102 protein-coding genes and 1 pseudogene (1 of these 103 only partly in view) are annotated in these 114,027 nt (G+C 58.9%); 52 read left to right on the forward strand and 51 right to left on the reverse strand.

Translation table 11 applies throughout. From position 1 onward, the window contains the following. Positions 1-347 precede the first annotated feature (347 nt). Positions 348-704 carry a hypothetical protein gene (locus Cth01_RS20295; protein WP_139032115.1) on the forward strand — a complete coding sequence of 119 codons (357 nt, stop codon included), beginning with the start codon at positions 348-350 and terminating at the stop codon, positions 702-704. Between the two features lie 123 nt (positions 705-827). Here Cth01_RS20295 and Cth01_RS20300 read toward each other — a convergent pair whose 3' ends face one another. Next, positions 828-1,310: a GNAT family N-acetyltransferase gene (locus tag Cth01_RS20300; protein ID WP_041744042.1), complete on the reverse strand. Its 483-nt coding sequence runs from the start codon at positions 1,308-1,310 to the stop codon at positions 828-830. Between the two features lie 629 nt (positions 1,311-1,939). On the opposite strand from Cth01_RS20300, the gene Cth01_RS20305 reads away from it, so the two are divergent. Continuing rightward, positions 1,940-3,640, forward strand: a complete 1,701-nt coding sequence (locus Cth01_RS20305) for a GGDEF domain-containing protein (protein WP_233425237.1) — start codon at positions 1,940-1,942, stop codon at positions 3,638-3,640. A 1,354-nt stretch (positions 3,641-4,994) separates the two neighbouring features. Here the strand turns inward: Cth01_RS20305 and Cth01_RS20310 are convergent. The 9 genes from Cth01_RS20310 to Cth01_RS20350 form a co-directional block, all read right to left on the reverse strand. After that, complete coding sequence (locus Cth01_RS20310; RefSeq protein ID WP_045840253.1) at positions 4,995-6,056, reverse strand: NAD(P)/FAD-dependent oxidoreductase; 1,062 nt, start codon at positions 6,054-6,056, stop codon at positions 4,995-4,997. A gap of 133 nt (positions 6,057-6,189) precedes the next feature. Next, positions 6,190-6,633 (reverse strand): lipocalin family protein, encoded by a 444-nt coding sequence (locus Cth01_RS20315; protein WP_045840254.1) that lies wholly within the window; start codon positions 6,631-6,633, stop codon positions 6,190-6,192. 228 nt (positions 6,634-6,861) lie between these two features. Continuing rightward, on the reverse strand, positions 6,862-7,650 hold the full coding sequence (locus Cth01_RS20320) for an SDR family NAD(P)-dependent oxidoreductase (protein ID WP_012838016.1): 789 nt from the start codon (positions 7,648-7,650) through the stop codon (positions 6,862-6,864). Positions 7,651-7,655: 5 nt separating this feature from the next. Next, a complete protein-coding gene (locus tag Cth01_RS20325) occupies positions 7,656-8,216 on the reverse strand; it encodes a DUF3833 domain-containing protein (RefSeq protein ID WP_012838017.1) in 561 nt (186 codons plus the stop codon). Continuing rightward, positions 8,213-9,505 carry an MFS transporter gene (locus Cth01_RS20330; RefSeq protein WP_045840210.1) on the reverse strand — a complete coding sequence of 431 codons (1,293 nt, stop codon included), beginning with the start codon at positions 9,503-9,505 and terminating at the stop codon, positions 8,213-8,215. Before Cth01_RS20330 ends, Cth01_RS20325 begins: the two co-directional genes overlap by 4 nt. 13 nt (positions 9,506-9,518) lie before the next feature. Continuing rightward, positions 9,519-10,088 (reverse strand): chalcone isomerase family protein, encoded by a 570-nt coding sequence (locus Cth01_RS20335; protein WP_174447123.1) that lies wholly within the window; start codon positions 10,086-10,088, stop codon positions 9,519-9,521. After that, on the reverse strand, positions 10,081-11,352 hold the full coding sequence (locus Cth01_RS20340) for an SAM-dependent methyltransferase (RefSeq protein ID WP_045840211.1): 1,272 nt from the start codon (positions 11,350-11,352) through the stop codon (positions 10,081-10,083). Before Cth01_RS20340 ends, Cth01_RS20335 begins: the two co-directional genes overlap by 8 nt. Beyond that, positions 11,349-12,101: a DUF1365 domain-containing protein gene (locus tag Cth01_RS20345; RefSeq protein WP_012838021.1), complete on the reverse strand. Its 753-nt coding sequence runs from the start codon at positions 12,099-12,101 to the stop codon at positions 11,349-11,351. The genes Cth01_RS20340 and Cth01_RS20345 overlap by 4 nt, the downstream gene beginning before the upstream one ends. Beyond that, on the reverse strand, positions 12,098-13,447 hold the full coding sequence (locus Cth01_RS20350) for an NAD(P)/FAD-dependent oxidoreductase (protein ID WP_045840212.1): 1,350 nt from the start codon (positions 13,445-13,447) through the stop codon (positions 12,098-12,100). Before Cth01_RS20350 ends, Cth01_RS20345 begins: the two co-directional genes overlap by 4 nt. Positions 13,448-13,592: 145 nt before the next feature. Here Cth01_RS20350 and Cth01_RS20355 point away from each other — a divergent pair, with 145 nt between their 5' ends. After that, positions 13,593-14,228 carry a TetR/AcrR family transcriptional regulator gene (locus tag Cth01_RS20355; protein WP_034408419.1) on the forward strand — a complete coding sequence of 212 codons (636 nt, stop codon included), beginning with the start codon at positions 13,593-13,595 and terminating at the stop codon, positions 14,226-14,228. 103 nt (positions 14,229-14,331) lie between these two features. On the opposite strand, the gene Cth01_RS20360 is transcribed toward Cth01_RS20355, so the two are convergent. Continuing rightward, positions 14,332-14,829 (reverse strand): nuclear transport factor 2 family protein, encoded by a 498-nt coding sequence (locus tag Cth01_RS20360; protein WP_012838024.1) that lies wholly within the window; start codon positions 14,827-14,829, stop codon positions 14,332-14,334. A gap of 537 nt (positions 14,830-15,366) precedes the next feature. Between Cth01_RS20360 and Cth01_RS24155 the strand changes: the two genes are divergently transcribed. From Cth01_RS24155 to Cth01_RS20395, 7 genes are all read left to right on the forward strand, one after another. Next, positions 15,367-15,810 carry a hypothetical protein gene (locus tag Cth01_RS24155; protein WP_156160283.1) on the forward strand — a complete coding sequence of 148 codons (444 nt, stop codon included), beginning with the start codon at positions 15,367-15,369 and terminating at the stop codon, positions 15,808-15,810. 113 nt (positions 15,811-15,923) lie between these two features. Next, positions 15,924-17,183: a TolC family protein gene (locus Cth01_RS20370; protein ID WP_233425238.1), complete on the forward strand. Its 1,260-nt coding sequence runs from the start codon at positions 15,924-15,926 to the stop codon at positions 17,181-17,183. Positions 17,184-17,299: 116 nt separating this feature from the next. Next, entirely contained in the window at positions 17,300-17,791 is a 492-nt protein-coding gene (locus tag Cth01_RS20375) for a hypothetical protein (RefSeq protein ID WP_045840257.1), read from the forward strand. After that, entirely contained in the window at positions 17,788-18,906 is a 1,119-nt protein-coding gene (locus Cth01_RS20380; RefSeq protein ID WP_045840214.1) for an efflux RND transporter periplasmic adaptor subunit, read from the forward strand. Before Cth01_RS20375 ends, Cth01_RS20380 begins: the two co-directional genes overlap by 4 nt. Before the next feature lie 15 nt (positions 18,907-18,921). Then, positions 18,922-22,065 (forward strand): efflux RND transporter permease subunit, encoded by a 3,144-nt coding sequence (locus Cth01_RS20385; protein ID WP_045840215.1) that lies wholly within the window; start codon positions 18,922-18,924, stop codon positions 22,063-22,065. Positions 22,066-22,124: 59 nt separating this feature from the next. Further along, a complete protein-coding gene (locus Cth01_RS20390; RefSeq protein WP_045840216.1) occupies positions 22,125-22,496 on the forward strand; it encodes a hypothetical protein in 372 nt (123 codons plus the stop codon). A gap of 38 nt (positions 22,497-22,534) precedes the next feature. Further along, positions 22,535-23,584, forward strand: coding sequence for a DMT family transporter (locus tag Cth01_RS20395; RefSeq protein WP_045840217.1), 1,050 nt, complete (start codon positions 22,535-22,537; stop codon positions 23,582-23,584). Between the two features lie 815 nt (positions 23,585-24,399). Here the strand turns inward: Cth01_RS20395 and Cth01_RS20400 are convergent. Continuing rightward, positions 24,400-25,632: a DUF4382 domain-containing protein gene (locus Cth01_RS20400; protein ID WP_045840218.1), complete on the reverse strand. Its 1,233-nt coding sequence runs from the start codon at positions 25,630-25,632 to the stop codon at positions 24,400-24,402. A gap of 348 nt (positions 25,633-25,980) precedes the next feature. Here Cth01_RS20400 and Cth01_RS20405 point away from each other — a divergent pair, with 348 nt between their 5' ends. From Cth01_RS20405 to Cth01_RS20450, 10 genes are all read left to right on the forward strand, one after another. Further along, complete coding sequence (locus Cth01_RS20405; protein ID WP_045840219.1) at positions 25,981-26,361, forward strand: cupin domain-containing protein; 381 nt, start codon at positions 25,981-25,983, stop codon at positions 26,359-26,361. 229 nt (positions 26,362-26,590) lie between these two features. Further along, positions 26,591-27,553 (forward strand): chromate resistance protein ChrB domain-containing protein, encoded by a 963-nt coding sequence (locus tag Cth01_RS20410; protein ID WP_045840220.1) that lies wholly within the window; start codon positions 26,591-26,593, stop codon positions 27,551-27,553. Positions 27,554-27,577: 24 nt separating this feature from the next. After that, positions 27,578-28,780: a chromate transporter gene (locus Cth01_RS20415; RefSeq protein WP_045840221.1), complete on the forward strand. Its 1,203-nt coding sequence runs from the start codon at positions 27,578-27,580 to the stop codon at positions 28,778-28,780. Between the two features lie 12 nt (positions 28,781-28,792). Beyond that, positions 28,793-29,413, forward strand: coding sequence for a hypothetical protein (locus Cth01_RS20420; RefSeq protein WP_045840258.1), 621 nt, complete (start codon positions 28,793-28,795; stop codon positions 29,411-29,413). A gap of 25 nt (positions 29,414-29,438) precedes the next feature. Then, positions 29,439-30,347 (forward strand): Fe-Mn family superoxide dismutase, encoded by a 909-nt coding sequence (locus tag Cth01_RS20425; RefSeq protein ID WP_045840222.1) that lies wholly within the window; start codon positions 29,439-29,441, stop codon positions 30,345-30,347. A gap of 4 nt (positions 30,348-30,351) precedes the next feature. Next, on the forward strand, positions 30,352-30,810 hold the full coding sequence (locus Cth01_RS20430) for a chromate resistance protein ChrB domain-containing protein (RefSeq protein WP_045840223.1): 459 nt from the start codon (positions 30,352-30,354) through the stop codon (positions 30,808-30,810). 23 nt (positions 30,811-30,833) lie between these two features. Next, positions 30,834-31,250 (forward strand): hypothetical protein, encoded by a 417-nt coding sequence (locus tag Cth01_RS20435; protein WP_139032113.1) that lies wholly within the window; start codon positions 30,834-30,836, stop codon positions 31,248-31,250. Positions 31,251-31,892: 642 nt separating this feature from the next. Beyond that, positions 31,893-33,839, forward strand: a complete 1,947-nt coding sequence (locus Cth01_RS20440) for a methyl-accepting chemotaxis protein (RefSeq protein WP_082085693.1) — start codon at positions 31,893-31,895, stop codon at positions 33,837-33,839. A 575-nt stretch (positions 33,840-34,414) separates the two neighbouring features. Continuing rightward, positions 34,415-35,038: a glutathione S-transferase family protein gene (locus Cth01_RS20445; protein WP_045840224.1), complete on the forward strand. Its 624-nt coding sequence runs from the start codon at positions 34,415-34,417 to the stop codon at positions 35,036-35,038. Positions 35,039-35,211: 173 nt separating this feature from the next. After that, on the forward strand, positions 35,212-35,646 hold the full coding sequence (locus tag Cth01_RS20450; protein WP_428839337.1) for an FMN-dependent NADH-azoreductase: 435 nt from the start codon (positions 35,212-35,214) through the stop codon (positions 35,644-35,646). 306 nt (positions 35,647-35,952) lie between these two features. Here Cth01_RS20450 and Cth01_RS20455 read toward each other — a convergent pair whose 3' ends face one another. Further along, a complete protein-coding gene (locus Cth01_RS20455) occupies positions 35,953-36,243 on the reverse strand; it encodes a hypothetical protein (RefSeq protein ID WP_055477413.1) in 291 nt (96 codons plus the stop codon). A gap of 312 nt (positions 36,244-36,555) precedes the next feature. Between Cth01_RS20455 and Cth01_RS20460 the strand changes: the two genes are divergently transcribed. The 4 genes from Cth01_RS20460 to Cth01_RS20475 are packed head-to-tail and all read left to right on the forward strand — an operon-like array spanning position 36,556 to position 41,978. Then, a complete protein-coding gene (locus Cth01_RS20460) occupies positions 36,556-37,350 on the forward strand; it encodes a PDDEXK family nuclease (RefSeq protein ID WP_139032112.1) in 795 nt (264 codons plus the stop codon). After that, positions 37,343-39,280, forward strand: a complete 1,938-nt coding sequence (locus tag Cth01_RS20465; RefSeq protein WP_045840228.1) for a hypothetical protein — start codon at positions 37,343-37,345, stop codon at positions 39,278-39,280. Before Cth01_RS20460 ends, Cth01_RS20465 begins: the two co-directional genes overlap by 8 nt. 21 nt (positions 39,281-39,301) lie before the next feature. After that, positions 39,302-40,408 carry an ATP-binding protein gene (locus Cth01_RS20470; protein ID WP_169749772.1) on the forward strand — a complete coding sequence of 369 codons (1,107 nt, stop codon included), beginning with the start codon at positions 39,302-39,304 and terminating at the stop codon, positions 40,406-40,408. Beyond that, positions 40,401-41,978, forward strand: coding sequence for a TniQ family protein (locus tag Cth01_RS20475; RefSeq protein ID WP_072248284.1), 1,578 nt, complete (start codon positions 40,401-40,403; stop codon positions 41,976-41,978). Before Cth01_RS20470 ends, Cth01_RS20475 begins: the two co-directional genes overlap by 8 nt. Positions 41,979-42,329: 351 nt before the next feature. Here the strand turns inward: Cth01_RS20475 and Cth01_RS24465 are convergent, their stop codons facing one another. The 4 genes from Cth01_RS24465 to Cth01_RS20490 form a co-directional block, all read right to left on the reverse strand. Continuing rightward, the gene (locus Cth01_RS24465) at positions 42,330-42,455 is read right to left on the reverse strand and encodes a hypothetical protein (RefSeq protein WP_267884621.1); all 126 of its coding nucleotides are present in this window, start codon (positions 42,453-42,455) and stop codon (positions 42,330-42,332) included. Between the two features lie 137 nt (positions 42,456-42,592). Beyond that, positions 42,593-43,564, reverse strand: coding sequence for a Bug family tripartite tricarboxylate transporter substrate binding protein (locus Cth01_RS20480; protein ID WP_045840231.1), 972 nt, complete (start codon positions 43,562-43,564; stop codon positions 42,593-42,595). 31 nt (positions 43,565-43,595) lie between these two features. Beyond that, on the reverse strand, positions 43,596-43,958 hold the full coding sequence (locus Cth01_RS20485) for an AtuA-related protein (protein ID WP_034381119.1): 363 nt from the start codon (positions 43,956-43,958) through the stop codon (positions 43,596-43,598). A 3-nt stretch (positions 43,959-43,961) separates the two neighbouring features. Continuing rightward, positions 43,962-45,341, reverse strand: a complete 1,380-nt coding sequence (locus Cth01_RS20490; protein ID WP_034381122.1) for an acyclic terpene utilization AtuA family protein — start codon at positions 45,339-45,341, stop codon at positions 43,962-43,964. An 80-nt stretch (positions 45,342-45,421) separates the two neighbouring features. Here Cth01_RS20490 and Cth01_RS20495 point away from each other — a divergent pair, with 80 nt between their 5' ends. After that, positions 45,422-46,312, forward strand: coding sequence for a LysR family transcriptional regulator (locus Cth01_RS20495; protein ID WP_034410083.1), 891 nt, complete (start codon positions 45,422-45,424; stop codon positions 46,310-46,312). A 104-nt stretch (positions 46,313-46,416) separates the two neighbouring features. Here Cth01_RS20495 and Cth01_RS20500 read toward each other — a convergent pair. Together Cth01_RS20500 and Cth01_RS20505 are read right to left on the reverse strand one after the other, a co-directional pair. Continuing rightward, positions 46,417-46,575, reverse strand: a pseudogene (locus Cth01_RS20500) (bifunctional aspartate transaminase/aspartate 4-decarboxylase); the annotation flags it as partial. A 198-nt stretch (positions 46,576-46,773) separates the two neighbouring features. Next, complete coding sequence (locus tag Cth01_RS20505; RefSeq protein WP_034381129.1) at positions 46,774-47,757, reverse strand: DNA-binding protein; 984 nt, start codon at positions 47,755-47,757, stop codon at positions 46,774-46,776. Positions 47,758-48,151: 394 nt separating this feature from the next. On the opposite strand from Cth01_RS20505, the gene Cth01_RS20510 reads away from it, so the two are divergent. Then, positions 48,152-49,258, forward strand: coding sequence for a site-specific integrase (locus Cth01_RS20510; protein ID WP_045840232.1), 1,107 nt, complete (start codon positions 48,152-48,154; stop codon positions 49,256-49,258). Here the strand turns inward: Cth01_RS20510 and Cth01_RS20515 are convergent. Further along, positions 49,228-50,148 (reverse strand): alpha/beta hydrolase, encoded by a 921-nt coding sequence (locus Cth01_RS20515; protein ID WP_045840233.1) that lies wholly within the window; start codon positions 50,146-50,148, stop codon positions 49,228-49,230. The two genes, Cth01_RS20510 and Cth01_RS20515, sit on opposite strands and share 31 nt — an antisense overlap. A 187-nt stretch (positions 50,149-50,335) precedes the next feature. Here Cth01_RS20515 and Cth01_RS20520 point away from each other — a divergent pair, with 187 nt between their 5' ends. Further along, on the forward strand, positions 50,336-51,436 hold the full coding sequence (locus Cth01_RS20520; protein WP_233425240.1) for an outer membrane protein transport protein: 1,101 nt from the start codon (positions 50,336-50,338) through the stop codon (positions 51,434-51,436). Positions 51,437-51,489: 53 nt separating this feature from the next. Here the strand turns inward: Cth01_RS20520 and Cth01_RS20525 are convergent, their stop codons facing one another. The 6 genes from Cth01_RS20525 to scpA form a co-directional block, all read right to left on the reverse strand. Beyond that, complete coding sequence (locus Cth01_RS20525) at positions 51,490-51,954, reverse strand: VOC family protein (RefSeq protein ID WP_034355415.1); 465 nt, start codon at positions 51,952-51,954, stop codon at positions 51,490-51,492. Between the two features lie 69 nt (positions 51,955-52,023). Further along, on the reverse strand, positions 52,024-52,836 hold the full coding sequence (locus tag Cth01_RS20530) for a YdcF family protein (RefSeq protein ID WP_052703397.1): 813 nt from the start codon (positions 52,834-52,836) through the stop codon (positions 52,024-52,026). Between the two features lie 151 nt (positions 52,837-52,987). Continuing rightward, the gene (locus tag Cth01_RS20535; protein WP_045840235.1) at positions 52,988-55,036 is read right to left on the reverse strand and encodes an acetyl-CoA carboxylase biotin carboxylase subunit; all 2,049 of its coding nucleotides are present in this window, start codon (positions 55,034-55,036) and stop codon (positions 52,988-52,990) included. A gap of 27 nt (positions 55,037-55,063) precedes the next feature. Further along, positions 55,064-56,599 (reverse strand): acyl-CoA carboxylase subunit beta, encoded by a 1,536-nt coding sequence (locus tag Cth01_RS20540; protein ID WP_003065036.1) that lies wholly within the window; start codon positions 56,597-56,599, stop codon positions 55,064-55,066. Positions 56,600-56,679: 80 nt separating this feature from the next. After that, complete coding sequence (gene meaB / locus Cth01_RS20545) at positions 56,680-57,684, reverse strand: methylmalonyl Co-A mutase-associated GTPase MeaB (protein WP_174447124.1); 1,005 nt, start codon at positions 57,682-57,684, stop codon at positions 56,680-56,682. Positions 57,685-57,721: 37 nt separating this feature from the next. Further along, positions 57,722-59,896 (reverse strand): methylmalonyl-CoA mutase, encoded by a 2,175-nt coding sequence (gene scpA, locus Cth01_RS20550; RefSeq protein WP_045840237.1) that lies wholly within the window; start codon positions 59,894-59,896, stop codon positions 57,722-57,724. A gap of 122 nt (positions 59,897-60,018) precedes the next feature. Between scpA and Cth01_RS20555 the strand changes: the two genes are divergently transcribed. The 3 genes from Cth01_RS20555 (at position 60,019) to Cth01_RS20565 (ending at position 64,342) form a co-directional block, all read left to right on the forward strand. Then, positions 60,019-60,654 carry a GntR family transcriptional regulator gene (locus Cth01_RS20555; protein ID WP_003065031.1) on the forward strand — a complete coding sequence of 212 codons (636 nt, stop codon included), beginning with the start codon at positions 60,019-60,021 and terminating at the stop codon, positions 60,652-60,654. 120 nt (positions 60,655-60,774) lie between these two features. After that, positions 60,775-62,319 (forward strand): MHYT domain-containing protein, encoded by a 1,545-nt coding sequence (locus tag Cth01_RS20560; RefSeq protein ID WP_045840238.1) that lies wholly within the window; start codon positions 60,775-60,777, stop codon positions 62,317-62,319. 76 nt (positions 62,320-62,395) lie between these two features. Next, positions 62,396-64,342: an AMP-dependent synthetase/ligase gene (locus Cth01_RS20565; protein WP_052703400.1), complete on the forward strand. Its 1,947-nt coding sequence runs from the start codon at positions 62,396-62,398 to the stop codon at positions 64,340-64,342. A 129-nt stretch (positions 64,343-64,471) separates the two neighbouring features. Here Cth01_RS20565 and Cth01_RS20570 read toward each other — a convergent pair whose 3' ends face one another. Continuing rightward, positions 64,472-65,146: an alpha/beta hydrolase gene (locus Cth01_RS20570; protein WP_045840263.1), complete on the reverse strand. Its 675-nt coding sequence runs from the start codon at positions 65,144-65,146 to the stop codon at positions 64,472-64,474. A gap of 837 nt (positions 65,147-65,983) precedes the next feature. Between Cth01_RS20570 and dusA the strand changes: the two genes are divergently transcribed. The 3 genes from dusA (at position 65,984) to rsxB (ending at position 69,313) form a co-directional block, all read left to right on the forward strand. Further along, the gene (dusA, locus tag Cth01_RS20575) at positions 65,984-67,018 is read left to right on the forward strand and encodes a tRNA dihydrouridine(20/20a) synthase DusA (protein ID WP_072248283.1); all 1,035 of its coding nucleotides are present in this window, start codon (positions 65,984-65,986) and stop codon (positions 67,016-67,018) included. Positions 67,019-67,187: 169 nt separating this feature from the next. Beyond that, entirely contained in the window at positions 67,188-68,621 is a 1,434-nt protein-coding gene (locus tag Cth01_RS20580) for a polyhydroxyalkanoate depolymerase (RefSeq protein WP_045840240.1), read from the forward strand. A 29-nt stretch (positions 68,622-68,650) separates the two neighbouring features. After that, positions 68,651-69,313: an electron transport complex subunit RsxB gene (rsxB, locus tag Cth01_RS20585; protein ID WP_174447125.1), complete on the forward strand. Its 663-nt coding sequence runs from the start codon at positions 68,651-68,653 to the stop codon at positions 69,311-69,313. An 88-nt stretch (positions 69,314-69,401) separates the two neighbouring features. Here the strand turns inward: rsxB and Cth01_RS20590 are convergent, their stop codons facing one another. Further along, positions 69,402-70,895 carry a methyl-accepting chemotaxis protein gene (locus Cth01_RS20590; RefSeq protein ID WP_052703401.1) on the reverse strand — a complete coding sequence of 498 codons (1,494 nt, stop codon included), beginning with the start codon at positions 70,893-70,895 and terminating at the stop codon, positions 69,402-69,404. A 189-nt stretch (positions 70,896-71,084) separates the two neighbouring features. On the opposite strand from Cth01_RS20590, the gene dapC reads away from it, so the two are divergent. From dapC to prmB, 5 genes are all read left to right on the forward strand, one after another. Beyond that, positions 71,085-72,290, forward strand: coding sequence for a succinyldiaminopimelate transaminase (dapC, locus tag Cth01_RS20595; protein WP_034410102.1), 1,206 nt, complete (start codon positions 71,085-71,087; stop codon positions 72,288-72,290). A gap of 81 nt (positions 72,291-72,371) precedes the next feature. Further along, a complete protein-coding gene (gene dapD, locus Cth01_RS20600) occupies positions 72,372-73,205 on the forward strand; it encodes a 2,3,4,5-tetrahydropyridine-2,6-dicarboxylate N-succinyltransferase (RefSeq protein ID WP_045840265.1) in 834 nt (277 codons plus the stop codon). Between the two features lie 198 nt (positions 73,206-73,403). Then, complete coding sequence (locus Cth01_RS20605; RefSeq protein ID WP_034355447.1) at positions 73,404-74,573, forward strand: PilT/PilU family type 4a pilus ATPase; 1,170 nt, start codon at positions 73,404-73,406, stop codon at positions 74,571-74,573. Between the two features lie 50 nt (positions 74,574-74,623). After that, positions 74,624-75,823, forward strand: coding sequence for a succinyl-diaminopimelate desuccinylase (gene dapE / locus Cth01_RS20610; RefSeq protein ID WP_045840242.1), 1,200 nt, complete (start codon positions 74,624-74,626; stop codon positions 75,821-75,823). Continuing rightward, complete coding sequence (gene prmB / locus Cth01_RS20615; protein WP_034410106.1) at positions 75,820-76,767, forward strand: 50S ribosomal protein L3 N(5)-glutamine methyltransferase; 948 nt, start codon at positions 75,820-75,822, stop codon at positions 76,765-76,767. Before dapE ends, prmB begins: the two co-directional genes overlap by 4 nt. A gap of 78 nt (positions 76,768-76,845) precedes the next feature. Here the strand turns inward: prmB and Cth01_RS20620 are convergent, their stop codons facing one another. Further along, positions 76,846-76,995: a hypothetical protein gene (locus tag Cth01_RS20620; protein ID WP_156160284.1), complete on the reverse strand. Its 150-nt coding sequence runs from the start codon at positions 76,993-76,995 to the stop codon at positions 76,846-76,848. A 181-nt stretch (positions 76,996-77,176) separates the two neighbouring features. Further along, positions 77,177-78,037, reverse strand: a complete 861-nt coding sequence (locus Cth01_RS20625) for a ferritin-like domain-containing protein (RefSeq protein ID WP_034355459.1) — start codon at positions 78,035-78,037, stop codon at positions 77,177-77,179. Between the two features lie 407 nt (positions 78,038-78,444). Here Cth01_RS20625 and Cth01_RS20630 point away from each other — a divergent pair, with 407 nt between their 5' ends. Beyond that, positions 78,445-80,493: an ABC-F family ATP-binding cassette domain-containing protein gene (locus Cth01_RS20630; protein ID WP_045840243.1), complete on the forward strand. Its 2,049-nt coding sequence runs from the start codon at positions 78,445-78,447 to the stop codon at positions 80,491-80,493. Positions 80,494-80,671: 178 nt separating this feature from the next. Continuing rightward, positions 80,672-80,794 (forward strand): hypothetical protein, encoded by a 123-nt coding sequence (locus Cth01_RS24470; protein WP_003064982.1) that lies wholly within the window; start codon positions 80,672-80,674, stop codon positions 80,792-80,794. A 426-nt stretch (positions 80,795-81,220) separates the two neighbouring features. Here Cth01_RS24470 and phbB read toward each other — a convergent pair whose 3' ends face one another. From phbB to Cth01_RS20645, 3 genes are all read right to left on the reverse strand, one after another. After that, a complete protein-coding gene (gene phbB, locus Cth01_RS20635) occupies positions 81,221-81,958 on the reverse strand; it encodes an acetoacetyl-CoA reductase (protein WP_003064980.1) in 738 nt (245 codons plus the stop codon). A gap of 260 nt (positions 81,959-82,218) precedes the next feature. Beyond that, a complete protein-coding gene (locus tag Cth01_RS20640; protein ID WP_034390342.1) occupies positions 82,219-83,400 on the reverse strand; it encodes an acetyl-CoA C-acetyltransferase in 1,182 nt (393 codons plus the stop codon). 145 nt (positions 83,401-83,545) lie between these two features. Next, entirely contained in the window at positions 83,546-85,438 is a 1,893-nt protein-coding gene (locus Cth01_RS20645) for a PHA/PHB synthase family protein (RefSeq protein ID WP_034390345.1), read from the reverse strand. 204 nt (positions 85,439-85,642) lie between these two features. Between Cth01_RS20645 and Cth01_RS20650 the strand changes: the two genes are divergently transcribed. Beyond that, the gene (locus Cth01_RS20650) at positions 85,643-85,957 is read left to right on the forward strand and encodes a hypothetical protein (RefSeq protein WP_045840244.1); all 315 of its coding nucleotides are present in this window, start codon (positions 85,643-85,645) and stop codon (positions 85,955-85,957) included. On the opposite strand, the gene Cth01_RS20655 is transcribed toward Cth01_RS20650, so the two are convergent. Together Cth01_RS20655 and maiA are read right to left on the reverse strand one after the other, a co-directional pair. Next, a complete protein-coding gene (locus tag Cth01_RS20655) occupies positions 85,874-86,791 on the reverse strand; it encodes a purine nucleoside phosphorylase YfiH/LACC1 family protein (protein ID WP_034379429.1) in 918 nt (305 codons plus the stop codon). The genes Cth01_RS20650 and Cth01_RS20655 overlap by 84 nt on opposite strands. 10 nt (positions 86,792-86,801) lie before the next feature. Next, entirely contained in the window at positions 86,802-87,467 is a 666-nt protein-coding gene (gene maiA / locus Cth01_RS20660; protein WP_034355595.1) for a maleylacetoacetate isomerase, read from the reverse strand. Positions 87,468-87,629: 162 nt separating this feature from the next. Here maiA and Cth01_RS20665 point away from each other — a divergent pair, with 162 nt between their 5' ends. The 3 genes from Cth01_RS20665 (at position 87,630) to Cth01_RS20675 (ending at position 91,792) form a co-directional block, all read left to right on the forward strand. Beyond that, a complete protein-coding gene (locus Cth01_RS20665; protein ID WP_034355597.1) occupies positions 87,630-88,325 on the forward strand; it encodes a fumarylacetoacetate hydrolase family protein in 696 nt (231 codons plus the stop codon). Between the two features lie 134 nt (positions 88,326-88,459). After that, a complete protein-coding gene (locus Cth01_RS20670; RefSeq protein ID WP_012838408.1) occupies positions 88,460-89,020 on the forward strand; it encodes an NUDIX hydrolase in 561 nt (186 codons plus the stop codon). Between the two features lie 297 nt (positions 89,021-89,317). Beyond that, complete coding sequence (locus Cth01_RS20675; RefSeq protein ID WP_034355468.1) at positions 89,318-91,792, forward strand: putative bifunctional diguanylate cyclase/phosphodiesterase; 2,475 nt, start codon at positions 89,318-89,320, stop codon at positions 91,790-91,792. Positions 91,793-91,869: 77 nt separating this feature from the next. Here Cth01_RS20675 and Cth01_RS20680 read toward each other — a convergent pair whose 3' ends face one another. From Cth01_RS20680 to Cth01_RS24050, 6 genes are all read right to left on the reverse strand, one after another. Continuing rightward, positions 91,870-94,356: a YgiQ family radical SAM protein gene (locus tag Cth01_RS20680; protein WP_034390350.1), complete on the reverse strand. Its 2,487-nt coding sequence runs from the start codon at positions 94,354-94,356 to the stop codon at positions 91,870-91,872. Between the two features lie 236 nt (positions 94,357-94,592). Beyond that, complete coding sequence (locus Cth01_RS20685; protein ID WP_034355475.1) at positions 94,593-95,132, reverse strand: PepSY domain-containing protein; 540 nt, start codon at positions 95,130-95,132, stop codon at positions 94,593-94,595. A 215-nt stretch (positions 95,133-95,347) separates the two neighbouring features. Further along, positions 95,348-95,536 (reverse strand): DUF2783 domain-containing protein, encoded by a 189-nt coding sequence (locus Cth01_RS20690; RefSeq protein WP_034355478.1) that lies wholly within the window; start codon positions 95,534-95,536, stop codon positions 95,348-95,350. Positions 95,537-95,548: 12 nt separating this feature from the next. Next, on the reverse strand, positions 95,549-97,246 hold the full coding sequence (locus Cth01_RS20695; RefSeq protein ID WP_045840245.1) for an FAD-dependent monooxygenase: 1,698 nt from the start codon (positions 97,244-97,246) through the stop codon (positions 95,549-95,551). A 187-nt stretch (positions 97,247-97,433) separates the two neighbouring features. Then, positions 97,434-98,318, reverse strand: a complete 885-nt coding sequence (locus Cth01_RS20700) for a helix-turn-helix transcriptional regulator (RefSeq protein WP_003064953.1) — start codon at positions 98,316-98,318, stop codon at positions 97,434-97,436. Positions 98,319-98,419: 101 nt separating this feature from the next. Further along, complete coding sequence (locus tag Cth01_RS24050; RefSeq protein ID WP_003064951.1) at positions 98,420-98,587, reverse strand: hypothetical protein; 168 nt, start codon at positions 98,585-98,587, stop codon at positions 98,420-98,422. Between the two features lie 187 nt (positions 98,588-98,774). Here Cth01_RS24050 and Cth01_RS20705 point away from each other — a divergent pair, with 187 nt between their 5' ends. Beyond that, the gene (locus Cth01_RS20705; RefSeq protein WP_045840246.1) at positions 98,775-99,371 is read left to right on the forward strand and encodes an IMPACT family protein; all 597 of its coding nucleotides are present in this window, start codon (positions 98,775-98,777) and stop codon (positions 99,369-99,371) included. Between the two features lie 46 nt (positions 99,372-99,417). On the opposite strand, the gene Cth01_RS24055 is transcribed toward Cth01_RS20705, so the two are convergent. Beyond that, positions 99,418-99,567 carry a hypothetical protein gene (locus Cth01_RS24055; protein ID WP_003064948.1) on the reverse strand — a complete coding sequence of 50 codons (150 nt, stop codon included), beginning with the start codon at positions 99,565-99,567 and terminating at the stop codon, positions 99,418-99,420. Between the two features lie 81 nt (positions 99,568-99,648). Further along, complete coding sequence (locus tag Cth01_RS20710) at positions 99,649-100,140, reverse strand: DUF6882 domain-containing protein (protein WP_034379382.1); 492 nt, start codon at positions 100,138-100,140, stop codon at positions 99,649-99,651. A 162-nt stretch (positions 100,141-100,302) separates the two neighbouring features. On the opposite strand from Cth01_RS20710, the gene Cth01_RS20715 reads away from it, so the two are divergent. Next, the gene (locus Cth01_RS20715; protein WP_055477410.1) at positions 100,303-101,547 is read left to right on the forward strand and encodes an alpha/beta fold hydrolase; all 1,245 of its coding nucleotides are present in this window, start codon (positions 100,303-100,305) and stop codon (positions 101,545-101,547) included. 24 nt (positions 101,548-101,571) lie between these two features. On the opposite strand, the gene Cth01_RS20720 is transcribed toward Cth01_RS20715, so the two are convergent. Next, positions 101,572-102,471 carry a LysR family transcriptional regulator gene (locus Cth01_RS20720; protein ID WP_045840247.1) on the reverse strand — a complete coding sequence of 300 codons (900 nt, stop codon included), beginning with the start codon at positions 102,469-102,471 and terminating at the stop codon, positions 101,572-101,574. A gap of 175 nt (positions 102,472-102,646) precedes the next feature. On the opposite strand from Cth01_RS20720, the gene Cth01_RS20725 reads away from it, so the two are divergent. The 5 genes from Cth01_RS20725 (at position 102,647) to Cth01_RS20745 (ending at position 106,036) form a co-directional block, all read left to right on the forward strand. Continuing rightward, positions 102,647-103,330 (forward strand): LysE family translocator, encoded by a 684-nt coding sequence (locus tag Cth01_RS20725; protein ID WP_045840248.1) that lies wholly within the window; start codon positions 102,647-102,649, stop codon positions 103,328-103,330. A 132-nt stretch (positions 103,331-103,462) separates the two neighbouring features. Then, positions 103,463-104,044 carry a peroxidase-related enzyme gene (locus Cth01_RS20730; RefSeq protein WP_012838418.1) on the forward strand — a complete coding sequence of 194 codons (582 nt, stop codon included), beginning with the start codon at positions 103,463-103,465 and terminating at the stop codon, positions 104,042-104,044. A 125-nt stretch (positions 104,045-104,169) separates the two neighbouring features. After that, a complete protein-coding gene (locus tag Cth01_RS20735) occupies positions 104,170-104,733 on the forward strand; it encodes a YceI family protein (protein WP_034390449.1) in 564 nt (187 codons plus the stop codon). Beyond that, complete coding sequence (locus Cth01_RS20740; protein WP_034379393.1) at positions 104,730-105,452, forward strand: YceI family protein; 723 nt, start codon at positions 104,730-104,732, stop codon at positions 105,450-105,452. The genes Cth01_RS20735 and Cth01_RS20740 overlap by 4 nt, the downstream gene beginning before the upstream one ends. After that, positions 105,449-106,036, forward strand: a complete 588-nt coding sequence (locus Cth01_RS20745; RefSeq protein WP_034390357.1) for an SRPBCC family protein — start codon at positions 105,449-105,451, stop codon at positions 106,034-106,036. Before Cth01_RS20740 ends, Cth01_RS20745 begins: the two co-directional genes overlap by 4 nt. Positions 106,037-106,140: 104 nt before the next feature. Here the strand turns inward: Cth01_RS20745 and Cth01_RS20750 are convergent, their stop codons facing one another. Together Cth01_RS20750 and Cth01_RS20755 are read right to left on the reverse strand one after the other, a co-directional pair. Beyond that, positions 106,141-106,677, reverse strand: coding sequence for a YcxB family protein (locus Cth01_RS20750; protein ID WP_034355502.1), 537 nt, complete (start codon positions 106,675-106,677; stop codon positions 106,141-106,143). 381 nt (positions 106,678-107,058) lie between these two features. Then, a complete protein-coding gene (locus Cth01_RS20755; protein WP_082085696.1) occupies positions 107,059-108,537 on the reverse strand; it encodes an RtcB family protein in 1,479 nt (492 codons plus the stop codon). Between the two features lie 75 nt (positions 108,538-108,612). Here Cth01_RS20755 and Cth01_RS20760 point away from each other — a divergent pair, with 75 nt between their 5' ends. Further along, positions 108,613-109,191, forward strand: a complete 579-nt coding sequence (locus Cth01_RS20760) for a hypothetical protein (RefSeq protein WP_034410140.1) — start codon at positions 108,613-108,615, stop codon at positions 109,189-109,191. 64 nt (positions 109,192-109,255) lie between these two features. On the opposite strand, the gene Cth01_RS20765 is transcribed toward Cth01_RS20760, so the two are convergent. From Cth01_RS20765 to Cth01_RS20785, 5 genes are all read right to left on the reverse strand, one after another. Continuing rightward, positions 109,256-109,645: a thiol-disulfide oxidoreductase DCC family protein gene (locus Cth01_RS20765; protein ID WP_045840249.1), complete on the reverse strand. Its 390-nt coding sequence runs from the start codon at positions 109,643-109,645 to the stop codon at positions 109,256-109,258. Beyond that, positions 109,642-110,187 (reverse strand): DUF4166 domain-containing protein, encoded by a 546-nt coding sequence (locus tag Cth01_RS20770; protein WP_034410145.1) that lies wholly within the window; start codon positions 110,185-110,187, stop codon positions 109,642-109,644. Before Cth01_RS20770 ends, Cth01_RS20765 begins: the two co-directional genes overlap by 4 nt. After that, on the reverse strand, positions 110,187-111,299 hold the full coding sequence (locus Cth01_RS20775; RefSeq protein WP_045840250.1) for a saccharopine dehydrogenase family protein: 1,113 nt from the start codon (positions 111,297-111,299) through the stop codon (positions 110,187-110,189). Before Cth01_RS20775 ends, Cth01_RS20770 begins: the two co-directional genes overlap by 1 nt. Positions 111,300-111,392: 93 nt before the next feature. Beyond that, positions 111,393-112,715 carry a sigma-54-dependent transcriptional regulator gene (locus tag Cth01_RS20780; protein WP_034410147.1) on the reverse strand — a complete coding sequence of 441 codons (1,323 nt, stop codon included), beginning with the start codon at positions 112,713-112,715 and terminating at the stop codon, positions 111,393-111,395. Between the two features lie 13 nt (positions 112,716-112,728). Then, positions 112,729-114,027 carry the 3' portion of a sensor histidine kinase gene (locus Cth01_RS20785; RefSeq protein WP_233425242.1) on the reverse strand. Its footprint extends 564 nt past the window's final position, so 1,299 of the gene's 1,863 nt are visible here — the last part of the coding sequence; its start codon lies beyond the right edge, outside the window — the gene reads right to left on this strand; it ends in the stop codon at positions 112,729-112,731.

Genomic DNA, 114,027 nt, shown 5'->3' on the forward strand with positions numbered 1-114,027 from the left:
CAGCTCTTCCGGCGGCATCTTGATCAGCTTGGGGTAGGCGTTGTTGTGGGCCTTCCAGCGCCGAAGGAACGTGTGGCATACGCACTTATGGACTGTGTGGATCGGTGATTCATCGGTCATAGCACTATTGTCTTAGAGGAGGCGTGGCATCGACCGGTTGAATCCTCTGCCACTAGCCGTCATTCGATCATTGACCTCTCGCGCTTATCGCTGAATGCAGTCTTCAAATTCTTTAGGCTTGCACAAAAGGATTCGTTGGCTTAGCCGCAATCATTCCTGAAGCGAAGTCTTTTTTGAGTGACAACGTCATATTGTTTCTTGTCTAAAGCTATTGAGGGCTCAACTCTATGGTTACTTGGGGCGCATTGATTGTTGGACTGCTGGCATTTATGGCGTGGGCTTTTGCCTTGTTTCGCGGGTTACTGGCCGCCATAGTGACTCAACGCATCAACGCACTCATCGCCATTGCAGTCTATTGGCTGTCTCTTGCTGTATTAGTGCGCTCAGTTTGGTTGGTGGTGATCCAGTTTGCTAGTCATCTGTATGCAATCAACCCATTGTTTTGGGGTGCGGCTCAACATAGCGCCTTGGCATGGGTGTCAGTCGTTGGTAGTTGCCTTTCCGTCGCTATCGGACTTATCTTCGCTTTTGAGTTTTCATGGCGAGTTTGGGCTCATGCACAAAGTCCCAACACCTTTACCTAGTCAGCCTGTTAGCGACTGCCTGCCCCACCTCATGAACAGTCCTTTGCCGTTTGCTGTTACTGGCCAAAGCTCGTCGGTTATATGGTTGCCAGACAGGAGCCCGACTTCAGAAGCTCTGCTCTATTATGGAACGAGTTTATTGGGTGCATGAAGGCGAAAACGCTGAAAGCGAGCACCTTCAATGTTTACTTCTCCGTCAGGCTGGAAGCCTAGCCTGAAAATTCCTTTGATTCTTGTCCTTGAGGATGGAAGCAAAATTGTGATTGATTCTAGCCTTAGAGAGGTGAATGCCCGTTTAACGATCTCGTGATAAATTACTTTTCCACTCCCCCAAAAATCAGGGTGAAGCACTAAAGCCAGGTCAGCATCACCTTTCTCGTACTGCAAGCCACCCCAACCAGCAAATTTCTGATTAATTAGAAATGCCCACGGACCGTAGCCATATTGTTGCCACTGTGCGTCTTTTTGCTGGACCCATTCTTTTGCCTTCGAAAGATCGAAATTTGCACTTCCAAGCGGCATTTGCCTTAGCACATCGGGATTGTTGTTGAGCGAAATGATGTCTATCAGGTCGATTTCTGTAAGGCGCTTGAATTCCAAGGTCATGCTGAAGCTAAATATGTTTGTCTATCGACTCGCAATAGCATATCAAAGCGGTGCTGGCTGGCTGCTGCGTCTTCAACTGACAGGCAGCTCTTGGTGGTTTGCAGGGCAGCGCTCATTGGGAAAGCCATATCGGCCTGGAGTACACAACAGAGGGCACGTCCTCATCAAGCATCATCACTATACGGCTTGCGCACTACACCTGACATTGTGTTTTTGTGTGTGCGTGGCCAGTATTCGTTCAGCGTGTCAGTCACCTCTATGACTGTGAGAGTTCCCTCAACCGGGGTGGATTCTGGATGTTCCTTTTTAATCATCTCCTCGGAGCAGAGGTGCCTGGTGGTGCGCCACTTACCGAGCTTGTCTTGACAGCGCCAGTTGTAGTGATGTTCGATGTGAATGTGAACCCCATTTTATGCTGTTTATTTATACAGCATTAGAGAAATCCGACTTGCTAGTCTGTACGTATGTGCAACCGCAACTACACCCCGTCAGAGATCAAGATTGAGCGCCACTTTCTCATCGGCCGGGAGTTTCAGGGCTGGAGGAGGAATAAGCGCAACAGTAGCGTAGCGGCTGCGCCGACAATATTGGGCGCTATGCGCCTGAGCCGTCTTTTCCTTTGCACCACTGTGCTGTTACTCAGTCTGGTCTCGTTGATGCTGGTGCGCACGATGTGGACCGACTGGCAGGACGTGCGCCGTGCTGAATTCGGACTGGAGGCGATGGAGCTGGCCTATGCTGCCATGAAGGTCGCAGAACATGCCTCGGCCGAGCGAGGTCCTGCTATCCCGGTACTCAACGACCCGCCCTCGGACGCTTTGCGCAAGCGCTTGACGCAGTTCCAGTTGGAGACCGATGCGGCCTTCGATGTGGCGCTGACGCGGCTGCGCCGACGTGAGGAAGCCGAGCTGCTGACTGCCCTGCTGGTGTTGGAGCGGGCGCGCACGCAGATGCAGGCAGCCCGGCAAGAACTTGAACGGGTGGCGGTCCTTCCCCAGGCTGAGCGCGCGGCCGTCGATAAACGCCGCACCCGTCAGGTCATCGACCAGATGTTCGAAGTCGTCGACACGGTGCTAGAGGCGATTACCCTGCTGTCGGCCAGTGCCGAGCGAAGCCATCCCAGCCTGTCGCTGCCGCTGGTCGGCGCGCGCTACGCCGCTGAGCTGCGCGAGCATGCTGGCCGCTTGGGCTCGCAATTCACCGCACCGCTGGCAAGCGGTTCGCCGCTCGGCCCGCAAGAGCGCGACGGCATTCCTCGAATGCTCGGCCGCATCGAGCAGCTCAAGGCTCTGCTGGATGTAAAGGCGCGCACCAGTCTCTCCGATCCGCGCATTGACGCCGCGCTGCAGGCCCAGCAGGAACGCTATTTCGGTCAGAGTTTGCCCTTTATCGCCGAGATTACCGCTCGAGGCCTTGCAGGCCTGCCCTATGGCATGGACTCGGCACAGTTTGTCTCCCGCCATGTCCCGGGGATGCGCAGCATCGTCGATCTGCGCGACACTCTGCACGAGGTAGGCCGCGAACAGACGCTGGAGAAGGTGGCGGCAGCCTGGCGGCGGCTGCGCGTCAACGCGCTGATTGGCTGCTGCATCCTGGTGCTGGAGGTTGGCGTTTTCATCACGCTGCGCCGCCGTGTGCTGTCGCCGCTGCTGCTCATCACCCAGCATATGATGGAACTGATGCGTGGCCGGCTGAACCGACAGCTACCCGCAGTCCAGCGCAGCGACGAGATCGGCGAGCTGCAGTCCGCGGTGCATGCGTTGCAGGCCAGTCTGCAACGAACCCAGGAGCTGGAGGCCGAGCGCGAAACCCTTATTACCGAGCTTCGCCAGCTCAGCCACAGCGACCATCTGACCGGGCTGATGAACCGCCGCGCCTTCGACGATCAGGCGCCGGCCCAGCTGGCCCAGGCCGAACGTCATCGTTGGCCGCTAGCGCTGATGCTGTTCGATTTGGACCATTTCAAGCGCATCAACGATCAGCATGGTCACGAGACCGGCGACCAGTTGCTACAGCATGCGGCGCAACTCGCGCAGGCCCAACTGCGCAGAGGCGATCTGCTGGCCCGCTATGGCGGCGAGGAGTTCATCGCGCTGCTGCCCGATTGCGATGACAAAGCGGCACTGGCCCTGGCCGAGCGCTTGCGCCAAGCCCTGCAGCAGCCGCTGCACCGGCCCGACGGCAGCATGCTGAACCTGAGTGCCAGCTTTGGTCTTGCGGTGCAGCCGGCTGGTCTCCAGTCCTCGCTGCCCGAACTCTTCAGCCGTGCCGACACCGCCCTCTACGCAGCTAAGGCCAAAGGCCGCAACCAGGTGCAGTTGGCTCTCTGAGCAGATCAAGTTATGCTCACAAAGCCGTAAAAAGCCATCTCTGATGACCGTTTGGATCGGCGATTCGTCTTTCATGGAGCACAGACTTTTGGTGCCGAGTGCTCATTTCATCTCGCGCTTCAATAATTGAACTCACTGCTGCATGAGTTACTTGCAGCACTAGAGGATGGCTTTGACCTCTAAGTGACCTGATGGCATGTATTTCCTCTCTCACGCTTTGGACTTTTCCAAGTAGACGCAGGTCTCTTATGAATGCGAAATTGTTTTCGCCAAGGTGGCTGACGGGAAAGACGCCCAGACCCCTCTAGGCAAATACCGCCAGTAGCGCGCTGTCGTGAAATTCACCAACGATGCGTGGGCGTAGTCCTTGAGTGTCGAACCAGCTATACAGCTTCAGGCGCTAGGCGGAGTGATTAGTCGGCAGCAGCACTGATAAGTCGTTCAGCTTGCTAGGAAAGCCTTAATGCTAACCCTTGCCGATCATGTGCGAGTGCCTGGACCATTCAACATACGCGTCTGCCAGCCGTTAGTTGGTAAGTCGTAGGATGGGGTTGTGCAGTGCAGGCTGACTCGCCTGCACTAGGCACCGACGGTGCAGGGCCAGCTCGCCCTGAAACTGCTCAAACTCACCCTCATGGCACACCAAACGCAGGTTCGTTGATACAACTATCGACTACCGTAACGTGTGTGCAAATAGTTTAGAAACACTATTTGGAAGGTCTACCGCTAGGGGGCAACCTTGCCACTCGTTGCTTCACGCACTTCATTGGGGATGACCTGGCCCAACTGGAAGTTCTCTTCGGCGCGAGAGAATGTGGCTATGTGCGTCTGTAGGCCGGCGGCGCGCAGGGCACCGACTTCGGCCTGTTCCTCGGGGGGCGGCGATGTCCTCACAGACGATGCGGTTGTCCCCACTGCCTGCGCTAGGCCGGGCAGGGTAGGGGCCTCACGCTGATTCAAAATGCTTAGCCGAGAGCGTAGTTGCTGGAAGCGTTGCAGCAGGCGTTGGTCAACCAAGCGCTGCGGTGCGGGCTGATGCGGACAGAGGCCCATTGGGTGGTGGCTTGTACATCGGCTAGGAATACCGCGGGCAGCAGGTGCTGCGCCCCTAGCTAGCAGGCTGCGTGCAGCACGGGCTGGTCGTGCAGGTGCAGGTCGTTGCGCAGCCATAACAGGCCGTGCTCATAGCTTCGCTCCGGGTGAAGGCGGCGGTTTGCGTTGGCAGCGGCAACATTCGGAGCAGTACTTAACCTATTCCCACATCTGGGCCCACTTTTTGCGTCAGGCAAACGGGTACCTCCAGCACGGGCAGGGCTTAGTTGGCAGTGTGGTGCACAGTGCGCTTCCAGTAAGTTTATCCGGCATGGGCGAGCAGTGCCATATGGACATGGCGGGCCAAGCTGATGCCGCTGAGCCAGGCGCCTTCCACGGTGCCGTTGTGCAGCCAGTCACCGCACATCCCCAAACTGGCAGCCGCGTCCCACCAGGAGCCCATGTTCAGCGGGTTGGCCGTGTCGGCATAGCGCCAGCGGTGGGCCGTCGCCTGCACGCTGGCCGGATCGGGGCCGCCCAGTTTCGCAAAGGCCTTTAACAGGACAGTTGTTACCGAGGCTGCGTCGTCTTCCACATGTGCCTCGCTCCATCTGCCGCTGGCGTGCAACAGCCAGGTTTCGGGGCCGATGCGCCCGGGCTTGCTGCTGTCGCGCGCAATCCAGTGCAGGGGGCTGTGCTCGACCAAGCAGCCGTCCACCGGCAGTGGCACCGGCTGGGCGCAGCGCACCATAACCGACCAGCAGGCGCGCATCCGGGTATTGTTTGACGGAGTGGTGGCTTCAGAAGACACGCCAGCCAGCAACTGCGCGGCCTGCGGTGCGAGCACAGCCAGCAGTAAGGTTTGGTAGCGCAGGGACTCGATGCCGTGCTCGAGGCTGCGCAGCAGCCAGCCATCGCCCGTATCGGCCTGCAATGGCTCGATGGTGGATTGCCATTGAAAGCGTACCGGGTTGGGACTATCCGTCATGCAGCGCACCGAATGTGCAGCAGGCGAGGTCATGCGCGGAGTGCCGACAAAGCGCTGCCCGGCGCTGGTTTGAGGCATGAAGCTTTGCCCATCGTAGCTGCCGATGCGGGCGGACCATGAAGCTACAGCCCCGGCTTGTTCCCACGTTGCTACCTGGGCGCGGAAGTCCGCATCGTGCGCCGTGAAGTACTGGGCGCCATGATCGCACTGCCAGTTCGCATCGCTATCGCTGCGGCGACGCGTGCTCATGCGCCCCGAAGGACCACGGCTTTTGTCAAACACATGCACCTGGTGCCCGGCATGGGCCAAGAACTGTGCACCGCTGAGCCCTGCCGTACCGGCGCCAATGATGGCAATGCGGTGGGCGGTGCTGCCCGCTGTAGGGTGAGAAGTCATCATTTCAATGGAGTGTCTGGCTGAGGTTGACTATCTGTGACTGGCACGAATGAGTCGGCTCACTGCGATGCAAAAGGCCGCGGTGCGAACTTCAAAGTCGTTTGAAAATGCTTGTACCTGGCGGCAATGGGCGCTATTGGGGCACCCGGATTACACGACTGAGATCTACGCCGAGACTTTGAGCCTTTAGCAGCAGCAAATGAAGTTGCTCCTCTGGGATGGACTTCTGGCGCGACAGCAGCCAAAAGTAATCCAGGCTACCGCCTATGACCAGACAGGTCTGGTATTCGTCGTCTAGGCTGACAACGTTATAGCCGCCGTAAAACGGGCCAAAAAACGAGACTTTCAGTGCCGCTACATTGGAGGGTCCTAAAAATTGGGCTTTCCCCTCGGCTTCGCGCCATTCCTGCTTGCGTGCGTCAAATCCTCGATTCAGCACGGAAATGCTGCCATCCGCGTTGAGCTGATAACGTGCTGCCACTTGGATCAGATTTTTCTCAAAGTGGTGATCAATGCGGGCCAGCTCATACCAAGTTCCAAGATAGCGATTGATATCGAAATGGCTCACCGGATCCACCCCACGAGGTACAGATACGGCGCAGCCCAATAAAGCCAGCTGGGTCCCTACAAAGACGGCCGCTAGCGCTGTAGCGCGCATGAAAGAGCTTCTTGAAATATGCATAAAGCGTCTCGATAGTGTGAAGTAAACAGAGACCACGGCAGGCTCTGCTGTACGAGATTCAGGCTGAATGGCAACAGTGCATCGGCGTATGCGCACTTGAATTGCAGACGGCTGCGGGTGAGATCACATTCCAGTGACACGACGTACCGCCGAGAAATACCAGCTGTCGGGCAGGCAGCGCATGAGCTTTACCCAGCGGGTGAAGCGACGGGGAAAGTTCATTTCAAAATGCCCAAGCTTCCAGCCGCGCAAGATATGCTGAGCCGCTTCTTCAGAGCTGATGAGGGCTGGCATCTTGAAGCTGTTTTGTGCCGTTAACGGGGTATCGACAAAACCGGGGTTGATGATGGAGACGCCCAAGCCCCGAGGGTGCAGATCCAGATAGAGGTTCTCTGCCAAGTTGTTGAGTGCGGCTTTGGTGGGGCCATAGGCCAGCGACATGGGTAGTCCCCGGTAACCGGCTACACTGCCGACCAGAGCCAGGTGACCACGTCCTGCGTCCAACAGCATCGGTATGACAGCGTCCAGCAGTTGCAGGGCACCGACATAGTTGACCGCCAGATGCTGCTTCATCTCAAGCAGGTCGAAGGCTGTCGCGCGTTGAGGTCTGTACCTGCCTGCGCAATACAGTACCAGATCCGGCGCCCCTGCATAAGCTTTCACCGTCGCAGTGGCCTCAGCCATGGTCTCGGGCTGGGTGACATCCAGCGGCAGGACCAGAAAGCCGCTGCGGCCAAGGGTCAAGGAATGCAGGGCAACTGCATCTCTGGCCGATACGATGACCCGAGCGCCTTGCGCATGTAGGGCCTCTGAGGTGGCTCGCCCTATGCCTGAAGAAGCGCCGACTATCCAGGCACATTTCCCTTGCCAGTGGGACAGCGGCGGATTGAGCCTTGCGTGCAGCAGCGACATCGCACTTACTCCTTGATGAAGGACAGAGTCACATCGCCCAGGTGAACACCGAATTTGCTCATGACAGCACGGTTGAGCATGGTCCGCGAATCCATCAGATACATCCAGTCATCCATACTCACGTTCCAGACCTTGCCGTTCACTGGCAGGGCCAGCACATAGTTCCAACGGAAGGCGTTGCCAGCCGTCTGGCCCTGAGCCTGCCCCACCACGTCGTCTGCGTTTCCGCTATAGCGGCCATCACCCAGATACTTCAGGTGCCAGATGCGTTGCTGCGTGCTGCCGTCGCTGTAGACAAAGTGCTCGTCGAGCACACCTTCGTCGCCGTTCCATTTGCCTGTCATGCGCACGGTGAAGCGCTTGACAACTTTTCCGGATCTGTCCGTGAACAAGCCGTGAGCGGTCAATGGTCCGTTGAAGTATTGACGCAGATCCAGTTCTGGGCGCTCCTGGGCATATTCCTGCACAGACGGACCCGCACAGCCGGCCAGCATTCCCATAAACGTCAGTCCTATTGCTGCGCGGCGCCAAGGCAGGAATGAGAAAGTACTTGTCATGGATTTCATTTCAGTCTCCAAGATTGGTGCAGGCGCTCGCCATGCCACAGGCAAGCCCAGGCCATCAGTTTGAACAGGCAGGGAAGGCCTCCATATGCCCATGCCAGTGCCTGCAAGCCGGCAGGGTCGGTCGTGCCGCTGCGGTATCCCATTGCGGCAAGAAGCGGCAGGCACAGTCCAGCTGCCAATGCCAGATTGAGCTTGGCAGCACAGGCCCACCAACCTAGATAGCGTCCCTCTGCAGAGCCTCCTTGGCCAGACTCGTGGATGACGCCGGTCAGTAAAGCCCCAGGCAGCGCCAGATCTGCCCCGAGGGCCAATCCGCTTGTCAGACAGATGATGGTGAAGATCCAGCTGTCGCCGGCCCCGAGCCAGGGGGTGATGGAAAATGCGACCACGCTCGCCAGCATGCCGGCGCGCCAACTGGGCGCCAGCCCCCAGCGCGAGACAGCCTTCACCCACAGTGGCAATCCCGCAGCGGCGGCACCGAAATAGCACAATAGAAGTAGTGGCTGCAGATCCGGCGCATGCAAGCGATCCATCACGAAGAACGGCAGCAGTGTGGCGGGTATTGCTGCTGCCACGCCGTTGAGCATGAATACAGATAGCAATCTGCGAAAACTTGCGTCCGCCCATGGTGAGGGCATAGCAGGCTTGGTGTGCAGTTGCACGGTGGACGCCGGTATCGCACTGGACCGTTGCAGGCTATGCAGCCCTAGCAAGCCCAGGACAAGCGCCATCATGAGCACCAGGCTGGTGGAATCAAAACCCAGCCAGGTAGGCAGCACGCTAGCCAGCAGCACGCCAGCGAGGGTGGCGCCTTCGCGCCAGGCCGTCACGCGCGCGCGCCAGTCGGGCTCGCCGCCCCAGCGCGTGCCCCAGGCCTGGTGCAAGATGCTCACGGCGCTATAGGCCAGAGTGCAGAGCAGCAGGCTGGCAGCCAGCCAGCCCAGTAGACCAGCCTGGCTGGCGTTTGGAGGATGCCACAGCGCAGCGAAGCCCAATGCCATGAGCACGCTGCCCAGCACCGCGGCCAGCCATGCGGCACGCAGCCCGCTCTCCAGCAGGCGATCGGCCATGCGTCCCAGGGCTGGGTCGAGCACCGCGTCCAGAGCGCGGGTGGCAAGCAGTACCGCCCCCAGGCCAGCCAAGGGCACCCCGGCGGCCACTGCATAGTGATGAGGCAGGTTGACATACAGCGGCAGCGACACAAATGCCAGCGGCACCCCGAGACCTCCATAAGCGAGCCCCACACGCCAGGGCAGCGGCTTGGATGGAGCTGAGCTGGGGGAGGGCATGGTCTTTGTCTCCTCAGCGCTTGCCCAGCAGCGCAGCGCGTAGGCCAGGCGCCGAAGTCTGATCAGACAGCCAGATGCCAAAAAACAGGCGCGCGTACTCTGCATCCTGCAGGCGTGCGGTTTCGCGTCCATTGTGGAAAAAGCTCACATCGCCGGCTCCGTCAGTCAAGCCCAGCAGTCGATCCTGCGCAGCGACATCAGGAAAGGCCTGCTTCATCATCAGCAGCCACTGGCGTGCCTGTGCTTCGGAGAAGCTGCCCACGCGCCGCATCTCGGCCACCGATCGCTCGGCGATGGCCTCACCCTCCAGCTTGCGGTCATAGACCAGCTCCAACGCGAACGGCTGGCGTGCATAGTCCGTCGGCTCGAAGTCCGCCTGCGCCCAGAGACGGGCCTCGTAGACCCGCAGGCCAAAAAAGCGCAGCACGCCGCTTCCGATCAGGCGCGCCGAGGGCAGGGTGGAGCGCAGCTCCGCAGGGGCGGCAGGCGTAGCTGCCAAGAGGTTGTTGGTCATTAGAGTCATAGTGGGAGCAAGAAGGCTGACGCTCCAGACCAGGGCTTGGCGCCGTCGAATGTCATGCATGGTCAGGCCTGCGCAAAGTGAACTGGACCACATCGGTGTTGCCCGTATCAAAGGCCGCTTCGCAATAGGCCAGGTAAAACCTCCAAATGCGCACAAAGCGCTCATCGAAGCCCAGGCTTCGCACCTCATCAAGGCGCTGCTCAAAGGCGTGACGCCAGCGTCTGAGCGTTTCGGCATAGTCCTTGCCAAAGCGCATCTTCTTTTCCACCGTCAGGCCGGCGCGTTGGGCCTCTTGCTCGAAGGCCGTAACGCTCGGTAACAGACCGCCTGGGAAAATGAACTGCTGGATGAAGTCGGTGGAGTGCAGATAGCGCGCAAACAGGTCTTCGCGCAGGGTGATGGATTGCAGGCAAGCGTAGCCGCCGGGCTTGAGGCAGTCGCGTAACGCCTGGAAATAAGTACGCCAGTATTCATGCCCGACAGCCTCGAACATCTCGATGGACACAATGGCATCAAAGGGCTGTGTTGCATGTTCAGCCGCCAGATCCCGGTAATCCTGGTAACGCAGGTCGACCTGTGCCTGCAAGCCTGCTTGTGTGATGCGCTGCATGCCCCACTGCAGCTGCTCGCGCGACAAGGTGACGCCGGTCACCTGCGCGCCAAATTGCGTGGCGGCCGTCTCTGCCAGCGCCCCCCAGCCACAGCCGATTTCCAGCAGGCGCTGACCAGGCTGGAGTCCTGTCTCACTCAAGGCACGTCTTATTTTGGAGCGCTGTGCCTGCTCCAGGTCGGTCGCTTGCAAGGGCGTACCGCTGAGCCCTTCGAACCAGGCAGAGCTGTAGCTCATGGTGGGATCCAGCCACAGCCGATAAAAATCGTTACCCAGGTCATAGTGGGCATGAATGTTTTTGGCGCTGCCCGCCCGCGTATTGCGGCGAAGCAGGTGGCGCAGCCTGAAGCCCAGGCGACCCCACCAGTGGCCGTACACCAGTTGCTCCAGGTGATCGCGATTGCTGATGCAAAGACGCAACAGGGCACTGAGGTCAGAGCTGTCCCATTGGCCCTCGATATAGCCCTCGGCCAGCCCGATATCGCCCGAGCTCAGGATGCGGTCCAAAGCTTCCCAGTGCTGGATTGCACAGCGTGCATCTGCTTCCGCTGTGATCTGCTTCGGGAAATGGCGCACTCGTCCATCAGGCAATTGCAAATCCAGTTGGCCGTGCGGCAAATGCTCCAACAGCTTCATGACGCGACTGGCGCTGCGTGGCAGGGAGCGCGTTGAACCGGCGGACTTGCTCAGTAGGGGGACAGTGGTCGTGTTCATCGTGTTACAAAGCGCTTGGGCGCAGGTGGTTTGCGATGGAAAGGAAGCCGCTTCGCCCAAAGGCGGAGTGCCTGCCAGTGGATGCGGAAGATGACTCCGAGTGTCATCAGCGGCGTGCCGAAGAAAGCCTGGCGCACTGTGGAGGTGTTCAAGGGATGCAGTGTCCCTTCGACGCCCGTGCGCAGCAGCGGCCCTGTCTCGTCGTAGAGATCCACGAGCGCCAGATTGGTGCTTTCACTGCGTTTGAAGCGGAAGCGATACTCTCCCTGGGTCTCGCAAAATGGTGAGACATGAAAGCACTTGTGCGCCACATGCTCGCAATCCCAGGCGAGCTGAGGTCCTGCGAGAAGATAGGCATGACGCTCACCAAAGGTGTTGTTGACCTCGGCCAGGATTGCTGCCAGCGTGCCATCTGCTCGGTGTGCGTACCAGAAACTCACCGGCTTGAAGGCATAGCCCAGCACGCGGGGAAAGGTATGCAGCCAGATTTCTCCATCTGCATCCCGGATACCTTCTTCCTGCAACAGCTTTTCGAACCAGGCCAAAGAGTCGCAGCTGCCGTCGCCATGATCGCTGTCATGAAAGCTGAGCCAGCCGCGCCGATTGCGCCGCAGCACTGCAACCGGATGCTCACGCAGGCTTCGCATGGGAAGCAGTAGAAAATATCCGGGGTAACGGAATGCATGCTCGACTGGCCGAAGCCGGCGATGCCAGATATGGCCAAAGCCAATCAGAGGAGGAACGCTCATAGAGCTTCCTCCAAGATGGCCCCTGGGAGCACTGGTTGCTGTGTGTGGCTCAGAGAGTGGAGCACTCCATCGGCAGCTTCGAGACCTGAGCGTAAGCCATCTTCATGAAACCCATAGCCACACCAAGCGCCACAAAACCAAGTATTGCGCCTACCTTGTAACTCACCAACACGCTGTTGTGCAAAGATCGCAGCCTGGTCGAAAACAGGGTGGCTGTACTGAATACGCGCATGAACTTTGTTGTCGGCAACTGGTCGAGTCGGATTCAGTGAAACCAGTACGGGTTGCTGCCAAGGCAGGGGCTGTAAACGGTTGATCAGATAGTGCAGACAGACACCGGCATTCTCTGCGCTGAGGGAGGGTGCACGTTCATAGTTCCAGGCCGCCCAGGCTGCCTGGCGTTGCGGCAGCACGGCTGTATCGGTATGCAGAACTGCTTCATTGGGCTGGTATCGAATTCCACCTAGCACTGCACGCTCCAACGGTGTCGCATCTTGACCCAGCAAACGCAACGCCTGGTCACTGTGGCAGGCCAAAACAACCGCATCAAAATGCTCCGACCCATGGGGCATCTGCAGCATGACCCCATGCATATCGCGCTTCAAACTCAGCACTGGGGTATCCAATCTGGTTTCATGGCGACCATCCTGCTTAATTCGGGCAATCACGCGACGCACGTATTGCTGAGAACCGCCGCGCACGGTGTACCACTGAGGCCGATGTGTGACCTGGATCAGACCATGGTTGTGGCAAAAGCGAATCAAGGTGGCGACGGGAAAGCGCAGCATCTGATCCGTAGGGCAGGACCAGATGCATCCAATCATGGGCAGCAGATAGTCGCTGCGAAACGCTTTACCGAAGCCATGCTGGTCCAGAAAGTCCTCTATTGACGTATTGAGCTGTGCCTCGATCTGGCGTTCTGCGATATCTGTGGTCAGGCGGTTGAAGCGCAAGATCTCGAGCAGCATGCCGATAAAGCGGGGACGCAGCAGATTTCTGCGTTGAGCGAAAACTCCTCCTAAGGAGCTTCCGCTCCACTCAAGTCCGCACCTGCCATCGACGCTGGGAACTTGAACTGAAAAAGACATCTCGGAAGGTGCCGTTTCCACATTGAGTTCACTAAACAGCTGCGTGAGCATGGGGTAGGTACGATGATTGAATACTAGGAATCCTGTATCTACGCCATGGCTTACATCATCAAGGCAGAGCTCTAACGTGTTGGCATGTCCGCCGAAATGGCTGGTCGCTTCGATTAAGCAAACGCCGTGCGATGCTTGGGTGGTAGCCAGACGAAATGCGGCGGCCAGACCGGATATACCCGAACCGATAACAGCTATACGAGGCATGAAAGCTCCTTGAAGTATTGGGTGAACACTCAAGAAAACCGAAAAGATCAAATCTTGAACTGCTTAGTTCAAACTATAAACCTTAAATTTCAAATTTGCACTACCTGGTGTGCAAGATGATCTTGTGCGTCCTAAAATGTTGGCTATGAACGCTCGGTCAACAATCAAAGAACAAATTCAACGTGTACGGGAAGAGGCTGTCGTGGCGGCGGTGAACCGCCTTTTGGCGACTAAGGGCTACGACGCGATGACGGTGGATGAGGTCGCTGCTGAAGCAGGAGTCGCCAAGGCCAGTCTGTACAAGTTGTTTACTTCCAAAGAAGAGCTAGCCGGCGCAGCGATGGTCGGCGTGCTGGATCGTGCTTTGAGTTTTGTGGATGGCTTGCGCCGAGAGGCCGAGCAGGTAGCCGAATCCGGTCAGAGCACTCCTGCGCTGGATCAGCTCAAAGCAGTCGTGCGGTGGGCTATGCAAACGCAACTGGAAGGACAAATGCCCTCACTTCCGGCGCAAAATTCGAGTCTCAGCGCCTCATTGCAATCGAACGACGAGTACATGGATCGACTCATTGCGTTGAGCAATAGGCTCAGTACGTGGATTACCGAAGCCCAGACAGGTGGTCATTTGCAATTGCGACTACCCGCTGAACTAGTACTCTACACTCTGTTCGCGCGCGCCTGCGATCCGGTCGTGGCATTGCTCAAGGAGTCAGGCCAATACACGCATGACCAGATCATCGACTGGGTAACAAGCACGACTTTCGATGGTTTGGCCGTGAGATAGCGCTGCTCTCTCTTTGCTTTAGGGTTCGGAAGATTCGGACGATATTGATGGTGGGAAAGCCATCTCTTGCCATCGTGGCAAAGATCGCCTCTAACGCCAATTGCTAGGATGCAGAGCCATTCGTGTGTACTGACTTTGCAGGCGCCGAAACCCTACGGCGCAACCAGCGCATCAAGACCCCAAGCAACGGCAATTTCTCATACAACTCTTCTGCGGTGTCCCAGTAATCACGGTGGTGTGTTACGCGGCCTTCGCAATCGAAGCAAACAGAAGAAGCGCCGCGAATGCACTGCTCAACCTCGGATCGCCAGTGACCCAGCCGAAAACGGAACTCCCATTCCAGAAATGCGCGATGGCCTTGCACCAGAGTCTGGGTAACTACAAAGTGTGGCTCCTGCAACGAGGAAAACATGTGTTCAAAAATGCTGGCGATCGCTGCCACCCCACGAACTTCGTTGAAGGGATCTTTGAAGTAGGCATCCACCGCATAGTACGCGTCAAGCCGTTGTAGATGTTCTCCTGTCAGCCCTTCGTAGAACTCGACAAGCCTCTGAACAGCAACCCGACTGTCGTGGTTGCACGAAAATTTGTCCACATTCATTGACTACTACCTGATGGTAAGCGCGTTATTAGGACAAGGCGAGCATAGAACACAGGCTTTAGGAAGCAGGCTTAACTTGCAACTCCCAAATAATAGTAGTTGCTCTGGTATGGCTAGGAGACTTTACTTGTGCTCTACCGGGACTCATTTAGGACTGAGTTTTCCCTAGGCGGATTTGCCGCCTGGGGCGAAGCCAGCTAGATGAAGAGGAGGATTCTTCCATCTTACCGGCCTGTGGACATAGAGGTCCACATTGTTGAGTTAGTAGTTGTGAGTGTTAGAAGTCGCTGCACGAACATCGAATTTCGTGAGCTCTAAGGAGGGATCGCGGTAGCGTTAGCGTTAGTCGTTCGAACACTCAATCTAGAGTCTGTGGTCGACTCATGCGTATTCCTGTTGAATTGACCGCCTGTGCGGTTGTGGCTGACCGGTCTACTGGTCGTGACCGACTGAGTTCGGCCAGAAGCTGACCTTCATAACTTTTTATCGAGTGACCGCTTGCTGCCTCAAAGGAGGCGTTATTCAAACTCAGCCACGATGAGCGATGCCGACTGGCCATCACCATCAGCAATTTCTCAGCAGCCACAAATGTCGTGGGGTAACTCTGCTGCATATAATTTCAGACCTATGATCCGCCGTCTGGCCATGTTCTTCGTGATGCTGAGCGTCTTCTGGCAAGCCCTTGCTGTGGCTGGCCAGATGCCTGTCTTTGCGTCTCATGAAGCACTTGAGCATGCGGCGATGCATCTTCAAGAGGAAGGTCACCATCACAATGACGATGGTGCGGTTGAGCTTGATGAATCCTCTGATTCCAAACTGCACATGATGGCCAATGGGATGCCATCTGCAGCGCTCGAAGCATTCACCCTGAGTGTTCCGGTGCCCGACTGGGGAAGCTCTCCACTCTGCCCGGTCGTCGATTCCATGCTCCCCCATCCCATCCTGGAAGGGCTTCGACGGCCTCCCAGACACACTGCCTAGCTCACTTTAGGTCGGCTTCATTCGCCTGAAGCCATCCCTTTGTTCGTGCGAGCCATGCCTGTCGCGGTACATAGCGACGGCATCCCGTTGCACTCAGAGCATTTAGAGGCTTTGTGAACCCCAAATTCATATGGAGGCTCTGCATCATTGCAGGGCTGACGTCGGCGTGCACTTCTTATGCACAGCCAATGGAAAGCGTTGCTGCGCCAAAAGCGAGCAGCAACATTCAAAAAACAACCTTGGCGACTGCCGTTGAGGCGGCCTGGAGCCGTGCCGTTGCCTCTGCAGAGGCGGCAGGTATCTCTCGCCAGGCCACGGCAGAAAAGAAAGCGTCAAGCGCTCTCTGGGCTGCACCACCCTCAGTGGAGCTGAGCCATCGAAATGATCGTCTGCAAAGCAATAACGGTGTCCGCGAAACGGAAGTGGCGTTAGCAGTCCCTCTCTGGCTTCCTGGTCAAAAAAGCGCCAAGCAGCAAGCCGCAGATTCGCTGTCATCTCTCTCTCAGTTGTCTGAAGCTGAGGGAAAACTGCGTGTTGCAGAGGTCGTCCGTGAGTTGCATTGGCAGATTGCTGAGTTGCAGGCCAGCCAATCTTTGTCAAAGCAGCAGACCAGCACTTTTGCGGCCATCGCATCAGACGTGGATAAACGTGTCAAAGCTGGTGATCTGGCAAGAGCAGATGCTTTGGCAGCCAAGGGGGAGCTTTTAAGCGCACAAGCAGCTCAGTCACAGGCTGAAACCCAGCTTGAAGCAGCGAAGCGCCAGTGGACAGCCCTGACAGGATTGGCCCAAACACCTGACGCTACGTTTGCGAGTGCTGAAAGCCCGTCTCCTCGCCAGTTGGCTGAGCATCCCGAGCTGTTGCGTGCAGAACAGCAAGTAGACCTAGCACGTAAGCGTTTGGACTTGGTTGCCAAATCGAATCGCAGTGCTCCAGAGTTGATCACCAAACTCAGGCAAGACATGCCAGGCCATGGCCAGGGTTCCGCCTACAGCCTGGGCCTTGCTGTTCGTATTCCTTTCGGCACAGACGATAGAAATGCGCCACTGCAAGCTGCCGCATTGACAGAGCTAGAGGTGGCCCAAAGCAAAGAGCAGGTGCTTCGCGCGCAGCTGTCTGCCCGCATGGAAAGCGCCAAGGCTGCAGCAGAGGCAAGTCAGTTGCAGTTGCAGACCGAGCGTGAAAAAGCCTCTTTGCTTAACGAACGAGCCAAGCTGATTCGTACCTCCTTCAATACAGGCGAGACATCGCTCCCAGAGCTTCTGCGCGCAGCCATTGCCGCAGCTCAAGCCGACTACAGCGCTGCCCGGCAGGAGGCTGCATTTGGCCTCGCACGTGCACGTCTTCAACAAGCCTACGGACAACTGCCATGAATTCCCCGTTTTCAATTCCTAGCGTTGTGAAACGCTTGCTCTTACAGGGTGGCTTCGCCCTTTCTACAGGGATCGCCGTGGCATCCCCTGGTGCACACGGTCCCAATGGAGAGCATTTGGACGCAGCACCTACGGCGGGAGCCACTTCTTCTTCACCCCGACTTGAGGCCAAGTCCGAAAACTACGAGCTGGTTGGTCGTCTGCAGGGTGGCGAGTTCTCGATGTTCATTAATCGATTCGCCACCAATGAGCCTGTAGAGCAAGCCAAGGTGGAAGTCGAGCTGGGCCAACTGAAAGCCCCTGCGCCTTATCACTCGGATCAGGGCGACTATGCCGTGGCTGACGAGAAGTTTTTGGCAGAACTCGGCAAAAAAGGGTCACACGCGCTGGTGATCACGATTCTGGACGGCCAAGAGTCTGACCTGCTGGACGGCACTTTGGAAGTCGGGGCGACCCAGGCTGCAGCTGAGGCCACTCATGCTCATGGAGATGAAAACGCTTTGCTGTTTGGCGCATTGGCAATTGCGGCATTGGCCGCCGTCGGCGGATTGGGATGGCTCTTGGGCCGTGGCTCTAACAGCAAGGTAGCAAAGGGAGGCGCCCAATGAAGCGCACCGTCATCATGTCTGCGGTCTTGGCCGTCACCATGGCTCAAGCCTCTCCGGGCGCTCATGGCCCCAACGGAGAACATCTGGATACGGCCTCGGCTGCTCCATCGGCAGCGGGTTTGAGTCGCCTGCCTGATGGCAGCGTCAATGTGCCCATGCTGTCCCAGCGTCGATTGGCAATACGTACGGAAATTGCCTTGATGTCCGAAGCAAGCGCAACCATCGAACTGCCAGCCAAAGTCATTGCGGACCCCAATGCAGGTGGCCTGGTTCAGACGGTTGTGGGCGGAAAGATTGAGGCCAGAGCCCAAGGCTTGCCGTTCGCTGGCAAGACTGTACGCAAAGGGGAAGTCCTGGCGGTCGTAGCTCATCACGCAGAGCCGCTGGCCTTGTCTGGGCAGCGTGCGCAGTTGGCCGAGCTCAGAGGTGCCCGCGAAATCGCGCAAAAACGTGTGGAGCGACTCAAAGGACTTGAAGGCACTGTCCCACGCAAAGAGATTGAAGCGGCTCAGACAGAGCTTGCAAGCCTAAGGGCACGTGAAAGCGCAATCGGCGGCGGTCTTGCTGCCAAGGAAAGCGTGGTGGCTCCCGTCTCGGGTGTCATCGCCAGCGCCAATGTGGTGCTCGGCCAGGTTGTCGAATCCAAGGATGTCTTGTTTGAGATCACCGATCCAGCCAAGGTCATGGTGGAAGCCACAACGGCTGATCCTGCTCTAGCAACCAACATCAGTGCAGCAACGATCAAAGCGACGCCGGGAGTCCGTTTGGAGCTCATTGGCGCTGGTCGAAGCTTGCGTGACGGCGTGTTGCCATTGACCTTCAAGGCGGTTGCTTCCGATGGTACGCAACAGCTACCGATTGCTATTGGCCAACCTGTCACCGTAATTGCCAACTCCAAGCAAAGCGTCAAAGGCTTTGTTCTTCCAGCACAGGCGATCACCCGCAATCCGGCCAATGAGCCAGTCGTCTGGATCAAGTCAGGTGCAGAGCGCTATATCCCGCAACCCGTGCAGTACCAAACGCTGGACGCGAACCGGATAGTCGTCACCAAGGGGCTTGGCGATGAAAACCGGGTCGTGGTTCAAGGCGCGGCGCTGATCGCACAAATCCGCTGAACTGTGAGGTGACACATGTTCAACTGGATTGTTCGCAACAGCCTGCACAACCGGCTGTTTGTATTAGCGTTCGCTGCGATATTGATGGTCTACGGGATCATCACGGCAGTCAAAACGCCTGTTGATGTCTTTCCGGACCTCAACAAACCTCTGATCACCGTTCTGACCGAAGCCGGGGGCATGGCCCCTGAAGAAGTCGAGCAGTTGGTGACTTTCCCCATTGAAACAGCATTGAATGGCATGCCGGGGGTCACTCGCGTGCGCTCCATGTCTGGGGTCGGTTTGTCGATTCTCTATGCCGAGTTTGACTGGGGCACTGACATCTACCGTAATCGCCAGTTGGTGGCGGAGCGGCTTGCGCTCGTACGCGAGCGACTTCCCTCCGATGTGGTGCCAGTGATGGGCCCTGTGTCTTCCATCATGGGTGAGGTCATGCTGCTGGCCTTGCCCTTGAATGTGAGCGAAAAAGGCGCATCGGCGGCAACACCCATGCAGGCACGGGAGTATGCAGACTTTGTGCTGCGTCCCCGATTATTGGCTGTACAGGGTGTTTCACAGGTCATTCCCATTGGTGGTGAAGTACGTCAATTGCGTGTGGAGCCTGACACCGCCCGGATGGCTCAGTTCGGCGTCACCCTTTCTCAGCTGGAAACGGCTCTCAAGGGGTTTGCTGGCAATGCCGGCGGTGGCTTCATCGACCTCAACAGCAAGGAATATCTGATCCGTCACATTGGGCGCACCAACAAGGTCGAGGACCTGCAGTCCGCTGCAGTGGCCTGGCGAGATGGCCGTCCAATCCGCCTGGAGCAAGTTGCCAATGTCCGGTTTGCTGCGGCCATGAAGCGCGGTGACGGTGGTTACAACGGATCTCCTGCGGTCATCGTCAGCGTTCAGAAGCAGCCTGAGGCCGATACCGTTCGCGTGACGCGTGACATCGAGCAAGCACTTCGAGAACTCAGCAAGGGCCGTCCTGAAGGCATCAACGAACCCAGAGCCCTGTTCCGACAGGCGGATTTCATTGAAGCCTCCATTGGCAACGTGACAGAGGCACTGCGTGATGGAGCCATCATGGTCGCCATCGTTCTGTTTGCCTTCTTGCTTTCAGCCAGAACCACTCTGATCTCACTGGTCGCAATCCCGCTGTCGCTGGCTGCCACGGCGCTGGTATTTCACTGGCTGGGTCAATCCATCAATGTGATGACTCTGGGTGGACTTGCCATCGCTATTGGTGAATTGGTTGACGATGCGGTGGTGGACGTAGAAAACATTCTGCGCAGACTCAAGCAAAACCGGGAGCTGGAGCACCCGGCGCCGACGCTTGAGGTTGTCCGCAAAGCCAGTGTGGAGGTTCGCTCCGGCATCGTCTATGCCACAGCCATCGTGGTGCTGGTGTTCGTGCCCCTGTTTGCTCTGCCAGGCGTCGAAGGCCGCTTGTTCTCGCCGCTGGGCATCGCCTACATCATCTCCATTCTGGCTTCCATGCTGGTGTCGATGACGGTGACGCCGGTACTGTGTTCCTACCTCCTGCCGAGAATGAAGCGCATTGATCACGGGGACAGTCCCATCGTCAGACGCCTCAAGCAATGGGATGAAAAGCTGCTGGCTTGGTCTTTCCCCAGAAGCAAGGCACTGATGGTTGCGGCCTTGGCTGCCGTCGTAATCGCGCTGGCCAGCGTTCCCTTCTTCCCGAGAGCGTTCCTGCCAGCCTTCAATGAAGGCTCGCTGGTTCTGGGCATGGTGTTCAATCCGGGGACGTCATTGGCAGAAGCCAATCGAATGGGCTCCTTGGCTGAGACCTTGATCATGGAGGTGCCCGAGGTCACCCAGGTTGGGCGCAGAACAGGTCGCGCAGAGCTGGATGAGCACGCAGAAGGGGTTCACTCTGCTGAGATCGACGTTGATCTGAAGCGCAGCGAGCGTGATCGTGAAGCCGTGATGGCCGATATTCGCGCAAAGCTGTCTGTGCTGCCCGCACAAGTTGCTGTGGGCCAGCCGATTTCTCACCGTCTGGATCACTTGCTGTCCGGTGTTCGCGCTCAGATCGCCCTGAAAATTTCTGGTGACGATACCGACACGCTGCGTGGTTTGGCCGAGCAGATGCGCCAAAGCCTTTCGAGCATCCCTGGCCTGGTTGACCTGACTGTCGAGAAGCAAGTGCTGATTCCTCAGATTACTGTGCATCTTGACCATCAGAAAGCCGCCCAGGTGGGGTTGGCACCCGGGGAAGCTATTCGGGTGCTGCAAGCGCTGACGGATGGAGCTCATGGTGCACAGATCGTGGATGGCCCTCGTCGCTACGAGCTGGTGTTGCGTTTGCCCGATGAGGGTCGTAGCCCGCAAGACCTGGCCCGAACCCTGATCGACACGCCGGCTGGCAGGATTCCTGTCTCAGCGATTGCGACGGTCTCCGAGACGGATGGACCCAACCAGATTGGCCGGGAAAACGGTCGTCGTCGCATCGTGGTCTATGCCAACACGGATGGATCAGACATGAGTCGTATCGTGCGTGACATCCGTGCAGCGATAGATCGCACCCAGCTGCCGACAGGCAATTCCATCTCTCTGGAAGGTCAGTTCCAGGCTCAGGAGCAGGCTGCGCAGAAGATTGCGTGGCTATCGCTGATGTCTCTGACATTGGTGTTCCTGGTGCTTTACACACGCTACCGCTCGACAACGCTGGCTTTGATCATCATGGCCAACATTCCTTTGGCACTGGTAGGCAGTGTGATTGCCATGTGGCTTTCAGGTATCACGCTCTCCGTGGCCTCCATGGTGGGCTTCATTACCTTGACGGGTATTGCGGTTCGCAACGGCATCCTCAAGGTGAGCCACTACATCAACCTCTGCAAGTTTGAGGGGGAGCAGTTCGGCCAACCCATGGTTGTCAGAGGCTCACTGGAGCGCCTGACGCCTGTGCTGATGACTGCACTGGTGGCTGCGTTCGCTCTCACACCTTTGCTGCTATCTGCCGATGCTGCTGGCAAGGAAATCTTGCACCCAGTTGCGGTGGTCATCTTTGGTGGCCTGGTGAGCTCCACGCTCCTAGACACCTTGTTGACTCCACTGATGTACCTGGCATTTGGCCGAAAGGCCACCGAAAAGCTCCTGGCTTCAAATCCAGACGCCGAAGGCACGCCCGAGCAGCAAGAAGCGTTTTAAAGCAATTACGGGCTTTGAGGCGCAGCCCTTGATGCGCCTCGCTTTAGCTAGGAATAGTTATGAAAAAACTGCTGTCTGCAGCTGTCGTGGGCCTTTCTCTGATCAGCATGAATGCCATGGCTCATGGCACTGCCAAGCCTCAGCACGGCGGCATTGTCCAATCGGCCAGCGATCTGTCCTTTGAACTGGTTCCACAAGCCAATGGTGCTGCCATGTACGTAATCGATCACGACGATCCTGCTGACGTGAGCAAGATGGGCGGAAAACTGACCGTGCTCAATGGTGCGGAAAAATCTGAAGCCGACATCAAGCCTGCCGGTGGCAACAAACTTGAAGCAATGGGCATCAAGGTTGCCAAGGGCAGCAAAGTTGTTGCAGCAATCACCGGCGTTGACGGCCAAACTGTCACCGTGCGTTTTTCGGTGAAGTAATACCCAGCTCGACAAGGCATAGGTAAGACGAGGTAGTTATGAATGTTTTGGCAAACCGTGGAGTTGTGGCCGCACTCAGCGCAGCAGTTCTGTTTGGTGCAGGTACACCAGCAGTCAAGATGCTGCTGGAGCATGCCAGTCCCTGGTTGATGGCAGGCATTCTCTACCTCGGCTCTGGTATAGGCCTGATGATCTACAGGCTGATTACGCAAGCTCCTGCAGTCGCTCTGAAGCGAAATGAGATGGGATGGCTTGCTGGGGCTGTCATTGCTGGCGGCATGATGGGGCCGCTGCTTTTGATGACAGGCTTGTCTGGGATGGCGGCAACCGATGCCTCTCTGCTGCTCAATGCCGAGGGCGTACTGACTGCCGTTCTCGCGTGGTTTGTTTTCAAAGAAAACTTTGATCGCCGTATCGCCTTGGGTATGGTGGCGATCGTCGCTGGTGCAATCGTGCTCAGCTGGCCGAGCCAAACGGGCACTGCCAGCCTCTGGCCCACGCTTGCAGTGCTCGGTGCTTGTCTGTCCTGGGCCATTGACAACAATCTGACCCGTAAGGTGTCGATTGCGGATGCCTCATTCATTGCCATGATGAAGGGCTTGGCTGCCGGTGCTACCAATTTATTGCTGGCTCTGGCAACTGGTGCAGTCTGGCCGTTACCAGGAGTCGTGGCCTTGGGTACGGTGATTGGCTTCCTGAGCTATGGCACGAGCTTGGTCTTGTTCGTGATCGCCTTGCGCTATCTGGGTACAGCTCGCACAGGCGCGTACTTCTCCATCGCGCCATTTTTTGGAGCCATCCTGGCGATCGTTCTCCTGGGAGAGCCAGCATCGCCTAGATTGTTCGTCGCAGGCGTTCTGATGGGTATCGGGGTTTGGCTACACCTTACTGAAAGCCATCAGCACGAGCACACCCATGAGTTGCTGGAACATAGTCATGAGCACGAACATGATGAGCATCATCAGCATGTCCATGAGGATGGGCTGCCGGCAACCGGTAAGCACGCGCATTTACACACTCATGAGCCTATGACGCACACCCATGAGCATTTCCCGGACATTCATCACCAGCACGACCATAAACATTGACCATTGCTGCAGGAGCTCTTGAATTCGCTTTGGGGAGCGTATGCCACCAGATACGCAATGCGGCCCAAAGCAGTCATTTACTTTCAATACACCGACTTCTGCTTCGGTCGATGGCTGCATCGAAGTGTCATCTGGTGTTGCTGTCGCCACGCCGCGGAAGCCGCGCCGTGCTCTTGATCGATAGCAGTTCGGGCCGATTCCCAAACCTGCTCAAGAGATCAAACCAAATGCCTCAGACTTCGGTGTAAAAAAAGCCACCCGGTGCAGGGTGGCTTAAGGAGGCTTCACTCATATCCGAGTTACTGCGCTCATTCAAAGACATCAATTAGGGTGAATGCTTTCACAAATGCCAGAGGGTGTCATTATTTTCTATTGAGTGATGCAAATTAATACAAATTTTCTATTATTTGAGGCCTTGCATCCGCCTTGCTAAGGACAAAAAAGCCACCTTGTAGGTGGCTTAACGAGATGCCAACTACGTCTAAGTAGTGGCGCTCAAATAGTCTTGATGCGATAGAGCATGTTTGCTTATTCGTTCATGTGGGTATCAACTCGCCAAAGACCTGTGCCCGTTTTAGCAATTGCCTTTCTTGGCTTGGCCAGGGGGGCAGAAATTACCCCCGCCTCTTGGACTGTCAACCACAACGGACCCACTTGGTGTGTAGACAGCACATCCGCTCAACAGAGTGCCGACAATCGCCAGAATTCCTAGCACTTGTTTCATCTCAGATCCCCCTTTTTGATTTCTTTGGCTTATGCCCTTGCCACCCCGGGTCAATTGACTGACCTGAAGTGGCATGGACTTTTCGGCGCTATTAGGGAGCGAGCACCAGATCCTTGGTGGTCACACTGTTGGCGGTTGCCAGCGTCACGGCTGGCGCAGTGGTCTGAGTGGTGTAGCCGGCAGCGCTACCCAAGATGTTGTACTTGCCAGCGGCCGCGGTGTCTGCAGTGAAAACCAAAGGCCCGCTTGCAACGTAAGGTGCCTTGTTGGGCGCCAGCAATGGCAGATTCAGGCTGTAGTTTGCATTGGCGGGATCAACCAAAGTCCATGCAACATCAAGCCTCTGACCTGCACTCAGCACCTGCTGGGCATTCACATCAGCATCGGTCAAAGGCGTATTGGATGTGTTTGTCACCTTGCCCGCAACAGTCGCTGAAGCAGATGTCGGCAGCGGAATGGGGGCTGTCGATGCGTTGAGCGTGGTGGTACCAGCAGCGATCGAGACAGGAATACCAGTCACTGCGGCGGTGGTCAGGTTCTGGCCTGCAAGGACGACGGTGTAGTTGGTGTTCTCCGGCAGGTAGGCCAGCACGAACTTGCCTGTGGTGGCATTGGGCACGGTGGCGCGCAAATTGTTGTCCGGGTCACGCGTGGACACTACAACGCTGGAGGCCAGAGCAGGATCCACATAGCCCACAATTGCTGTAGTCAACCGTTTGATGACGGCCACCACGGGTTTGAGGTTGTAGTTGCCTGAGTTACCTGCCTTGACAATGGACTTGCAGGCATCGAAGTCCAGAACCATATCGGCGACCTGGCCGCCGGTGACATTGAAGTTGGCCTTCAGCTTGAAGCCGCTTTGTTGGCCGCTGGGAGTGGTTAGCGCGATCTCGTTGGTCGAGCCCGACAGCACCAGTGCATTGGCCAGCGGATTGGCTGATGTCGGGTTGGAAGGATTGTCAGCCAGCACCAAGCGGACTTGCTGGTAGTTGCCAGCCGATAGCGGCAGCGAACCCAATTCCTGCAGCACGCCATTGGTCAAACCGAGCAGGTCAATGCGCTGGGCAGGAATCGTCAACTCGCTCCAGCCAGAATCAGTGGTACCTGCCGTGGCGCTCTGATGCACGCGGATTTTGGTGACTGTGACATAGACATGGTCATAGCCACACGCCGGAGCGTCGGTCATGGCCAGCTTGAGCGTGCCTTGCTGTGGGGTGCTATCGCCACCACCACCGCCGCCACATGCTGCCAGGCCGGCAGCAATCAAACCCAGACCCGTCCAGCACAAGGCCTTGACAGGCCGAAATCCACGCGAGTTACTCATAAGCTACCTTCTTGGTGATAAAGACTGCGCAATGCTAGGAGGCTCCGTCAGCGTCGTGTCAGTGCAGTGTTACGGATTGTGGGTTCCGGTTTGCTCTTGATCTATATGCGATTCAGGCAACGACAGCATTTGGTAACAAAACTCTTGAAACTCGGTTGTGTGCTTCACATTACCAAAGAAAGCTGATCGCCTGCAATGGGGTCTCCGACGCCCGTTGCGACCCACCTTTTTGTAGGTATTGCCATGCGCATGGCACAGCGATAGCTTTTCATTTGTCCTCTCACTCATTAGCGACCCCCTTAAGAATGCCGCGATGGCAGGGGGACGGCTTAATTGAAGGAGAAAATCATGGTCACTCCAGTCAATGTTGAAAAGCTGGAAGTCAAGTCGCATGGCACGCCGGACGAGCTCCGCACACCCAACAAAACCCGTGTCGAGGTGGTGAAGCTCCAAGGCTACACAATAGGGCGATTTAACTTCGAACCCGGATGGCGTTGGTCAGAATGCATCAAGCCTGTGGTGAAGACCGAGTACTGCCAGCTCTCGCATGTGGGGCATGTCGTTTCGGGAACGCTCACCGTGCAGATGCAAGACGGCTCGAAGAAAACGCTCAGTCCAGGCGAGTCCTATGCAATTCCTCCCGGACATGATGCCTGGGTAGAGGGCGGTGAGCCTTTCGTAGGCCTGGAGATGCTCAGTGCAGATATCTACGCAAAGTCTTCCCCATAGCGCTAAGCGCAAATTGCGCGGTCCAAACGATTCAGAGTCTGAGTCCAGATAAGGGCGCATGCAGCCCTGCTGGATGACGGCTCAAGGTGGGTCAGTACAAGCAGACAGGTCATCTCACGTTGGAGTGAAGGTCAATTAAGCACAGCCCCCGAATTGGCTTCCGGAATCATAGTTTTGTAGAGATCACTACATCATTGCAGTAGTCATTACGGAATCCTATGCTTCCGACATGACTCTTACTCTGGACTCATGGCTGGCTCTGATCATCAGCCTTCCGGCCTCTAGCGCGACGCCACGCATGCGGATCTGGCGTGCCGTGAAGGCGTTGGGCTGTGCTGCCCTGCGCGATGGCGCCTATCTGCTGCCCTCAAAGGCTGAGCAGGCCGAGCAACTGCAAACCTTGGCGGACGAAGCTTTGCAGGAAGGAGGTCAGGCCTGGCTGCTCCATGTACAAGCCCAGGACATGGCTGAGCAAGCCGTCTACCAGGCGCTGTTTGACCGCACCGAGGGCTACACGCAATGGCTGCTAGACCTGGCCGAAGCGCGAAAGTCGATGGCCAGCCTCGGCTCAGCAGAGCTCAATCGCTTGCAGCGTCGCCAAGCACGCGCCTATGAGGCCATCCGCAGAATCGATTTCTTCCCCGGAGAGACCTCCATTCGGGCCGAAGCCCAGTGGCGAGACTTCAACAACGCCATTGACTCCATGCAGTCACCTGGCGAGCCGCAGGCCACTGCTGGACGCATAGCCAGTCGCGATCGCATGCAATACCAAGGGCGTCTCTGGGCGACCCGCCGCAATCTCTGGGTAGATCGCGTGGCCAGTGCCTGGCTGATTCAGCGGTTCATTGACCCTCACGCACGCTTCCAATGGCTAGACACCCCTGCTGACTGCCCGACAGATGCGCTGGGCTTCGACTTCGATGGTGCGACCTTTTCGCATGTCGGCGAACGCGTGACCTTCGAGGTGCTGCTCACGAGCTTTGCTTTGGAGGGTGACAGGGGTCTCTCGCGCCTCGCAGAGATGGTGCATGCGCTGGACGTAGGCGGTGCGACCACGCCCGAGGCCAGCGGCTTCGAGGCTGTTCTGGCCGGAGCGCGCAAGCGCTGGCCGGATGACGACGCGCTGCTGGTCGACATCGGCGGCGTGCTCGATTCGCTCCATGCCCATTTCTCGAGCCCGCGCAAGCCGTAGACATCAACAACTGCAAAGCCCCATATGAACGACCTCAACACAACGATGGCGCCCGAAGAGAGCGCCTTCAGCTCCCCTGGCTACACGCTCTGGCAGCTCGTGCGCTACATGCTGGCTCTAGGCAGTTGGGGTTTTGGCGGCCCCGTGGCCTTGGCCGGCTATATGTACCGCGATCTGGTGGAAAAGCGCCGGTGGATCACCGATGCCGACTACAAGGAAGGCTTGGCCCTCGCCCAACTGATGCCGGGACCGCTGGCCGCGCAGTTGGCCATCTATCTGGGCTATGTCCATTACCGGTTTCTGGGCGCCTCCCTCGTAGGGATCGCCTTTGTTGTCCCATCCTTCTTCATGGTCGTGGCGCTTGGCGCGGCCTATGTGACCTACGGCGGTATCGGCTGGATGCAGTCGGTGTTCTATGGCGTGGGGGCCGCCGTGATCGGCATCATCGCCATGAGCGCTTACAAGCTGACGACCAAAAGCATCGGCAAGGACAAGCTGCTGTGGCCTATTTTCCTGATCAGCGCGGCCGTCACCGTGATCACCAAGTCGGAAGAGGTCTGGCTGTTCCTCGGTGCTGGCGTGCTGGTCTGGTTCTGGCGGGCACCTCCTGCATGGCTCAAGCGCGGCGGAAATTTGAACGGCGTGACGGCCCCACTGGTCGGAATGTTCGCGCTCAGCACCATCGACTGGACCAAGCTCAAGCAGATCGGCCTGTACTTTGCCTATGCCGGCAGCTTCGTTTTCGGCAGCGGCCTGGCGATCGTGCCCTTCCTCTACGGCGGCGTCGTCAAGGAATACGGCTGGCTGACCGATCAGCAGTTCGTGGATGCGGTGGCCGTGGCCATGATCACACCGGGCCCGGTGGTGATCACTACGGGCTTCATCGGCTACCTGGTCACAGGCTTCTGGGGAGCCGTGGCAGCGGCAGCCGCCACCTTTGTGCCTTGCTATCTGTTCACGGTGATCCCTGCGCCGTACTTCAAGAAATATGGCAAGCGCCCGGATGTCATCGCCTTTGTCGATGGCGTCACCGCCGCCGCCATCGGCTCCATCGCGGGGGCAGTGATCGTCATTGGCCAGCGTTCCATCTCCGACTGGATCACCGCAGCGCTGGCAATTGCGACCGCAGCCATCCTGTGGCGCTTCAAGAAACTTCCCGAGCCGGTCATTGTGGTTGCGGCAGCCCTCATCGGCTTGCTCGTCCATCCGCTGGTTACGCACAGTTGATTGGAGAACACCATGCAACGCATCTTGATTGGTATCACCCTGGCTGCGCTGGCTTCCAGTGCGAGTGCGCAGGCTCCAGGCTTCGATGGCACTGTCCTTGGCGCATCCCCTCACTATTGGCGCTGCGGCGTCACTGGCGGCGGTACACCCCATTGGGTCATCACTACCGAACCCGGCTCCACTCACTCTGACAGGGTGTTGCTGCAGGATGGGCACGGCACCTATCCCTGGTGCGTGAAAGTGGGAACCTCGATCACCGACGGCTATGTCGAAACACGGTTCAAGCCCCTGGCGGGCCGGGAAGACCAGGCAGGTGGCGTCGTCTGGCGCTGGAAAAACGCCGACAACTATTACGTCGCCCGCGCCAATGCGCTGGAGAACAACGTCTCGCTGTACTACGTTGAGGGTGGCATTCGCAAGACCATCAAGTACATCGATGCGCCAGTGGCCCCTGCCTCCTGGCACACCCTGCGAGTCGAATTCTCCGGAATGCATATCGCGGTTGCGCTGGACGGCAAGCGCTACATCGAGCTGGACGACAGCCATATCGCCGGGGCCGGCGCCGCCGGCGTCTGGACCAAGGCCGACAGCGTGACCGCCTTCAGCCGTTTTCACGCGGGCTCAAGCAACTAACGACATCCCCACACAGGAGCATCCCATGGATCTGCAGCCACGTCCTCTTACCCTGAATCCGGCGACCCTCAACGGCCTGTCGGAGAAGCTGATCGTCAGCCACCACGCAAACAACTACACCGGCGCCGTCAAGCGCCTGGGCGCCATTCGACAGCAGTTGGAACAACTGGACTGGCCGAGTGCACCGGTATTCACGATCAATGGCCTCAAGCGCGAGGAGCTGATCGCCGCCAACTCGGCCTGGCTCCACGAGCTGTACTTCGACTCGCTGGGCGGCGACGACGTCTTGCCGGATTCAAGCTTTGCCACGGCTCTGGCGTGTGACTTCGGCAGCGCCGACCGCTGGCGTTCGGAGTTCAGCGCACTGGCCAAGGCCATGGGTGGCGGCTCGGGCTGGGCACTGTTGTCTTGGTCAAGCCGTGAATCGCGGCTGATCACCCATTGGGCTGCCGACCACACGCACCTGCTGGCCGGGGCCACTCCGATCCTGGCGTTGGACATGTACGAGCACGCCTACCACATGGACTTCGGCGCCAAGGCGGCTGCCTATGTGGATGCCTTCATGCAGAACATCCGCTGGAAGGAAGTGGCGCGTCGCTATGCCGCCGCCGTTGACGCGAATGCACAGCCCTGGTCGGTCGCACCGCAGGAAATCGGCCCTGACGCCCAGCTCATTGACGTGCGCCGGGCGGCCGACTACGTGAAAGCGTCTGATCGCCTGACCGGAGCTACCTGGCGAGACCCTGCCCAATTGGCCGAGTGGAGCGCGGGACTCGATGCCTCCAAACCTGTCCTCTTGTACTGCGTACATGGCCACGATGTCAGCCAGTCCGTGGCGCTCGCTCTGCGGGCGCGCGGCTTCGATGCGCGCTATGTGACCGGAGGCATCGAGGCCAGTCGCGCCGCTGGCCTCGCACTGGAAGCAAAGGAGTAGCACCATGCAATGGATTACCCGTGAACGCCCCAAGATCGACCGCATCGCCTGCCCCTGGCTGATTGCGCGCTTCATCGACAAGGAGCCAGAGTTTCTTTATGTGCCTGCCAGCGAGGTGCTGAGCACCGCCAAGGCCACCGGCGCCATCCCCTACGACATCCCGAATGTTGAGCTGAGCCATGTGGGCGAGCTGTGCAGCTTTGATGCCTTCCTGGCGAAGTACCAGCTCCATGATCCGGCGCTGGATAAATTGGCCGAGATCGTGCGCGGCGCAGACACCTCGCGGCTCGATCTGACGCCGCAGTCGGCAGGGCTCTATGCACTGTCGCTCGGGCTGTCGCACAACTTCAGCGACGACCACGAAATGCTCCACCACGGCATGGTGATGTACGACGCGCTCTATGCGTGGTGCCGCGCCTGCCAGGCCGAGACGCACAACTGGCCGCCGACTATGACTGCCTAACCACCTGGACCGAGACCATCAAAATGTTTGCGTTCTCCCTACAACCCCAGGTCCGTCATCGGGCCTGGGTTTCCCGCCTCGCGCTCGCCGTATGTGTCCAGGCCGTAAGCCTGACTGCCGCTTCAGCCGCAGTTGGGCATGGCGAGCTCACCGGCTCGCAAATTCACGCCGTAATCGTTGGCAAGTATGTGACTGATGACCACCATTGGGGGCACAAGTATTTCCCTGATGGGCGCGTTGAGCGGCTTGAGAACGAGCGATTGAAATCAGCTCACTGGTCCATCAAGAACGACCGGCTGTGCTTGCTGCAACCAGAGATCAGTAAGAACGAGCCTATCTGCTACCGTGTAGTACGTGACGGGAAAGAGTTGCAGTACGTGGATGACAGCAACTATGTGGTGTTCCGTGGTCTAGTGAAGCCCATGCCGAAACGTGAGTAGGACTTAATCGGGGGTATTCATGCACTTCATGTCGCGCGCTACATGAACAAGGACCAGAAACTTTAATTTCGCTCTATCGGGTGACAGGCAAACGCGGCAGTCGGATGGCAGCCATAGAACTGCCGCTAATAGACCAGGCCATTGTGATCAGTGGCGGCAATTGCCGCTATTGCAGTCGCTCGGTACGGATCGTCGAGTGACGCATACGGGTCGATAGCACCACTTCAGTACGCGCATAAGCAGTCACTTGGTGCTCATCAGACTCCGGCAACAGCATCAAGGTGCAGAGCAGAATTTCTCTACAGCTTTGGCGCAATGGCTGCATTGAGCAACAGCAGCCATGCGTGAACGACGGCAACTTGCCTGACGCCAGCACCGGTCTTTGAAGGTCGCCTGTCCTGAACAGCTGCCTCACAAGAGTCTTCTTGTGGGCAGCAGCCAGTTCGACTTGCTACCACTCAATCCTGGCGGTCCGCCTCTTGTCGTCAGTGCATGCCTATGAGTGACGTGACCGATAACGCAACAGCCAAGAGATCAATTGAAAGGTCTTAGGGAAATTTCCTCCCTCGCGAAGAAATTCTCATTACCTGAATCAAGGTACATTGACTTCCCACAAATTATTACGCTTTGTGGAATGTTTTCATGTTAAATAGCCTGCGTGCACGCCTGATCGGTATCTGTGTAGCCATCACCACACTCTCACTGCTTGCCTTGGCGCTCTCCACCTTTTTCTCGGTGCGTAGCAGTACCGAGCGCTCGCTCGACGAGCGCATAAGCCAGCTCACGAAGCTGCATGCCAATGATCTGGCCGAGTGGGTGCGAGACAAGCAGCGCATCACCAGCTCGCTGCAGCAGGCAGTAGGTAAGCAGGAGCCCGTGCCCTTTTTATTGGCGGCCAAGCAGGCCGGCAATTTCGACGATACCTATTTCGTCTACGCCAGCGGTGCCCATGTGTTCTCCCACCCCATGCCAGAGAACTATGTCGGTACGGAGCGCCCCTGGTACAAGCAGGCCGTGCAGGCAGGCAAGCCCAGTGTGACACCTCCCTACATTGATGCCAGCACCGGCAAGCTGACGATCAGCTTCGTCGAGCCCGTAGGGCCGGCCGGCCAGTACGCCGCCGTGGTTGGCACGGACATGCATCTGGATACTGTGACGCGCAAGGTGAACTCCATCCACGCCACGGGCAAGAGCTTTGCCTTCCTGCTGGACGGGCAGTCCAACATCCTGGCCTATGCCAAGGCGGAACTGGTCATGAAGCCCTCCACCGGCATCGCGCCGCAGCTTGATGGCGGGCTGCTGCAGAAACTGGCCCAGGACGGTGGCAGTGCCGAAGTGGACGTGAATGGCGCAACGCAGCTGGTCTATGCGTCCCGGGTGGAGGGCACGCCCTGGTTGCTGGGCGTGGCCGTGGACAAGACCGAGGCTACTGCCGCCGCACGCCAGTTGCTGCAGATGGAGATGCTGATCGCGGCGCTTTGTGTGGTGGTGGCCGTGGCGCTGCTGTCGGCCAGCGTGAACCGCCTACTGCGCCGTCTCTTAGTCGTGCGCGATGCATTGGAGGATATTGCCTCGGGTGAAGGCGATCTAACGCGGCGCCTGGATACCGCGGGCAAGGACGAACTGACCCAGATCGCCACGGCATTCAATCATTTCACTGACAAGATCGCTGCCGTGTTGCTGCGCATCCGCCAATCCTCGGAGTCAGTGCGGATTGCCACCAGCGAGATCGCCAGCGGCAACCAAGACCTGTCCTCGCGCACCGAGCAGCAGGCCAGCTCGCTCGAAGAAACCGCTGCGGCTATGGAGCAGCTCACTGCCACTGTTCAGCAGAACGCGGCCAGCGCGCGCCAAGCCAGCGAGCTGGCGAGCAATGCCTCCGAAGTGGCCACACAAGGCGGCGCCGTGGTGGACCAGGTGGTGCAGACTATGGGCGGCATCGAGGCCTCGGCGCGCCGTATCGTGGACATCATCCAGGTCATCGACTCCATCGCCTTCCAGACCAACATCCTGGCGCTGAATGCGGCTGTGGAGGCCGCGCGCGCCGGCGAGCAGGGCCGCGGCTTTGCCGTGGTGGCGTCCGAGGTGCGCCAATTGGCGCAGCGTTCGGCCGAGGCCGCTAAGGAAATCAAGACGTTGATCGATGATTCCGTGAGCCAAGTCAGCACGGGCAGTCGCCTGGTGAATGCGGCGGGCACCACCATGCGGGAGGTGGTGGACAGTGTCAACCGCGTCACGGCCATCGTGGCCGAGATCAGCAATGCCAGCCAGGAGCAAAGCCGGGGCATTGCCGAGGTCGGCAGCGCCGTTACTCAGATGGACCAGAGCACGCAGCAGAACGCCGCGCTGGTGGAACAGGCCACAGCAGCGGCGCAGTCGTTGCAGCAGCAGGCGCACCAGTTGGCCGAAGTGGTGGCAGCCTTCAAGCTACAGGCCCACGATGCGAGCGAAGGCAGTGGTCTGTTGGCCGGTTCCGCGGTTGGCTCGCATCGCTTGATGTCCCCCGGAACCTCCCTACAGGCACAGACTAAAAACACGGTCGCTTCCCAAGGCCTCGAGAAGGATGAGGAGATCCTCTCTCAAATTTGATTGCTGATACGGCCGTCATCCGGCCCACTCGTGCATTTCATGGACATCAGGGAGCGTCCTGGAGAACGCTTGATCGGCTAGCGCCGTGAGTCGTCGGTACGGCACAATCAGCAGCCTCGACCTCAAAGCTATCCCTGCCAAGATTAGTAACAAGGAAGCGATGCTCCCCAGGGGGGCATCGTTTTTTATGGCCTAGCCTATGACAGGCGTGACCTCGTCACGCTCATGACCTTGACTGCTGATGGCTCGATGCAGCCATGAGCCGCAGCAATCGCTCCATACCAGGCATCGGTCGTCGAAGCTTAGATGACGGCAAATGGCCGTGAACAGTCCTTGGACGAAGGCTCCTACCGGCCAGAAGCAGACAGCTGCAGTGCGCCTCCGATCAACAGCTTCGGGTAGAGCAGCGACTGCAAGAATCTGCCAGAAGCCATCGCCCAGATTTAACCCAAAGCCTAAGTGCTGCTTAAATGCGGCGAGACGTGGATGATTTTCTAACTGGCCGGCTCGCTTTGTACGATCAATGCCCGCATAGATTCACCTGAAAGCGTCACTCGGCAGAAGAAAGGCAGGATATGTTGCGCGTGTTGGGCAAGGCATCGTCAATCAATGTACGCAAGGTACTCTGGGCCTGCGCCGAAATGGACATACCTTTTGAGCGAGAGGATTGGGGGTCAGGCTTCAAGTCGACCCATACGGTTGAATTCATGGCGCTCAATCCCAATGCCATGGTGCCGGTCATCCAGGATGGCGATTTTGTTTTATGGGAGTCGAACACCATCATTCGCTATCTGGCCAACCGCTATAGCGGCGCTGAGATTTACCCGCTCGATGCGCTGGCGAGGGCGCGAGTTGACCAATGGATGGACTGGCAGGCAACGGATCTCAACAAGTCCTGGAGCTATGCCTTCATGTCATTGGTTAGGCACTCTCCCGAGCACCAGGACAGCCATGCGCTGGCAACCGGCTGCCGGGAATGGTCGAAGCATATGGGGATCCTGGATCGGCAACTGGATTCGACCGGTGCCTACGTTTGCGGCGAGGCGTTCTCTCTTGCGGACATACCTGTTGGACTGTCAGTAAACCGGTGGTTTGAAACACCGCTGGCGCACCTGGACTATCCGGCGGTACGGGACTATTACGAGCGCTTAAGCCGTAGGCCGAGTTATCGTCTGTATGGCAGAAATGGAATGCCCTGAGAGGCTGGCTAACGGCCAGAAGTGGTCACTCAGTGCACAGTTGGCGCTTCGTCCTGCAAGACTAATGACGACCTTAGCTGCAGAGGTCACACGCGGTCTTACCTAGCGACGATTCTTTCAACGACGACTTTGAGGTTTTCAAGCACTTCCTCAAGTGGCTGGCCCATCTGTACGTGCACGATAGCGCCATCCACGGGCAGCGAAAGCGACTGGCCTGCAGAGACAGTGTGGTCGCCGAACAGCTCATCGCCGAACTCAAGTCCAGCGACCTACTGCTGATCGGCGCTCCCATGTACAACCTGAACGTGCCGACAGCACTGAAGAACTGGTTCGATCTGGTGGCCCGCGCCCACGAGACCTTCCGCTACACAGAAACCTATCCGATGGGTCTGGTGGAAGGCGTCAGTGCCGTAGTCTTCAGCTCGCGCGGCGGCATTCACCTGGGGCAGATGACCGACGCTGTCACGCCCTATCTGCGCTCGGTGCTCGGCCTCATGGGCATCAACGAGGTGGAATTCGTCTACGCGGAAGGCATGGACATCCGCCCGCATGGCGTAGAACAAGGCATGGCCAACGCCCATGCGCAGATCACCGAACTTACGGCCTGAGCGAAATCCTCAACACCAACGCAAACAAAAAGCACTCCATCGGAGTGCTTTTTCACAGCAACGTGCGATAGTCACCCGACGCTACACAGCAGGCGTAGACAAGCAAAGCTCAAACGACAGCAACGGGTCGCATGCTGCCGCTGTTCAGCTCAAGCATGCGGTCACCTCCAAGCGGAATGGAGGACAACGATCGCCAGCACCCGTAGCCTAGAGATTTCCACCCAGAAGTGACCCACTAGCCCCCGGCGGGTCAGTTTTGCGTGGAAATTAACATCGCAAAGTCGTTTCGCATTGGCTATATGTGTGTCAGGCGCAAGCCCCGAAAGCCTCTTCCCAGGAAGGGGATGCACAACATCCTCGCACCAGCGTGTCCTTGTAAAGGGCGTTGGCGGTTTGGAGACTCACCCCCACTTCCCTAGCACATCGGATGATGAGGCTAGGCTCAATTTCATTGAAGAAAAAGGCAAGAATTGCATTTGCTTCTAGGTTTGACGCCGACAGTCTCCCATGCCTGAACGATGCGGCAACATCCTCCTCACTGACGATCTTGCCGTAGGGGACATTCATATGGTTTGCGATTAGCGAGGCTGCGCTCATATAGATCGACTCCTATCTACCACCGATTTTAACGACATTCGAATCGCCCCGGCCTTGACTGTCACCTCCATGGACAGAGTCTGATACGAGCCCTTGCCGGAGCCAAGAGGCGTTAACGCTCCAAGCATTCCAGATCAACCAAGCCTGTGACTGTCACGAGGTTTGCCGTGACAGAAAAGACGATGAGACCGATCAGTACGGTAAATATTTTTATCCAGCAAGGTGACCATGATTAAGGCACGAAAAAATGAAGGGTAGGGCACCATCGTAAATCTATGGAAATAGAATTTACCCTGGAAAACAAATGATTACTTGAATTTTCTGTTTTTTCAGGCATCAATAATGTCTCCATTTCAAAAAAGGGTCCAGCTGATGCTGGCGAATGTTATGGATGCTTCCTTAGCAAACACCATCAAAGGGCATGCTCCTTTGCGTGCTAGTCAAACGCTTCGCTCTGCACTAAGGATGCGAGGAAAGAGTGTCGGCAGCATCACATATTTCTACAGTGCAAAGAACGACCAGGACGTTGTCTTTAGCAGTGATTTGGAATTCGCGCATGGTTTGTTGCTTGAAGCAGACGAGACCGTCAAGAGTTACGACGTCGATCCCGATCGAGTGATTGCCTTCATTGAAGGCAAGGGATATCTTGGGTCCAAACCCGATGCGATCGTAAAGCTCTGGTCAGGGCGAACACGCTATGTTGAAGTGAAGTATTTGGAGGATCAACGCCGCAAGCGCGCAGTGCTTCAGGCCGAAATCCAAAAGCGTGTCGCCGACTCGGTGAATGCAGACTGGTGCTGGTTCAGCGAAAAAGACGTGCAAGCTAAAAATAGATTGCTCCATGACTGGTTGCACATCGCACCGGTTCTCGCTCAGTCGAGGGTAGAAGTGAAATCCCGTTGGGAGCACCTCATGAAATGGGTGCTTGAGGCAAGCCGCGAAGCAACCACACTTGGTAATCTGAAAAGATGCACTCACGATCCATGGGAACTTGTGTTTTCAACGACAGTCCTGCTTGTACAGCTTGGCAAACTGCGCAGCGACTTGGAAATGCGACCGCTAAGTGCAGAAACGATGATCGCACCTCGAGATGTTATCTATGCCTAATCGCAAAATCGCCCCCGAGCTTTTGGATTATTCGCAGTGGCCGGGTGTGAATGTGCTGTTGCTGTCTGAATCAGAAGCGATTCGATTCAATCGTCTCGAAGCGGCCGTGAAGGCGGCGTGCGATGGTGTCAAGAGTGCAGAGATAAACCGCCAATTCGGAATCAAACGAAGCCTGCTTCATTACTATCTTGTGAAATGCACTTCAGAGCATAGTGACGGTCGCGCGAAGGGATTCCGCGCATTGGTGCCTGAAACCAAGCGAGACGGCTACGTTCGAAGCCTCGAACCCCTGCCAGGCATCGATGGTTCTGGTTTAGCAGGCGCATTTACTTATTTGTTGAATCAATATCCCTCCGTAAAAGATTGGCTGATCCACCGGCTAAAGCCGGATGACGGAACCAAAATTCAGTCCGCAGGGCTAAATTCTTCGGCTATTCACCAGGAGTTCCTCACCAAGCTGCGCAAGGCCGGGCATTGCCCTGACCAATATCCATTCACGACGTCTCGCCACGGTTACGAGGCGCTTTGTGCGTATATCAAAAAGCGCATAAACGGCGGCGATGACCACGCAGCAAGGTCAAAATTTGGCGATCAAGCAACTGAAGGTCTTAGCCGTAATTCAGGCAAGATAGCCATCTTCAGACCGTTGGTTGCCTACGAGCGCACAGCCTATGATGAATACCAATTTCCGGATATTTCAACGATAACCATAGAAATAGCGGATGAGGAAATTGAAGTACCGCTCAAACGCGGATATTTTTGTCCGATCGTCGATTTCAAAACAACGGCCATACTGGGTTACTCTTGGTCTATCGCTAATCGTTTTCGCACCCTTGATTTTTTGCAGGCATTCGAATTCGCGATTCACCCGCCACCATGCATAGAGCACGAAGCCTTTATAGATCTCGCACAACTTCCAGACGAAGGGTTCCCGGCAGCTGTAATTCCAGCTGCAAACGGACGGCGTGTGTGTTCCCTCTGCGTCGACAACCACTTAACTCATTTAGCGAACGCTGTGGTTACAGACTTTCGAAAACGCACGGGTGTCACCATCAGTTATGGCAAGGTCCATAGCTGGATTGAGCGGAATGTGGTTGAAGGAATCTTCGCGGAGTTTCAGAATGCGCTCAAACGAATTTCATCAACCACGGGAAGCGGGCCGAACGATCCAGTGGTGCGCGATCCAGTGGAGAAGGCGGTCCGTTACAAGATTCGTGCTGCTGACATCAAGGCGCTGCTCGACAAACTTGTCACAAGACACAACGCACGCAGAATGCACGCACTCATGATGGCGACCCCGAACGAAGCCATCGCTGCAGACTGGGCGGAAAGTAGCCGTCTCCAAATCGTCCCACGCTACCCAACCTGCTTTGTGAGCAACCCATGTATCGCAGTCGAGGTCGAATGGCCAACGGTGCGCGGCATTCGAGCAAAGGGCCGTACCCCGTACATCCAGCTTGACGAAGTCCAGTACACAAACGATATCCTGAGGCAGAGTTGGAGCTTGGTTGGTCAGAAGCTGATGGTGCAAATCCGAGGCGACTACCGCACCGTGCATGCTTTTCGCGCGGATGGAACAGAATTTGGAATTCTTCACGTGAGCGGTGTTTGGGCACTTTCCCCCCACACCCGCGAGACTCGCAAGGAAATCAACAGGCTTTACCGCAATGGCGTGTTCATCGATCGATCGCTTGACCCCGTCGCGCATTACCAGCGGTATCTAGCCGGAATCGTGCTAAAGAAGACCCGTGGGAAGAAGCATCCAAAAATCACGCGGGAAGCCGGAAAACTCGCTCGAACGATGGACGTGCCAGGAAGCGTCAACGATCCTGCCGAATATCGGTACGTTTACAAAGCATCTTCTCCGCCCGAGCCTACGACGGTGAAGCCGCGCGGTCGGCGTGCATTCTTCTCGCCATCACCGCGATAAGCGCTTGCGATGGAGCCGACAATGCGAGCAAGTACTGCGAAGTCCCCGGGCTCTAACGGAACGCGGCATAGTCAAGAAACTGCGAAAAATAGCCAGAGATGCGACATCGAAGAGGCTGTCGCTGAAATTGAGCAGCTCCGACAGGAAAGATTTTCCTCCGCAAATCTTGACGCGGACAACTCTCGACGAATGCTCGCAGCTTCTCATCCCATGCTTGAGCAGTGCTACTTCATCGAGACCGACGGGACGAGCGCGTTCTATGAGATCGTCTGCGATCATGCGATAGCTCGCAAGAGCGGCCTATACATAACTGGTGAATTTCGTGTGGGCAAGACCACCTCAATAGAAAACACCATGTTACGGCTCAAGGAGGACATGCCATGGCTCGCCGTCTTGTATCACTCTGCAAAGCGACAGCATGGTCAATCCAAGAAAGCCCTGTGCGACGACATGCTTCGATCCTTCAGGTGCCCAACCTCAACTTATCAGAATTCAGCCGATCTCCTTGCACGATTCTTGATGGCCCAGGCGGTTCAAGCGGGCAGTAAATCCTGTCTCCTTTTTGTTGACGAAGCACAAATGTTGACGGTCATGCAAATGCGGTACCTGCTCGAAATCTGGAATGAAATGCGTCAAGAGGGAATCATCCTCGTTACTGTTATGGTGGGGCAGGAGGGTCTTAACTCTCTCAAGAAATTAACTTCCGAAGAAGACCATGGAGCCGTCGTGGCCCGATTTTTTGTAAAAAAATATGTGCTTGGAGGTTTGCACACCGTAAAGGATTTGAAAAATTACTTGGCAGCATACGATACGAAACTAACCTTCCCGGTTGGCTCAAACTGGTCGTACTCACGCTTCTTCTGCAAGAAGGCATTTGACGCTGGTTGGAGATTGGAAAGTGAAGCTGATCGTCTCTGGAAATCTTTAATTAAATGCAGTAGGGCCGAGTCAAATATGCTCCTTTATGCCGGCTTCCGGCTGGCATTCGTGAACGATTCAATCCATTCCTTTTTGCTCGATGCGATGGTGATAGATAAAGGATCTTTCAAGGGCTCAGACGGACTCTGGGGGGAAGCCACGTCGGCTGCAGCGGAAGGCGATCTTTTCATCGGAGATGGTAATGGTTGAGCTTCCGTGGAGCATGACCTGGGTCGTCAAGGGCTGCGCCAAGTATGAAAGCGACTGGATTGCGTTGCATCGATTCCTTTGGATGAATGCCATCAGCGGGCAAGACCTCTGGCGCGCATTGACGGGTCGAAAAAAGCGGGATGTTTCACTGCCTTCTAGCAGAACTTTTCCGGCTCAATACATAGAGCTGATCACGGAAATAAGCGTTACGAACGATTTTGCGAAACACTTTCACGCTCGGTCACTAAGCAACTGTTTTGGTCCGAACAGTGGCAGGGAAATGTTGGCTGTAAAAGGTATCCGCTTTTGCCCGTCATGCCTTCGGGAATGTTTCCACTCCCCGCTCTTTCAACTCGAAACCGTCAGGAAATGCCCTGTTCATGGGTGTGAGCTACTAGATGCTTGCGAGCACTGTGGTGCAAAAATCGGGATGCCCGAATTTGAACCGCGGTGGTTCGATTTTCCCCTCGCGTGCCAGCACTGTCACCAGCCTTTTTGCGGCTCACACTTTGCAGACAAAGCATTGGGGGGCTTTGTTGCGGGCGAAGAGACGTTCATGAGCATCGAAGAGTGGCTGCAACAACTTCGATCAGTGCAGTTTCTACGCACCGCTGAATTGGGAGGAGAACCGTGGAGCCCGCGTGACTATAAGACCATATGCGACTGCCTAGTGTACCTAGCCACCGACGCCTCGAAAGCCGAGTCATGGCTGGACATCAATTTCCCGTGCACGGTCAGTAACATCCACAATGAGGAAGAGCGCTCCGGGACGTGGGTGTTCGCCCGGCAGAATCGATACGTCCCGCTGAACCATGACTTGGATGCCGCTTGCGGAATCGCCAAATCTGTCAATCGTTACCTGTCGAGGCGGGTAAAGGCGATTTGCGGGCATCGCAGAACGGCGCACTTGCCTTGGCAAAATGCGCTACGCCCTTTTCAGCCTGTGCAGCCGATACTGATTATGTCTCCGGGTGATTGCCCCTGTTGCGCTCTCCTCGATCAATGGCGAGCTTACGCGGGCAAATTGATTGCGCTCCGAAACCTCGCCCGCCACTTTGGAAAGCCTGTCTATGAGGTGGGCCTAAACGACTTCAGGATACCTTTTTCGCTTGAGCCAACAGTATGTGCCGAGGCGCTGATTTCCTCCTTTACCTGGTTCACGAACTCTTTAACTAGGCTGCTGCTGCAGATCTCAGGGCAGGGGACTCAGCTGTGGTACGCCGAGGAGGACAGGCTTTGTGAATTCATGTGCCAGAGCAAGGCGCTCTCCCTAGACGTATATCGCTTCGATATACGCCCACACTGGTACGTGATCTCAGTGCAGGGGGAGGAGGTTGGTCTCGCGTATTCGCTCCGACATGCGTTCGATTCGCTTCGTGCATGCCAAGCCCTGTATCACAAAGGCAGCCTTTGGCAGGTCGATGGATTTGAAACACACCGTCGCTCTCTCAGAATCCGCGATGACGATTGGTATGTCTCGATGTCCGAGTACTTACATACTAGGCAAAGGTCTCATTCGTGGGCATCCATTCCAACGCCGATCCCCGCAATATACGGGTTCGAGGAGTGACCCGTTGTGCCGAAGCCCTGCAATTCATCGGTTAGTAGCGGCGGAGCTCCTGCAGTCAATACCATCTACGTTGGAGCCACTCTGCACTTAAATTTTTGAATGTAAGCCCACGCAGTGGGATTTTGTCTGTCCTTGACTCCTCCGGTGTTGCCAAGTAGTAGTGTCATCGACCGATGACCAATGACCGTCGAGTGCAAAAGCTAATGATCGCTAGGCTGCATCGATAGCTAGTGACTTTGTGTTGTTGTACAACGTTTTACCTCGCGTTTGTATAACGATTTACCTCACCCACCTTAAGCAGCTTGGCCCTTAGCCTGACGGCCAAGCTATTTAACATAATATACATCGTATCTACTGAAGAAGAAGTTCGGACTGAGGCGTCACGACCGTGATACCCGCCTCCAGCTTGCTCAGAACTTCCGTGCCATGTACCGAAGCCTCGGCATGGATTTGCATGGCTGCGCGCAGTTTCTTCATGTGTCGGCCAGGACTGTACATAACTGGGAATCCGGCAAGCATGACATCCCGTATGCAACGTACAGGCTGAGGCGCCTGCTCAGTCGTATGAAGCTATTCGCACGTTATAGCGGCCAGGATGTTGGGCTGCCTCTGCTTTATTCAGGGGTAATGCCTGCAGCCTTGATGACCTGTCCCCACTTGGTGGTTTCGGCGGCTTGGAATTTTGCCAACTCCGAGGCTGAGGTGGTCCAGGCTTCGGAGCCGGACATATTGAAGAAGGACTTCGCCGCAGCGCTGTTCACGGCTTTGGCCAGCAATTGGTTGAGTCTGCCCGCCACAGGTGCTGGTGTATTGGCGGGTGTGTAAGCGGCAAACCAGTAGCCCATGTCATAGCCTTTGACACCGGCTTCCGAGATGGTCGGAACCTCCGGCAGTTGCGCGCTGCGCTTCTGGGTGGAGTATCCCAACGGGCGCAACTTGCCGGCCTTGATCTGAGGAACGCCCGTGGAGACGTCTGTAATCATCAGATTTATTTGTCCTCCAAGAAGGTCCGTGAGGGCAAGCGGATTGCTCTTGTAGGGAACGTGAAGGATATCGACGCCAGCGAGCTGCTTCAGCATTTCTCCTGCGACTCTGCTTGAAGAGCTGCCACTGCCGAAACTCAGCTTGCCGGGATTGGCTTTGGCGTAGCTCAGCAGCTCGCCCACGGACTGATATGGCGAAGTCGCAGGGACGACCAGAACCTGCCCACCTTTGCCCAGACCTGTGATGGGGGTGAAATCCTTGACAGGGTCATAGGAGAGTTTTTTGTATAAATGTTCGTTGGCCGCATGCGTCGTATTGGTCGTGATGAGCACGGTGTAGCCATCGGGCACGGCCTTGGCCACTGCTTGAGCCGCAATCATGCCACTGGCACCGCCTTTGTTTTCTACCACGACCGGCTGCTTGGTTTGCTCGGAAACTGCTTGCCCTATGGCGCGCGCAAGCTGGTCTGTGGCACTGCCGGCGGCAAACGGAACGACAAAGGTAATAGGCTTGTTTGGATATTCGCCCTGCGCAAAGGCCAAGGGGCTGAGTGCCAGGCTTGCACCGCATGCAAGAACGGTTCGTCGTGTCAGAAATTTCATGGTTTGTCTCCTAGTGGTTGTTGTAGAAAATTCAGGCTGTCGGACCGGCCAGCAGTGACTCGAGGCGGCATGGAACCACGACAGGCATTTCAAGCACCCTGAAGCACAGCGTTTTTCCATGGCTGTCCAGGTTCAGCGAGTCATTGACCCCCCCATCAAGCACGTTGTCGAGCACCAGATTCATGGCCTTAAGCTTGGGTAGCAGGTATCGCCGAACAGTACTTGGCTTGCGGTCTGCAAACAGACGCATCACGGCTTGTTCTGTGACTTGTTCGCAGACCACTTCCCACAACTCCGGATGCCATGCAATGACGCTGATATTGGAGCGGTTACCTTTGTCACCTGTGCGTCCATGCGCAACTCGGTAAAGGGGAACGGTAAGGCTTGAGTTCATGGCTTACTCCTGATGTGACTTGGTCCAGTGGAAGCCAGTCGTAATCTGTTGCTGAGGTACCAGGCACGACACCATTCCCAGGCGCTGGCGCATATGGGTGCGAACGCCCCCTCCCCCCGCCGGGCCGCAGCAATACAAGGCGTTTATTTCGCGTGGCAGACGCGCTGCGACTGCATGGTCGGCATGCTGCCAGGCCATGCGAAGCCGAACATCCCGGGATTCGCTGGCAATGCTTGCTTCAGTCAGCCAGTCGCTGGTGTCGTTTCCCCAGACGCTGGTTACGCCGATCAGGTCTGTTCTAAGGGGCGCAATGTTCGCCAGGCGCCTGGATATGGTCTGGGCGGCTAGACGCGCGCGCTCTTGCGCTCTTGGGCCCGCGTAGGAAATCTCTCCCTCGGCAAACCACCCTGACTCAAAGCAGACATTGACTTTGAGCATCTCCGGCCTCGGGTGACCAATGACGCCTTCCAGGCGCACCCGGTCAGGCCCGACCGAAATCACTTCTGCCTGGGTGATGTCGGCAACAACGTCTGGCGTGAGATAGCAAGCAGGGTCATGGATTTCGTAGAGCAGTTGCTCCTTGACCGTGGCTGCAGTGATGCAGCCCCCGGTCAGAGATGGCTTGAAGATCGTGCTGTTGCCCGCGCTGTCGATTTCGGCAATGGGATACCCCAAACGGTCCATGTCCGGTACATCTTTGTACCCGGGGTCTGCGAAATAGCCCCCAGAGACCTGGGTTCCACATTCCAGCAGATGCCCGGTCATCGTGGCTCGGGCTAGGCGATTCCAGTCATCCCAGGCCCAGCCGAAGTGGGCCATGGCAGGCCCCACTACAAGCGAGGGGTCGGAGACGCGGCCGCACACCACAATGTCTGCACCTGCCAGCAATGCCTCGGCAATGGGTCGTGCACCTATATAGGCATTGGCGCTCACCAGTTGCTGGTCTGGCATGTCCGAGCCCAGAGCTTTTTCGAGCAACTGGTAATGCGCGGGTCCGCTGAGGTCATCCCCATGAACCACCGCTATTTGGGGTGGGCGCGTTCCGAGCTCCTTGGCCAATGCAGCGATGGCCCGGGCTGCACCTTGTGGGTTGGCCGCACCAAAGTTGCTAACGATTCGAATGCCATGCACGAGGCAGTCGGCGAGCACGGGCCGGAGAAACTCCATCATGAGAGGCTCATAGCCTGCATCGGGATTCTGACGACGAGCAAGCTGTGCCAGTGCCAGAGTGCGCTCGGCAAGCGTTTCAAAGATCAGAAAGGCAGGCTTGTTTTGCCGAACCAGCTCCTGCACGACGGGTTGAGCCGCATCAATTCGATCGCCGGAAAAGCCTGCCGCACATCCGATGAGCAATGACGTCGTTTCGTTTTGCACTCTTGTCATGAAACCTCCTGTTGCCCACTATAGAAAAACCGCTATAAGCTGTGAAATCGATTATTGAGATTAATTAATCCGTATTTCAAATGAATCTATCGTCGCGCGATGTGCAGGCATTCCTGGTACTGGCCAAACAAAAGAACTTCACCCAGGCCGCCAGCATGTGCCACCTGTCACAACCGGCTTTCAGCGCACTCATCCGCTCCTTGGAGCAAACGGTAGGTCTCAAGCTTTTCGACCGCAGCACAAGACACGTGGTGCTTACCCGTGAAGGGGAACGATTTCTGCAGTCTGCGGAGCGCCTCGCCGCAGAGTTCGCTGCCTGCGAAAGAGCGATGCGTGATACAGCACAACTGGCCCAGGGACATGTATCAGTTGCATTGCTGCCATCCCTTGCCGCAGGCTGGCTTCCTGAAGTACTGAAGGTGTACACGGCCCGGCATCCGGGAGTTCAGCTGGGTGTGTTGGACGTGCTGTCCGAGCCCTGCATTGCTGCCGTGGCCAATGGAGAGGCGGATTTTGCGCTGGCTGCCATACGCGTTGATACACCCGACCTGAAGGCAGAGCCGTTTTGCAGTGACGGCTTCTATATGGTGTGCCCTAGCGAGCATCCATTGGCGGACAAGGTCTCGCTGTCACTGGAGGATCTGACTTCCTGGCCGTTCATCCACCTGGCACGCCACAGCAGCGTTCGTCAGTATCTGGATGCCGCCTTTTTTCCTCGAAAAATGCAGACTTTCGTTGAAGTTGAGCAATTGGCCACCGTGATGGGACTGGTGCAAGCCGGACTAGGCATCACCGTAGCTCCCGCGCTGAGCCTATTTCACTTTGATAAGCCTGGACTGGTGGCGCGGCACCTGCTGCTGCCGGGTATGGACCGGCAGATCTATATGGTCCGGAAGCGAGAGCGCAGCCTTTCATTGGTGGCTGAAGCACTTTATCGATTGATGCAGGACATGGCTCCTTCAAACGCTTGACTTGGAGACCGCCGTGAACAGTCACTCAGCAGCTTTGAGCCTGTACTCATAGCAAGCCACTCTCGTTTGCGCGCCGCAGACGTCCATTATCAGCCAATAGATCAGATCGCCCTCACCCCAATCAAGGTGTAGTAATCGACCGCATTTTCATCTCTTTGCGGAGGCGTTCCCCACTCACGATACAGCGTTGCTTCACGACGTCGTATCAGTTGCTTGAGCGTGTGCTTGTACTCGTCTGCCTCATCCATCAGCGCAAACAACTCCACGGACTCGCCCAGCATGGAATCGCCGGCCATTTCGCGGATGATGTGGCCGATTATTCTTTTCAAAATACTCAGGGCTCTACAGTTAGGCTTGGCATTGACCGCCAATATTGACAAGCCGCCGGCAGAAGCCGGCGGTCAAGTCTGTGGCGCCGAGACTGAGCTGAGCTCAGCTGCAGCCTAAGTTGCCGGATTCGGTTAGCGCAAGGTTCGCCGGTTAATGGAGCGTCGGGTTGCCGCCAGATTGCTTCGACGCGCCAGGGGTTGGGCCACATTTGGATCCGCTACATTGGCTGCAGCCGCCAGTCTTTGCTGCGCCTCCAGCAAGCTCTTGAGATCGGCAGCACGCTCCTGTGCCAATGCTGCCGTGTTCTGTGCGGTCTGCAACTGGGCATGCAGATTCAGGATCTCCTGCTCAGACTGTTCAAAGCGAGTTTGCAGCTCTTGATAGCGAGAGTCCGCCTTGCGCTCCTGGTCCTGCAGGCTTTTTCTCGCTGCCGTGAGTTCCTGCCGCGCACGATCAACCTCGTTGAGCATATGGCGCTCGTTGCCCGCGTACTGTTCGGCCATGCGCTGGCGCTCGGCGGCGGCCGACTGAATTTCCTCGCTGTGCTTTTGCTGCTGCAACTCGCGCTGGCGTACGGCATTGCTCAGCTCATCACGTAGTTCTTCCAGGCGCTGATCGCGTTCCTGTAGCGTTTGCTGCATTTCGTCAAGACGCCGGGCCAAGTCTTGGGCGTGATTTTGAGCTGCCTGCAGGGCTTGATTCAGCGCATCTTTTTGCGCTTCCATGGTGGCCTGGCGCTGCGCGAGTTGCTCCTGTTGCGCCACAAATGCCTGCTCTGCAGCTTTCAAAGCGTGTTCACGAAGATCCAAAGCCTTGCTGGCTGCGGCTTTCGCCTCTTCCTGTGCCGTATTCCAGAGCTCTTCCGCTAGACGCTGCACAGGGTCCGGCACCGATTGCAACACGGAGGGGTCCTGCTCTCCCGCCACGCCCAGACGACGGCCCAGCGTTGCAAACCAGGTCTCCAGCATGGGACTGACCGTATTGGGAGAGCCTCGCCCTATCTGCTGACGCACCCGCTCTATGGTCGGACGCAGCCCCTGGGCAATCAAAGCATCCGCTGCAGCCCAGACATCGGACTCCTGAACACCTCTTGACGTAGTTTTGCTTGTATTCATATCTATTCTTCAGATAACTAACGATAAGTGATTGTTATCGGGATCTATACTTTTTATACGTAATACACAATACATTTTATGTATTAAATATTACGTATGAAATTTTCATACAGATGACAACATACATTACCGCGTTTTCAGCATCTGAATTTGTAGATAGAGGGAGTTTTCCATTGAGCGAGAGAGATTTCTTTGATTCGTCTACATACTCGCCGCCGTATCGCTGGCGCAGCTGCTTGCGACGCTCCTGCGTTTCACCTTCGGCATGCCGTGCTGGTCTTGCTAATCGCTTCTGGAAATTGCCGCTCAAAGCCGCCCGGCTTCTACAGACTTCTTGACTGGCTGGCGCCAATCAACAGCGTCTGGCAGAGGAAGTCCGGGCGAAAATAGCGCCATGGATTCAAGCAAGCCCTCGCCCTTCCCTGCTCCTGTGACTTTTGATGCCAACCGCCTGCAGATACAGGATGTGCTGGAGTCCGCTCTTGCCCCCAAAGCGCATGAAGCCATCAAGGAACTGATGCATGAAGGCGAATCCAGCAATACGCGCAGCAGCTATCAAAGCGCCATGCGTTATTGGGCAGCCTGGCACCTGCTGCGCCTTGGCCAGCCCATGCAACTGCCGCTGCAGGTTTCCACGGTGCTGCAATTCATCATCGACCATGCCCAGAGGCAGAGCGGTGCCGGCCTGCTTCATGAGATGCCGCCCGAAATCGATGAAGCCCTGGTTGCAGCCGGCTACAAGGGCAAAAAAGGGGCACCTTCACACAGCACGCTGGTGCATCGCATGGCCGTGATGTCCAAGGCGCATCAGGTGCATACGATGCCCAATCCCTGTCAGGACGGGGCAGTCAAGGAGCTGATGTCGCGCACGCGCAAGGCCTATGCAAGGCGTGGCGAGTTGCCGCAGAAGAAAGAGGCGCTGACGCGCGATGTGCTGGAGGAGTTGCTGGCAAGCTGCGATGACAGCTTGCGCGGCCTGCGCGATCGGGCGCTACTGCTGTTTGCCTGGGCCAGTGGCGGGCGTCGCCGTTCCGAAGTGGCTGGCGCCGATATGCGTTTCCTGCGCACTGTGGCTAATGGGGAGTTCATCTACACCCTGAGTCATAGCAAGACCAACCAGAGCGGCACCGATGCCCCCGAGAATCACAAGCCCGTTACCGGCCGTGCCGCCATTGCCTTGAAAGCATGGCTTGATGGCGCACGGATTACCGAAGGACCTATCTTCAGGCGCATCCGCAAAGGAGGCCATGTGGCAGAGCCACTGACTCCCGCTGCTGTACGAAACATCGTCAAAGAACGCTGTGCGCTGGCTGGTGTGGAAGGAGACTTTTCGGCACACTCGCTGCGCTCGGGATTTGTGACCGAGGCCGGCAGACGCAATCTGCCGCTGGCTGACACCATGGCATTGACCGGGCACCATAGTGTGAACACCGTACTCGGTTACTTCCGCGCAGACTCGGCACTCAACAATCAGGCCGCGCGCATGCTGGATGAGGACTGATCAAGCCCCATCAACTGCAGTGCAGTTTGATGAACGGCGGATTGCGGATTGGCCAGTTGCAGCGGCAAATCAAAGTGGTTGGTCGCCGGCGCCTCCACCCATTGCCCCGGCAGACAACGCGCCTGCCATGCAGCCAGATATTCGCGCGACTGGCGCTTGAATTCATGGCTTTCAAACTCGCCACAGCTCACGCGCAGCTGACACTGAGCATGCGTACTAGCATCAGGCAGCAGAAAGCGCGGGCTGTTGCGTATCGCGGCAGCATCGTCGAGCTGCATCCAACCGTTGATATGGGTTGTCAGCAGCGGCTGCAGGTCGAACAGACCGCTCAAGGTCAATACCGATCGAGGCACGGCCTGCACCGGCAAGTCATAGTCTTGCTGCCACCCCCTGGCCAGCAACATGGCTGCCAGATGTCCACCGGCCGAGCTGCCGCAGACACAGATATTGCTGGCATCGCCGCCGTAGATGGCAATATTTCGCACCACCCAGGCATAGGCCTGGCGCATCTGATCGACGATATGGTCCAGCGTGGCAGCCGGAGCCAGATCGTAGTCAGGCACCACGACGATAGCACCCTCCCGCGTCAACGCGGGTGCCATGAATGCCGAATCATCCTTGCTCAAGGCCTTCCAGTAGCCGCCGTGAATGAAGATGAGAACAGGCGCAGCTTGTGCTTTCGCTGCCTGAGTTGTGGGCAGATAGATATCCAGAACATCCATAGCCCTGGGGCTGTAGCGCTGGTTGCGAACTGTGCCAGGCAATGCAAACGCGGCCTGGCTTTCCTGCGTGTAGCGCACCAGATACGCAAGCGGATCCTGCACGCTGGCGCGGGCGTTGTATTGGCGGTCGTAGTAAGCAGTCGTGAGGACGGTCGAGATGGAGGTCATTTTTCTGCGCGGCTTTGGGCGTCGGGCGGCGATCACTCGCAGCGCACAGCATAAGCCACGCTGGTAGCTCTCTGGAGCCTCGAAAGCGTCAACCGAACGAGCCTGCATCCTCCAATTAGACCTATGCGCCTGTCACTTAGACACATTAAATTACATTCATGCAACTGGAATCAGAGCGTTGGAGCAGGTGTTGAGAAAAGCAAAAGCGGGGGCTGGCTGTGCAGCCATGATGTGGGGGCTCTGCGCCCAGGCCGGCGGCCTTGATAGAACAGGCCAGGATCTCGGACCTCTATTTGAGAACGGCAGCTATCTTTCCGTAGAGACCTATACGGTTCGGCCCCGGATCCAGGGCACGGATGCTTTGGGCAAGTCCACTGGGCAAGTCGCCGACGATTACACCCAATGGGGCTTTGCATACAAGCAGGATGTGAATCCACGCACCTCGGTGCTGCTCATGCTGAGCAAGCCTTTTGGCCTCGACATCGCTTACAGCCCTCTGCAATCGCCTCTTTTTGGCGGCACGCAGGCCCGTGTGAGCAGCCACGAGCTCATGGGAGCCCTGCGCTACCGCTGGGATGAGCACTGGGCTGTACATGGCGGGCTGCGTCTGCAGCGCACCGAAGGGCATGTCGCTCTGGGGGGGATGGTGTTTGGAGCACTCAATGGATACCGGGTGGACTTCAGACCCAGTACTGAGCCTGGCTACTTACTAGGCATGAGCTATGAGCGCCCGGATATGGCTTTGCGCGTCGCTGCAACCTATTACTCTGCCATCAAGCACAAGATCGCTACCCGTGAAAACCTATGGCCGGGCGAAACAAGGACGGCATCGACTGCCCCGCAAAGCTTGAACCTGGATATCCAGACAGGCATCACGCCAGGCACTATGCTCTTTGGACAGATCCGCTGGACCAACTGGTCACAATTCAGGCTGTATCCGCAGACCTTGGCGGCGGTACTCCCAGGCCACAGCTTGGCAGACATGGAGGACACAACCACCTACACGCTGGGTCTTGGGCAGAGGCTGGCTGCGAACTGGTCCGGCTTTGTCGCCGTAGCTTATGACAAGCGCAGCGACAAGGCCGCGCTGTCGCCATTGCGCCCCACCGACGGCCGCCTTGGCTACACCGTAGGGGTGAGCTATCAGCAAGGCCAGTTCAAGCTCACGCCCTGGCTGAGCTACCAACGTCTGGGCTCGATAGATATTTCCAGCGGCGGCATGACCCTGGCGGCTTTTGATGCCGAGTCCGCCACAGCTTTCGGGATCAGGCTCGGCTATCAGTTCTGAGAACAATCGCAGCTATTACGCTGCTGCAATCTGGCTGCCGCCGCCCGAAGCGTTCAGCCCAGCGCCGCAATCACGTCGGCCGGAGCCTGCACCAGCTCGATCAGCACGCCCTCGCCGGCAATCGGAAATTCGTCATTGCTCTTGGGGTGCAGAAAAGTGATGTCGTAGCCTGCCGCTCCCTTGCGGATACCGCCGGGAGCAAATCGCACGCCATTGGCCGTCAGCCATTCCACAGCCTTGGGCAGGTCGTCGATCCACAGGCCGATGTGGTTCAGCGGCGTGGCGTGCACAGCGGGCTTTTTCTCGATGTCCATGGGCTGCATGATGTCCACTTCCACCTTCATCGCGCCCCGTCCCATGGACAGTATGTCCTCGTCCACGTTTTCGCGCTCGCTCTGAAAGGTGCCGGTCTGCTCCAGACCCAGCATGTCCACCCACAGCTTTTTCATGCGCTGTTTATCGGTGCCACCGATGGCGACTTGCTGAATGCCCAGAACCTTGAAAGGACGATTGCTCATGAATGACTCCTTGATTGATAGCTTAAATCGCAATACTGGTATGCGCTAGAGCCGTTATTTAATAAAATATCAGGCCTCGCCCAGCAACCAGCTGCTGGCCATGGCAAAGTATTCGCGCAGCCAGGCATTGAAACGTGTGGCCAAGGGCGTGGGCGCCGCCACAGGATAGACCTCGGGCAGATCCTGGCGCTTTGCAATATCCATGGCGCGCATCAGATGAAAGTCGCTGCTGACCATGGCCATGGGCGCATCCGCAGCCACGCCGCGCTCGGCCAGCAAGGGCCGGCTGAGCTTCAGATTCAGCTCGGTACTGGTGCTGAGCTTTTCCAGCACCAGCCGCTGTGCAGCAATACCGTGACGCTGCTGTAGATAGCGAGCCATGACCTCGGCCTCCGACTCTTTTTCACCCCAGTCCACACCGCCGCAAACGGCGATCAAGGCCTGGGGCTGCAGCTTGGCCAGTTCTGCGGCCGTATCCAGCCGCGCGGCCAGCACCGGCCTGGGATAACCATCGAGCGTACCGCTGCCCAGCACTATGATGGATTGAACGGACGGCACTTGCTGCGGCGAAAGGCCCAGGCCGGACAGGCGGCTCCAGAACCAGAACAGGCTGATCAGCCACAGCGCCAGAACGACCCAGCCCAGCGACCACAGCCTTTGACTCAAGGGCCTGGACGCACGCCAATGCTGCACTGAACGCCATTTCCAACTCAGCCAAAAGGCCCCGGCACCCAACATGGCGGGCAGCACCACGCCCACATTGAAATGCCCCATGCCCATCAGTACCAGTGCATCGGCCAATAGCAGCGCTCCCAGCAAAGCCACCAGTGCGCGCGCGCATCTGGCTGGGCGGGAAATCGGGGTATCTGCTTTCAATGTCATAGCTGCTGGCTCATATTGGATAAGGGGCAGCGCCTATATTATTGAAAACTGCAAAGCCCGCAGAGCCCAAGCCCTGCGGGCTTTTGCTTCGGGGCCTGATCTGCAGCCCGGCCGCATGCCGGTGCCGGACCCAGGCCCCGAAAAGCGCTCATCACTCAAATTCCAGAATGATGTCGTCCACTGCCAGCGAATCTCCCTTGGCGGCGCTGATCTTGCTGACCACGCCGTCCTGGGCCGCGAACAGAATGTTCTCCATCTTCATGGCTTCGATGACGGCTAGCTTCTCGCCTGCCTGCACCTTCTGGCCGGGCTGCACGGCCACATCGACCAGCAGGCCGGGCATGGGCGAGAGCAGGAATTTGGACAAGTCGGGCGGGGCCTTGTAAGGCATGAGCTTGTGCATCTCGGCACCCTTGGGCGAGAGCACCAGCACATCGGCTTGCGTGCCGTTGTGGATGACGCGCAGAGCCAGCGGGTTCTTGCCGTTGCCGCGCTCGATCTGGCAGGTGAACGCCTTGCCGTTACAGACGCCGCGCACGACCAGATCGCGAATATCGGCATTGCTGCGGAATTCGTAGGCCTTGTCGTCGATCACCACCTTGCAGACGCGGGCCTGGGCATCAAAGTCGGTCACCTCGCCAGTCACATACTGGTTCTTGCCTTCTGCCCCCAGAACCACAGCGGTGTACTTCTCGCCCACCTGCACCTGGTGGCCTTGCATCTGGCCGGTGATGGTCGATGCACGCGCACGGTAGCGGCGATTGCGGAACAGGGCCAGAGCCACCAGGAAGTCGGGATCATCGTGGGGCACGTCCTCGGCATGGAAGCCGTCGGCATAGTGCTGGGCGATGAAACCGGTGTTGAACTTGCCCGAGACAAAGTCCGGGTGCGCCAGCAGGGCCGCCTGGAACGGGATGTTTGAGCTGATGCCGCGGATGGCAAAACCGTTGAGTGCTTCGCGGGCCTTGGCGATGGTATCGTTGCGATCCTTGCCATGCACGATGAGCTTGGCAATCATCGAATCGTAGTACATGGGGATCTCGCCACCGTCATAGACGCCGGTGTCCACACGCACGCCGTTCAGGTGCTCGGTGTCGGACTGCCACATAGTCTGCTCGGGCGGCGCAAATCGCACCAGGCGGCCAGTCGAAGGCAGGAAATTGCGGAACGGGTCTTCGGCGTTGATACGGCACTCGATGGCCCAGCCGTCGCGCTTCACATCGGCCTGGGTGAAAGACAGCTTTTCGCCGGCGGCCACGCGGATCATCTGCTCGACCAGATCGAGGCCGGTGATGCATTCGGTCACCGGGTGCTCCACCTGCAGACGGGTGTTCATCTCCAGGAAGTAGAAGTCCTGGTCCTTGCCGACCACGAACTCCACGGTGCCGGCGCTCTGGTATTTGACGGCCTTGGCCAGGGCCACGGCCTGCTCGCCCATGGCCTTGCGGGTTTCGTCACTGATGAAGGGCGAAGGCGCTTCCTCGATCACCTTCTGGTGACGGCGCTGGATCGAGCATTCGCGCTCGTTCAGGTAAACCACATTGCCGTGGCTATCGCCCAGAATCTGGATTTCGATATGGCGGGGCTCCTGAACAAATTTCTCGATGAAGATACGGTCATCGCCAAAGCTGTTGCGAGCCTCGTTCTGGCAGGAGGCAAAACCTTCAAAGGCTTCCTTGTCGTTGAAGGCCACGCGCAGACCCTTGCCGCCGCCACCGGCCGAAGCCTTGATCATCACGGGGTAGCCTATGCCCTTGGCGATTTCCACTGCCTGCTCGGGGCCTGCGATGGCGTCGTTGTAGCCAGGGATGGTGTTGACTTGGGCTTCGCCGGCCAGCTTCTTGGAGGCAATCTTGTCGCCCATGGCAGCAATGGAATGCGACTTGGGGCCGATGAAGGCAATGCCCTCTTCTTCGCAGCGCTTGGCAAAGCCCTCATTTTCCGAGAGAAAACCGTAGCCGGGGTGCACTGCCTGTGCGCCGGTCTGCTTGCAGGCTTCAATGATTTTCTCGCCCAGCAGATAGGACTCGCGACTGGGTGCAGGGCCCAGGCGCACGGCCTCGTCGGCCAGCTTGACATGGCGCGCGTCCTTGTCGGCGTCGGAATAGACCGCCACGGTCTGGATGCCCATCTTGCGCGCGGTGGCGATGACTCGGCAGGCGATCTCGCCACGGTTGGCGATCAGAATCTTGGTAAACATGGATATATCTCCTGGTTCTTCTTGTTCTTACAGAGGAATGTTCCCGTGCTTGCGCCAGGGGTTGTCCAGCTGCTTGTTCTTGAGCATCTCCAGCGAGCGGCAGATGCGCTTGCGCGTTTCATGCGGCTGGATCACATCGTCGATAAAGCCACGGGCACCGGCCACAAAGGGGTTGGCAAAGCGTTCCTTGTATTCCGCTTCGCGCGCGGCCAGCTTCACCGGATCGTTCTTGTCTTCGCGGAAGATGATCTCCACCGCGCCCTTGGCACCCATCACGGCGATTTCCGCATGGGGCCAGGCCAGGTTCACGTCGCCACGCAAATGCTTGGAAGCCATCACGTCGTACGCGCCGCCATAGGCCTTGCGGGTGATGACGGTGATCTTCGGCACCGTGGCTTCGGCATACGCGTACAGCAACTTGGCGCCGTGCTTGATGATGCCGCCGTATTCCTGAGAGGTACCGGGCATGAAACCGGGCACGTCGACAAAGGTGACCACGGGGATGTTGAAGGCATCGCAAAAGCGCACGAAGCGCGCCGCCTTGATGGAGGATTTGATGTCCAGGCAGCCAGCCAGCACCAGGGGCTGATTGGCTACGACGCCCACGGTCTGGCCGGCCATGCGGGCAAAACCGATGATGATGTTCTTGGCGTACTCGGGCTGCAGCTCGAAGAAATCGCCATCGTCCACGGTCTTGAGAATCAGCTCCTTCATGTCGTAGGGCTTGTTGGCGTTTTCAGGCACCAGCGTATCCAGCGACATGTCGGCGCGGCCCACGGGGTCTGTGGTTTCGCGCACGGGAGCCTTTTCCTTGTTGTTCAAGGGCAGATAGTTATAGAGGCGACGCAGCATCATCAGTGCTTCCACGTCATTGTCGAAAGCCATGTCGGCCACGCCGCTCTTGGTGGTGTGGGTGATGGCTCCGCCCAGCTCTTCGGCCGTGACTTCCTCGTGAGTCACTGTCTTCACGACTTCGGGCCCGGTCACGAACATATAGGAGCTGTCCTTGACCATGAAGATGAAGTCGGTCATGGCCGGCGAGTACACGGCGCCGCCGGCACTAGGGCCCATGATCATGGAGATCTGGGGCACCACACCCGAGGCCAGCACATTCTTCTGGAATACATCGGCATAGCCGCCCAGAGAGGCAACGCCTTCCTGGATACGCGCGCCGCCCGAATCGTTGAGGCCGATGACGGGAGCGCCGACCTTCATGGCCTGGTCCATCACCTTGCAGATCTTCTCTGCATGGGTTTCGGACAGCGCGCCGCCGAACACCGTGAAGTCCTGGCTGAACACAAAGACCAGACGGCCGTTGATCATGCCGTAGCCGGTGACCACGCCGTCGCCCGGGATCTTGGTGTTTTCCATGCCGAAGTCCGTGCAGCGGTGCTCCACGAACATGTCCCACTCTTCAAAAGTGCCGTCGTCCAGCAGCAGCTCGATACGCTCACGCGCCGTCAGCTTGCCTTTCTTGTGCTGCGCATCGATGCGCTTTTGTCCCCCACCCAACCGAGCGAGTTCTCGCTTGGCTTCCAGCTGCTTCAGGATATCGTCTTGCATGCTTGTCCTCTAACGTGATTTGGGTTGCTTGTCTCGCAATGGTGATGCTGCGATGCTATGGTAATAAGAGCTGCTAGCGCCTACTGCATTTGGGCTAGAAGCAGATTTCTTGCTGCGGTACTGGCAGCGATACGACCTGCTGCCACATCGTCCTGAAGGACGGGGAGCATGGCCTTGACCTGCGGATGCTGGCGAAACGCCTGCTTGAGGCCGAAGTCGATGCGCTCCCACATCCAGGACAGGGCTTGCTTCTCGCGGCGCAGGGCCAGGCGACCGTTGACGGTCTGCAGCTCTCTGAAGCTGCTGACTGCAGCCCAGAAGCCCTCCACCCCCTGCCCCAGCAAGGCACTGATCTGCAGCACACGCGGCTGCCACAGCGCACCGGTGTTGGCGTGGTCGGGGTTGCCGTGCATGCCCAGCAGGCGCAGGCTCGATGTGATCTGGGCCTGGGCACGCGTGGCCGCATGGGGGTCGATGTCGGCCTTGTTGATGACCACCAGATCGGCCAGCTCCATCACGCCCTTCTTGATGGCCTGTAGGTCGTCACCCGCATTGGGCAGCTGCAGCACGCAGAACATGTCCGTCATGCCGTGCACGGCGATCTCGCTCTGACCCACGCCCACGGTCTCGACGATGACCACGTCGTAACCGGCGGCTTCGCAGACCAGCATGGCCTCGCGCGTCTTTTCGGCCACACCGCCCAGCGTGCCGCTGCTGGGGCTGGGGCGAATATAGGCCTCCAGCCGCATGGACAGTTGCTCCATGCGAGTCTTGTCGCCGAGGATGGAGCCGCCTGAGACTGTGCTGGACGGATCGATCGCAAGCACGGCCACACGCAGACCCTTCTCTATCAGGTACAGGCCCAGGGCTTCGATGAAGGTGGATTTGCCGACGCCCGGCACGCCGCTAATGCCAAGGCGAAACGCCTTGCCCGTATGCTGCAGCAGAGCGGTGAGCAGGCCGTCTGCCTGTTCACGATGGTCGGCCCGGGAGGATTCAAGCAAGGTAATGGCCTTGGCCATGGCCCGGCGCTGCACGGCAGGGTTGCCGCGCAGGATACCGTCTTGCATTTGCTCAGGGGTCACGTCGCGATCGCCTTTGCTATCGATGCTTGCCGGCCGATCAGAGACCGCTGGCCTTCTTGATCTGCTCCAGCACATCCTTGGCGCTGGCAGGAATGGGAGTGCCGGGTCCGTATACGCCCTTGACGCCCGCGTTGTAGAGGAAATCATAGTCCTGAGCGGGAATCACACCGCCCACAAAGACGATGATGTCGTCCGCACCCTGCTTCTTGAGCTCGGCAATGATGGCTGGCACCAAAGTCTTGTGCCCGGCGGCCAGAGTGGAGACACCCACAGCGTGCACATCGTTCTCGATGGCCTGGCGAGCGCATTCTTCGGGGGTCTGGAACAGAGGCCCCATGTCCACGTCGAAACCCAGGTCGGCAAAGGCAGTGGCGACCACCTTGGCTCCACGGTCATGGCCATCCTGACCCAGCTTGGCGATCATCACTCGGGGGCGTCGGCCCATGGCCTGCGAAGCGGTGTTGATTTCTTCCTTGAGCTTGTCCCAGCCTTCGGCGGAGTCATAAGCGGCAGCGTACACACCGGTCACCTTCTGGGTATCGGCGCGGTGGCGGCCAAACGCCTTTTCCATCGCGTCGGAAACTTCACCTACCGTGGCACGCAGACGCACGGCCTTGATGGACAGGTCCAGCAGATTGCCCTCGCCGGACTCTGCCGCTGCCGTGATGGCAGCCAGCGCAGCTTCGACCAGGGCTGCATCGCGCTTAGCCTTGATATTCTTGAGCCGCGCAATCTGGCTGTCACGCACCTTGACATTGTCCACTTCCAGAATGTCGACCGGGTCTTCCTTGGCCAGCTTGTACTTGTTGACGCCGACGATGACTTCCTTGCCCGAGTCGATACGCGCCTGCTTCTCGGCGGCAGCAGCCTCGATCTTGAGCTTGGCCCAGCCGCTATCCACCGCGGCAGTCATGCCGCCCATGGCATCGACCTCCTCGATGATGGCCCAGGCCTTGTCGGCCATTTCCTGGGTCAGTTTTTCCATCATGTAGGAGCCGGCCCAGGGGTCGATCACATTGGTGATATGGGTCTCTTCCTGAATGATCAGCTGTGTGTTGCGGGCAATACGGGCAGAGAACTCCGTGGGCAGGGCGATGGCCTCGTCCAGCGCATTGGTGTGCAGGGACTGGGTGCCGCCGAACACGGCCGCCATGGCTTCGATAGTGGTGCGCACCACGTTGTTGTAGGGGTCCTGTTCGGTCAGCGACCAACCCGAAGTCTGGCTATGGGTGCGCAGCATCAGGCTCTTGGGGTTCTTGGCGTCAAAGCCTTTCATGATGCGGCACCACAGCAGGCGCGCAGCACGCATCTTGGCCACTTCCAGGTAGAAATTCATGCCCACGGCCCAGAAGAAGGACAGACGGCCCGCAAAAGCGTCCACGTCCATGCCCTTGGCAATGGCTGTCTTCACATATTCCTTGCCGTCGGCCAACGTGAAAGCCATTTCCAGCGCCTGGTTGGCACCGGCTTCCTGCATGTGGTAGCCCGAGATCGAGATCGAGTTGAACTTTGGCATGTTCTGGCTCGTGTACTCGATGATGTCGCCAATGATCTTCATCGACGGCTTGGGCGGATAGATATAGGTGTTGCGCACCATGAACTCTTTCAGAATATCGTTCTGAATCGTTCCCGCGAGCTGGTCCTGCGAGACGCCCTGCTCTTCGGCGGCTACCACATAGCCGGCCAGCACGGGCAGCACGGCGCCGTTCATGGTCATGGAAACGGACACCTTGTCCAGAGGGATCTCGTTGAAGAGGATCTTCATGTCCTCGACGGAGTCAATCGCCACACCGGCCTTGCCCACATCCCCCGTCACGCGTGGATGGTCAGAGTCGTAGCCACGGTGCGTAGCCAGGTCAAAAGCGACGGAAACGCCTTGACCGCCGGCAGCCAGGGCCTTGCGATAGAAGGCGTTGGATTCTTCGGCGGTGGAGAATCCCGCGTACTGGCGAATGGTCCAGGGCCGGCCTGCATACATGGTGGCCTGGGGGCCGCGGATATAAGGGGCGAATCCCGGCAGCGTGTTGGTAAAGGGCAGATCGGCAGTGTCTTCAGCCGTATACAGCGGCTTGACGGTGATGCCGTCCGGCGTGACCCAGTTCAGGTTGTTGATGTCGCCACCGGGGGCTGCCTTGTTGGCGGCCTTGTTCCAGGCTTGCAGATCAGCGGGTGCAAATTCTTGTGGGTCCTGTGCCGGATTCTCTTGGCTCATGTTGTCTCTCGTATGCGGTGCGCGCAGTGAAGTTTGGAATTGCGGTGAACTACCTAGATGCGCCTAGTGTACATGATTCATAATTATGAATTCAAAATACTTGCAGCATATAATCTCGCGTAATGACAAGCAAAACACTTACTCCTCTTGCGCTATATGAGCAGGTCGCCGAGCAGTTGCGTCAACGCATCTTCCGGCGAGAGCTTGAGCCCGGAGCCTGGATCGACGAACTCAAGATTGCCGAGGAATACGGCATCAGCCGCACCCCCCTGCGCGAGGCACTGAAAGTACTGGCCGCTGAAGGCCTGGTGACCATGAAACTGCGCCGAGGCGCTTACGTGACCGAGGTATCGCGCAAGGACATCTCCGACGTCTATCGATTGCTGAGTCTGCTGGAGGCAGATGCTGCGGCCGAGGTTGCCGGCAAGGCCACGGACGAGCAATTGCAGCGTCTGCAGCAGACCCACGAGGAGTTGAAGCGGAACACAGCCGACGCCGAGCGGTTCTTCGCGCTCAACGAAAGCTTTCACATGCAGATTCTCGATATTGCCGATAACCGCTGGCGTAACCAACTGGTGGCCGATTTGCGCAAGGTCATGAAGCTGAACCGTCACAAATCACTGTTCAAACAAGGCCGTATTGAAGATTCCTTGGCAGAGCACGAAGCCATCATGCAAGCACTGCTGAAGCGCGATCCGAAAATTGCCATGAGCGCAGTGCAGCAGCATTTCTCAAATGGACTCGACGCTGCGATCTAAAAGATCCATGTTCGATCCGCTCTAGTATTTATCCTATAAATTTGAAATATTGGATTACCCACTTCATGCGATGCTTGTCAGGTAACTGAATGTGCTTTCAGTGTTACAGGACCATGATTCATGCTGGCGCAATTTTTCTGGAGCCCGTCTGCCGACGCTCACGTGCTAAAGGGTGAATATGACCCCTTCCTTGTGACCTTATCGCTGGCAGTTTGTTGGATTGCCTCTGGTCAAGCTTTGCGCCATGCTGCTTTTGCCAGACTGGCCACATCAAGGCAGTTGCGCAACTGGTCCATTGTGAGCGGGTCGCTGGCACTGGGCATAGGCATCTGGGCCATGCATTTCATCGGCATGCTCGCTTATTCGATGCATGCTGCAGTTCAGTATGATTTGCCGGTCACCGTCTTCTCGATCATTCCAGGTATCGCGGCATCAGCAGTGGCCCTTGCCTTGCTGGCTCACAATGAACTCAATCTCAGGCAATTGGCATTAGGCGGCTTGACGGTTGGTATCGGCATTGCTGCAATGCATTACAGCGGCATGGCAGCAATGCGCATGCCTGCCACGCACCAGTACTCACCACTCTGGTTTGCCATTTCTCTCATTGTTGGCGTAGCGCTGGCCACCTTGGCGCTCTGGATTCGTTTCGGGCTGGCACGCTTCAACCTCAAACAAGACCACTGGCGCAAAACGCTGGCAGCCATCATCATGGGCGCCGCGATCTCGGGCATGCATTACACAGCCATGCTGGCGCTGCGAGTCACGGCCGAGCATGAAACGCATGACGCGGCATCATCGAACGATCGTTTGATTCTGGCACTGACCATTGCCGTTATTACTCTGCTATTTGGCGGACTGATCGCACAGGCCAATGCCTTGATTCAGTACCGCAGTCGCTGGCAGAAAGTGGATATGAATGAAGCCCGACTGCAAGCTTTGGTGAATATGGCAGCAGATGGAATTATCTGCATCGATAATCGGGGATGCGTAACGGATTACAACCCTGCAGCTGAGGTCATATTCGGCTGGAGCCCAGATGAAGTATTGGGCCAGAACGTGAAAATGCTCATGCCCGCAGCGCTGTTCAACCAGCATGATCATTATCTGGAACAGCATGAAGCCGGCCAGCGAAACAACGCGCCACCTCTGAAGAACAAGATTTCAGAGGTGCTCGGCCAGCACAAGGACGGTACGCTGATTCCCATGCGCCTGGCCTTGAGCCAGGCCGAGGCTCGGGGTCAGCGCATGTATGTAGGCCTTCTGACCGATCTCTCAGACCGCAAGCGAACCGAACGGCAACTACATATAGCTACCACGGTATTCAATCATTCCTTCGAAGGCATGGTGGTCCTTGATGCGAACCGGAAAATTGTAGATATCAATCCGGCCTTTGCGCGTATCAGCGGCTTGAACCGCCAGGGAGCGAAGAACAAGGAGTTCTCCAGTCTTTTCATCCACGACGATGACAACACGGCAGTCCAGTGGTCGCAGATCTGGACCGAAATCGGTAAAAAAGGGCACTGGCAAGGCCTGCGTGTCATGCACCATGACAGGAACCGACATCAGATTTCCCTGACGGCAGTGCGCGACGAGCAGCATCGCCTGCACCATTACATCGCCGTCTGCTATCAAAGCATCGATATCCCGCTTGGAGCCACGATCTGAGCCCTATACCAGCCTGGATGTCTCTGGCGCTATCATTCGCGTAGCGGGAAATTGCCCGCTTCCTGAAGGCAAGCGCATGAACCAAGCAAGTGAAACTGATGTACTGGGTCTCCAAGCAGAGAAACAGCATTTGACTATCGAGCAAGTGCAAACCTTGCCAGAGCTTCTGGCCATGCGGGTTCGCTGCACGCCATCAGGCGAGGCTTACCGAGAGTTCGATGAAAGCACAAATGCCTGGAAAAGCCTGAGCTGGGCCGAAACAGCCGAACGTGTCGCTCTGTGGAGCCACGCCTTATGTGCCTCGAATCTTCCTCCAGGCGCAAGGGTTGCAATCTTGCTGCCCAATGGTTTTGATGCAATGACCATCGACCAGGCCTGTCTGCGCTGTGGTTACGTGCCAGTTCCTCTGCATGCCATCGACAATGCTGGCAGCATTGCCTACATCCTGGCCGACTCGGGTGCTTCCTTGCTGGTCGTGGCCGACGCCAAGGCCTGGCAGAGAATTTGTGCTACAGGTCAGGACCTGCCGGGACTCCAGGCCGTTATTCACGCACAGCAAGGCCGTCCAATCGATTCATCGAATGCCTACGCCGTACCTGTCGAGCAAGCAGAGCAGGACTCAGTCAAGGCCTTGCAGCGTAAGCCGGTCATTGTTTTGTCTGCCTGGCTTCAGGCTGGTCAGCAGCATACCTCTGCCCTCCCCCTGCCACCAAAGAAAACGGAGCTGGCGGGCATTGTCTACACCTCCGGTACGACGGGAAAGCCCAAGGGCGTCATGCTCACTCACGACAACGTGGTCAGTGATTTACACGCGGTGATGCAGCGTGTGAAGGCCTTCCCTGAAGACGTCTTTCTCTCGTTCCTGCCGCTCTCTCACACTTTCGAGCGAACTGCAGGCTACTACCTGGCTGTTGCTACCGGTTCCTGCGTCGCCTACGCACGCTCTGTTGCACAACTCGCACAGGATATGAAACAGGTCAAGCCGACCGTACTGATCTCGGTGCCTCGCATCTATGAACGTGTTTATGCCAAGATTCAGGAGTCGCTTGCTTCCAGCCCTTTCAAGCACAAGCTGTTCGACGCTGCAGTCAACAAAGGCTGGAAGAGCTTCCGCGCTCATCAAGGCATGCCCTTGGGCGAGCAACTGGAAGCCAAGGCGAGCTGGGCTTCTGCCTTGCCCGGCTGGCTTTTGCGCAAACTTGTCGCCGAGCCCCTACTTGCGCAGTTTGGAGGCCGGCTTCGCGTGGCTGTGAGTGGCGGAGCTCCACTGTCTCCGACAATTGCGCGCACTTTTCTAGGTCTGGGCCTGCCCATGGTGCAAGGCTATGGCATGACCGAAACCTCTCCTGTCGTCAGCGCCAACGGGCTCGACGATAACTGGCCCGATACCGTTGGCCGCGTACTGCCGGGAATTGAGGTTCGAATTGGCGAGGATCAGGAGTTGCAGGTGTCTGGCCCGGTAGTGATGCGCGGTTATTGGAACCGTCCGGAAGACACTGCCAAAGCCTTTACTACCGACGGATGGCTGAGAACCGGCGACCAAGCTTCAATCGAAAATGGCCGTATCCGAATTAAAGGTCGCATCAAGGAAATCATTGTTACATCGACGGGTGAGAAAGTGCCTCCCAATGATGTGGAACAGGCCATCCTCGTCGATCCCCTGTTTGAGCAAGTGTTTGTCGTTGGCGAGGATCGTCCGTTCATCGCCTGTATTGCGGTTGTTAGTCAAGTGGAGTGGGAAATCCTTTCCAGGAGTATTGGCCTAAACCCGAATGATGGATCCAGTCTGCAGCATGCAGCGGCAGAGAGAGAAGCGCTTACCCGAATCGAAAAGCAGACACGCAGCTTTGCCCGTTATGCAGTGCCCAGAGCCATCCACCTGGTCAGGGATAGTTGGAACATTGACAACGGCCTGATGACCCCTACCCTCAAGCTCAAGCGAAAGAACCTGATGGCTCACTACAAAGACGCTATCGAGCAGATGTACGTCAAACCCATTGACAGCTGGAAGACAAAGGCTTAGTAATTGATCGAGATAGGGTTTAAGGAGCCCTTGAGAAATTCATGTAAGTTACATTAAATATCTCTATCAATCTCACGCACGGCCAAGATGCCTTGCAATCAATTTCTGATTCTGTTACTAACTTCATATTCACCGACCTTCTCTCTTCTTCAGCCATTCGATGACGATGTCTGACACCGGCTTCTCATAGCCACGGTAATCATGCTTTGCTCCGGAAACCTCCACTTGCGTAAAGTTCTCGGAAACGAGGGACTTGCGAAAAGACGCTGCTCTCGCATCCATTTCGTTGTCACCGTACACATCGACAACTGGAAGCTTCACTTTTCGCAGATTTAGATTGGTGTTAACAGGTTCCTTGCCTCCCGCCGTCAATCCGACTCCGATGAAACCTACAATCGGCGCAGTGGGATTGTTTGCCAGGAAGCCAGTTGCCATACGCCCACCCATGCTGTGCCCCATCAAGTAGATGCGCTCCACTCCTTTCTGCATTTTCAGATATTCAATTGCAGATTGAATTCGCTGATAGGCCTCCGGAAACGAGGCGGCAAGCTCGGGCGAATCAGGCGAGTCTGCGCCAGGATCCGGCATCCGCAAAGAGAAGGTGTGGAAGCCTAAGTCTTTGTGAATAGCACGCCTCAATGGCCCGACTACGTTACCGTCTGGAGAGCTCCCTCTGCCGTGAGCCAGGACAACTCCCACCTTGGAGTCCTTTCCGTCAAGATACTCACCTTGAGGCATCTGCGCCGTAACCGGCATCGCCAAGACGCAACTGAAAACCCATATGAGTGATTTGAGCACTGACATCACAGGTACTCCCTTGGTAAGAGTTAGCTCTGGCGTGACGGACTTGCGCTTCAATAGCGCTAACTTGAGAGAATTGAACCCGCTACACATACTCTTGGAAGTCATCAATAGAGGCTCACTACTGTCCTCCAAAAGCCAGCTTACATGACCGCCAGGAGTCTTCTACCGCTCTTGAACTTAGCAGCTCTCGATAAATCAATCGATATTCATAGACCGCTTGATCTGCACCTGCAGGCTAAGCTGCTCTAATTCGTCGTCTCACCTTGCAAGATCACCTCTCAAACGGCAAATGATCTACAGTCTCTGCAGCTCCTGCACCAGCTTGTGCCTGCCATAGCGTGCCACGCGCCCAGGCAGGCCCGGTGCAACCAGACAATGTCATTGAGTACCTTGGCCAAGCCTGTCCCCTCTTCGGTGCGCTAACCAGGCCTTCTGTAAGCACGTGATGTCGGCCGTCTTGGACCGCCCCCATGCCACGATGCCTTTTGCATCGCTGACATAATCCTGCAGTATCTGCTTAAGGGTGACGAGACCGTGAACAGGCAGGCCTGTCGCTTGGACCTCCTCGATTTCTGCTGCACGTCTCCGCTGCCATTCCTGGGCAAGAGCGCGCCGGGTGAATGTCTTGGACTCGGAAAGAGTCAGTTCTCCGCCTTCCTTCAGGCGGATCTGAGCCCGGAACAATATGACGCCATCGGCATTCCTTCTCTGGGCGATGGTCCCAATCAGTGCTCCATGAAATTCGTGGCGCACCAATGCAGCATTAGCATCAAAAAACCCGGTAGGACGGGTAAAACCGGGTCAATTTTCAGTGCACCACAAGGCACTTTTCATAGTATGAGCACCGAACAAACCGTTAAAAAACAAATAGATAGCAGCATGTGGCGCATGTCGGTGGCCCCTATGATGGACTGGACAGACAAGCATTGCCGCTATTTCCACCGCCTGCTCAGCCAGCACACCCTGCTCTACACCGAAATGGTGACAACCGGAGCTCTGGTGCATGGCGACGTGGCTCGTCATCTGCGGTTTGAGGCCGAAGAGCACCCCGTGGCATTGCAATTGGGTGGCTCGGAGCCAGCAGATCTGGCGCACAGTGCACGCCTGGGCGAGCAATGGGGCTATGACGAGATCAATCTCAACTGCGGCTGCCCCAGCGAGCGCGTCCAGCGTGGGGCTTTCGGCGCCTGTCTGATGAACGAGGCCGCACTGGTAGCCGATTGCGTAAAGGCCATGGCCGATGTGGTGTCCGTTCCCGTCACTGTCAAGCACCGAATCGGCATCGACAAGATCGAAAGCTACGATTTTGTGCGCGACTTCGTCGGCACCGTTGCCGATGCAGGCTGCCAGGTGTTTGTGGTTCATGCTCGCAACGCCTGGCTCAAAGGCCTCTCCCCCAAGGAAAACCGTGAAATCCCGCCGCTGCGCTACGAAGTCGTGGCACAACTCAAGCGTGACTTTCCGGGCCTGACCATCGCGGTCAACGGCGGCATCAAGACCGACGACATAGTGCAGCAGCAGTTGCAGCAGGTCGATGGCGTCATGGTGGGCCGCGAGGCCTACCACAACCCCTGGTGGATGGCGTCCTGGGATGCTCTTTACTATCAGGATGAGAGCAGAGAGCGTACGCGCGAACAGATCGAAGAGCAGATGGTGCTGTATATGGAACGCGAAGCACGCGAGCATGGCACGCACTGGTATTCGATTGCCCGGCATATGCTGGGGCTGCGCAACGGCCTCGCCGGTGCGCGCCGCTGGCGCCAGGTCTGGAGCGACCACCGTCTCAAGACCCTGCCTGCGCACGAGGTTATGAAGCTGGCCCGCACCAAGCCGAACGAGATCCAGCCGGAACCCGCGGAGCAGATGCTTTGACCTTGCATGAAAAGCTGGCTTCGGTCAGCTTTTTTACTTTCAAGCGCGGCCAAGTCCGACATGCGTTGCGCAATCCCCGCAGTTGCGCAGTTTGAAGGGAATTCACTACTTCGCATGTCAAACTCTGCTGTTATATTGCACTGCAACATAACCAGCAGAAGTGCGTCCCATGCTCTATCAGATCTACGAAATGCAGCGCGCAATGGTTGAGCCCTTTGCAGACTTTGCCCAGGCCGCCTCCAAGTTCTACAACAACCCCCACTCGGTCTTCAGCCAGGTGCCCCTGGCCCAGCGCATGGCAGCGGGTTTCAACCTCATGTACCGCTTGGGCAAGGACTACGAAAAGCCTGAATTCGATCTGCATAACGTCGAAGTCAACGGCGTGGATGTCACCATCCGCGAGCGGGTGGAGGTCGACAAGCCGTTTTGTGAGCTGCGCCGCTTCAAGCGCTTTTCCGACGATCCAGAAACACTGGAGCTCATGCTCAGCCAGCCTGTGGTGCTGATCGTTGCACCGCTCTCGGGCCACTATGCCACCTTGCTGCGCGACACCGTGCAAAGCATGCTCGGAGGCCACAAGGTCTATATCACCGACTGGAAGAATGCCCGCACCGTGCCGCTGTCCGAGGGCGAGTTCCATCTGGACGACTATGTGAACTACGTGCAGGAATTCATTCGCTATCTGCAAGGGCGCTATGGTCAGTGTCATGTAGTCAGCGTCTGCCAGCCCACGGTGCCCGTGCTGGCGGCCGTCTCGCTGATGGCCAGCCGTGGCGAGGTGACGCCGCTGTCCATGACCATGATGGGCGGCCCCATCGATGCACGCCGCTCACCGACAGCCGTCAACAACCTGGCCGAAACCCGCAGCTATGAATGGTTCGAGAACAACGTCATCTACGAAGTGCCGAACAATTACCCTGGTGCCGGCCGCCGCGTCTACCCCGGCTTTTTGCAGTACTCTGGCTTTGTGGCCATGAATCCCGACCGCCACGCCAACAGCCATTACGACTATTTTAAGGACCTGATCAAGGGTGACGAGGCCAGCGCCGAGCACCACCGCAAGTTCTATGACGAATACAACGCTGTGCTGGACATGGATGCCGACTACTATCTTGAGACCATCGCCACCGTGTTTCAGGAGTACAAGCTGGTCAAGGGCACCTGGGAAGTCAAAAACGAGCAGGGCCAGCCCGAGCTGGTGCGGCCTCAGGACATCCGACACACAGCCTTGCTGACCGTGGAAGGCGAGCTCGACGATATCTCGGGCGCAGGCCAGACCCGCGCCGCCCATGATCTGTGTGCCGGCATCGCTGCCGAGGCGCGCCAGCATATCGAAGTCCAAGGTGCAGGCCATTACGGCATCTTCAGCGGTAGCCGCTGGCGCAAGACCGTCTACCCGCAGGTGCGCGACTTCATCCTGTCCCACCAGCCCGCGAGCGCGACAGCCGCCAGCGTCGCAGGCCATCTGAGCAGCGTCAGTGACGACGGAGTAGAGCTGGAAAGCAACGAGGCCCATGCAGACAAGTCTGCCAAGGCTGTAAAAACAGGTCAAAATAGCGCCCCAGCCCTGAAAGGACGCGACTCCCACCGCGCCAGGGCGTAAAGGCTCGCCAGACCAGAATGAACTCATCCATGTCCGTAGCCTCTTCGCTTCAAGCACTGGCTGCGAACATCGATGCAGCCCTGCCCCAGACACAGTGCACGCGCTGCGGCTATCCCGACTGCGCGTCCTATGCCGAGGCCATTGCCAGCGGAGAAGCCGCCATCAATCAATGCCCGCCCGGCGGCCAGGAAGGTGTGCGCCGTCTGGCGACCATCACTGGCAGGCCGGAGTTGCCGCTCAACGCCGAAAACGGCCTGGAAGCACCGCGCACCCTGGCTGTGATAGACGAGGCCTGGTGCATAGGCTGCACGCTGTGCATCAAGGCCTGCCCTACCGATGCGATTCTCGGCGCTAACAAGCGAATGCATACCGTGATTGCCGAGCATTGCACGGGCTGCGAGCTGTGCATTCCCGTCTGTCCGGTCGATTGCATAGAGCTGGTCAATGCCAGCGGCGAGGCCACGGGCTGGTCAGCCTGGAGCGCAGCCCAGGCCGAACATGCCCGCCGCCGCTATGGTGTGCATCGGCAGCGCACGGGCCGCAAGGCCAATGAGCCGGTGCGCACCACGGCACAAACCGCAACTGAACAAGCTGGCGCTCAAGCCGACACACCGTCAGCGCCCGCCACAGACAAAAAAGCCACGCTTGCCGCCATTCTGGCCAAGGCCAAAGCCCAGCGCGCAGGAGCCTGATACCCAATCAGCCTCTGGCGCTTGAAAAAAAGCCTGTGCTCTCAATGCCGCAACAAATCAGTGGCGACAAGTGCCCATCAGGCTTCCATTAGGCACTGACCAGGCTCTTGTAGACGCCGCAGCCCCAGTACAGGCCTGCATGCTTGCAGACATAGGACATCTTGGTCTGCACCTGCTGGTTGCTGGGATTGATGTAGTCGTATTCAACCCAGCCCGGACGAAGCTCGGCCTGGGCCATGATGTCGGCCATCAGGCTATCTCCGTCGATGCCGGGCACATCCTGAACGCGCAGCCCCACTTTGGCCGGATTGCCGCCAAAGGCCCGGTACTCCCCCTCAGAAGACAAGGCAAACACATACATGTCGCGGTCGTGGAATGGCTGCGCAGGATCGGTCACGGTCTGCAGCAGGCTGGCAACACTGGACGAGCTTTTGGCTTGCCGCATGGTCGCATTCACCAGGGCCACCGCCTCCTCGGCTGTACCCTGCTGCAGCCTGAAGCGCGACACCGCATCCGACAGATGCCGGGCGCGCAGCTGTAACTCCTGCGCCTGCTGCAGCGCCTGACCTACCATCTGGGCGTTGTGCTGGGTAATTTCGTCGATCTGACGCACGGCATTGCTGATTTCCTGAAGACCCGAGCTCTGGCTGCTGGCCGTGTCCGCAAGCGTCCCCATATGGGCAACCACATCGTGAATGGCCCGCGTCACGCCCTGGATCTCCTCGCCTGCACTGCGTAACTGCTGCGTGCTCTGGGCAACCTGCTGCACGGTCTCGCCGATCAACTGCCGAATCTCCTTGGCAGCTTCGGCGCTGCGCTGCGCCAGCGTCCGCACCTCACTGGCCACCACGGCAAAGCCACGCCCCTGTTCACCGGCTCTGGCAGCCTCCACCGCAGCGTTCAAGGCAAGAATATTGGTCTGGAAGGCAATGCCGTCAATCACGCCAATGATTTCCCGCATGCGCCCGGCATTGTGCTCTATCAGCTCCACCGACTGCACCGCATGCTGCATGGCTTGGGCGCCCTGATCGGCAGCGGCGCACACGCCGTCAGCTCGGGAATGTGCTGCCTTGCTCACTTCCGCATTGTGCTCAACCGCAGAGGTGAGCTGCTCGACACTGACCACCGTCTGCGCGAGATTGCTCGCCTGCATCTCGGTTCGTTCAGACAAGGCCTGATGGTCCTTGACCATGCCCTGTCCAGCCTGGGCAACCAGGGCCGCGTTGCTGCGAACATCGGCCACCATTGCCGACAGCGCATGTACCATGGACTTGGTAAGGCTTGATGCGGAAAGTCCTTGTTGCGGCTCTCCGGCAACGCCAAGACTCAGGTCTCCATGAGCGACTCTTTCCAGCGCCAGCTGCATGTCCTGCCACTGCTGCTGCCAGCTCTTGTGAAGAGCACCGACCCACAACAGCACTCCCATGATCCACAGCAGCAACCAGCCCAGCTGCCATGTTCCGCTCAGGCCCAGCAAGGGCAAAACAGGCCCAGCCAGCAGCCATGGCAGCCCCGACCACAGCAGTCCGGAATTCCTCATTCGTACGCGGTTTTTTTTGTCGGGCAAGATGCGCTTTTGCATTGCCTGTCTCCATTCGTTTTTTGTGGTCGACTTCGTTTGCTGAGCTTGCAGCCTGCTCACGGTAGCCCTTTGCTCTGTCATCCAGCTTACGTAACAAATTGCAATTTACGGTGCCTGCAAACCCGCAAAATCGAAACCATGAGCACTGTTTTCTCATGCGAAAATGGCATCAGCCCATAATGTGTCACTATGAATCCCCTGCTCTCGCGCTTACAGCCTTATCCGTTTGAACGCCTTCGCCAACTGTTTGCCTCTGCCCAGCCGCCCGAGGGCCTGCGCCCCATCAGCCTGGGCATCGGAGAGCCGCGCCATGCCACGCCGGCGTTCATTGAAAAAGCACTGAGCAGCGAACTCCAGGGCCTGTCCGTTTACCCCGCCACAGCCGGTCTGCCGGCGCTGCGCCAGGCCTGCGCGCAATGGGCCAACCGGCGCTACGGCATAGAGCTTGATGCAGCGACCCAGGTTCTGCCCGTCAATGGCTCGCGTGAAGCCCTGTTTGCCTTTACCCAGGTGGTGGTGGACAGCACCCGAGCCGGTGCGCGCGTCATCTGCCCCAATCCCTTCTATCAAATCTACGAAGGTGCGACGCTGCTGGCCGGGGCCACCCCCTATTACGCCGCCAGCGATGCCGCGCGCAACTTCGCCGTGAACTGGGATGCCGTGCCCGAGGAGGTATGGCAGAACACGCAGATGATTTTTGTCTGCTCTCCCGGCAACCCCACGGGCGCCGTGATGCCGCTGGGCGAATGGGAGAAGCTGTTCGCCCTGTCCGACAAGCATGGCTTTGTGATTGCCAGCGACGAGTGCTACAGCGAGATCTACTTCCAGGAGGAAGCTCCGCTGGGCGGCCTGGAAGCGGCACAAAAGCTCGGTCGCCATGATTTCAAGAATCTGGTGATGTTCACCAGCCTGTCCAAACGCAGCAATGTGCCCGGACTGCGCAGCGGCTTTGTGGCAGGCGATGCGGCCCTGCTCAAGTCCTTCCTGCTCTACCGCACCTATCACGGCGGCGCCATGAGCCCCGTGGTGCAGACGGCATCGATTGCCGCCTGGGGCGACGAGGTCCATGTGCAGGAAAATCGCCGTCTCTACCGCGAGAAGTTTGCCCAGGTCACACCCGTGCTGTCCAGGGTCATGGATGTGAAGCTGCCCGATGCCAGCTTCTACCTCTGGGCTGGCATTCCGCCGCAATTGGGCATGGATGATGCACAATTCGCCAAGGAGCTGTATATTCATACAGGCGTGACAGTTTTACCGGGAAGCTATCTGGCACGTGAGGCCCATGGCTTCAACCCCGGAGCCAACCGCATTCGCATGGCTCTGGTGGCCGAGACGGCAGAATGCCTGGAAGCAGCTCAGCGCATTGCCCGGTTCATCGAGTCGCGCATACGCTGATTTCCACCCCAGCGCCTGCCCGGTGCAGGCCTTTATGACTTAACGATTCACCTCAACTTTCGATCCTTGACCGAAAACATCATGACGCAACAACTGCAATCCATCATCGACAACGCCTGGGACAACCGTGCCACTATTTCGCCTTCCGCCGCCCCCAAGGAAGTGGTGGATGCCGTGGAGCACGTGATTGCCGAACTCAATGTCGGCAAGCTGCGCGTGGCCAGCCGCGAAGGCGTGGGCCAGTGGACCGTGCACCAGTGGATCAAGAAGGCCGTGCTGCTGTCCTTCCGTCTCAAGGACAATGCACTGATCAACGGCGGCGCCCTGAACTTCTTCGACAAGGTGCCCACCAAGTTCGAAGGCATGAGCGAAGCCGAGATCGCCGCCACCGGCGTGCGCGTGGTACCTCCTGCCGTGGCCCGTCGCGGCTCCTTCATCGCCAAGGGCGCGATCCTGATGCCTTCCTATGTGAACATCGGCGCCTATGTGGACGAAGGCACCATGGTCGACACCTGGGCCACCGTGGGCTCCTGCGCTCAAGTGGGCAAGAACGTGCACCTGTCGGGCGGCGTGGGCCTGGGCGGCGTGCTTGAGCCCCTGCAAGCCAACCCCACCATCATTGAAGACAACTGCTTCATCGGCGCCCGCTCCGAAGTCGTAGAAGGCGTGATCGTGGAAGAGAATTCCGTTCTGGGCATGGGCGTGTACATCGGCCAGTCCACTCCCTTGTTCAACCGCGAAACCGGCGAAATCACCTACGGCCGCGTGCCCAGCGGCTCGGTGGTGGTCAGCGGCAACATCCCCAAGCAAACCAAGGATGGCAAGGACTACTCCATGTATGCCGCCATCATCGTCAAGCGCGTGGATGCACAGACCCGCTCCAAGACCAGCATCAACGACCTGCTGCGCGACTGATGGGCGCCTGGCCACGCTTGCTCTGCCTTGATGCAGACACCGCCATGGCCGCCCCCGCTCACAAGCCTGCCCGCTCCCGAGCGTGCAGGCTTTTTTCATGCTGGAAATCAGCTTTGCGCATCAAGCGCGACCTGCACCGAGTTGACACACGCTAACATGCGTGCACAGAGAGGCTGAGCGAAAAAGGATGAAGAAAAAATGAGCACCATGGAAAAAATTCTGCGTCTGATGTCCGAAAAAAAGGCTTCGGACGTCTATCTCTCCGCCCGTGCGCCGGCGCTGATCAAGATCAACGGTATCTGCATCCCCATCAACAATCAGGAGTTGCCGGTCGAAGCTCCGCTGGCCTTGCTCTCCGAAGTCGTCAAGCCGGAAGCCATAGAGGAGCTCAAACAGACAGGCGAGCTGAACATGGCCATCCCCATGAGCGGCATAGGACGTTTTCGTATCAGCGCCATGCGCCAGCGTGGCTCCTACGCAGTTGTCGTGCGCTTCATCTCGCAGCAGGTGCCCTCGCGCGACAGCCTGAATCTGCCGTCCATTGTCAGCGAACTGGTCATGGAAAAGCGCGGCCTGGTGCTTGTCGTTGGCGCCACGGGCTCGGGCAAGAGCACGACACTGGCGACCATGATCGACGAACGCAACGACACGCTCACTGGCCATATCCTCACGGTGGAAGATCCCATCGAATACCAGTTTCGCAACAAGAAATCCATCGTCAACCAGCGTGAGGTCGGCACCGATACCAGTACCCTCGCAACCGCACTCAAGAATGCGCTGCGTCAGGCACCCGATGTGATTCTGATCGGCGAAATCCGCGACCGCGAGACCATGTCGGCCGCACTGGCCTATGCCCAGTCCGGCCATCTGTGCCTGGCAACCCTGCATGCCAACAACAGCTATCACACGCTCAATCGCATCCTGTCCTTCTTCCCCGAGGAGGTACGCCCCAGCATGCTGGGCGAGCTGGCCGCCTCGCTCAAGGCCGTGATCTCTCAGCGCCTGGTCCGTACCGTTACCGGCACCCGCGTGCCGGCCGTGGAAGTCATGCTCAATACCAAGCTCATCAGCGACATGATCGTCAAGGGCGACTTCGGTGGCGTGAAGGAGGCCATGGAAAAATCCATGGCCGAAGGCTCGCAGACCTTCGAGGACGCACTGGCAGCCCTGGTGCGCAGTGGCACAATTGAGCGCAGTGAAGCGCTGGCCTATGCCGACTCGCCCACCAATCTGATGTGGCGCATGGATAATGACGTCAGCCACGCGGCCACTGCTGCCAACGCCCCGGCCGTCACCGATGTGACTCTGCCCGGCGATGACGATATGCCGTCCTTCACGGAAATCACCCTGGATGTCAGAACCGCCTGAAGCCGCCAGCCAAGGCGGCATAGGCATTGTTTTAGTTTGAAGCCCCCTCCATGTCCCGGACACTGCAACTGACCGAGCAGCTCATCAGCCTGCCCTCCGTCACCCCCGAAGATGCTGGCTGCCTTGAGCTGCTCGCCGATGCCCTGACACCCATGGGATTTACCTGCGAGCGGCTGGACAGCGGCCCCGCAGACTTCCGCGTACAAAACCTGTGGGCAAAGCGCGCTCCTGCGATTTCTCAGTCTACGCAAGGTGCTATCAATTCAGATAGGCCTGTGCTGGTCTTTGCCGGCCATACCGATGTGGTGCCACCCGGCCCGCTCAAGGAATGGACCAGCCCGCCTTTCGTGCCCATGCACCGCGACGGCAAGCTCTACGGCCGTGGTGCCAGCGACATGAAGACCTCCATCGCCGCCTTTGTCGTGGCGCTGGAGGAGTTTCTGCAGGCCACGCCCGAGCCCGCCTTCGACATCGCCCTGCTGCTGACCAGCGACGAGGAAGGCCCCTCGGTCGACGGCACCAAGGTCGTGGTCGAAGAGCTGCGCCAGCGTGGCGAGCGCCTGGACTGGTGCATCGTGGGCGAGCCCACCTCGGTCAAACAGACCGGCGACATGATCAAGAACGGCCGCCGCGGCACCATGAGCGGCAAGCTCACCGTCAACGGCGTGCAAGGTCATATCGCCTACCCGCAACTGGCACGCAACCCCATTCACGAGGCCTTGCCCGCACTCGCGGAACTCGCGGCCACGGTCTGGGACCGCGGCAATGCGTTCTTCCCGCCCACCAGCTGGCAGATCAGCAATATCCATGGCGGCACGGGCGCCAGCAACGTCATTCCCGGTCACGTGGTGATCGACTTCAATTTCCGCTTCTGCACCGAGTCCAGTTCCGACTCCCTGCAAAAACGCGTACATGAAATCCTGGACCGCCATGGCGTCGAATACTCTCTGGTCTGGACCGTGGGCGGACAGCCTTTTCTGACCACACCGGGCACCCTGGTGCAGGCCGTGCAGGCCGCCATCAAGGATGAAACCGGACTGGATACCGAGCTATCCACCACGGGCGGCACCAGCGATGGCCGCTTCATCGCCCAGATCTGCCCTCAGGTCATCGAGATGGGCCCGCCCAATGCCAGCATCCACAAGATCGACGAACACATCGCCGTGGCCGATATCGAGCCCCTGAAAAACATCTACCGCAAGACTCTGGAACAACTCCAGCGCCAGCAGACCGCACCCCAGACCGCATGAGCACTACCAGCACAACCCTGATCTCCGGCAACACCGTTGCCGAACTGATTGCCAGCGGCACCCAGGCGCTCACCGCTGCCGGCGTGGCTTTTGGCCACGGCACGGCCACGGCCGAAGACGAAGCGGCCTGGCTGGTGCTCTGGAAGCTGGGCCTGCCCCTGGACAGCGAACTCACGCCCGGTGCTCCGGAATCTATAGCAAATCAGCCTGTATCTCTTGATGCACAAACGCAGACAGCTACTCTTTTTGAAGAACGTATCCGCAGCCGCAAGCCCGCAGCCTATCTGACGAACGAGGCCTGGCTGGTGGGCGTGCCCTTCTACATCGACGAACGCTCCATCGTGCCGCGCAGCTTTATCGCCGAGCTGCTGGCCGACGGCAGCATCGACGGCTGGCTGTCCGACAAGACCGTGCAGGTGCTCGACCTGTGCACCGGCAACGGCTCCCTGGCCTGCCTTGCCGCCATGGCCTATCCTGAAGTCCGGGTGACCGGTGCCGATATCTCGACCGATGCCCTCGCCGTCGCCCGCATCAATGTGGACAAGCACGGACTGCAGGATCGCGTGACGCTGCTGGAAAGCAACGGCATGAGCCAGGTGCCCGGCCCCTGGGATCTCGTACTTTGCAACCCGCCCTACGTGAACTCCGACAGCATGGGCAAGCTGCCTGCCGAGTACCAGGCCGAGCCCGAGCTGGCCCTGGCCGGCGGTACCGACGGCATGGACTTCATCCGCCGACTGCTCGAGGACTTGCCAGCGCGCCTGAACAAGGACGCCGTGGTGGTGCTGGAGATCGGCAATGAAAAGCCGTACTTCGAGGCCGCCTTCCCCGATCTGCCAGTGTTCTGGCTCGACACCAGCTCGGGTGACGAGCAGGTGCTGCTGATTACCGAAGAGGCGCTGCGCCACTGGTCCGAGGGCAATACCGCCGCCTTGCAGCTGTAAGTTCTTCGTTCCGCATCCAAGGCACAGGCTGCTCAAAGCCTTGTGCCTTTTTCTCTATGCAGGTCTTTGAACAAGCGCTCAAGCACGCTTGACCGCGCTCGGATAGCGAAAACCGCCGCCCGCAATCTGCAGACCATCGCGCCTGCCTGCAAAGAAGCGGGCATTGAGCTGCGCAGGCCCCAGATCCTCTTCCATCTCGAAGCCCGCCGCGCCCAGCAGCTCTGCCATGCCCTGCGGCGTGCTGGATGCATGCCACGGTTCAGCAGACCAATGCTGTCGTAGTGATACAAGGTGCGCACGCTCTCGCCTGCACGCTGCGCCACTCCTCCGGTCGTGAGATCGGTGCCTGTCATGGAAATCGAATGCCCGGACGACTGGAGCCGGCCGGGCTCGTTTGCTGCTACAAGACTCAGTACGACATCATGCGTGTCGCCAGCTTGGAGATGGGTGTGCGCACCATGCCCTCCACGCGAGCTGGCAGCAGCATGGGCTTGAGCAGCATGCGCACAGCCAGATCGGCAGGCAGGCGACGGCTGACCAGCTCGTAAATGCGCTGGGCCATGTCTTCGAAGCGAGTGCTGCTATCGGAGAAATAAGGACCCTTGTGCGCCCAGACATGACGCAGCGCGATATCCGAATCGCTCTCTCTTAACTCCTTGAGACGACCATACAGTGCCTTGGCAATGCGCGTGCGGCCCACAGGCGCCTGCTGCTGCAGCTCCTTGAAGTACTTGAGGAAATGCTTGAAGTGGTTGACCTCGTCGTTGCGGATATTGCCCAGCAACTCGCTCAGAACCGGCTCATCGCTGAGTTCGCGCAAGGTGTGATAGTAGGCCGTGGTGCCTGTCTCCACCACGCAGCGCGCCACCATTTCCAGGCGCGGGTCGGGGTAGAGCTCCTCCATGGTGCACAGCTGCGAATATTCGGCAAAAAAGCTGTCGTAGGCTTGCTGCCAGGGAAACTCCGGCCACACGGCTTCCACATAGGCCCGTAGCGCGCGTCCGTGCTGCAGTTCTTCGGACTCCCATTGATCCTTGAGCCAGACCGCGATCTCGGGCCAGGCAGCGTAATGCTCGGCCAAGTTGGCCGCGTAGGTATCCGAGCCGGTTTCGATGAACGAGGCACTCATCAGCAAGAAGAACAGGTCCTGGTTGTGCTCTATGGCAGTGCGATCGATGGCAGAGAAGTCAATGTCTTCAATGCGCCAGTGGGCAGAGCCTTTTCTGCTCGGGGTGGTTGAATGTGAAGAGAGGGACACGTTTTGCTGCATCAGTTGTAGGACCGACATACTTAATCTGTCGGACTTCAGACTTAGAGATATGCCATCTTGTCGACATTTGGCCCTTACGCCATGTCAGATTACACCGACATTACAGGAGACTAACAATTCTTCAAATAGCCTTCTACAGGCTTTCATACCGACCTTCAAGCTGATTTTTTGAGTTGCGATCATGGATCTTCGCGGACTCCGCTATTTCATCACCGTGCGGGAGTCTGCACCCAGGCCCCAAGCGCGTGAACATGAGCTGAAATTCACCGAAACGATGATGGAGCGCATAGGTCTTCAGGCCATATGAAAGCTCGGACAGACCTGCCACAACCGGGGCACCGCTACCGCCCTGCTCATTCCCTCAAGCTCCTGAGCCTGAGGGCATTCGCGGATAATCGACCCCAGTCATGATCAGTCTCAAGAACATCACGCTGCGCCGCGGCACCAAAGTCCTGCTCGACCAAGTCAGCACCACCATCAACCCCGGAGAGTCTGTCGGCCTTGTCGGCCGTAACGGTGCAGGCAAGTCCAGCCTGTTCGCCCTGCTCAATGGCAGCATCAGCGAAGACGGCGGTGATTTCTTCATCCCTCCTCAGTGGCGCATGGCACAGGTAGCCCAGCACATGCCGGAAACCGACGAATCAGCCACCCGGTTTGTTCTGGATGGCGACACGCGCCTGGCCGAACTGAACGCCCAGTTGGCTGCCGCCGAAGCCTCAGGCGATGGTATGGAAATCGCCCAGGCCTATGTGGATCTGGCCGATGCAGGTGCGCATGATGCTGAATCACGCGCGCAAGCCCTGATTCTGGGTCTGGGCTTCAAGGTGTCCGAGCTGGATCATCCCGTCAACAGTTTCTCGGGCGGCTGGCGCATGCGTCTGCAGCTGGCCCGTGCACTGATGGCTCCCAGCGATCTGCTGCTTCTGGACGAACCCACCAACCACTTGGACCTGGATGCCCTGGTCTGGCTGGAGGCCTGGCTCAAGCGCTATAGCGGCACGATGATCGTCATCAGCCACGACCGCGAATTCCTGGACGCCATCACCAACGTCACACTGCAGATCCAGGGCGGGCAGATCAACCGCTACGGCGGCAATTACTCGCGCTTTGAAGAACTGCGTGCCCAGCAGCTGGAGCTGCAGGCGGCCAGCTTCGCCAAGCAGCAGGAAAAAATGGCCCATCTGCAGAAGTTCATCGACCGCTTCAAGGCCAAGGCCAGCAAGGCCAAGCAGGCACAAAGCCGGGTCAAGCAGCTCGAGCGCATGGAAAAGGTCGGGCCGGTACTGGCCGAAGCCGAGTTCACCTTCGAATTCAAGGAACCCGCCAATCTGCCCAACCCCATGCTGGCGATTACCGATGCCAGCTTCGGCTATGAGGACGAAGACGGCAGGCAGACCACCATCTTGCGGGGCGTCAACCGCTCCGTGCTGGCAGGCCAGCGCATCGGCATCCTCGGGGCCAACGGCCAGGGCAAGTCGACCCTGGTCAAGACCATCGCCCGCGAGATGAAGGCGCTGGCCGGCACCGTCACCGAAGGCAAGGGCCTCAATATCGGCTACTTTGCCCAACAGGAACTGGACGTTCTACACCCCGGTGAGAACCCGCTGGAGCACATGACACGTCTGGCCAGGGAGCTCGGCGCTGCCGCACCCGTCGCCAGCCGCGAACAGGACTTGCGCAACTGGCTGGGCACTTTCAACTTCAGCGGCGACATGGTCAAGCAGTCTGTGGGCAGCATGAGCGGTGGCGAAAAAGCCCGTCTGGTACTGGCCATGATCGTCTGGCAACGCCCCAATCTGCTGCTGCTGGACGAGCCTACCAACCACCTGGACCTGGCCACGCGCGAAGCGCTGGCCATGGCGCTCAACGACTTCGACGGCACCGTGATGCTGGTCTCCCACGACCGTCACCTTCTTCGCGCCGTATGTGAAGACTTCTGGATGGTGGGCCGCGGCGTTGTCGGCCCGTTCGACGGCGACCTGGACGACTACCAGCGTTATCTGCTGGAGGAGTCCAAGCGCTTGCGTGAAGAAGCACGCAATGCCGAACAGCAGGCCAACAGCACGCCAGCGGTGCAAACTCCGGTAGAACTCAAGCCAGTTACGCCTGAAGCCCCTTCTACAAAAGCGCTGGACGCTCTGAAAACAGAATCATTCCCTGACACCGTGGCTGACCCCAAGGAAGCCCGTCGCCTCGCCGCTGCAGCTCGCCAGCAACTGGCCGAAAAGACCAAGCCCTTCAAGAAAGAGCTGGAGCAGATCGACAAGACGCTGCCCAAGCTCAATGCCCAGCGCGGCGCGCTGGAAGAAAAGCTGGCCACGCCCGGACTATCCGGTGGCGATATCGTGGAAGCGGGCAAGCAGCTGAGTGCCGTCAACGCTGAAATCGATCAACTGGAAGAGCGCTGGCTGGAGCTTTCGGAGCAGATCGAAGCCCTGACCACCGAAACCTGCTAAGCCCAGGAAAAGCCCTGCCATTGACCAGCTTTGGCAGGGCGCTCTTCATTTTGAACATGCATGCCGGCTGCTGAAAACATCAGCAAACGCGAGTTGCATTTTCTTGCGCTGTTGATTCAGCTTCTTGTCAACCTGCAGTTCAGGCCAGGCGTTGAACCACTCAAAGGAGTGAACTGCAATGACCACCACTGTTACCGACACCGCCAAAGCCCAGCCCGCACAGGCCGCAGCAGCTATGTCTCTGATGGCTTGGCCCTGGGACGAACGTGATCGCAAGCGTGCCCCCGCCTTTGCAGCCTGATTATCACTGGATAAAAGAACAGGTAAAAAATTTCCAAAAAGCTGTCAACGAGCTGAATCCGTCAGACGTTAAACAGACATACAGGAGAGATTCCAATGCAAACCACGAACATCATGTCCATCTGGCCCGAAGACGAGCGCGATCGCAAGCGCTAAGCGCTCGCCGCGCAACACTGTGCAGACCAAAGCGCAGTGTGTTGCAGCCAGGTGCCCGGGCAGTCGGCACTGATAGGCCAAAGAAGCATCAGCCTTGCTGCCCTGCACTCAACCAGTCGCTTTGCAAAGCGACACAGAAACCCAAGACCCGCATGAATGATCTCTGCGGGTTTTGTCATTTGGGCATCGTCCCGCTCTTTGCCTGCAGGAAAAGCAGCAGCGACATGAAAAAAGGAGCCTGAGCTCCTTTTTGCCGAATGCCTGAAAAGGCTTAGTGCATATGCAGGCCGCCGTTGACCGCAAAGTCCGCACCTGTGGAATAGCTGCCCTCTTCCGAAGCCAGCCAGGAGATGATGGAGGCGATCTCCGCAGGCTCGCCCAGACGCTTGACGGGTACGCCCGCCACGATCTTTTCGAGCACGTCGGGACGAATTGCCTTGACCATATCGGTGCCGATGTAACCAGGGCTGACTGTATTCACGGTCACACCCTTGGCAGCCAACTCTTGAGCCAGCGCCATGGTGAAGCCATGCATGCCGGCCTTGGCAGCCGAGTAGTTGGTCTGTCCGGCCTGTCCCTTGGCGCCGTTGACCGAGCTGATGTTGATGATTCGGCCCCAGCCCTTTTCCACCATGTCTGCCACCACCTGCTTGGTGACGTTGAACATGGAGTTGAGGTTGGTTTCGATGACCGACTTCCAGTCGTCCGGCGTCATCTTGACGAACATGCGGTCGCGGGTGATACCCGCGTTGTTCACCAGCACATCGATGTTGCCGTGCTCTGCCTTGGTCTGGTTGAAGGCTTCGACGGTGGATTCCCAATCCCCCACATTGCCAACCGAGGCATAAAACGTGTAACCCAATTGCGCCTGCTCGTCCAGCCACTTGCGGTAGTCGCGCGATGGTCCGCAACCCGCGATCACCTTGAAGCCATCCTTATGCAAACGCTGGCAGATTGCGGTACCGATACCGCCCATGCCCCCCGTGACGTACGCTACTTTCTGACCCATTCATCTCTCCTGTCAATCAATGGTTATTTCACGATCACACTATCAACGATAAGAATTCTGAGGAATTGCTTATCGTTTTGAACGCCACACACCCTGCACGCTGGCCATGCCAGTATGCAATCGAGTAGGTCCGAATGAACCCGCTTTCGCCGTGGTTTACCTCGTGATCTTCCCTAGGGTCGATGGGAGGCTGGCATCAGCGGGCTTCCCAGACTGCGCCGGCCTTCAGGAGCACCGGAGCAGTCTGCAATCCTGAAGCCTCAGCAGGCTTCCACAGCCATAGCAACACCCATGCCACCGCCGATGCACAGGCCGGCCAGGCCCTTCTTGGCACCGCTGCGCTGCATTTCATGCAGCAGCGTCACCAGAATGCGGCAGCCCGATGCACCAATGGGGTGACCGATGGCGATGGCACCGCCGTTGACGTTGACCTTGGCGGTGTCAATGCCCAGATCCTGATTCACCGCGCAGGCCTGTGCGGCAAAGGCTTCGTTGAGTTCGAACAGGTCCACATCGGTAGCCTTCCAGCCGGCGCGATCCAGCGCCTTGCGCGTGGCATAGACAGGACCCAGGCCCATGACCTCTGGAGCCAGGCCGCTGGTGGCATAAGACACGATCTTGGCCAGGGGCTTGAGGCCCAGTGCCTTGGCCTTGGCCGCCGTCATCACCACCACGGCGGCGGCGCCGTCGTTCAGACCCGAGGCATTGCCGGCCGTCACCGAACCTGCCTTGTCGAAAGCGGGCTTGAGGGTGGCCAGTACATCGGCATTGGTCTTGCGGTTGACGTATTCGTCACTGTCGAACACGATGGGGTCACCCTTGCGCTGGGGAATGCTCACGGGAACGATTTCGTCCTTGAACTTGCCAGCATCCTGCGCGGCCGCAGCCTTTTGCTGGCTGGCCAGTGCCAGCGCATCCTGCTGCGCGCGGCTGACGTTCTTTTCCTTGGCCACGTTCTCGGCAGTGATGCCCATGTGGTATTGGTTGTAGACATCCCACAGACCGTCCACGATCATGGTGTCCACCATCTTCCAGTCACCCATACGCTGGCCGTCACGCGAATTGGGCACGGCATGGGGCGACAGGCTCATGTTTTCCTGGCCTCCGGCAACCACGATTTCGCTGTCTCCCGTTGCTACGGCCTGAGCTGCCAGCATCACGGCCTTAAGGCCGGAGCCGCAGACGGCATTGATCGTCAGCGCAGGTGTCTCCTTGGCAATGCCGGCCGCCATCATGGCCTGACGCGCAGGATTCTGCCCGGCCGCGGCCGTCAACACCTGACCCATGATGACTTCACCGACCTGGTCCTTGCCCACCTTGGCACGAGCCAGAGCCTCGGAAATCACGGTCGCACCCAGCTGGGTTGCAGGAATCTTGGCCAGAGAGCCGCCGAACTTGCCGACCGCCGTACGCACGGCGGAAACGATAACGATGTCTTCCATTGCTGACGAACCTTTCTAGGTTTCTTACAAGTGATGCATGCGTGCGGGTTGCATCCTGTTCATCGTGCCACCCGCCGCTTCCTATCACGGTGCGAGCCTTGTTTGCTGCACCGCAATATGGAACTGATTGTGCCTCAGGCCTCGCTCAGGCTTTTGACAGAACGTAGCGACCCGGAGCATCTTCGATGGCTTCATAGGCACGTGCACGGCCATAGCTCTTGGGAGCCGTGAGCTGCTTGCCTGCATGGCTGCCCAGCCAGGCACTCCAGTCCGTCCACCAGCTGCCCGGATACTCCGTGGCCTCGGCCAGCCAATCGTTGAACGCCTCAGGAAACTCGCCATCCTCACGCAACCAGTGGCTGCGCTTGTTCTTGGCCGGCGGGTTGATGACGCCGGCGATATGGCCGGAGGCACCCATCACGAAACGACGCTCACCGCCCAGTACCTGCGACGAGGCATAGGCCGCAGCGACAGGAACGATGTGGTCCTCGCGCGAGCCGTAGATATAGACCGGCATCTTGAGCTGACTCATGTCGATCTTCTCGCCGCACACGGTCAGCACGCCGGGCTTGATCAGGTTGTTCTCCAGGTAGAGATTGCGCAGATACCAGGCGTAGAACGGGCCGGGAAGATTGGTGGAGTCGCTGTTCCAGTAAAGCAGATCGAATGGCGGCGGTGTCTCGCCCTTGAGGTAGTTGCCCACCACATAGTTCCAGACCAGATCATTCGGGCGCAGAAAGCTGAAGGTGGATGCCATGTCCTGGCCCTTCATCAGCCCGCCTTTGCCCATTTGCATCTCACGCAGGCGCACCATGTTTTCATCAATGAAGATGTCCAGAATGCCTGTGTCGCGGAAGTCGATCAGCGTGGTCAGCAGCGTCATGCTGGCTACGGGAAAAGCATGGGCCTCCACCTTGGCCGCAGCAGTTTTGCTGCCTGTCTTTGCAGCCGCAGCACGGCTGCGGGGCTTAGCAGCTTGCGGCTGTCCATGCTCGCGGGCATGGCGTGCAGCCAGCACTGCCATGGCAGTGGAGAGCATGGTGCCGCCCACACAGAAACCCAGCACATTGATCTGCGGCGCCTCGCAGATATCCTGAACCGTGCTCACAGCCTTGAGCACGCCATCTTCGATGTAGTCATCCCAGCTCTTGTGCGCCTGGCTTTCGTCGGGATTGCGCCAACTGACCACAAAGGTGCGATGCCCCTGGCTGACGGCATAGCGAATCACGGAGTTGTCCGGCTGCAAGTCCAGAATGTAGAACTTGTTGATGCAGGGCGGCACCATCAGAAAAGGCTTCTCGAATACCTTGGCAGTCAGTGGCTTGTATTCGATGAGCTGGAACAGCTCGTTCTCGAAAACCACCGCGCCTTCGGTGGTCGCCACGTTCTTTCCCACGGTGAACAGGCTTTCGTCGGTCATGGAGACATGGCCCTGGCGCATGTCGGCCAGCAGATTGGCAATACCCTGAGCCAGGCTCTCGCCCTTGGTTTCAACAACCTTGTTGAGCGCATCGGCGTTCAGTGCCAGAAAATTGCTGGGCGCCATGGCTGCCACCCATTGCTCGACCGCAAAACGCACGCGATTGCGTGTTTTTTCATCGCCCTGCACCGCTTCGGCCATACCGGTCAGCATGCGACTGCCCAGCAGGTAGTTGGCTGCGGCCATCGATGCAACGGGATTGGCGCTCCACTCTGGCTTGGCAAAGCGCTTGTCCTTGGACAGCAGGGCCTGAATCTGTTTGCCATCTGCCAACGACTGCACCGACTGCAGGTATTCCTGCTGCAGCCCCTGCAGTTTGGCCGCATCGAACTGCACCGCTTGAGCCGACCCCGTTGCCATCTGGGGCATGGCCGATTGCATGGCATCCATGATTCCAGCCCAAGGGTTGGGTGCGGCCCCCAGACCTGGCATGGCGCTGAGCCCCATGGGAGCACCGGACTGCATCTGCTGAAGCGTCTGGAGGCTCTTGCTCCACTGCTCCTGCCAGAATTGTTGAATGGATTGGCCAGCCTGGCCCCAGCTCGGGTCAAAATTCATGCTTACATCCTAGTCAAGGCAAGCGACCGGCGATCTCAGGGTCTGGGGACGCTTGCGGAATCTGCAATACGGCTCACACGGCGGCATTGTCACCTATGTGCCAGGCAGTTCCGACAAGAAGCGGCCTCATTTTGCCGTTATGAAGCTGTTTTGACACAAAACAACCCGGAGCCAGCATGCTTTCTGGCTCACTACAGAAACACCATGTACCTCATTGCCATCGCCTGGATGTACGTTGTCGTGATGATGACGATCGCCGAGGCAGCCAGCCCCGGCGGCACCCTGCTGGGTGCATTTTTCACCTTCATGCTCTACGGTCTGCTGCCGCTTTCCATCGTGCTCTACATACTGGGCACGCCGGCCAGAAAGCGCCGCCTCAAAGCCCGGCAGGAACAGGAAGCGCTAGCTGCAGAACACGTGCCTCCCAGCCCCGGCTCAGGCATCGCGCCAGATGCTGGCAGCCAGCCGCCCGCTGCCGCCCAGACGAGCGGCGTCGCGCCGGTGCGAGAAGAAACGTGATGCATTGCTGACCGTGCACCAGGGCCGGCTGCCATCGTTGCCGAAGATTGCAGCAATGCCCAATGCAGCAAGCCTCTGGCGTGCCAGCTGCGCCAGATCGGCCAGATATTTGATGCTGCTGCCAGGTACAGGCACAAAGTGTCGTGCCGCATCGGCGTCATGCGCCACGAAGATATCGCGCACTTCGGCCCCCACTTCAAAGGACTCGGAACCTATGCATGGGCCCAGCCAGGCCTGAGTGCGGGCGGCAATCCGGGACGGCTTCGTGTCGGCCGCCGAAAGCGATTGCTGCGCCTGCACTTTCCGGGAAAAAGACTCGAAAAGCATCTCCAGCACACCGCCGTGCAACGGCCCCTCAGACTGCTGTCTGCCGGGCGGCATGCCGGCCAGACCACGCCAGCCCGCATGGGCCGCGCCCACGACCAGCCCCGAATCATGGGCCAGCAACACGGGCAGACAGTCCGCCACCATGACGGTGCAGACCACGCCTGCATCATCGGTCACGCAGGCATCGAAGGCCGCACCATTGGACTCGGCAACATTGCCTGCGTCCAGCGTCAGCACGTCCACGCCATGCACCTGCTGCAAGTACGCCGTGCAGGCACCAGGGGTGCGGGCCTGCAGCGCCGCATTGAACAGTTCACGGTTGCGGCGCACGTGAGCGGGGTTGTCGCTCACGTGGTCGCCCAGGTTCATGCTGCCCCAGGGTGCCTGACTGACGCCGCCCTCGCGCGAGGTGCAGATGGCATGCACGCCGGGCAGAGCCGGCCAGTCCGGGACCAGCCAGGAGTCAGGCCAGAGGTCCGGTGGACCCGGCCTATAGGTCTCGCTCATGACGCCCTCTTCACTCAGCATCCGGACAGGCCGAAGGATGGGCCTGCTGGAAAGCCGGCAAGGCGTTGCATCGCTCGACCACGTCCATCAGGCGCGGCAGAGCCTCGAGATTCACATTGAAGCGCTGGGCGTTGTAGATCTGCGGGACCAGGCAGCATTCGGCCAGCGTGGGCGCGTCACCCCAGCAAAACGTCGACGGCGCCAGGCCCATGGCCTTGCGTTCAGCATCCAGCAGCGCCAGCTGACGCTCGAAGGCTTCCAGACCGGAGCGCACCCAGTGCGCATACCAGCCATTCTTGGCCTCGTCGCTGGCCCCCATTTGGTGCACCAGGTACTTGAGCACGCGCAGATTGTTGAGCGGATGGATCTCGCAAGCCACCATCTGCGCCAATGCGCGCACATGGGCACGGCCCAGTGCATCCCTGGGCAGCAATGGTGTTTCAGCATGGGTCTCATCGAGATATTCGATGATGGCCATGGACTGCGTGAGCCAGTGCCCCTCGTCCGTCACCAGTGCGGGCACCAGCGCGTCACCCACATGGGAGGCATAGGCCGCAGCCTTTTGTTCGCCGCGCACCAGATGCACGGGCACGGAGTCATAGGACAGCCCCTTGAGTTGCAGCGCAATGCGCACACGATAAGAGGCGGAAGAACGGAAATAGGTATGCAGCTTCATGATGCGAGCAGCATAGCGCGAGCCGCACGGACTGGCATTTTCCCTAGGGCCGGAATACGTAAAAGCCGTCATCTGCCACGCCGTCTCCGGGCCTGCATCGTGGCACACTGCTTGCCACATCAACCATTGCTGATTTCAGCGCGTGTTCTTGCCGAGGACTTCATGAGTTACGTGTTCAATCCCCCTGCCGTTGCCAGCCTGCCTGTTGTGGGCCGCGGCGAGCGCTTTCCCATTCACCGCATCTACTGCGTGGGCCGCAACTATGAGGATCACGCCAAGGAAATGGGCTTTACCGGCCGCGAGCCGCCGTTCTTCTTCATGAAGCCTGCGGACGCGACCGTGGCAGTGGAAGCCGGCAGCACCACCACCGTGGCCTATCCCACGCTGACCCAGAATCTGCACCATGAAATCGAGCTGGTCGTTGCCATCGGCAAGGCCGGCAAGAACATCAAGGCAGCCGATGCACTGCAGTACATCTACGGCTATGCCGTGGGTCTGGACATGACACGTCGCGACCTGCAAAACGACATGAAGAAGCAAGGCCGCCCCTGGTGTATCGGCAAGGCTTTCGAGCAATCCGCCCCCATAGGCCCCATCACGCCAGCCGATCGGGCGGGAGACATCGTCAACGCCGAGATTTCGCTGCAGGTCAATGGTGACTATCGCCAGCGCAGCCACATCCACAAGCTGATCTGGAATATCGCCGAAACCATTGAGCATCTCTCCAGCGCCTGGGAGCTGCAGCCCGGCGACCTGATCATGACCGGCACCCCCGAGGGCGTGGCCGCCGTGGTCAAGGGCGATGTGCTGGAAGGCGCAGTCACCGGACTTGAATCCATCAAGATCCAGATCGCTTAAGAATCCCTGGCGCACAGGCAGTTTGCGCCGGCCAGGTACTCGGGGAGTCGCACCGCAAGGTGTGACTCCCTTTTTCATAGCTGTTTGTGCATGTTGTACCTGCGCTAGCGGCCTGATTTGCTTATAGTTGCGGAATGATTTTTCGCAGCCCCATCAAGTTCTGCCGCAATTGCGGCACCGCAGTCACCTACCGCGTTCCTGACGATGGGGATACGCGCGAGCGTGCCGTTTGCCCGGCCTGCCACACCATCCACTATGAAAACCCACTCAATGTGGTCGGCACCCTGCCCGTGATGGACGACGGGCGCGTGCTGCTGTGCAAGCGCAACATCGAGCCGCGCCGCGGCAAATGGACGCTGCCTGCAGGCTTCATGGAGCTGGCCGAAACCACCAGCCGCGGAGCCCAGCGCGAAACCGACGAGGAAGCCGGAGCCGACATCGAGCTGGGCAGGCTGTTCAGTCTCATCAACGTGCCCCAGGTAGGACAGGTCCATCTCTTCTATCTGGCCCGCCTCAGAAGTACGCAGTTCTACCCCGGGCCCGAAACCATGGAGGCCCAGTTGTTCGCCGAGGCAGACATCCCCTGGGAAGAAATCGCGTTTCGCACCGTCAAGCTCACCCTGGAGCGCTTCTTTGCCGACCGCAGGGCCGGCGTGCTGGAGCAGCCGCAGGTGCACTGCATGGACCTGCTCTGAATCGGCCAGATTGGTTACCCACTTTCTCACAGAAAACACCGCCCTGTCTTGGGGGCACAGAGGAAGTTGTCCGACGCCAGGCTCACTTCTACAGGCCAAAAATTACCAATGAATACAAATTGCGTGTGATCTGACATACCTCCTACGCAATACCGTGAAAGGTCAAGCCATGAGAGCGGGCATCGTGACGGCGTTCTGATCGTCAGCAGGCACATTGCCTTCTGGCTGTTTCATACCAGTCTGCCTTGTCGATGCCCTGACTCATGCATTTACAGTCAATTTACTGGATGAGGCGTCATGAAGGCATCTTTGAGCCCCACACTGAAGTCTCAACAATTGCTGCAGCGCGTCTGGGCTTTTGCGCTCCTGGCACTGATCCTGATGCTCAGCGCCAGCTGCAGCCTTTACCTGCTCTCCGCCGTGCGAGCTTTTGTCAACGGAGAAAGTCTCTGGTCCAAGGCCCAGAAAGATGCGATTTACTCGCTTTCCCGCTACGCGGATGAAGGCAACCCGATCGACTTCGCCCATTATCAGCGGGCCTTGCAGGTGCCGCGTGGCGATGCCGAGGCACGCATTGCCCTCTACGACAAGCCCCTGCGCCTGGACCTGGCGCGCAAAGGCATAGAGCAAGGCCAGAACCATCCCGATGATGTCAGCTCCCTCATCTGGCTGCTGCGCACATTCCGCTATTTCAGCTGGGTGCAGGAGCCCGTCGCGTACTGGAAGATGGGTGACGAGTACCTGAATCAGCTCGATACACTGGCCCAGGAAATCCGGCATGGATACGAAGTCGGCAACATCAGCCGCGAAAACATTGCCACCTGGAAGCGCGAGATCGACCTGATCAACCAGGGCGTGACAGCCCTGACCAGGGCCTTCAGCGACTCTCTGGGCCAAAGCTCGCGCAATATCGTCTGGCTGCTGCTCGCCCTCAACGGTGCCCTGGCCATTGGCCTGGTGAGCCTGTGGGTCTGGAATACCTGGCGCCTGATCCTGCTGCGAGAGCAGGTTCAAGACGGCCTCAACAGCGAAAAAGAGCGCGCGGAGACCACGCTGGCAGCGCTCAGTGATGCGGTCATCACCACCAATGCCAAGGGCATGGTCAACTATGTCAACCCCGCTGCCATAGGCCTGCTGGGTCTGCAAAAGCAAAGCTATCTGGACAGGCCCATCAAGCAGGTGTTGCAGTTCTACACCATGGACGCCTCCATCACCAGCGAAGGCCTACTCGCACAGCTTGTCAATGACACCAAGGAGACCACCGTCGTGCGCGACGAGCAAACGCACTGGGTTCGCCGCACCGACCACAGCATCGTGCCGGTCAAGGTGCTGGGCTCCGCCATGCAGCGCGATGCTCAAGCATCGGGGGCAGTCTTCGTGCTGCGCGATGTGTCACGCGAGCAGCAGTACATGGACCAGATTTCCTGGAATGCACGCCATGACACGCTGACGGGGCTGGAAAATCGCGGGGAATTCGAGCGGCGGCTGCAAAAAATGCTGACCCAGGGTCTGCACCAGGTCAAGCCCTACGCTCTTCTCTACATCGACCTGGACCAGTTCAAGCTCATCAACGAAACCAGCGGCCATGCCGCCGGTGATGAGGTGCTGTGTGAAGTCTCTCGCATGTTGCAGGCCAATCTGCGCGAAACCGATTGCCTGGCGCGCATGGGCGGCGACGAGTTTGCCGTGCTGCTGGAGAACTGCCCTCCTTCCAACGTCGCGAGCATTGCCGAGAAGCTGCGCCTGGCAGCCCAGCAATTGCAAACCACCTGGGGAGAGAAGATATTGCGCACCGGCTTTTCGATCGGTGCCGTGCATGTCCCCGGTGATGCGGTCAATGCCTCCGATCTGCTGCGCATGGTCGATATGGCCTGCTATCAGGCCAAGGAGCGCGGGCGCAACAAGGTCTTTTTCTACAAGGCCGAGGACGGAATCTACAGCCGCTATGTCAGCGAAATGGAATGGGCCACACGCATTCGTACCGCACTGGACGAAGACCGCTTCTGCCTCTATGCCCAGAGCATTGCACCGCTGCAGGCCCGCAAGCACCGCCGCCACAGCGGCATGCACTTCGAAGTCCTGCTGCGCCTGCGCGATGAAAACGGCCAGATCCTGGCCCCCGGACATTTCATACCCGCCGCCGAGCGCTACGGCCTGATGCCATCGCTTGACCGCTGGGTGATCACCAGGGCCCTGCAGACACTGGCGCAGCAGCCCGGACACGCCAAGCTGGTGGAAACCTGCGCCATCAACCTCTCCGGTCCCAGCCTGGATGACGACGGCCTGCTGGAATTTGTGAAGGAGCAGCTGCAGCAGCACGGAATTGCACCGCAAAAGCTATGTTTCGAAATCACCGAAACCAGCGCCATTGGCAATCTCAGCAATGCCACACGACTGATTCAGTCGCTGCGCGCTCTGGGTTGCCGTTTTGCCCTGGACGACTTTGGCGTCGGCATGTCGTCGCTGACCTATCTGAAGCAGTTGCCCGTCGACTATCTCAAGATCGACGGCGGCTTTGTGCGTGACATGCTCAAGGACAAGGGAGACCACGCCATGGTGGAGATGATCAATCGCATCGGCCAGACACTGGGCAAAAAGACCATTGCCGAGTTTGTCGAGAGTCGCGAGATTGCCGAGGAACTCATGACCATGGGCGTGGATTATGTGCAGGGCTACGCCATCGCCCGCCCCAAACCCATGACCAGCGAATACTTTGCCCCCACGCAGGAAAACCAGCTGCCCCAGTGGTGCGGGGCTCTGGCCATGGGCTGACAGCAGCGCATGCCAATACGAAAAAAAACGACGCATCAAGCGTCGTTTTTTTGTCGGCGGCAGTCAGGCTGCAGCAATCAGCGCGGCTTGCGCGAACCCTGGCCCGCCGGCTTGGCGGGCCTTGCCGCAGTTTTGAAACCGGGCTTGGCCTTGCCAGTCACACCCGCGCGCGGCGGCAGGCCGGTATGCTGGGTCAGCAGCTTGCCCGGTTGAGGCTGGCTGCTGCGGAAGCGCACATCGCCCTTGGGCTCCAGGCTCACCTCTTCGCTGCGGCGTCGCACGGCCACGGCCTTGCCGTCCTTGTTGGTGGTGTAGCCAATTCCGCCACCCGCCTTGGACGAGGTGCTGTTCTTCTTTCGTGCACTCTGATAGCTGCCGTCGACCAGGGGCTGGAAGGTCGGGATCAGGTGCTGCTTGCCGTTGCCGATCAGATCGGCTCGCCCCATGGTCTTGAGCGCCTCGCGCAGCAGCGGCCAGTTGTTCGGGTCGTGATAGCGCAGGAAAGCCTTGTGCAGACGGCGGCGCTTTTCACCGCGCACGATGTCCACGCGTTCCTCGGCCTCGTCGCGCATCTGGCGGCGCACCTTGGTCAGCGTGTTGCGGCCGCTGTGGTACATGGCCGTGGCCGTTGCCATGGGGCTCGGGTAGAAGGTCTGCACCTGATCGGCACGGAAGCCGTTCTTCTTGAGCCAGATGGCCAGATTCATCATGTCCTCATCGCTGGTGCCGGGGTGGGCGGCGATGAAATAGGGAATCAGGAACTGCTTCTTGCCGGCCTCTTCGCTGAACTTCTCGAACAGCTGCTTGAACTTGTCATAGCTGCCGATGCCCGGCTTCATCATCTTGGTCAGCGGACCTTGCTCGGTGTGCTCGGGCGCGATCTTGAGATAGCCGCCCACATGGTGCTGGACCAGCTCCTTGACGTACTCGGGCGACTTCACCGCCAGGTCGTAGCGCAGGCCGGAGCCGATCAGAATCTTCTTGATGCCGGGCAGCTTGCGCGCGCGGCGGTAGATCTTGATCAACGGGCCGTGGTCGGTGTGCAGGTTCTGGCAGATGCCGGGGAAGACACAGCTGGGCTTGCGGCAGGCCGCCTCGATCTGCGGGCTCTTGCAGCCCAGGCGGTACATATTGGCCGTGGGCCCGCCCAGGTCGGAGATGGTGCCGGTAAAGCCCTTGACCTTGTCGCGGATCTCTTCGAGCTCCTGGATGATGGAGTCTTCGGAACGGCTCTGGATGATGCGGCCCTCGTGCTCGGTGATGGAGCAGAAGGTGCAGCCGCCGAAACAGCCGCGCATGATGTTCACCGAGGTGCGAATCATCTCCCAGGCCGGAATCTTGGTGGCGCCCTCATGGCTGCCGCTTTCGTCGGCATAGGCGGGATGCGGGCTGCGCGCGTACGGCAGGCCGAAGACCCAGTCCATTTCGGCCGTTGTGAGAGGAATGGGCGGCGGATTCATCCACACATCGCGGGCCGTGGTCCCCTCGCCGTGAGCCTGTACCAGCGCACGGGCGTTACCGGGGTTGGTTTCCAGGTGCAGCACGCGATTGGCGTGGGCATAGAGAATCTGATCGCTCTTGACCTCTTCGTAGCTGGGCAGGCGCAGCACCGTGCGCTCGCGCGGAGGCAACTTGGACTTGCTGCGCAGCGAGAGGTTGGGCACGAACTGGATGGGCTGGACCTTGGCTACCGATGCGCCGTCATTGGGGCCGTCCGCGTCCGATTTTGCGGCCTCTTCCTTGGAGCAGCTCTGGCCCTGGGCCTCGGCCTGCTCGCTGGTCGTCATATAGGGGTTGATATGGGGCTCGACCTCGCCGGGCTCGTCCACCGTGGTGGAATCGACCTCGAACCAGCCCTCCTCCGAAGCGCGGCGGAAGAACGAAGTGCCGCGCACATCGGTGATCTGCTCCACCGGCTCGCGCGCCGCGATGCGGTGTGCCACTTCGACCAGGGCGCGTTCTGCATTGCCGTAGAGCAGGATGTCGCACTTGCTGTCCACCACGATGGAGCGGCGCACCTTGTCGCTCCAGTAGTCGTAGTGGGCAATGCGACGCAGCGAGCCCTCGATGCCGCCCAGCACGATGGGCACGTCCTTGTAGGCCTCGCGGCAGCGCTGGCAGTAGACGATGGCCGCGCGATCGGGGCGCTTGCCGGCCACATCGCCGGGGGTATAGGCATCGTCGCTGCGAATCTTGCGATCAGCCGTGTAACGGTTGATCATCGAGTCCATGTTGCCGGCCGTCACGCCCCAGAACAGATTGGGCTTGCCCAGGGCCTTGAAGGCCTCGGCGCTGGTCCAGTCGGGCTGGGCGATGATGCCCACGCGAAAGCCTTGCGCCTCCAGCACGCGGCCGATGACGGCCATGCCGAAGCTGGGGTGATCCACATAGGCATCGCCCGTGACCAGAATGATGTCGCAGCTGTCCCAGCCGAGCTGATCCATCTCCGCACGGCTCATGGGCAGGAACGGCGCCGGGCCGAAGCGCTTGGCCCAGTACGGCTTGTAGCTGGTCAGCGGCTTGGCATCGCGGTGGAAAAAGGAAACATCAACCGGGGCGTTCATGTGGATGGGCTTTATATGGCCTCATGGCCTATTCGGAGAAACAACCCGTCAGTGTACTTTTCCGCCCTCAGCCTTGCACGAGCAAGGTCTTGCAGAAACAGGGTTGAACTCTGAACTTCATAGCATCCAGCGCTTTCCTTCATTGAAATTCGATGCATAACACACCTTAAATCATTGAAATGCAAGCGCCAGACACTCACTTCTTAATAGCACCAGAATCCAGATAACGCGCCGACTCAGTCCTTTTCCTGCCTCGTCACAGCGCCAGTGGCAGGATCAAGCCTGAGCTTCATGACTGTCTGATCGGCGCGCAGCATCTTGACCTTGTAGCTGGTCTTGCCCCAGTCCGAATCCAGCTGGGCCTCCAGCGGCTTGCCTGGCAAGGCGGCAACAGCTGCATCGACGGCCTGTACCAGCGTGATCCGGGCATCGGCCAGGCGCTTGGCATGCTTGCCCTCGGCCCGGCCCTTGTTCTCCTCCACTGCGGCATCGCCCGTGCTGGCATTCACGCGCAGCTTGATTTCCTCATTCACGGGCGAGATCAGGGTGACCGAGTAATAAGGCGCAGCGCCTTTCTTACCCTCTTCCAGCTCGACATCGATCGCTTTTCCGGGAGCAACGGCCTGAGCTTTTTCGACAGCCTGACTCAAGCCGATCTGCACGGCACCTGTCAAGGCAAGCCATTCGGCAGCCGACTTGGCCAGGGCCGGAGTCGCACTCAATCCACTCAGGCTCAGGGCTGCAGATAGCAGCAAGGTACTGGGACGCAATCTCATGGACCAATCCTCCTACAGTGGCAATGGCTCCAGTCTGCCTCGATTCCATGGCACGGCCTTGTCGGAGATCAAGCCATATCGACTTGTAGAAAATTCATCTCAAACTATTGATAGGCAAAGATTATCCGCTATGAAATCCGAGGGTCAGCACGCTGAAAACCCGCCAGGAACGAGCCTGGGCGGGTCGGGCTGACCGCCACGGACAAGCCTTTTGCTTACAGATCTTGCTGGGCCGCCGCAATCATTTCGCCAAACTGGCGGGCATCACCGAGCTGATTGGCGGCTAGCAGCGCCAGCTTGACCAGCAGCAGCTCTGACTTTTCCGCGCCCACGGCATCAATGGCGACAGCCAGCTGGTCGTACACGGTCTCCAGACCGGCGATATCAAGAGTGGTTTGGGTCATTTGAATCTCTCCTCAGGCGGGCAGGGCAGCTTTGAATGCGGCTTGCAGACGATTGGCGTCCAGCGCCATCCAGCGCGCACAGACATGCTGATCGGGGCGCAGCAGATAGGCGGCGCCGTCGGCCATCACGCCGTAGCGGGCGCGGCAGCGGCCTTCGGTGTCATCAAGTACCAGATCGGAACCTTCGACAGTGCCTGAAGCGTGGCTGCTGACGGCGATCAGGCGCACGGCAACACCGCGGGCTCTGACCCCGGCCGCGACCGCCTGCAGTTCGGCGGGAATCGCCTTGCCGCTCGTGAAATACAGCAGATCGAAGCCGCCGCCCAGATGGTCGAGCAAATAGCTGTCCGGCGCAAAGCGCACGTTGAGAGGCGGCGCGCCATGGCCGGGGCCGGCCTTGAACAGCAGGTTATCGTCACCCATGCTGTTGAGCGGCGAGCTGCCGTACTCATGCGGGCGCGAGGTGCGCCAGTGATAGAGCGGGCCGACAAAGGGTTGGCTCAGCGACAGAGACAGCACGGCGTCGCGCAGCAGCCTGAAACCTCTGCTTGGCGGCGCCATGAAGCGTGTGCTCTTGCCGGCCTCTTCCACAATCTCGCGGGCCGCGCCCACTCGTTCGCTGCTATAGCTTTGCAGCAGCGCTGCGCTGGCCGCGCCCTTGGCGACGAGTGCCAGACGCCAGCCCAGGCCCTGAGCATCCTGAAAACCGGTGTTGGCGCCGCGCACGCCGAAGATGGGCAGCATATGGGCTGCATCGCCCGCAAAGATCACATGGCCATGCACATAGTCGGGCAGGGTCAGCGCGCGGGCCGAGTACACGGAGCTCCAGTCCATCTCCCAGGGCGTGCCGCCAAAGCCGATCATCTCCAGCTGCGCATCGATGCGCGCCTTCAGCGACTCGGGCCTGAGCGCATCCTCGGGATCTTCCCCGGCAGGCAGTTGGTAGTCCACACGCCAGATGCCGTGTGGCTCGCGGTGCATGAGGATGGTGTTGCCCGGGTTCCATGTGGGATCGAAGAATGCGAGACGTTCGGTGGGCAAAGGCAAGTCGATGCGGATATCGGCAATCACGAAGCGGCCCTCGTAGGAAGCGCCCTCCATCAATAGATTCATGGCCGTGCGAATCCCCGAACGCGCGCCATCGCAGGCCACCAGCCAGTCGGCCCGCAGCTCGTAGCTGCCTTCCGGGGTATCCACCTCCACCAAAGCCTGCTCGCCCTTTTGCTCGACCTTGTTCACGCGGTTGCCCCAACGCAGCTCGATCAGCGGGTTGGCCTGCACTGCATCGACCAGATATTCCTCCAGGTACTGCTGCTGCAGATTGATCATGGGAAAGAAGCGGTCGTCGTCGGCCCGCGCGTTTTCCATGCGAAACACGCGCTGGCCGCGGTAGATGCTGTTGCCGTAGCACCAGGGCAGTCCGGTCTCCGTCACGCGCTGGGCCACGCCCACCTGCTGCAGGATTTCCATGGAACGCCGCGTGAACACAATGGCACGGCTGCCTTCGGACACCTGCAATTCGGATTCGAGCACCACGCAACGCTGGCCGTGACGGGCAATCTCCAGCGCCGTGGTCAGGCCCACGGGGCCGGTGCCGACGATGACGATGGGGTGGCTTTGCTCGCCCGGATTCCGGGAGGCAAGCCAGGGCTGATGAACCTGGTACTGGTAGTAGATGGAGCGGCGTGGCTCGGCAAATGGCTGGTGCATGTTCTTGTCTCCTGGGGGCGCTGTCGTGGTCAAACCGGTGCGCTTTCATCCCCTTTCGGTCTGGCTTGAGATGCAGTGTAGAAAAGCAGCTCAAGGCCGATGTCACCAGATGGAGACAATGCCGACCAGCAACCGATATTCAAGTCGAATCAGCCTCCAGCCTTTACAGATCAACCCCAAGCAGCTATCAAAGTTGACCATCGACAGCTTCAGCGGGCTCCATCAGCAGCGCAAACAGCTCGCGCTGCCCCTGCACGCCCAGCTTGGCGCAGACGCGTTTGACATAGGTGCGCGCGCTGCTGACGGTAATGCCCAGGCGCTGCGCCAGCGCATCGGCATCCAGGCCCTGGGCCAGTGCCCGCACCACGTCGAGGTCGCGCGGCGTCAGTTGCTCGAAGCGCCGCGCCAGACGCGCCAGCACCAGCCCGACCAGGTCGTCCTGCAGCGTCTGCCCCGCGTAATGCAGACGCATGGCCTGCATGACCAGGGGCGCAAAGGCCTCGATCCGGGCAATGGCTGCGGCGTCGAAGCAGCCATGCTCCTCGCCCCGGTAGAGGTTCACAGAAAGCCAGCGCGCGTTTTCCTGCAGCATCAGCAGCGACAGCCGCTCGGCAATGCGCGGCAGTTCATAGCAGACATGGCGGTACTCGGGGTGCTGTACATCGTGCGGCCCCTGGCGATGCAGCCAGACGCGCGGCCTGGCATGCGGGTCCCTGGCAAGGCGCGCCAGCTCGGCCTGCATCACGCGCTGCGAACCATCGAGCGGATAGAAGCGCTCGCTGTAATCCTGGGAGATCATGGGCAGCGCCCCCGTGCGCGCCCTGTCGCCCATGCCCACCACGCGCGGCCTGGCCATGCCCTGGAAGGAGAATATCGTGCACTGCGCCAGCGGCACATGGCGCCCCAGCAGCTGCAGGATCTGCTCGGCCACGGCATCGCTGCTGCTGCGCCCCACTCTTTCCATCATGGCCGTCACATCGGCCAGGGCCACGGGCAGTTGCGCTGCCTGCGCGGCAGCCGGCAGCAGCATCCAGTGCGAAGAATCGGGAAACGGCGCAGAGCTAGCAGTCATGGCTGCGATTCTCGCCGCTGTATCGTGGCCACGGACAGGAAAAACCGGCTCTCCCTTTCAGGAGCGGCCGGTCTGGTTTGAGACAGAAAATGCGCCCGGGCCTACCATTCGCCCACATTGCGTATGCGCTGCAGCAACTCCCATTCATCTTCGGGTGCCGCAGCCTGCAGAGCCTGGGGCTCTGCCAGCTCCTGCGCCAGCGGAGGCGGCGTGAAATGCTCGCGGCCAAAAGTATGTTCGCTCAGGGACTGTGGATGCGGATTGTTCATGACGGCCTCCTTTGCTCAAAGCTTAAGGCTCGAGGCTTGCCGAAATTGTAGGAATTGACTTAAGGACACTGTCGAGCAACCCCCACAAGCCGCGTCGTCATGTCATGGATAGGTCACAACTGCCGCTACCCGGCCCATGTACCGCAACGCTGCTCGGCCCCGACTTTGCGGTTATGCTGCCGCCGCTATGCCTCAGACTCTTCGTGCTCCCGTCTCCAGTGAACTGATCATCAAGAAAAGCCGCTTCATCGGCTGCGTTCAGCCGATGACGGACCGCTCCAGCGCGCAGGCCGTGGTGGATGCACTCTGGGCCGAGCACCCGGGCGCCGCCCATGTCTGCTGGGCCTTGCTGGCGGGCGGACAATCGGCGGCGGTGGATGATGGCGAGCCCAGCGGCACGGCCGGTCGCCCCATGCTGGATGTGCTGCGCCACCAGGATCTGGAAGGTGTGCTGGCCACCGTGGTGCGCTATTTTGGAGGCGTCAAGCTCGGTGCCGGCGGACTGGTGCGCGCCTATACCGATGCCGTGGCCCAAGCCTTGCTGCAGGCCGAAAAAGTCGCCATTCAGCGCATGCAGATCCTGCAATGCACGGCCCCCTATCCGCTGGAGGGCCTGGTGCGGCGCATGGCCGATGCAGCGGGTGCCGAACTGCTGGAGGTCGATCACGGCAGTCTGGTGAGCTTCAAGCTGCAGATGCCTGAACCCGACGCCGCCGAATTTGTCAGCGCACTCAATGAAAACGGTCAGGGCCGCATTGGCTGGCTCAAGCCGGACGAGCTGTAGATCGCAAAGAAAAACCCGCCTTTGGCGGGTTTTTGAGCGGGCAATTTCAGCAATTGCCTTTCTTGGCCTGGCCCGGTGGGCAGCCGTGGGGGTGAGGCTTTTTGTAGCCATCGTCGTAGTATCCGCCACGGCTGTCATAGACAGCACAGCCGCTCAGCACAAACATGGCTGCGGCCAAAGCAAACATCGTTTTCATGGGGTGACCTTTTCAGATTTTTGAGGGTGTCAGTCTATAGGCGACCCCGCCCGCATTCTGTCAACAATCCTGTAGCGGCTTTCAATTGGCAGGCTGCTGCTGCTCGACCGCCACCTGCAGATGCAGCAAGGTGAAATACAGGGTTACATCGCCCTGCTGGTCGATAAAGGTACCTACGGCGCGCTGCAGGCGAGCGGCAATGCACATGCACTCCATGGCCTCGGGACGGCCGCCGGGAATCCGGGCCGTGGTCAGCAATGCCAGCTGGTTCTGTCGGCCGAACTCATGCACGACTTCCAGCGCTTCGCCATGCTGCTTGGGAATGGCTTCGTTGGCCCAGCTCCAAACAAAGCTGCCGTCCTGCTCGCTGCTGGTGCCCACAAGGCAGACCGTAGCGATCACTTCATGTAGCGGAGCTTCCAGCGCCAGCAGGGCGCGATCCAGATCCCAGCGGTAGCTGGGGCTGCCCTGCAAGCCAAATTCCAGCGGCCATTCTGCATTGCGGGCCTGCATCATTTCAACGGCCTCACGGCTCCAGGCGGCCCAGTCGGTGGTTTGTGCGTCGTTGCTCATCGCGTATCCATTGCTTTTCAACAGACCGCATTGTCAGCCAATAAGCAGGCTGCCACTGTGTTTACACCCACTCCATTCGGACGATTCAGCCGGCGAGAGTCTCGCTGCAAACTGGTCTCAGGCACTCCATCGGAGGTCGCCGCACAACAAATGGAGACTACCATGCCCCTCGTACCCACAGGACTGCGACGCGCAGCAGCCATGGCCACCCTGAGCACGCTGACTCTGTCCAGCTGGCCGACTGGCTTCGCGCAGACCCAGCCTTCTTCCAACATGACGACAGGCTCTGCGGGACAAATGCTGGCCATCGAGCCGCTAGCCCCGGCCTTCAGTCTGGCGGATGCCGACAAGGCCTATGCCATCTGGTACTCATCAACCGACGGAACGGCGGCAGGCAACGACCAGGCGGCTCAGCTCACCACCTCGGGAGTCATCTTTCTGCCCAAGGGGCTGCCGCCTGCCGGTGGCTGGCCGGTAATAGCCTGGGCGCACGGCACCGTAGGCATCGGCGACAGCTGCGCCCCCTCCCGCAACCCACGCTCGGAGCGCGATGCGCAATATCTCAACAACTGGCTCAAGGAGGGCTATGCCATTGTCGCAACCGACTACCAGGGCCTGGGAACGCCCGGCCCTCATGCCTATCTGCACAGCCGCGCTGCGGCCTATGCCACGCTGGACTCGGTGCGCGCGACGCTCAACACCAAAGAGCTTCCACTCGGCAACAAGATAGTCATCGTGGGCCAGTCCCAGGGGGCGGCTGCCGCATTTGCGACTGCTGGCTTTGCCCCAGACTACGCCCCGGAGCTGAAGATTCTGGGCACGATCGCCACCGGCACACCCCACTCCGGCAGACCCAGCAAGGACGGCAAGATCGCCTACCGCTCAAGCCCTGCCGAGCAGGAGAGAACGGACCCGTCCATTGCCTACATTCTTTACATCGCGGCGGTAGCCAACCAGTCCAAGCCCCGCTTGCCAGCCGAACAGGTGCTGAGCGAAAAAGGCCTTGGTGCCATGAAAGCTGCCGAAACCACCTGTGTGCAGCAGATGTTCGAGGTGGTGAAAAAAGAGCAGTTAAGCTGGAGCAACACCTTCAAGTCGGACTTCATGAGCTATTACGCCCAACCTTTCAGCAAAGGCCAGTTTCCCACGCTGAAGATCGCCACGCCCGTGTTCTTTGGCATAGGCGGTGCGGACAGGGATGCACCGACCAAATTTCAGCAGGACCTGGCCGAGCAAAGCTGTGAGGCCGGCACAGTGGTTGAAGCCCACACCTACCCGGGCATGGACCATTCGCAGACCGTCAACAGCTCCTTCCCCAACTCGCGTCTGTTTGCACGCAAGCTGTTCAATGGGGAGAAGATTGCTGGCAACTGTGCTGCAAAACAAGAGACGCTCAGCCTGCGCTGAACCGCGTGGGGTATCCGTCTGCGTTCAGCCTTGCATCTGCTGCTGAATCCAGTCGACCAGAAGCTGCTGCACCGAACCCGCCCCCCAACTCTGTACGGCCAGCAGACAGTATTGCGAGCCATCGGGTACAAAGCCCAGCGGCGCCACCAGCCGGCCGGCGGCGATATCGTCCTGCACCAGCAGTTGCGGGCCCATGGCTACACCCAGGCCCGCTGCTGCCGCCTGCAAGCTCAGGTAGAAATGCTCAAGCACCAGATCACCGCCTGCTTGCGCCTGCCGGATCCGGGTGGGAGGCTGATCTGGCCGGGTTTTCCACCAATCCGCCCAGGCCTTGGGACGTGTCTTGCTGTGCAAGCGCGTTGCATCGCCACGAAGCGCAAGGCCGCCATCGGACTGCAACGCAAAGAATTGCGCCAGACGATCCGGATGGCAGACCGGCCCCATGCACTCTGCGCACAAGGGCTGCATTTGGACATTGTGCCCCCAGTCAAAGTCGTTGCGCCGAATGGCCAGGTCAATGCCGCGCCCCCATTCCACGGTGCCACCGCCCGCAACCAGATGCACGGTATGCTGCGGGTGGCGCGCCTGGAAGTCGCCCCAGCGCGGAATCAGCCAGCGCATCAGCAACGTGGGCTCGCAGGACAGCAGCAGCGGCCTGCCTGCCACCTGCTGCCGCACCGCCTCGGCCGCACGTGCCATCTGGCCCAGACCGGCATGCACCCCGTCGAACAACAGCCTCCCCGCAGCATTGAGAAAGACACGGCGATTGCGGCGCTCAAACAGCTGCGCCCCCAACTCTTCCTCCACCGAGCGCACCGCGCGGCTGATAGCTCCATGGGTCAGGTGCAGCTCATCGGCAGCGCGGCTGAAGCTCTCCAGCCGCGCTGCCGCTTCAAAACAGCGCAAAGCGACCAACGAGGGCATTCGCTGTGGGCCGCCAGCAGAAATATGTGAGTTTGAATCACTTTTTTCTTGAGAAATCATCGTTATTCAAAAAACTTTGACCGCCCTAGAGTTCACAGCTACAGGGCACTGCCTGCCATTCTCGTGCAGCAGAACCATCTCACAAACAGATATTTGAACTCAAGCAATACACAGTATGAACGCCTGGCCCACCGTGATTCTCGTTACCTCTCTCGCCGTCATCAGCCCCGGCGCCGACTTCGCCATGGTCACCCGCACCAGCCTGATGGAATCGCGCCGTGCGGGTCTCTGGGTGGCGCTGGGCATTGGCTGTGGCGTTCTGATCCATGTGGCCTACACCCTGCTGGGACTGGGCATGGTCCTGCAACGCCTGCCCTGGCTTTTCAATCTGCTCAAATATGCAGGCGCGGCCTATCTGGTATGGCTCGGAATTTGTCTCTGGCGCGGCGCCAGCCGTTCAAATGACGATCGGCCAGATTCCCGATCCAGCGCCGAACCAGGCCAGCGCAATGCACGCAAAGGCCATGTGCCAGGCCGCTCGCTTTTTGTCCTGGGCTTTCTGACCAATGCACTCAATCCCAAGACAGCGCTCTTCATCCTCAGCCTGTTCATGCAAATCGTCGGTCCTGCCGTGCCCATGCCCACCCAGTTGGCCTATGGCCTTTTCGTCGCCATGGCCCACGTGCTGTGGTTTGCGCTGGTAGCCTGTTTCTTCTCGGCCCCGGTGCTCCAGCCCAAGGTTCAAGCCATACGTCCCTGGGTAGATCGCAGTCTGGGCTGCGTGCTGCTTGTCCTGGGCCTGCTGCTGATCGCCACCGGCACACCGGCCACGTCGAATCTGATGGATGCCAGCATCTGACAGGAAAAGCCTGACAGGCCCAATGCCGCAATAGCAGCATCTGCAACGCAAACGACAGCTTTGGAGCGCCCACCCGTGCCATGCTTGTCATGGTTGGCACATATCAGCAAAACTCCAAAGGAGACAGGCACCATGAAAAGCCGCTACCCCTTTCCCGATCTGAACAGCCTGCCTGAAGACATCAGGCAGCGCATCGCCGAGGTACAGCAAAAGTCGGGCTTTATTCCCAATGTTTTTCTGGCCTTTGCTCGCCGGCCGGCCGAGTGGCGCGCCTTCTTTGCCTACCACGATGCGCTGATGCTCAAGGAGGACGGCAGTCTCAGCAAGGGCGAGCGCGAAATGATCGTCACCGCCACCAGCGCTGCCAATCAGTGCCTGTATTGCGTGGTGGCTCATGGCGCCATCTTGCGCATCTATGAGAAAAAGCCGCTGATTGCCGACCAGGTGGCGGTCAATTACCGCAAGGCCGACATCAGCCCGCGCGAGCGTGCCATGCTGGACTTTGCCATGAAGGTCTGTCTGCACAGCGCCGAAATTGACGATGCCGACTACGAAGCCTTGTACCCTCACGGTTTTGACGACGAGGATATCTGGGACATTGCGGCCATTACCGCCTTCTTCGGACTGTCCAACCGAATGGCCAGCTTCGCGGGCATGCAGCCCAATCCCGAGTTCTATCTGATGGGCCGGGTGCCGCGCGAGAAAAAAGCCTGAAGCAACAAGCAGTAACTCGCTGCCTGCAATCGATGCAGCTTGCACGGGAATGACGCATCATCACTCTCAGAACAGCGGCCAACCCGGCAAAACGCTGTTTGCCGGAGGTCATCCAGATGCGCAATATGCGCAATACCGTTTGCTGCCTCGCCGCCCTGCTCGCCACGCTGTGCTCCACTGCAGCTCATGCCACCTCGTGGGAGCTCAAGCCCGGTAGCGACAACCGACTGGAATTCACCGCCACTTTCGAGCAAACGCCGGTCACCGGCGTGTTCAAAGACTTCCGGGTTCGTTTTGACTTCGACCCTCAAAAGCCAGACAGCAACAGGCTGAATGTCAGCATTCGCACCAGCAGCGCCGACATGGCCAACCCGGACATCAACCAGGCCATTGCCGGCAAGGACTGGTTTGACTTTGTGCGTTATCCCGAGGCAGTCTTTGATGCCAGGGAGATTCTCGATGCCCCCGGCGCAGCCGGCTACCGGGCACGCGGCACCCTGCAGCTAAAAGGCCACAGGCAACCGCTTGTGCTGCCATTCAGCTGGAAGCCCGAGGAGCGCCGCATGGAAGGCGAATTCGTCACCCATCGCTCAATATTTGATATCGGCACGGGAGAGTGGAAGAGCAGCAATGCCGTGGGAGACGCCGTGACTGTGAAATTTCGCATCCAGCTGCGCGAATTGCCATGACATTGCGCAGACAGCTGATTGCAGTCCTGCTGACTCTGATCACGGGCTGCTCGCAACCAGGCATCGAGCCAGCCCAGCCTCCCGGCCCGACGGCAAGGCCTGCGGACTTTCCTGCGGCCTTCTATGCCGATGCGGCTGCACGGGGCCAGTCGGTGCTTCAGATCGATTCCTCGCATTCCCTGGTCTCGATCACCGTTCGACGCGCTGGCGCTCTGGCCAGACTGGGGCACGATCATGTGATTGCCAGCCATGAACTGCAAGGCTATGTGGCCCCCCGGCTTGGCCGGGCCGATCTCTATGTGGCGCTGGACAGGCTATCGGTCGACGAACCCGCTCTGCGCGCCAAGGCGGCTCTGGACACCCAGCCCAGCGCAGCCGATATTGAAGCGACCCGTACCAATATGCTGAACAAGCTGCTGCAAACCTCGGTCCATCCATTTGCACTGATCCAGGCACATGCTTCCCCCGAAGCGGACGGCGATGTATTGCTGGCCCTGGAACTCACTCTTCACGGCGTTACACGCAGCCTGAGCGTACCGGCCCGAATCAGGAGGACGCCGAGCGAATTCCATATCAGCGGCTCGCTGAGCATCGATCAATCGAGTTTTGGCATCACGCCTTTGTCCATCCTGGGCGGTGCAATCCAGGTCCGCGACAGGCTCGAGTTGAACTTTGAAGTCCGTGCTGCTCCACCTTTGAAGCAGGAATCCCGGTCATGAGAACGGGGCTTGTCGGTGCCTGCGGCGCGGCCCTGACCCTGTTCTGCGGCGGTTTGCAGGTTTCGGCACAGGAGCTTCGCATAGAGACTGCCGAGCACAATGAGGCCATTACCGTGAACGCCTCGGCCGTCATGCAAGTCAGGCTGGCCACGGCCTGGAGCGTGATTTCCGACTACGAGCATCTGGCCGACTTTGTGCCGGATATGCAAAGTTCGCGCGTGCTGCAACGCGATGGCAACCAGGTGCTGCTGGAGCAAAAAGGCAGTCTGGGGTTTCTGTTTTTTCGCCAGGCAATCGAGGTCAGATTGGCCGTGACCGAATGGCCGCAGCAGCGCATTGCCGCACATGCGATAGGCGGCAATCTCAAACAGATGGACGGCAGCTATACCCTGGAAACTCAAGCCGACGGCCGGGTACGCTTGGCTTACAGCGCTCGCCTGGTCCCGGCTTTCGCCATCCCGCCGCTGGTCGGGAAGCCAGTGCTGCGCCAGTTGCTGAAACGCCAGTTCAAGGCACTGGTGGATGAAATCCAGCGACGCGAGGCCTTGACGCTTCAAGAGCAGAAGCAGACACCAGGAAATTAGCAGCAGGCCGTTACAAGGGCCAGATGGTATTGGACGCGAGCAAGCCTGGCCCCTGTGCCTCGGGTTGCCGTCATGACTGCGCAAGCATCTGCAAGAACAAAGACTTAAATCGCAGAGGCCCTGAGATGGCGCGTGAACTGCTCGAACTCTGCAGCCATGGGGGCAATGGCTGCCCTAGGCAGTACCAGGGCCTGCATAGCGTCGATGAACAGATAGTAGTTCACGTCATCTTCGGCAAGCGCCAGCACTCCTGACCACGGTAGTATCGTGTCTCCTCGAACCGAGGCTACCCTGATGGCGTCCGACGAGAGCGTGACCGTTTGTGGCGACAGAAACGCTCCATCCGGCAGGAGCATGAGCTTGCGCATGGATGCCTGTGACAGGTATGGCATCGTCACGACGGCGATCAAAGCGACGACCAGAAGGCAGGCAACCACTCCCAGCGGGCGGGAGATCTCAGGAAACTCACGCATCAGTCGCGCGTAGGCTGCACCAGCGAGGCCAATGCACAGCCACACCACAACCCGCAAGAGGAACGGCCAGGAAAGCATCCCTGCCTTCTGATGCCAGCGCCGCGAAACCATTTTCTGCAGGCGAACGAAGTCGGCGGGAACGAGAGTAAAGCTGGCGGTCATGTTCATGGTTGGCTCATGTGGCCACAGGTATGAGCGACCTGCAGCAGCGAGTATTGATCGAAAGGTGACTGCGACATCTCACACGGTCGCAGGCTCGGGTTCGTGAACGATTTCGTTACCGGCACTGTTGCCTGCAACATAAGCCGGCGCACCGGGCATTACAGAGTACGAACAGAGCTGTGCATGCGATACAAGCACAAGCCATGCAGCTGCAAGATGTGAAATTGCTGCAAATCAAGACAGCCATCTCCATGGCGTGACGGGCTTGAAGCATTGATCTGATTGTCTGCCACGTATCGATTGCGCTCCATCTTCCTCGAACGCCCGAATCGTCGAACAGCCTTGCTGCCAGCACTTGGCCATCAGGCGCTGGCAGCAGCTTCAACTTCAGGCCTTGAAAGTCAACCAGGGCTTCAACCGCACACTCGCACGAATCAGCCCCGCCTCTTCCTGCGCCTGCAACACCGGCCCTACGGGTTTGTAGGCGCTGGGCGCTTCTTCGATCAGTCGCTCTTCACGCAAGGTGATGCACTGCCAGACGGATTCGACCAGCGGCTGTTTCATGCGCCGCGTGTCCTGTCTGCGCACCTGGCGGCCCGCTCCGTGGCTGCAGGACCGCAGCCAGTCTTCATGACCCAGACCTTTGACGAGAAAGGAGTAGTCGCCCATCGATCCCGGAATCAGCGCCCACTGGCCGTCATGCGCGGGAGTGGAGCCCTTGCGGTGCACATTGAACTCGCCCTCGGTCATCACCACGTTGTGGGGCACATCCACAATCAGGCGCGATGCATCGGACGCGGCAATGCCTGCCAGCTCTTTGCGCACCAGCTCCGCCAGCGCCATGCGGTTGAACCACGCATAGCGCGCAGCCACGCCCATCGCTTGCAGATAATCCTGCGCCAGCGCGCCGCTCAGGCCATACAGACCATGCTGAGGGTGTTTGATACCTTGCGGCCATTGCTGCCTGGCCAGGTCCATCCAGCGGCGACCGACATAAAAGCCGACATCGCGCGAGCCGGTGTGGATCATCACCGTGACATCGCCCTTCTTGAGCCCCGCAACATAGGCGGCATGACGATCGTAGACTTCATCGACCACGCAGAACTCCAGAAAGTGGTTACCGCTTCCCAGGTCGGCAGCAGATGGCGGGCGCAGCAGCTCGCGCGCCTGCAACAGGGCTTCAGGCGCGTAGCGACTCCGGCCCGCAAAGCCTTGCAGGCCCACGCACTCGGCCAGTTCGGCCTGCAGCCGGTCGCGGTTTACGCCTTGCCATAGACCCACGTCAGGCAACTGTTCAATAAAGGCCTGGGGGCCCTCATCAAACAACGCCTTGAAGCCTGCGCTGCGCACGGGCACATCGCGCCCGTTCTGCAAGATGACGCGGGTCAGCCGCTGCACGATGGTGCTTTTGTGCAGCTCGGCCTGCGCCTGCGTCAGGCCCGTGCTCAGCAAGCGTATGCCGCAGTTGATGTCCGTGCCGATGGCCGCAGGAATCACGAAGTCTGGCGACGTGGCCACCACCGCCCCCACGGGCGCAATGCTGCCGGGGTGAAAGTCCGGCGTGGCACAGGCTTTGCAGACCGCGCCATGACCTTGCGGGTCGGCAACCGAGGCGAAGTCCAGCAATTGACTAACGGCTTTGTGCTCCAGCGGCAGGCTGTCGGGCAGCAAAATGGCCGCTGCTGCCTGCTCGTTATGGATTTGATAGATATTGTCTCGGTAGGAGACCTGGATGCCCTGACGTGACAGAGCTTTTTGCAGTCGGGAAAGCTTCCCGGAAGAGTGCGGCATGATGCTGAGAAAAACAGGTACGCAACAGCGCATCTCCGAATCTGGGAGATGCAACGCACCTTCGAGCAGCAGCATCAAGAAGGACTGATAAGCGACGTATTCTAATGAGTAAGCGCCGGGCCGCCTAACCGGCGTTGCTAATATGCTGCAATGCGCAATGCAATTCGGTCCTTTCAGATTCCCGCATCACTGCAGACTTTGTACGACGCGGCTGCAGCCATAGGCCCGCAGTTCGGCCTATCGCCCGAAGCCGTTTTTGGGGACTGCGGCCTGCGCCTGGAGATCCCCCCCGTACCCAGTTACATCGATTGGTGCACGCCGCGCAATGTGATGACGTTTGCAACCACGGGCTGCGACAGCGTTCATTACAGCTATCTGGTCGATGAGCGCCTGCCCGGTAGCGTCAGCCCCATCGTCATGACACTGCCCTGCGTGAACGAATTGAGCTGGGTGATTGCCGAGAACTTTCAGGAGTTCTTTGACTACGGCTACTACGTGGGCTGGCGCGAGCTGGAGCAGTTGTACTACGAAGATGAAAAAGGCGAAGCCTGCTTTCACGCGGGCTACCAGTCATTGAACAATCTCGGTATGCAGCAGCTGCTGCTGCCGCGGCTGCACAAGGCGTTGAATATGCAGGCTGTGCTGCCGACGCTGCAACGCTTTGGCGATCTGCAGAAGAAGTACCAAGCCCTATTGAATATTCCGCCCATGCCGGCAGAGCATGCCTGATTGCGTATCCATCAATCGTATTGATCCCCATATTCGCTGAGCGATACCGCGTGTCATCCGAAACTCAATCCAGAAATCGGGCAGCCACAGCGGGATCCGGCATCATGCACTGCTCGCTTTTGCCAAACCAGTGATAGCGGTTTCTGGCAATCATGCGGTAGAGCGCATCGCGCAATGCAGCGGGTATCAGCCTGATCACCGCTGTCAGTCGCCAGGGCCAGCCCAATGCGTGCAGCACGCGCAAGATGGCATCCGTGTGCTGCCAGGAGCGCTGGCCGTCCACCAGTAGCAGGGTCTGCAGACCTTCCAGGCACAAGCCTGCATCGGCCAACAGCTTGCCGCCGACCTCGCCCTGTATGGCGGCGAACTGAAAAACGCCCTGCTTGTCGTGCTTGAGCAAGAACTGCACCCAGCCATTGAACAACAGACATTGCGCATCAAAGACCACAATCATGCTTTTTCCTCTGGCAGCAATAGATAGCCACGATAACTGGCCACCACGCCAATCAGGGGGACGGCCGCTTCGACATGAAATTGCATTTGCTCCCCGGCTCCGGTTTCTTCGGCCACGATGCGCGGTGCCAGCCAGCCCGGACATGGGAAGCCCAGAAAGTACAGACGCTGCAGTCGCATGAGAAGCCGTCCATCTACCGCCTGCAAGGCAAAGCACAGTCGCGCCAGGCCAAGGCGCTCGATCAGGTGGCCATTGTGCAACTGCATGGTTGAGTGCATGCGCTGCGAGGGGAAGATGCGAATCCAGGTTTCCGCATCGGGACTGGCCTGCAGTTCGAAATGAATCGTCCCCTCGCTGGCGGCGCGTGGCGTGCCCAGAGCCAGCGCCAGCAGCTTGGCCGCCAGAGTCCGGGGGGCGCCAGTCTGCACCCTGCCCTGAAGCTCATGCTCACCCTGCAGGCCGTGAAAGCGCTGCAGGGCGACATCGAGCTTGCAGAACTCATCGCCCATGGCCTGCTGAAACAAAGAGGCGCTCAGCATCATCAAGCAAGCTCCCGCATCTGAATATCCAGTCCCTGCGCTTCGGCCACAAAGTCCTGCAGCGTCAGCAGCCCCATGCAAGGCCTGGCGCCAGGCTCCAGCGGTGCACCCGCCGCCAGCTTGCGTACCAGCGCACTGGCGGCCAGCGTGGGAACATAAGGCCCGTCGCCCGAGCCCGCCATAAGCACCCAGCCGCGCTGGCAGGCTTGCCCCTCTGCATCCAGGCCACTGACCGTGACATGCATGGCTCCTGCATCGCTGCCCCAGTTCTTGAACCAGTCTGCCATGCGCTTGAGTCCGCGAGCATGCACGGACCAGTCCTGCACCAGCCCTCTGTGAGCCAGCCAGGCCATGGCATTCATCCCGCGCTGCAAGAACGACAGCTCAAGCCCGGCACCGAATCTGATGGAAGGACTGCCTTCATAGCGAAGCGGTAGCAGTGCGAGATCCGGTACATCGCAGGCCGACAGCAGCCGCCGCCCAACAGGGGCCGGATAGTCATGCCCATAGCTGCGCAGCCAGCCAATCACGGCTTGCTGCCCGGAGCCAGGCAGCGGCTTGCCACAATAGCTGAGGATGGCAGCGACGGTGGACAGGCCTCTGTCCGTACGATTGCCTGGGCTGATGCCTATGTCGATATCGCTGACGCGAGCCATGCCCGAAGCCAGCGCATCCACGACCGCCGAGGACAGAGCTGGCACCGAACTGGCACCGCTGAGCAGCAGCACGCCCGCAGTTTTGGCCTGCGGATCGAGCACATCGATGCCGCAGACAAAGTCACGCCCATCGGCCAGATCCACATAGTGGACGCCGGCGTAGGCACAGGCTAGGGCCACGCGGTAGTCCTGCTCCTGAAACGGGCCCGAAGTGTGAATGAGTGCGTCCACCTCCAGCGTCTTGAGTCTGTCCTCCAGACCGGGCGCCATCACGTCCACCACTACGTGGCTCAGGCTTGAGCAAGCGTCCGGGGCCAGACTTTCAACCAGCGCCTGCCCCGCAGAGGCCGAGCGCCCTGCCACCACGATGTGCAAACCGCTTTGCCTGGCCAGCCTGGCAACCAGCCGGCTGCCGAAGAAGCCGTAAGCACCGACGACCATGACCTTGAATTCACGCATGCCTCAGTGTAGCGGGACGCGGTTTCGCTCCGAAGCGCAAGCCCGGCAACGGCGAGCCTGCTCAGCCGCGCTCATGGCTCGGTCACAGCCCGATCACAGTCCGTACTTGCGAATCTTGTCGTGCAGCGTGGTCTTGGGGGTGTGCAGCGCCTGCGCCGTGCGTGTCAGGCTGCCTTCGTTGTTGCGCAAGGCTTCGGAAATCAGGGAGCGCTCTATGGACTCCATGGTTGCCGCAAGCGAAGCCGCAGCCTCGGGCGCCGTACCGGACGGGGACAGGCCGGCATCCAGCCCCAGCGTGATGCGCTCGGCCGTATTGCGCAGCTCGCGCACATTGCCTGGCCAGTCGTGGGCAAGCAGCGCCTGCAGACGCTGCGGCGTCAGCTCTGCCACGGGACGCTGGTGGCGGGCGGCGGCCTGCAACGCGAAATGCTCGAACAGCAGCGCAACATCCTCGCGGCGCTCGCGCAGCGGGGGCAAGTTCACCGTCACCACATTGAGACGGTAGTAGAGATCGGAGCGAAACAGTCCCTGACGGCTGAGGTCCAGCAAATCGACCTTGGTTGCAGCAATCACACGGCAGTCGACGGCAATGAGCGTGTTCGAGCCCAGGCGCTCCAGCACTCTTTCCTGCAGCACACGCAGCAGCTTGGCCTGCATGGGCAGGGGCATGCTTTCGATCTCGTCGAGAAACAAGGTACCGCCGCTGGCATGTTCGATCTTGCCGATGCGCTTTTTGCCCGCGCCGGTAAAGGCCCCGGCCTCGCTGCCGAACATTTCGCTGTCAAACAGCGTCTCCGGCAGGCCGCCGCAGTTGATGGCGACAAAATTGCCGCTATTGCGCCGGCTGGATTCATGCAGGCTGCGCGCGACTCTTTCCTTGCCGGTGCCCGTTTCACCCCAGATCAGCACATCGGCCTCGCTGGCCGCAAGGCTCTGCAATGTGCTGCGCAGCTGCTGCATGGGAAGCGAGCGCCCCAGCAACTGGTGCTGCAACACATCCCGACTTTGTAGCTGCTGGCGCAGGCTGCGCACCTCCAGCACTAGGCGACGGCGCTCCAGCGCACGGCGCACGGCTTCCACAAGGCGCTCGGGCGCAAACGGCTTTTCCAGAAAATCGGCGGCGCCATCCTTCATGGCTTGCACAGCCATGGAGATATCGCCGTGCCCGGTGATGAGAATCACGGGCAGTTCGGCGTCCAGCACGCGGGCGGCGGCCAGCAGCCCAAGGCCGCTCATCTGCGGCAAGCGGATGTCGCTGACCACGATGCCGGCAAAATCCGGGGACAGGTGCTTTTGCGCCTGCTCGGCACTGCTCACGCAGATGCAGTCCAGACCTTCGAGGCGCATGGTCTGCTCACAGGCCATGGCGACATCGGCATCGTCTTCAACGATCAGGACTTTGAGGGAAGGGTTCATGGGCTGCAGGCAATCAGGACAGCGGCCGAGTATCCACCAAGGGCAGGCTCAGCGTGAAGATGGCCCCGCCTTCCGGATGGTTGCCGCCGGTCAGGCTGCCACCTGCAGCCTGGGCGATCTCGGCCGACAAAGGCAGGCCCAGACCCAGGCCCAGTCCCTCGGGCTTGGTCGTGAAAAAAGGCTCGAACAGTCGCGCTTGCGCCTGATCACTGAGTCCGGGGCCATGATCGCGCACCGTGATCTGCGCCCAGGCACCGCAACGGTTGCAGGCAATTTCCACGCACCGCGTATTGCCGCCCTGCACGGCATCCAGCGCATTGCTCAGCAGATTGATCAACACCTGCTGTACGCGATTGGCATCGCACCAGGCGCTCAACTCAAGATCCGAGGGCTGTCGCACGATCATGACGCCGCTTTGGGCAATGCGCGGCTCCATGAGGGACAGGGCGCCATCGACCACCTTGGCCAGTTCAACCTGCTCGGGCTGGCCGGCGGACTTGCGGGCAAAGTTGCGCAACTGCCCGGTAATACGCCCCATGCGCTCGGTCAGCTCGGCCATGCGCTGCAGATTGCTTTGCACCATCTCGCTCTGACCACGTTCCAGAAAGCGCTGACTGTTGCCGGCCAGCGCCCGCAAGGCCGCCAGGGGCTGATTCAGCTCATGGGCCACTTCCGTGGAGAGCTGACCGATGACGGCCAGTTTGCCTGCCTGTACCAACTCGTCCTGCGCCGCGCGCAGCGTGGTCTCGGCCTGCATGCGCTCCATCACCTCCTGCTGCAGCGCCACATTGGCACTCTGCAGATCGGCTGTGCGCTGCTGCACCTTGTTTTCCAGCACCTCGTTGGCCTGTTTCAGAGCTTGCTGGGCCGCCAGTTGCTCACGCACATGTCTGCGCCGCTGGTACAGCAAAGCTCCCAGCAAGAGCATCAATGCAATCAGCGCCCCCGTCACCCAGGCTCGGCTGGCCGCCAGCTGCAAGGCAACGCTCAGGGGGGAGAGCACGGTAATCTGCCAGGGCGTGCCGGCCATGGGTCTGGACTGGGCCAGAAAGCGACCTGCGCTCTGGTCTGCCGCAGCGTCCTTGACATCGGGAATGCTCACCTGCCTGACGCCAGTGACACTGCTCATGCCACGCCAGCCCAGAGGCCGCAGGTTCAGACGGTTGTATTTCTGCGAAGCTTCCAGCTCGGCCCGCCTTGCCTCATCCAGCGGCAGCAAGGTCGCAAAGCGCCAGGCCGGCATATTGCTGAGAATGACCACGGTATTTTCGTCGCTGACCAGTACCGGAGACTCTGCGCTGGCCCAGGATTG

It is taken from the genome of Comamonas thiooxydans, from assembly GCF_000964545.1.
In the GTDB taxonomy this organism is placed as follows: domain Bacteria; phylum Pseudomonadota; class Gammaproteobacteria; order Burkholderiales; family Burkholderiaceae_C; genus Comamonas; species Comamonas thiooxydans.

Bases quoted from the DNA above. Each gene is read 5' to 3' on its own strand.
- Cth01_RS20295 (WP_139032115.1), top strand. From the start codon at position 348: ATGGTTACTTGGGGCGCATTGATTGTTGGACTGCTGGCATTTATGGCG.
- Cth01_RS20300 (WP_041744042.1), bottom strand. From the start codon at position 1,310: ATGACCTTGGAATTCAAGCGCCTTACAGAAATCGACCTGATAGACATC.
- Cth01_RS20310 (WP_045840253.1), bottom strand. From the start codon at position 6,056: ATGACTTCTCACCCTACAGCGGGCAGCACCGCCCACCGCATTGCCATC.
- Cth01_RS20320 (WP_012838016.1), bottom strand. From the start codon at position 7,650: ATGTCGCTGCTGCACGCAAGGCTCAATCCGCCGCTGTCCCACTGGCAA.
- Cth01_RS20325 (WP_012838017.1), bottom strand. From the start codon at position 8,216: ATGAAATCCATGACAAGTACTTTCTCATTCCTGCCTTGGCGCCGCGCA.
- Cth01_RS20330 (WP_045840210.1), bottom strand. From the start codon at position 9,505: ATGCCCTCCCCCAGCTCAGCTCCATCCAAGCCGCTGCCCTGGCGTGTG.
- Cth01_RS20335 (WP_174447123.1), bottom strand. From the start codon at position 10,088: ATGCATGACATTCGACGGCGCCAAGCCCTGGTCTGGAGCGTCAGCCTT.
- Cth01_RS20340 (WP_045840211.1), bottom strand. From the start codon at position 11,352: ATGAACACGACCACTGTCCCCCTACTGAGCAAGTCCGCCGGTTCAACG.
- Cth01_RS20345 (WP_012838021.1), bottom strand. From the start codon at position 12,101: ATGAGCGTTCCTCCTCTGATTGGCTTTGGCCATATCTGGCATCGCCGG.
- Cth01_RS20350 (WP_045840212.1), bottom strand. From the start codon at position 13,447: ATGCCTCGTATAGCTGTTATCGGTTCGGGTATATCCGGTCTGGCCGCC.
- Cth01_RS20355 (WP_034408419.1), top strand. From the start codon at position 13,593: ATGAACGCTCGGTCAACAATCAAAGAACAAATTCAACGTGTACGGGAA.
- Cth01_RS20360 (WP_012838024.1), bottom strand. From the start codon at position 14,829: ATGAATGTGGACAAATTTTCGTGCAACCACGACAGTCGGGTTGCTGTT.
- Cth01_RS24155 (WP_156160283.1), top strand. From the start codon at position 15,367: ATGAGCGATGCCGACTGGCCATCACCATCAGCAATTTCTCAGCAGCCA.
- Cth01_RS20380 (WP_045840214.1), top strand. From the start codon at position 17,788: ATGAAGCGCACCGTCATCATGTCTGCGGTCTTGGCCGTCACCATGGCT.
- Cth01_RS20385 (WP_045840215.1), top strand. From the start codon at position 18,922: ATGTTCAACTGGATTGTTCGCAACAGCCTGCACAACCGGCTGTTTGTA.
- Cth01_RS20390 (WP_045840216.1), top strand. From the start codon at position 22,125: ATGAAAAAACTGCTGTCTGCAGCTGTCGTGGGCCTTTCTCTGATCAGC.
- Cth01_RS20395 (WP_045840217.1), top strand. From the start codon at position 22,535: ATGAATGTTTTGGCAAACCGTGGAGTTGTGGCCGCACTCAGCGCAGCA.
- Cth01_RS20400 (WP_045840218.1), bottom strand. From the start codon at position 25,632: ATGAGTAACTCGCGTGGATTTCGGCCTGTCAAGGCCTTGTGCTGGACG.
- Cth01_RS20405 (WP_045840219.1), top strand. From the start codon at position 25,981: ATGGTCACTCCAGTCAATGTTGAAAAGCTGGAAGTCAAGTCGCATGGC.
- Cth01_RS20410 (WP_045840220.1), top strand. From the start codon at position 26,591: ATGACTCTTACTCTGGACTCATGGCTGGCTCTGATCATCAGCCTTCCG.
- Cth01_RS20415 (WP_045840221.1), top strand. From the start codon at position 27,578: ATGAACGACCTCAACACAACGATGGCGCCCGAAGAGAGCGCCTTCAGC.
- Cth01_RS20420 (WP_045840258.1), top strand. From the start codon at position 28,793: ATGCAACGCATCTTGATTGGTATCACCCTGGCTGCGCTGGCTTCCAGT.
- Cth01_RS20425 (WP_045840222.1), top strand. From the start codon at position 29,439: ATGGATCTGCAGCCACGTCCTCTTACCCTGAATCCGGCGACCCTCAAC.
- Cth01_RS20430 (WP_045840223.1), top strand. From the start codon at position 30,352: ATGCAATGGATTACCCGTGAACGCCCCAAGATCGACCGCATCGCCTGC.
- Cth01_RS20435 (WP_139032113.1), top strand. From the start codon at position 30,834: ATGTTTGCGTTCTCCCTACAACCCCAGGTCCGTCATCGGGCCTGGGTT.
- Cth01_RS20440 (WP_082085693.1), top strand. From the start codon at position 31,893: ATGTTAAATAGCCTGCGTGCACGCCTGATCGGTATCTGTGTAGCCATC.
- Cth01_RS20445 (WP_045840224.1), top strand. From the start codon at position 34,415: ATGTTGCGCGTGTTGGGCAAGGCATCGTCAATCAATGTACGCAAGGTA.
- Cth01_RS20455 (WP_055477413.1), bottom strand. From the start codon at position 36,243: ATGAGCGCAGCCTCGCTAATCGCAAACCATATGAATGTCCCCTACGGC.
- Cth01_RS20465 (WP_045840228.1), top strand. From the start codon at position 37,343: ATGCCTAATCGCAAAATCGCCCCCGAGCTTTTGGATTATTCGCAGTGG.
- Cth01_RS20470 (WP_169749772.1), top strand. From the start codon at position 39,302: ATGCGAGCAAGTACTGCGAAGTCCCCGGGCTCTAACGGAACGCGGCAT.
- Cth01_RS20475 (WP_072248284.1), top strand. From the start codon at position 40,401: ATGGTTGAGCTTCCGTGGAGCATGACCTGGGTCGTCAAGGGCTGCGCC.
- Cth01_RS24465 (WP_267884621.1), bottom strand. From the start codon at position 42,455: ATGAAGAAACTGCGCGCAGCCATGCAAATCCATGCCGAGGCTTCGGTA.
- Cth01_RS20480 (WP_045840231.1), bottom strand. From the start codon at position 43,564: ATGAAATTTCTGACACGACGAACCGTTCTTGCATGCGGTGCAAGCCTG.
- Cth01_RS20485 (WP_034381119.1), bottom strand. From the start codon at position 43,958: ATGAACTCAAGCCTTACCGTTCCCCTTTACCGAGTTGCGCATGGACGC.
- Cth01_RS20490 (WP_034381122.1), bottom strand. From the start codon at position 45,341: ATGACAAGAGTGCAAAACGAAACGACGTCATTGCTCATCGGATGTGCG.
- Cth01_RS20495 (WP_034410083.1), top strand. From the start codon at position 45,422: ATGAATCTATCGTCGCGCGATGTGCAGGCATTCCTGGTACTGGCCAAA.
- Cth01_RS20505 (WP_034381129.1), bottom strand. From the start codon at position 47,757: ATGAATACAAGCAAAACTACGTCAAGAGGTGTTCAGGAGTCCGATGTC.
- Cth01_RS20510 (WP_045840232.1), top strand. From the start codon at position 48,152: ATGGATTCAAGCAAGCCCTCGCCCTTCCCTGCTCCTGTGACTTTTGAT.
- Cth01_RS20515 (WP_045840233.1), bottom strand. From the start codon at position 50,148: ATGACCTCCATCTCGACCGTCCTCACGACTGCTTACTACGACCGCCAA.
- Cth01_RS20525 (WP_034355415.1), bottom strand. From the start codon at position 51,954: ATGAGCAATCGTCCTTTCAAGGTTCTGGGCATTCAGCAAGTCGCCATC.
- Cth01_RS20530 (WP_052703397.1), bottom strand. From the start codon at position 52,836: ATGACATTGAAAGCAGATACCCCGATTTCCCGCCCAGCCAGATGCGCG.
- Cth01_RS20535 (WP_045840235.1), bottom strand. From the start codon at position 55,036: ATGTTTACCAAGATTCTGATCGCCAACCGTGGCGAGATCGCCTGCCGA.
- Cth01_RS20540 (WP_003065036.1), bottom strand. From the start codon at position 56,599: ATGCAAGACGATATCCTGAAGCAGCTGGAAGCCAAGCGAGAACTCGCT.
- scpA (WP_045840237.1), bottom strand. From the start codon at position 59,896: ATGAGCCAAGAGAATCCGGCACAGGACCCACAAGAATTTGCACCCGCT.
- Cth01_RS20555 (WP_003065031.1), top strand. From the start codon at position 60,019: ATGACAAGCAAAACACTTACTCCTCTTGCGCTATATGAGCAGGTCGCC.
- Cth01_RS20560 (WP_045840238.1), top strand. From the start codon at position 60,775: ATGCTGGCGCAATTTTTCTGGAGCCCGTCTGCCGACGCTCACGTGCTA.
- Cth01_RS20565 (WP_052703400.1), top strand. From the start codon at position 62,396: ATGAACCAAGCAAGTGAAACTGATGTACTGGGTCTCCAAGCAGAGAAA.
- Cth01_RS20570 (WP_045840263.1), bottom strand. From the start codon at position 65,146: ATGTCAGTGCTCAAATCACTCATATGGGTTTTCAGTTGCGTCTTGGCG.
- dusA (WP_072248283.1), top strand. From the start codon at position 65,984: ATGAGCACCGAACAAACCGTTAAAAAACAAATAGATAGCAGCATGTGG.
- Cth01_RS20580 (WP_045840240.1), top strand. From the start codon at position 67,188: ATGCTCTATCAGATCTACGAAATGCAGCGCGCAATGGTTGAGCCCTTT.
- rsxB (WP_174447125.1), top strand. From the start codon at position 68,651: ATGTCCGTAGCCTCTTCGCTTCAAGCACTGGCTGCGAACATCGATGCA.
- Cth01_RS20590 (WP_052703401.1), bottom strand. From the start codon at position 70,895: ATGCAAAAGCGCATCTTGCCCGACAAAAAAAACCGCGTACGAATGAGG.
- dapC (WP_034410102.1), top strand. From the start codon at position 71,085: ATGAATCCCCTGCTCTCGCGCTTACAGCCTTATCCGTTTGAACGCCTT.
- dapD (WP_045840265.1), top strand. From the start codon at position 72,372: ATGACGCAACAACTGCAATCCATCATCGACAACGCCTGGGACAACCGT.
- Cth01_RS20605 (WP_034355447.1), top strand. From the start codon at position 73,404: ATGAGCACCATGGAAAAAATTCTGCGTCTGATGTCCGAAAAAAAGGCT.
- dapE (WP_045840242.1), top strand. From the start codon at position 74,624: ATGTCCCGGACACTGCAACTGACCGAGCAGCTCATCAGCCTGCCCTCC.
- prmB (WP_034410106.1), top strand. From the start codon at position 75,820: ATGAGCACTACCAGCACAACCCTGATCTCCGGCAACACCGTTGCCGAA.
- Cth01_RS20620 (WP_156160284.1), bottom strand. From the start codon at position 76,995: ATGGCAGAGCTGCTGGGCGCGGCGGGCTTCGAGATGGAAGAGGATCTG.
- Cth01_RS20625 (WP_034355459.1), bottom strand. From the start codon at position 78,037: ATGCAGCAAAACGTGTCCCTCTCTTCACATTCAACCACCCCGAGCAGA.
- Cth01_RS20630 (WP_045840243.1), top strand. From the start codon at position 78,445: ATGATCAGTCTCAAGAACATCACGCTGCGCCGCGGCACCAAAGTCCTG.
- Cth01_RS24470 (WP_003064982.1), top strand. From the start codon at position 80,672: ATGACCACCACTGTTACCGACACCGCCAAAGCCCAGCCCGCACAGGCC.
- phbB (WP_003064980.1), bottom strand. From the start codon at position 81,958: ATGGGTCAGAAAGTAGCGTACGTCACGGGGGGCATGGGCGGTATCGGT.
- Cth01_RS20640 (WP_034390342.1), bottom strand. From the start codon at position 83,400: ATGGAAGACATCGTTATCGTTTCCGCCGTGCGTACGGCGGTCGGCAAG.
- Cth01_RS20645 (WP_034390345.1), bottom strand. From the start codon at position 85,438: ATGAATTTTGACCCGAGCTGGGGCCAGGCTGGCCAATCCATTCAACAA.
- Cth01_RS20650 (WP_045840244.1), top strand. From the start codon at position 85,643: ATGTACCTCATTGCCATCGCCTGGATGTACGTTGTCGTGATGATGACG.
- Cth01_RS20655 (WP_034379429.1), bottom strand. From the start codon at position 86,791: ATGAGCGAGACCTATAGGCCGGGTCCACCGGACCTCTGGCCTGACTCC.
- maiA (WP_034355595.1), bottom strand. From the start codon at position 87,467: ATGAAGCTGCATACCTATTTCCGTTCTTCCGCCTCTTATCGTGTGCGC.
- Cth01_RS20665 (WP_034355597.1), top strand. From the start codon at position 87,630: ATGAGTTACGTGTTCAATCCCCCTGCCGTTGCCAGCCTGCCTGTTGTG.
- Cth01_RS20670 (WP_012838408.1), top strand. From the start codon at position 88,460: ATGATTTTTCGCAGCCCCATCAAGTTCTGCCGCAATTGCGGCACCGCA.
- Cth01_RS20675 (WP_034355468.1), top strand. From the start codon at position 89,318: ATGAAGGCATCTTTGAGCCCCACACTGAAGTCTCAACAATTGCTGCAG.
- Cth01_RS20680 (WP_034390350.1), bottom strand. From the start codon at position 94,356: ATGAACGCCCCGGTTGATGTTTCCTTTTTCCACCGCGATGCCAAGCCG.
- Cth01_RS20685 (WP_034355475.1), bottom strand. From the start codon at position 95,132: ATGAGATTGCGTCCCAGTACCTTGCTGCTATCTGCAGCCCTGAGCCTG.
- Cth01_RS20690 (WP_034355478.1), bottom strand. From the start codon at position 95,536: ATGACCCAAACCACTCTTGATATCGCCGGTCTGGAGACCGTGTACGAC.
- Cth01_RS20695 (WP_045840245.1), bottom strand. From the start codon at position 97,246: ATGCACCAGCCATTTGCCGAGCCACGCCGCTCCATCTACTACCAGTAC.
- Cth01_RS20700 (WP_003064953.1), bottom strand. From the start codon at position 98,318: ATGACTGCTAGCTCTGCGCCGTTTCCCGATTCTTCGCACTGGATGCTG.
- Cth01_RS24050 (WP_003064951.1), bottom strand. From the start codon at position 98,587: ATGAACAATCCGCATCCACAGTCCCTGAGCGAACATACTTTTGGCCGC.
- Cth01_RS20705 (WP_045840246.1), top strand. From the start codon at position 98,775: ATGCCTCAGACTCTTCGTGCTCCCGTCTCCAGTGAACTGATCATCAAG.
- Cth01_RS24055 (WP_003064948.1), bottom strand. From the start codon at position 99,567: ATGAAAACGATGTTTGCTTTGGCCGCAGCCATGTTTGTGCTGAGCGGC.
- Cth01_RS20710 (WP_034379382.1), bottom strand. From the start codon at position 100,140: ATGAGCAACGACGCACAAACCACCGACTGGGCCGCCTGGAGCCGTGAG.
- Cth01_RS20715 (WP_055477410.1), top strand. From the start codon at position 100,303: ATGCCCCTCGTACCCACAGGACTGCGACGCGCAGCAGCCATGGCCACC.
- Cth01_RS20720 (WP_045840247.1), bottom strand. From the start codon at position 102,471: ATGCCCTCGTTGGTCGCTTTGCGCTGTTTTGAAGCGGCAGCGCGGCTG.
- Cth01_RS20725 (WP_045840248.1), top strand. From the start codon at position 102,647: ATGAACGCCTGGCCCACCGTGATTCTCGTTACCTCTCTCGCCGTCATC.
- Cth01_RS20730 (WP_012838418.1), top strand. From the start codon at position 103,463: ATGAAAAGCCGCTACCCCTTTCCCGATCTGAACAGCCTGCCTGAAGAC.
- Cth01_RS20735 (WP_034390449.1), top strand. From the start codon at position 104,170: ATGCGCAATACCGTTTGCTGCCTCGCCGCCCTGCTCGCCACGCTGTGC.
- Cth01_RS20740 (WP_034379393.1), top strand. From the start codon at position 104,730: ATGACATTGCGCAGACAGCTGATTGCAGTCCTGCTGACTCTGATCACG.
- Cth01_RS20745 (WP_034390357.1), top strand. From the start codon at position 105,449: ATGAGAACGGGGCTTGTCGGTGCCTGCGGCGCGGCCCTGACCCTGTTC.
- Cth01_RS20750 (WP_034355502.1), bottom strand. From the start codon at position 106,677: ATGAACATGACCGCCAGCTTTACTCTCGTTCCCGCCGACTTCGTTCGC.
- Cth01_RS20755 (WP_082085696.1), bottom strand. From the start codon at position 108,537: ATGCTGCTGCTCGAAGGTGCGTTGCATCTCCCAGATTCGGAGATGCGC.
- Cth01_RS20760 (WP_034410140.1), top strand. From the start codon at position 108,613: ATGCGCAATGCAATTCGGTCCTTTCAGATTCCCGCATCACTGCAGACT.
- Cth01_RS20765 (WP_045840249.1), bottom strand. From the start codon at position 109,645: ATGATTGTGGTCTTTGATGCGCAATGTCTGTTGTTCAATGGCTGGGTG.
- Cth01_RS20770 (WP_034410145.1), bottom strand. From the start codon at position 110,187: ATGATGCTGAGCGCCTCTTTGTTTCAGCAGGCCATGGGCGATGAGTTC.
- Cth01_RS20775 (WP_045840250.1), bottom strand. From the start codon at position 111,299: ATGCGTGAATTCAAGGTCATGGTCGTCGGTGCTTACGGCTTCTTCGGC.
- Cth01_RS20780 (WP_034410147.1), bottom strand. From the start codon at position 112,715: ATGAACCCTTCCCTCAAAGTCCTGATCGTTGAAGACGATGCCGATGTC.